Raw genomic sequence first — 114,891 nt, 5'->3', positions numbered from 1 at the left:
GGATCTCCCCGCCCCTGCGAAGCCCGAGGATACGCAGGCCGGACAGGTTGAAGTCGGCGATCCCGCCGAGCTGCACCCCCTTGTAGGCCTCGGCATCGACGATGGTCACTTCAGACAGGAATTCGGATTCGCTGAGCAGCCTGTCGACGTTCTGCGCCTCGCGGTTGGGCAAAAGCCACGGTCCGAGCAGCAGCATCAGAGTGGCGCCGACGGTCGCCGCGACGATCCCCACCGGCGTGATTTCGAAGATCGTGAACGGCGCCAGCCCCGCCTCGCGCGCCACGCCGTCGACAAGCAGGTTGGTGGAGGTACCGATCAGCGAACAGGTGCCGCCGAGAATGGCCGCATAGGACAGCGGGATCAGAAGCCGGGTCGGCGCCAGCCGCGCGGCACTGGCGAGTTTCACCACGAGCGGGATCAGGAACAGCACCAGCGGCGTGTTGTTGATGAAGGCCGAGGCAGCGGCGGTGAGAACGAGGAAGCAGGCAATCGCCAGCGTCGGCCGGGCGCTTGCCGTGGACATGACCATGTCCGACGCCTTTTCCAGCACGCCGGTACGCACCAGTGCGGCGGAGATGATGAACATCGCCGCGATGGTGATCGGCGCGGAGTTGGAGAACACGCCCATCACCTCCTTGGTATCGAGGAAGCCCAGCGCCACGAACAGTGCAGCCGCGCCGGCAGCCGTGATTTCGGGGCTGTAGCGCTCGGACAGGAAGGCCAGGAAGAGAAGAAAGAGGATGCCGAGGGCGATATACGCCTGATTGTTCTCGATAAACGCGATCAAGACCGGTTCTCCGGGCTTGCCGGGGACGCGTACCGGTTCAAGCGAATGACAGGCCGGCACATGCCGCCCCGACGCGAGAAACCGTAACGCCGAATGCCGGCGCCGGTTCCCTTGATTGATAGCATCCTTCCTGATCCGCGGTAATGCCGGCCGATGGGATGGAATTCTGTTGTTTCGGGCGGCGAGGGAAAAACTGGCTCAGGAGAGGCTCCGCACTCGACAAGCTCGTCCAGGCAGGAATCTGGCCCAACGCCGGAACACCGGCCAAGCCTGCCGCGCCAGGCAGAGTGGGACAATTTCCTGGAACTTGGCTGGCTGAACGCGCCTTCCTGAGGCTTGAGGCACCACAAGACAAGGGCTTTGCGATGCCGTTTTGCTTGTGCCTTTCGGGACGAGAGAAGCCTTGCCGCCGGCAGTGACAGGCTCTAAGCCGAAACCATGCGTATTCTCGACAAGATCATAAACGACCGCGGTTCGAAATATGCGGTCTCGGGAGGAGCCTGCACATCCGAGGAGGAGGCTAAGATCTTCATCCAGGAGCTTTGCCGCAACAAGAAATTCGCCAAGGCCTCACATAACTCATGGGCTCTGCTGAGCGCCGAGTGCCCCTTGAAGAGCGACGACGGCGAGGCAGGCGCGGGCAATGTGATCCTGCGAATGCTGGAGCGAGAAGGCCTGCGCGATCATATCGTCGTGGTCACGCGATGGTTTGGCGGCAAGCATCTGGGCGGCGACCGCTTCCGCAACGTGCAGGAGGCGGTGCGGATCTACCTGTCCGATATGCGCTCAAATTGAGACGGGATATCGAGCATCAATCCGGCCGTTAGCCGGCCTTCGTGGCGTTCCGATAGACGACCGAGCTACACCGCCATCTCGACCGTTCAGCGGACCAGATTTCGTACGCAATGCTGGCGAGCAAACCATCAAACCTGTGTTCGGACAACCTAACCGTTCAATTGCGGGATCCGCCATGAAGGTCGCGGTTCCCCCAGCTTCGGAGCGCCTTCTGGGTGATGGATGAGATGCGCCACGACGCATCTACGGGTTGGAAGACGAACTCATACGATCCGCAGGAATGGTAGGAATCCGCCGCACCGTTGGATGCTGTGGCAAACCGGAGGATCAGGTAGTTGCAGCGGCCGTGCACCCCGGAATCGGTCGCCGACAGGAGCAGGTTCGAGAAACTATGCTGCTTCGAGAGTTCGTCGACGGCACCGCGGCGGCGGCCAACGAATTCGTCCCCCGTCATCGCCCCCGGCTGCTCGCGTCCCGAGGACGCATAATCGATGAAAACCTCGTCCGCGAGGGTCGCACGCATGGCCACCCAATCCTTCTCGTCGAACGCCAGGAAGAAGCGACAAAGCAGGTCGTGAATAGTGTTGCGGACGTCCACATCGATGGTGCTCAAAGCGATCTCCTCCGTTTTCCTGAACGCCTACACCGCCGGCGCCCCATTCGGAAGAGGTCTGTTCCTGGAAAAGTCCGCGCCTTGCGCGCCGCGGCAACAGAGTGGCCTTCCGCGCACGGCGGCAATTATAATACATCCCGCGCAACGCCTGATCTTGCGTCATATCTCTGCTATGAAACGCAAAACAAATGCCAGGCCCCGGGGAGCCATCATTGAATTTCAGGATCAGCGAAACGGTCAAACGCCTCGGCGCGCGCGAGTGGCCTGTCGTGGTGGCGCTTCTGGTACCCGCAGCCGCGGTCTGGGGGTTCATCGCCCTTGCAGACGAGGTCGTCGAAGGCGAGACGAGCCACATCGACACGGCAATCCTGCTTGCGCTGCGCACGCCGGGCAATCCGGCCGACCCGCTCGGCCCGCCCTGGCTCGAGGAGGTGATGCGGGACTTCACCGCCCTTGGCGGCACCGCCGTGCTGACGATGATCGCCCTTGCCGCGATCGGGTTTCTGGTAATGGACAAGAAGCCCCGTGCGGCATTCGCCGTCACTGTCGCTGTATCGGGCGGCCTGCTGATTTCCACCTTCATCAAGATGGGGATCGACCGCGCCCGGCCGGATCTCGTCCCGCATGGTTCCTACGTGACCACCGCCAGCTTCCCGAGCGGCCATTCCATGATGGCGGCGGTCGTCTATCTCACGCTCGCGGCGATGCTAGCCCGGCTGCGGCCGGACTGGCGGGTGCGGGTCTATATCCTTCTCGTCGCGATCATCGTCGTCATGCTCGTCGGCGTCAGCCGCGTCTATCTCGGCGTGCACTGGCCCACGGACGTGCTTGCCGGATGGACCGTCGGATCCGCCTGGGCGATGATCTGCTGGATCGTGACACTGCGGCTGCAGCGCAGCGGAGACGTCGAACCGCAGGGCAAGACGTGAGCGGCCTGCGCCGTCAATGACAGATCGGGTGCTGCTCCACCCACACGGATTGCGGCCACCCCGCGGCGTCGAGAATTAGATAGTGTTCATTTGAGCGCGCGATTTCGCGGGCCTATCCCCAGGCTTCGAAGCCGGACCCGGTCCGGATAAGGAAAACCCCGCCGAAATCAGCATTCGGCGGGGTTTTCTTTCGTCCGTCAGGGTCACGCGATCCAACCGGATCAGTCGATATCCTCGACTTCCTCGCCGCCGCCATAAACACGCTGGGCAAGGGCTGCTTCCATGAAGTCGTCGAGATCGCCGTCAAGCACGCCCTGCGGGTTGGTGCTTTCGGTGCCGGTGCGCAAATCCTTGACCAGCTGATAGGGCTGGAGGACGTAGGAGCGGATCTGGTGGCCCCAGCCGATAGCGGTCTTGCTCGCATTCTCGGCGTTGGCGGCTTCCTCGCGCTTCTGCAGTTCCGCCTCGTAGAGCCGCGCGCGCAGCATGTCCCAGGCCTTGGCCCGGTTCTTGTGCTGGGAACGCTCCTGCTGGCACTGCACCACGATGCCCGTCGGCATGTGGGTGATGCGAACGGCCGAGTCGGTGGTGTTGACGTGCTGGCCGCCCGCACCCGACGAGCGGTAGGTATCGATGCGGCAATCGCTTTCGTTGATGTCGATCTGGATCGAATCGTCGATCACCGGATAGACGCCGATCGAGGAGAACGAGGTGTGACGGCGCGCGGCGCTGTCATAGGGCGAAATGCGCACCAGGCGATGGACGCCCGCCTCGGTCTTGAGCCAGCCATAGGCGTTATGGCCCTTGATCAGGAGCGTGGCCGACTTGATGCCCGCCTCTTCGCCGTCATGGACTTCCATCACGTCGATCTTCATGCCGTGTTTCTCGGCCCAGCGCGAATACATGCGCATCAGCATGTTCGCCCAGTCCTGGCTCTCGGTACCGCCGGCGCCGGAGTGAACCTCGAGATAGGTATCGTTGGAATCGGCCTCGCCCGAAAGGAGCGATTCGATCTGCAGGCGATTGACCTCGTTGCGCATCTCCTTGAGCGACTTCTCGGCTTCCTCGACGATCTCCTTGTCGTCCTCGGCTTCGCCGAGTTCGATGAGTTCGAGATTGTCGGAGAGCTGGCTTTCCAGCCGGCGGATGCCGGTGATGCCGTCTTCGAGCTGCTGGCGTTCGCGCATCAGCTTCTGGGCTTCGGTCGGGTCATCCCAAAGCGAGGCGTCCTCGGCCTTGGCGTTGAGCCAATCCAGTCTTTTCAGGGACGGTTCCCAGTCAAAGATGCCTCCTCAGCAGGCTTACGGCCTGCTTGATTTCGTCGACAACATCCTGTGTCTCTGCACGCATGGTGTATTCTGTCCTTCAGTTCCGGGCCTTCAGTTCGGCCTTCGTTTCTCGGTATCCTGGAAACGGCGCGACCGGCACGAAACGTCCGGGCCGCGAGCGGGGCGGACCATAAGGTCGGCACCCCCTGTTGTAAAGGATGGCAAAAGCGCCATCCGGAAACGAAAACGGCCCGGCGAAACGCCGGGCCGCTTTCGTCGAATATGAGGTCAGTAGAGGCCGCCTGCCCCGGAAGTGACGGCCTGGCTGGCCTGCGGCGACTGCTGGAGGATTTCCTCGCCGGTCGCCACATCTTCCATGCCGATGACCGAGTAGATATCGGACGGGCCGGTACCGGGCTTGAAGGCTTCCATGATGGTGCCGGGCTCGCCCGGATAGGCTTCCATGCCGGTGGTGCGGTTGATGGCGATCAGCTTCATCCCGTCCGGGATACGGAAATCCGACGGACGGGTCCCTTCGACAGCCGCATTCATGAACTCGTTGAAGACGGGAGCAGCGAGGGCGCCACCGGTCGCGCCGCGACCCATCGGGGTCGGGTTGTCGTAGCCGATGAAGACGCCGGCCACGAGATCGGGCGTGAAGCCCACGAACCAGGCGTCCTTCTCCTCGTTGGTCGTGCCGGTCTTGCCGGCGGTCGGACGGCCGAGATTGACCTTGCTTGCGGCCGTGCCGCGCTCGACCACGCCTTCCATCATCGAGGTGATCTGGTAGGCGGTCATCGGGTCGAGAACCTGCTCGCGGTCATCGACCACTTCCGGCTCGTCCTGACCGAGCCATGCGGTCGCCACGCAGGCATCGCACTGGCGTTCCTCGTGCTTGAAGATGGTCTTGCCGTAGCGGTCCTGGATACGGTCGATCAGCGAGGGCTTGATCTGCTTGCCGCCGTTGGCGAACACGGAATAGGCCGAGACCATGCGCAGCACGGTGGTCTCTCCCGAACCGAGCGACATGGCGAGAACGGGAAGCATGTGGTCATAGACGCCGAAACGCTCGGCATATTCGGCCACGAGATTCATGCCCATGTCCTTTGCCAGGCGCACGGTCATGAGGTTACGCGACTTTTCGATGCCTAGACGCAGGGTCGAGGGACCGGCCGAACCGCCGCCATAGTTCTTCGGCCGCCAGACGTCGCCGCCGGAGACGATCTCGATCGGCGCATCCATGATCACCGAAGCCGGCGTATAGCCGTTGTCGAGCGCTGCCGCATAGACGAAGGGCTTGAAGGAGGAGCCCGGCTGGCGCATCGCCTGGGTGGCGCGGTTGAACTCCGACTGGGCGAAGGAGAAGCCGCCGACCATGGCGAGCACGCGACCGGTATGCGGGTCCATGGCCACCAGGCCGCCCTGCACCTTCGGCGGCTGGCGCAGCCGGTAGCGCATGGTGCCTTCATCGTCCTCACGGGGTTCGACATAGACCACGTCGCCCACGGAAAGCACCTGGTCCGGCGTCTTCACGGTGCCGCGCTTGTCCTCTCGGTTGAGGCGGAAGGCCCACTTCATGTCTTCGGGGCGGATGACGGCCGTATCGCGTTCCTCGCCGACAGCTCCCGAAACCTGAGGTTCGGGGCGCAGGCCGATCTCGACATCCGAACCGGTGGCGGCGAGCACCACGCCGAGCTTCCATTCGGGAACGTCACGCAGCGGTTCGATCTCGCTGACCGCCTTGCCCCAATCGTCGGCGACGTCGACGGTGGCCACGGGACCGCGGTAACCGCGGCGCTCGTCGAAATTGACGAGGCCGTGCTGCAATGCCTTGCGGGCGAGAACCTGAAGATGCGGATCGAGCGTCGTGCGAACGGACAGACCGCCCTGATAGAGTGCCTTCTCGCCGTAACGGTCAAGCAGCTCGCGGCGGACCTCCTCGGAGAAATACTCAGAGGCGAAGAGATAGGAGCCGGACGAGCGCGGCGTCACGCCGAGCGGCTGCTTCTTGGCTTCCGCACCGTCGGCGGCGGCGACATAGCCGTTCTCGACCATGCGATCGATCACCCAGTTGCGGCGCTCCAGCGCCCGTTCGGTGTGCCGGAACGGATGATAATTCGAAGGCGCCTTGGGCAGTGCCGCGAGATAGGCCGTTTCGGCAATGGTGAGCTCGTTGACCGACTTGTTGAAGTAGGTCAGCGCGGCCCCGGCGATGCCGTATGAATTCATCCCGAAGAAGATCTCGTTGAGATAGAGTTCGAGAATGCGGTCCTTGGAATAGGCCTGCTCGATGCGGAAGGACAAGATCGCTTCCTTGGCCTTGCGCGAAATGGTCTGGTCGGCGGAGAGCAGGAAGTTCTTCGCCACCTGCTGGGTGATCGTCGACGCACCGACGGGACGACGGCCGGAGCCGAGGTTCTGGATATTGACGACGACGGCGCGGAACAGGCCGACCGGATCGACGCCCGGATGGGTGTAGAAATTCTTGTCTTCGGCCGAGATGAAGGCGGCCTTCACCCGGTCGGGAATGGCCTGAATCGGCAGATAGAGCCGGCGCTGCGAGGCATATTCCGCCATCAGCTCGCCGTCCGAGGCATGCATGCGCGTCGTCACCGGCGGCTCATAGCTGTTGAGCACCTCGTAGTCCGGGAGATCCTTGGTGATATCGCCCAGATACCATGCGACACCGGCCGCAACGATCAGGAACAACACCGCGCCGATGCCGAAGAAATAGCCGATCAGTCGAAACATTCGCTTACTTACCGCTTGCGGTTAAAAAACACACGTGCCTGTGCACCAACCCATTGCCAGGCCGGGAATACCGGACACTTCCGACAACGCCTAAGCCCGGACAATGTGCGCAAATTAGGGCCGGATCGGGGTCCTGCCCAATCCGCCAGCGCACGGGAATCACGGGTGTTGCGACGTTGCCACGCCCGAATCTATCATGACACACTTATTTTCCATATCACTTTATCGTTTTCCAGCAGCCAAAATCGTTGTCCGGTAAGCCTTTATCGACTGCGCGAGCAGTCCGGCCGTGCTCTCGCGCCAGGCCTCGTCGGTCAGCAGTTTCTCGTCCTCGGGGTTGGAGAGATAGCCGAGTTCCACCAGCGCGGAAGGCAGATCGGGCGACTGCAGGACCCGGAAACCCGCCTGGCGGTGCGGGTTCTTGATGAGGTTCACCTCACCCTCGAACGATTCGATGATCTCGCCGGCGAGTCCGGTCGAGAAAACCCGCGTCTCGTTGCGCGCCAGATCGACGAGAATTCCCGCCACGGATTCGGGCGCCTGTTCGAACACGTCGCCGACGACGGCCTCGTCATGATTGGCTTCCGCAGCCAGCGTTTCGGCAACCGCGTCGGAGGCGCGATCCGAAAGTGTATAGACGGTCGCCCCGCGCAGACGGCGGATGCGGATCGAATCGGCATGAAGCGACAGAAACAGGTCGGCATCCGCGGCATGCGCAGCCCTGAGACGACCCGACAGTGAAATGAACTCGTCCGAAGTGCGCGTCATGACCACTCGAATGTCGTCGAGATTCGAAAGGGCCTCTTCGAGCGCCTGGGCGAAGGCAAGGGTGACGTCCTTCTCCTTGGTGCCGTTCACGCCCTCCGCGCCGCTGTCGATGCCGCCATGACCCGCATCGACGACGACGGTGAAAGGCTTGCCATCCCCCTCGCCTTCCTGCGCCTTGCGCGCGCCTTTGACCACGACGGTCCAGTCGGTGCCGGCGGCAAGCTCGGAAAACGCCTCGCGGCCGGTTGCCACGGCATCGAGCACGAGGCGAAATCCGGCGCCGCTCTCCATCGGCTCGATCTTGGCGGTATCGAGCCGCGCCGGCCCCTTCAGGCCGAGAACGAGGCGCGAGCGGCCTTCGCCCGCGCCGCCATAGCGCAGGGAGCCGACAAGCCCCCGCGCCTCCACCGACTTGGCATCGAACGCGAAGGTCACGGGGGAAAGATCGACGACGATACGATCGGGGCGGTCGAGATAGCGTATGGTGAAATCCGGCCTGGATTCGAACTCCACGATGATGCGGGCCCGCGCTTCGTCGGCCACGATGCGCGCAGCAAAGGCGACCGCGGGCTTGGCGCCGTCTTCCTGCTTGAGCGCGGCCGGCGCGAAGGGTTGCGCCGGCACGGAAGGCGCGATGCCGAGACCCGCCGCCAAGACCATCGCGGCAACCAGAGCTTTCGCGCCAAAACTTCCCCGTTTCGTCATGCTTCCCTTTCAACCGGCCCTGCAACCCCGCCGCAATCGCTGCGGAAAATGACCGATTCGCCTCCCCTGCGTCAGACCCCATGTGATGGGCTGTCAGCGCGACAGGCCGCTTCCCCTCACATTTGGGGGCTCCCGAGACACCATGGAGCGAAGCGCGTTCCGTTGCGGCATGCTTATCCACCAATCCATGCCAACCATATGAGCGGCGATAGTTTTTCGGCTTGCCAGATTGTCGCACAAAACATAAAAGCCTAGATGGAGGCAAAGTTTTGACGGACCTGCCAACCCCTGATCGCCCGGTTCCGAACCATCGGAAAACAAGCGGTTTGAAAGGCGGAGCGGTCGTCGTCCATGGACTTTGCGTCCCGATGAAGGGCATCCGGGCAGAGGTGAGGACCCCGGCAGGAGCCCCGAGCGAAAATTTATACGACCCGGGTACATAGATACCCAATCGGTGTGTCCGAGGTCGCGTGTTTGTAGAAGTCCGGCAAGCCAGCTTGCCAACATGCGCGGCGCAACAGCCCGCATCCCGGAAACGGGAATTCATCGATCCGCAAGGATCACAATTATAGGTATATCCGGCCGGCCGTTCGATGGTGCAACAGCGAAAAGCAGCAATTCACAGGAAGCCAGCGGCATTGCCGCTGGCTGAATTGCATGACGCGCCCGTCCCCGGCCCGGACCATCATTTATCCGCCACCCCCGCCCTGCGACATCCGGGAAGACGCTCACGCGCGCCCGGCCGGAGCTCGGCCGCTCAGTGGCGAGGAGCACCAACTACATGTCTGAGAAAATGCTCATCGACGCCTCCCATCCCGAGGAGACCCGCGTCGTCGTCGTTCGTGGAAACCGCATAGAGGAATTCGATTTCGAATCGCAGCACAAGAAACAGCTGCGCGGAAACATCTATCTGGCCAAAGTGACCCGCGTGGAGCCTTCGCTCCAGGCCGCCTTCGTCGATTACGGCGGCAATCGTCACGGCTTCCTCGCCTTCTCCGAAATCCACCCCGACTATTACCAGATCCCGCTCGCCGACCGGCAGGCCCTTCTCGAAGAGGAAGCCGCCGAAGCCCGCGCCGAGGATGATGACGACGACGAACGCGCCGCCAGGTCGTCACGCGGCCGCAAGGGCAAGTCCAGGGACAGGAACGCCAGCAAGGCCAGCGAACAGGCCGACAGCGACGACACCGAGGACAAGGACGGCGAAACCGCTGAAGCCTCGGGTGATGAGGACAACGGCAAGGAACGCCGGTCCCGCCGCTCGCGCCGGTCGCGCCGCAAGCCCAAGGACGCCGCAGCCGCTTCGGACGAGAACGCCGACCAGGATGCTTCGTCCGACGACAATGGCTCGGAGGAAGCCGCCTCGGACGATCAAGCCTCCGATGTGCCGGCTGCGGAAAACCCTGCCGACATCGTCGCCGAATCGCTCGACACCCCGAACGACGCCTCCGATGACGCGCCGGCTGACACCAAGAAGCCGGACACAATGGCGGCCGAGGTCGAGGCCGACGAGATCTCCGAACCCGTCGAAAAGGTCATCTCCGACGACGATGACGGCGACGATTCCGACGATGATGGCGATGACAATGGCGACGGCCCGAAGGCGAAGGTCGAATCCGTCGGTTCGGAAGACGCACTCGAGGAAGTCCCGGACCGTTCGCGCCGCAAGCAGCGCAAGCAGTACCGCATCCAGGAAGTCATCAAGCGCCGGCAGATCCTGCTGGTTCAGGTCGTCAAGGAAGAGCGTGGCAACAAGGGCGCGGCGCTGACCACCTATCTCTCGCTCGCCGGCCGTTATTCGGTCCTGATGCCGAACACCGCACGTGGCGGCGGCATCTCCCGCAAGATCACCAATGTGACCGACCGCAAGCGTCTCAAGGAAATCGCACGCGAGCTGGAAGTGCCGCAGGGCATGGGCGTCATCCTGCGCACCGCCGGCGCCAACCGCACCAAGGTCGAGATCAAGCGCGACTTCGAATATCTGATGCGGCTGTGGGACAATGTCCGCAACCTCACCCTCAAGTCGACCGCACCGGCGCTCGTCTACGAGGAAGGTTCGCTCATCAAGCGTTCGATCCGCGACCTCTACAACAAGGATATCAGCGAGATCGTCGTGTCCGGCGAGGAAGGCTACCGCGAAGCCAAGGATTTCATGAAGATGCTGATGCCGAGCCACGCCAAGGTGGTTCAGCCCTACAAGGATCTCATGCCGATCTTCGCGCGCTCGGGCATCGACGCCCAGCTCGACAAGATGGTCCAGCCCCAGGTGACGCTGAAATCCGGCGGCTACATCATCATCAACCAGACCGAGGCGCTGGTCGCCATCGACGTCAACTCCGGCCGGTCGACGCGCGAGCACTCGATCGAGGACACCGCGCTCCAGACCAACCTGGAAGCCGCCGAGGAAGTGGCGCGCCAGCTGCGTCTGCGCGACCTTGCCGGCCTGATCGTCATCGACTTCATCGACATGGAAGAAAACCGCAACAACCGTGCGGTGGAAAAGAGGGTCAAGGAGTGCCTCAAGCACGACCGGGCCCGCATCCAGGTCGGGCGCATCTCGCATTTCGGACTTCTGGAAATGTCGCGCCAGCGTATCCGTGCCTCGGTGCTCGAAAGCACCATGCAGGTCTGCGCCCATTGCGGCGGCACCGGCCACGTGCGCTCCCCCTCCTCCGTGGCGCTCCACGTGCTGCGCGGGATCGAGGAATATCTGCTCAAGCACACCACCCACCACATCACGGTGCGCACCACCGGTGAAACCGCGCTCTACATGCTCAACAACAAGCGCGACACGATCATCGATCTGGAAACGCGCTTCGGCCTGACGATCGCCTTTGCCTCCGACCCGGATGTCGGCAGCCAGCATTTCGCCATCGACCGTGGCGCGCCGGTCGACAATCCGGTCACTTTGGAACACATCCACGCCAACAGCCCCTCCTACGAGGAAGAGGCCGACGACGACGTGGTGATCGACACCGATGACGAGGAAGAGGCAAGCGAAGCCCGTTCGAACTCGTCGGACGACGACCGCAGCCAGGATGAGGACAACAACAAGTCCGGTCGCCGCCGCCGTCGCCGTCGCCGCCGTGGCCGCCGTGGCAATGAGGGCGACGCCAGTGCGCAAGGCTCGGACGATCAGTCGAACGACGACGATGCGGACGACGACACATCCGACGACGATGGTTCGGACGACCAGTCGAACGCTTCCGGGCAGGACGGCGACGACAACGACCACAACCGTTCGGGCAAGAAGCGCCGGCGCGGCAAGCGCGGTGGACGCCGCAACCGCGACGACAACCGTCAGTCCAGCGACGAGAACGGCCAGCAGTGGGACGACGAGGAGATCGACACCACGCCGCAGCCCGATCCCAAGCCGGAACAGAAGCCTCAGGCCGAGCCGGCAGTCGCGGCCGCCGAGGCCGATGCCGAGGTGAAAGCGGAAGAAGCTCCGGCCTCTGACGAAAGCAAGGCAGAGGCCGACGAGGGCAAGACAGAGAAGAAGAAGCCTGCCCGCCCGCGCCGCAGCCGCTCCAAGAAGGCTGATGCCGAGAAGGAAGCCGCCGAAGCCAAGGCCGACGATGCCAAGGCCGACGACAAGCCTGCGGAGGACGCCATGGCCGCAGAAGAAATGGATGTGGCCGCAGCGGCAACCGCACCTGTCGCCGAGGCCGAGCCGGTAGCAGCCGATGCTTCCGCCGACAGCGAGGACGCGCCGAAGCGTGACCGCAAGGCGCAGACCGACCTGTCGGCCATCGCGACCGCGCCCGTCGTCACATCGTCCGGCACGGACGAGAAGAAGGACGACAAGCCCAAGAAGGGCGGATGGTGGCAGCGCCGCGGCGGCGGCGGGTTCTTCTGAGAACAGCCAGACATGTCAGAAAAAAGCCGGCGATCATCTCGCCGGCTTTTTTGTTTCACACGCGATACCGGCCTCAGCCCTGCTCGGGGAGCCAGGCTTCCATGCGCGCGAGCGCTGTCTCCATTTCGGAATGGCTTCCGGCATAGGAAAAGCGGATCAGCCGGTGGCCCTCCACCGGGTCGAAGTCGCGGCCCGGCGTGGCGGCCACGAAGGTTTCCCGCAGCATCCTTCTGGCGAAGGCCATCGAATCATTGGTGAAACGGGAGACGTCGCATAGCGCGTAGAAAGCGCCATCCATGGGAGCGGCAAGCGGAAGGCCGAGTTCCGGCAGGCGACGGGCGAGCAGTTCGCGGTTTCTCGCATAACCGGCCTTCACCTCCTCCATCTCGGCAATGCCGTCGAAAGCCGCTTCGGCGGCAATCTGGGAGAGTTCGGGCGCGCTGATATAGAGGCTCTGGGAGAGGCACTCGACGGGACGCACCAGATCCTCGGGCAGCACCATCCAGCCGACGCGCCAGCCGGTCATGCAGAAATATTTCGAGAAAGAGTTGATGACGATAGCCCGGTCGGAGACCTCCAGCGCCGTCGTCTCCTCACCGGAAAACGTCAGACCGTGATAGATCTCGTCGGAGATGAAGACCGCATCGCGGGCCTCGCACCAGTCCGCGAGCGCCTTGAGATCGGCTTTAGCGGTCACAGTGCCGGTCGGATTGGCTGGACTTGCCACCATCACGCCATCGACGCCGACACCATTCTCCTGCTCCCATGCCTCGATGGCGGCGGGGGTGAGGACATAATGCGTATCCGCACCCACCGGGATTTCCGCCACCCTGAGGCCGAGGGCGGCCAGAATGTTGCGGTAGGCGGGATAGCCCGGCCGGGAGATCGCAACGGTTTCGCCAGGCACGAAGAACTGCAGGAATGTCAGATTGAAACCGGCCGACGAGCCGTTCGTGACGGCGATCCGCGCCGGGTCGATGGATACGGCATGGCGATGTTCGTAGTAGTTTGCGATCGCCTTGCGCAGGCCTGCCGTGCCGAGCGCGTCGGTGTAACCGATACGGCCCGCTTCCAGTGCCTTTCGTGCGGCTTCCAGCGCCGGCCTCGGCGCGGGATGAGCCGGTTGGCCGACGGCGAGTGAAACAACGTCGTTCCCCTCGCCTTTCAACCGCGTGGCTTCGGCGAGCACGTCCATGGCGTGGAACGGCTCGACGCTGGGGCGCTTCTGGCGTGTCATCCTGTCTCCGGGTGGTTCATCTGCAACATCGACCGGATCGATACTGGAACGATCAGGCACATCTCGGGTGTGGCCGCACAAATGCCCCATTGTCATGGCGATCACAAGACTGCGAGCCGGGGCGAAGCTTCGTCCGCGCCCATTTTCATTTGGGCTACAGACGTTTAATACGGACTGATGATGCGAAAACTCCTCAATCCTGCCAGATCTATTGCGACGCTGACCGGCCGTCTTGCAAGCCGCGCGGTGATCGCCACCTCGATCGTCCTTCCCTTCATCGCTCAACCCGCGCAGGCCCAGCAGGGCCGTGTCGCCGTGATCCGCGATGCCGAGATCGAGACGCTTCTGAAGGATTACACCTCTCCGATCCTGCAGGCGGCGGGCCTCTCGCGCCGCGGTATCGAGGTGGTCCTCGTCAACGACGAATCCTTCAACGCCTTCGTTGCCGGACGGCGCATCTTCGTCAATACCGGGGCGATCATGGCGGCAGAGACGCCAAACGAGATCATCGGCGTGCTTGCCCATGAAACCGGACACCTGGCCGGCGGGCACCAGCAGCGCCTGCGCGAACAGATGGAACGTGCACGCACGATGGCGATCGTCGGCGGACTTCTGGGTATCGGCGCCATGGCCGCGGGATCCGTGGCCGGCTCACGCAGCGGCACCTCGGCGGGCAGCGCACTGGTGACGGCGGCGCCCGGCGTCGCCATGCGGGGATTGTTGAGCTACCGCCGCTCGGAAGAAATGAATGCCGACCAGGCCGCCGCGAAATATCTGCGCGCAACCCAGCAGTCGACCAAGGGCATGCTCAAGACCTTCGAGCGCTTTTCCTCGAACCTGGCGCTCGCCGGCGTTCAGGTCGATCCCTACCAGATCAGCCATCCTCTGCCACGCGAACGCATCGCCATGCTCGAAACGCTCGCCCATGAAAGCCCCTATTTCGACAAGGCCGATCCGCCGGCGCTGATGCAGCGCCACCAACTGGCTCGCGCCAAGATCGCAGCCTTTGCCGGTGGTCAGGCAGCCGTCGCCCGGGCCGTGGGTCGCGATCGCTCCTCGTTGGCATATCGCTATGGCGATGCCATCGCCACCGATCTGTCCGGCAACTCGCGCTCGGCCTTGGCGAAGATGGACGAGCTTCTCAAATCCGCGCCGAACAACGGCTATTTCCACGAGTTCCGCGGCGAGATCCTGCTCAAGCTGCGCCGCCCCGAGGATGCGGCGAATGCGTTCGCCCGCTCGATGAAGCTCGCCAAGGATCCCGACGGGTTGATCCGCTCGCGCTATGCCTTTGCGCTGCTTTCGACCGGCAAGGCGGAAAACGCGAAGAAGTCGCTCGACAGCTTCCGTGCCGCCATCCAGTCGGACCCGGATAATCTCAACGCCTATCTGCACCTGTCGCAGGCCTATGCGCTGTCGGGTGACGTCGGAAATGCGGATCTGGCCATGGCTGAAGGACATTTCCGCGCCGGCTCGATGCGCGATGCGCAGGTATTTGCCGCCCGCGCGCTCCAGCGCCTGCCCAAGGGAACGCCCGGCGCCCGCCGCGCAAGCGACATTCTCGCGGTGGCCAAGTAACATGAACCATACGATCAGCGCCCGAGCCCTCCTCGGGACGCGCGGAAAGGGAACGACAATGCTCAAGAAACTGACCACCGGCGCCATGGCCGCCGTTCTCGCGGCCTCCACCGCTTTCGTCTCACCGGCATTCGCCCTCGACGATGCGCAGAAGGCCGAAATGGGCGCCTTCATCCGCGAGTATCTTCTTGCAAACCCTGAACTGCTCGAGGAAATGCAGACCGCCCTTCAGACTAGGCAGGAAGCGGAAGCCTCCGAGAAGGCCAAGGCGGCGATCGCCGCCAACCGCGACGCGTTGACCGCCGACCCGCAGGACATCGTCCTGGGCAATCCCGATGGCGATGTCACGATCGTCGAGTTCTTCGACTATAATTGCGGCTACTGCAAGCACGCCCTCGAAGACATGAACGCCATCATCGAGGGTGACGATCAGGTCCGCTTCGTGCTCAAGGAGTTCCCGATCCTCGGACCGGATTCGCTCGCCGCCCACCGCGTGGCCATGTCCTTCCGCGAACTGATGCCGGAGAAGTACGGCGAGTTCCACCGCACGCTTCTCGGCTCGGACGGACGTGCGACCGAGCAGAGCGCCATCGATCTGGCTCTCAAGCTCGGTGCCGACGAGGAAAAACTGCGCGCCGGAATGGACACCGAAGAGGTGACCCAGTCCATCAAACAGGCCTATTCGCTGGCCGATCAGCTCGGCATCAACGGCACGCCCTCCTATATCGTGGGCGACGAAGCCGTGTTCGGCGCGCTGGGCGCTGATGTGCTGGAGGAAAAAGTCGCCAATTTGCGTGCCTGCAACTCCACTGTATGCTGATACCGATTTTAGTAGACGGAGACGTGTTTTAAGCCATTTTATGCCCCGCGTGGCTTGACGAGCCGAACCAGCCGCTATTAGGAGCCTTCAATCCCTTTCCGGGAACAGGTTCCTTGCCTGATCGGCTTAAAGCTTGCATGAAGGCGATGCGTCCCGATCAGTACAAACGCCCCGGCACCGAACCGCCGCGAGGCCAACGAGAAGGCAACACCCGATGTCGACGAAGAAACCGGCCGTGGACCAGGCGCTGATCCGAGATCTGGCCACCATCCTCAACGAAACCGATCTGACCGAAATCGAGGTCGAACAGGACGATCTGCGCATCCGCGTGTCGCGCAACGGCACGCCCGTCGCACCGCAGGCCTATGCTGCTCCCGCGCCTGCTCCGGCACCCGTCGCCGCAGCCGCGGCAGAGCCGGCAGCCAAGCCCGCGTCGTCCGGCAATGCCGTTCCCTCGCCGATGGTCGGAACCGCCTATATGTCGCCGTCGCCCGGCGCCCGTGCCTTCATCGAGGTCGGCCAGTCCGTTACCGAAGGCCAGACGCTTCTCATCATTGAAGCCATGAAGACCATGAACCAGATCCCCTCGCCGCGCTCCGGCAAGATTGTCGAGATTCTGGTGGCCGACGGCCAGCCGGTCGAATATGGCGAACCCCTGGTGATGATCGAGTAATCCGATGTTCTCCAAAATCCTCATCGCCAATCGCGGCGAAATTGCACTGCGCGTACTGCGCGCCTGCAAGGAACTTGGCATCCAGACGGTTGCCGTCCATTCCTCCGCTGACCAGGATGCCATGCATGTGCGTCTGGCCGATGAGAGCGTGTGCATCGGCCCGCCGCCCTCCCGCGAAAGCTATCTCAACATCCACCAGATCGTCGCTGCCTGCGAGATCACCGGTGCGGATGCGGTTCACCCCGGTTACGGCTTCCTGTCGGAGAACGCCAAGTTCGCCGACATCCTGGAAGCGCACGGCCTGACCTTCATCGGCCCCACCGCCGAACATATCCGGCTGATGGGCGACAAGATCACCGCCAAGAAGACCGCGGAACAGCTCGGTATCCCCGTTGTTCCGGGCTCCGAAGGCGAGATCACCACCGACGAGGAAGCCAAGAAGGTTGCCGACGAAATCGGTTATCCGGTGATCATCAAGGCGACCGCCGGCGGCGGCGGCCGCGGCATGAAGGTGGCCCACAATGCCGACGAACTGTCGATCGCGCTTGCGACCGCCCGTTCGGAAGCAGGCGCCGCCTTCGGCAACGAAGCGGTCTACATCGAGAAATATCTCGCCAAGCCGCGTCACATCGAAATCCAGGTGATGGGTGACGGTGAAGGCAATGCGGTCCATCTGGGCGAACGCGACTGCTCGCTGCAGCGCCGTCACCAGAAGGTCTGGGAAGAGGCGAACTCGCCGTCGCTGAATTCGGCCCAGCGCAGCGAGATCGGCGAGATCTGCGCGGCAGCCATGCGCAAGATGAAATATCGCGGCGCCGGCACGGTCGAGTTCCTCTACGAGAATGGCGAGTTCTATTTCATCGAGATGAACACGCGCCTTCAGGTCGAGCACCCGGTGACGGAAGCCATTACCGGTATCGACCTCGTGCACGAACAGATCCGTGTGGCGTCCGGTGGCGGTCTTTCGGTGACGCAGAAGGATATCCGCTTCTCGGGTCATGCCATCGAGTGCCGCATCAACGCGGAAGACCCGCGCACCTTCGTGCCCTCGCCCGGCACGATCACCCATTACCACCCGCCGGGCGGTCTGGGCGTGCGCGTCGATTCCGGCGTCTATCAGGGCTACAAGATCCCGCCCTATTACGACAGCCTTATCGGAAAGCTGATCGTGCACGGGCGGAACCGTGTGGAGTGCATGATGCGGCTGCGCCGCTCGCTCGACGAATTCGTCGTGGACGGCATCAACACCACCATTCCGCTTTTCAGGGATCTTCTGGCCAATCCGGACATCGCTAATGGCGATTATGACATTCACTGGCTCGAAAAGTTCCTGGCCCGCAAGGACACTGACTGACAGCCGGAAGTGCGGCCGGACAAAACGGGAGATCCCGCTTTGCCTGCAGGACAACTGACACCGGATATTCTCCTGCGGGCCTATGCGGCCGGCCTCTTTCCCATGGCCGAAAGCGCGGAAGACCCCGACATATTCTGGGTCGAGCCGGAAATTCGCGGCGTCATACCGCTCGATGCCTTCCACGTTTCCAAACGTTTGAAGCGTACGATCCGGCATGCGCCCTACGACATCCGCTTCAATACCGCATTCGAGGCGGTGATGCGGGGCTGCGCGGCGTCCGGTCCTGGACGGCGTTCCACCTGGATCAACGAAACGATCTTCATGCTCTATACGAGCCTGCACCGGCTCGGCCATGCCCACTCGGTGGAAGCGTGGCGGGGTGACGAACTTGTCGGCGGTCTGTACGGCGTGTCGCTCAGGGCGGCCTTCTTCGGCGAAAGCATGTTTTCACGCGCCACCGATTCCTCCAAGATCTGCCTCGTGCATCTGGTCGAGCGGCTCAACCAACGCGGCTTCCGCCTTCTCGACACCCAGTTCACGACCGAGCACCTGAAAACATTCGGGGCCATCGACGTGCCGCGTGACGACTATGAGGTGCTGCTTGCGGATGCACTTGAAGGCCCGGACATCGCGTTTGACTAGCTGGACCCGCCCCTGGCGACCGCAGAGAATAATTACCCCTCAAAACATATTGTGACAGGAACATATGTCTCTCCCTCGCGTTGTGCATTCAACGACAACTAGGGAGATACCCAATATGCTGATCAACCGCCGCTTTCTGGCTTCAACCGCGCTGGCGTTCACGCTTGGCGCGGTTCCGGCCGCCGCGCTGACGGTGCGCCCCGCCGCAGACGGGGGCGCCGCCCCGCAGTCACTGCCCCTGATCAAGGTTCAGATGAGCGTCTCCGACGCGCGTGCCCAGCTCGACCAGGCGATGGCCCAGCTGACCGAGGCACAGGCCAATGGCGGTGACGTCGAGGCCGCAAAGGCTAACGTCGCTGCCGCGCAGGCCGAACTCGACGCTGCCGTCGCCGCGGAAGCGCAGGCATCCGCGCCGGAGCCGGAGCAGCCGGTCGCCGAGGAACCCGCGGCCGGGCCTGAGGCGCAGGCGGCACCCGCCGAGGAAGCGCCCGCAGCCGAAGAGCCCGCGCCCCAGCCCGAACCCGAGGCAGCGCCGGCAGAAGAGCCTGCGCCTGCCGCCGAAGCACCCGCTGCCGAGGAGGCCCCCGCAGCAGCCGAAGAACCAGCAGCCGAGGCGCCGGCCGCAGAAGAGCCCGCTCCGCAGCCGGAAGCCGCCCCTGAAGCCGAAGAGCCCGCTGCCGAAGCGCCCGCAGAGGAAGCCCCGGAAGCTGCCGCTCCGGCAGAAGAAGCGGCTCCTGAAGCCGGAGAAGCTCCCGCCGAAGAGCCTGCTGCCGAGCAGCCGGCCACAGGCGAGGAGACGACGACCGAACCTGCCGCTACCGAGGAGCCGGCAAACGCTGCTCCCGGCAGCACCGAGGCGGCACCGGCCGAAGAGACGCAGGCCGCTCCTGCCGAGCAGAAGAGTGAAGCCGAACAGGACGCCTCCGCAGAGGCAGCCGCCGAGGCCACCGCTCAGAGCAATGAGGAAGTGACGCCGGAGGCAACCCTGCCCGTCGAAGGTGGCGCACCGGTCCTCGACAGCGCCAAGGAAACGCCTGCTGCGCCGGAAGACGGCTCGCAGACCGCCGAACAGCCTTCAGAGGGCGAACAGGCCCCTGCGGAAGCCCAGGCGACTGCCGAACCCGCACCGGCCCCGACGTCGGATGCCGAGGCTCAGGCGACGCTTGCAGCCGAACCGATCGTGGCTCCCAACGCGCTTCAGGAAGAAGGACAGCGCCTGCAGTCGCGGCCGCGCCATCGTCCGGATACCGAAGACGGCCAGGTCGTGAAGGAGGTGAACAACCGTTTCATCATCCAGTTCAACAATCAGATCATCGTGCGGGGTGACGACGACCAGCGCCTGCGTGGACGCGGCGACGTCTATTATGACGAACTGCCGCGTGGCCGCACCCGCGAGGTCATCACCCGCCGGAACGGCGTTCAGGTCGTGACCATACGCAACCGCTATGGCGAGATCATTCAGCGTTCGAAGATCATGCCTGACGGTCGCGAGATCCTGCTCGCCTACGTCCCCGAAAACGAACGCGCCGACCGTCGTCGTCCGTGGCGCGATCCGGGCCGGGATCTGCCGCCGCTGCGCATCAACATCCCGATCAGCCAGTACGTGCTCGATGCAACCGTTGCCGACGAGGGTGACTATTACGACTTCCTCGACGAACCGCCCGTCGAACGCGTCGAGCGCATCTATTCCGTCGACGAGGTGAAGTACTCGGCCCGAATCCGTGACAAGGTCCGCCGCATCGACATGGATACGCTGACCTTCGAGACCGGCAGCGCCAATATCCCGCGCGACCAGGTCGACGATCTCGGCGGCGTGGCCGACGCCATGTCCCGCATCCTGGAGAACAATCCGGGCGAAACCTTCCTGATCGAAGGCCACACGGATGCCGTGGGTTCGGATGAATCCAACCTGATCCTGTCGGACGAACGCGCCGAGACGGTGGCCAATGCCCTTTCCTCGGTCTATGGCATCCCGCCTGAAAACCTGGCGACCCAGGGTTACGGCGAGCGTTACCTCAAGGTCCGCACCGAGGCGCCCGAACGCCTCAACCGCCGCGTGACCATCAGGCGCATCACGCCGCTGGTCTCGCCGGTCGCCTCCGCCCAGTAAGGGCGACGGCACAAGGCCTGAAACGAAAAATCCCCGTAGCACGATCGTGTTACGGGGATTTTTCTTGGATCTCTTGCCTGGCCGGCGTCACTGTGCGGGAGCGACATCGCCCTGCGACGGAGCCTCGCCCTCCTGCGGCGGTTCGCCCGCTGTGGAAGAGGTCGGCAGGTTATCGGGCGGCGGCACGTCGGAGGTCTGCTTGCAGTTTTTCAGCCACACGTCATAGACCGGATGATCGACCGCGTTGAGGCCGGGAGAATCGGCAAACATCCAGCCGGTAAAGATACGGCGGATCTTGCGGTCGAGCGTGATCTCGTCGACCTCGACGAAAGTGTCGGTCTTGGGCGTCTCGGTCTCGTCACGGCTGTAGCAGACGCGCGGAGTGACCTGCAGGGCACCGAACTGCACCGTCTCGTTGATATAGACGTCGAAGGTCGTGATGCGGCCGGTGATCTTGTCGATGCCGGAGAATTCGGCAACCGGATTCTCGATCCGCGCGGCATCGGCCACGACCGGCCACAATGCCACCGAGGCCAGTGCCGCGATGGCGATTGTTCTTGTTTTGAAAGCGAACGTCATTGACTGGAAAATCCGTCCCTCACCCTGAGTGACCGCCGAAATGGTGGCGGCGCACCCAAAGCCATATCCGATTCCCGCAAGAAGTGGCACTACCAGCCCCACGGGGTTCGCATCCTAAGACCACCCAATTGTGGCCATCCGGTGCCCTGAAACGGGCTCCGGCGAGAAAATCAGGATTTCGGCGTCCAGGCGTCGTAGTCACCGGTCACCCGCGGACGGTGGCCGGACTTGAGGATCGAGCCCTTCGGACGGTAGGCGAGCGGCGAACCGGTCAGGTTCTTCTGGTGCGGCTTTTCCCACTCGCGGGCATCGTAGTTCTCGTTGGCCGGCGGAACACTCACGCGGTGGTGCATCCAGCCGTGCCAGCCCGGCGGGATGGTCGTCGGATCCGAATAGCCGGCATAGCGCACCCAGCGCCGCGTACGGCCCTCGGAGTCCTTCTGGCCTTCGAAATAGACGTTGCCGAACTCGTCCTCGCCGACGCGCTTGTAGAAGCGCCAGAGATAGAACCGGGTGCCGGGGGTGGTACCGTTCCACCAGGTCAGGAGCTGCTGGAAAAAGAACTTCATGGAAACTTCCGCGTCCGTTGGCTGCGTTTCCCCGCTTATGGCGTGGCGGGCCGTGCTTGTCCAGTGTTCGGGCCGGTCTCAGCGCAATTTCATCTTGAAACCCGCGTGGGATTTGACGAAGCCCAGCCGCTCGTAGAAGCGGTGCGCGTCGGTTCTGACATCATTGGACATGAGCTGCACGAGGCGCACGCCAAGCCCCCGCCCCTCGGCGATCGCGTGCTCGATCATCCGGCTGCCGATTCCCGCCCCGCGCAGGTCGTGCCGCGTGTGGACGGCGCCGATCGTGAGACTGGACGATCCCCTGCCCGTCAGCGTGCGGGTGAAGGTGCTCTGATAGGTCCCCACCACCTCGCCATCCTTCTCGGCGACCCAGAGGCGATCACCCGGGCTCTTCTCGATCCAGTCGAAGGCCGCGAGATAGGACGGCAGGGCTTCGGCGTCCGCCGTATCGCCGTGGCCGCCGAGCGCGTCGGCTGCAAACATCGCGGCGATCGCCGCCACATCGTCGCGGCGCGCCTGCCGGATCACGACATCGGAGGAGACTTGCAGCATGTCAGGCCCCGGGAGGAAGCGGCTTTTCCATGATGATGGCCGGAATGGCCGATCCATCGCGACCGCAATCGGCCGTCCGGCCGGCCTCGCTCATGCCGACGCCCTCGTAGAATGCGATGGCCTGTGCGTTCTTCTCATCGACCTCGAGGATCAGTCGCTTGGCGTCCGGGAAGCAGGTTTCGATCTCGGCGAAGAGATCACGACCGACACCCTGACGCTGACAGGAGGGCAGAACGTAGAGTTGATGCAGTTTCACGCTCTTGATGTCGCCCTCGCCGCTCGGCGTGGCAAAGGCCATGCCGCCGAGATGTTCGCCATCGTCTGCCACGAGATATTCACCGTCGGGACGGGCCATGTTGGCCCTGATCGCTTCGGGCGAATGCCAGTCGGCGATCAGCGATTCGGTCTTGTCCTCGCCGTGAATGGGCGTGTAGGTCGCCCGCCAGACCTCCGCGAGCAGCGAGGCAATTGCCTCGAGATCCCGAGCGGAAGCTGAGCGGACGAAATACATCGGCGTGTTACTCCTCGATACCGAGCTTCTGCTTGACGAGCGCCTGCACGGCCTGGGGGTTGGCCTTGCCGCCGGTGGCCTTCATGACCTGACCGACGAACCAGCCGGCGAGGTTCGGCTTGGCCCTGGCCTTTTCGACCTGGTCGGGATTGGCCGCGATCACCTCGTCGACGGCCTTCTCGATGGCGCCGGTATCGGTGACCTGCTTCATGCCGCGATCCTCGACGATCTTCGCCGGGTCGCCGCCCTCGTTCCAGACGATCTCGAAGAGGTCCTTGGCGATCTTGCCGGAGATGACGCCTTCCTTGATCAGATCAAGAATTCCGCCGAGTTGATCGGGCGAAACCGGAGTATCTTCAATGCCCTTGCCGGATTTATTCAAGGCGCCCAGAAGATCGTTGATCACCCAGTTGGCGGCGGCCTTGCCGTCGCGGCCCGCGGCCACCTTCTCGAAATAATCGGCGATCGCCGCTTCCGAGACGAGGATCGATGCGTCGTAGACGGTCAGCCCCATGTCCCTGACGAAACGCTCGCGCTTTTCGTCCGGCAGTTCCGGCAGGTTCTTTGCCAGTTCGGCGACGAAGGCGTCATCGAATTCGAGCGGCAGCAGGTCGGGATCGGGGAAATAGCGGTAATCATGCGCGTCTTCCTTCGAGCGCATCGAACGGGTTTCGCCCTTGTTGGGATCGAAGAGCCGCGTTTCCTGATCGATCTCGCCGCCGTCCTCGAGGATGGCGATCTGCCGACGGGCCTCGTATTCGATGGCCTGGCCCATGAAGCGGATCGAGTTGACGTTCTTGATCTCGCAGCGGGTGCCGAATTCGCCGCCCGGCTTGCGCACGGAGACGTTGACGTCGGCGCGCATCGAGCCTTCGTCCATGTTGCCGTCGCAGGTACCCAGATAACGCAGGATCGAGCGCAGCTTGGTGATGTAGGCCTTGGCCTCGTCGGACGAGCGGATATCGGGCTTGGAGACGATTTCCATCAGCGCCACGCCGGACCGGTTGAGATCCACATAGGACATCGTCGGATGCTGGTCGTGCATCGACTTGCCTGCGTCCTGCTCGAGGTGCAGGCGCTCGATGCCGATCTCGATATCCTCGAAATTGCCCTGACGGTCCGGGCCGACAGAGATCATGATCTTGCCTTCGCCGACGATCGGGTCCTTGAACTGGGAAATCTGGTAGCCCTGCGGCAGGTCCGGATAGAAATAGTTCTTGCGGTCGAAGACCGAGCGATTGTTGATCTGAGCCTTCAGGCCGAGACCGGTGCGCACGGCCTGCTTGACGCATTCCTCGTTGATCACGGGCAGCATGCCGGGCATGGCGGCATCGACGAGGCTCACATTGGAATTGGGCGCCGAGCCGAAGGAGGTCGAGGCGCCGGAGAAGAGCTTCGAATTGCTCGTCACCTGGGCATGGACTTCCAGTCCGATGATCACTTCCCAGTCGCCGGTGGCGCCGGGGATGAAACGTTTGGCTTCGGGGGTGCGGGTATCCACAATGGTCATTGTATCGGGTCTTCCTGCGCTCGGATGGGCGTGAAAATCCGGGTAGAGCAATCCCGTCCCGACTGCAAGGGTCGGGCGCCCTTCCGGTGCCTTCCGACCGGCAAAAACGCCCTTCATACCGCCGAATTTGCCCCCTTGATCGAGATCAAGGCCACCGGCCTGTGGCGGGACTAGAAACATCCCGATCACTTTGAAGGAGGCCCCGATGCGCATACCGGACATCTTCCAGCGTATGACCTGGCGGGCCGATCTCATGGAAGCGATGATCCGCAAGCTCGGTTTGAGCGGACAGATCCGTCACCTGCGCGACACGGCGCAGGTGATGGGGAACGCGGCGCACCGGTGTCTGAACTGCGAACAGCCCGATGCATGCCAGGAATGGCTCGCCCGCGAAAACAGTCCGCGTCATCCGCCTGGCTATTGCCGCAACCGTGAGTTCTTCGAGCGCATCATTGCGGAGACGGAAGCCGACACACGGGTTTCCTCTTCTTCGTGATCTCTCCCAAAAGGCAGGACCCAAGCCTGCCCGACTTCATGGCCCGGAGGCGACAGTCTCCCGGGCCATTTTCCTTTCCCCCGCGCTATCGTCCCGTCACGCCGTAAAGCCCGTCATCGGCGGAAAGGCTCTCATCGAGCTCGTCATGCTGATCGAAGGTCTTGACCATCTCCACCTTGTCGACATCGCGGTCGAGGACCGGCGCATAGGCGACCGCGTAGGCGTGGACATAATAGCCGAGCTCCTTGAAGAGCCGGATGGCGCGGGCGTTGCGGGCATGCGTATCGATCCGCGCGTGATGATAGCCGCGCGCGGCAACCGATTGTTCCAGCCTGGCGAGAAGATGGGTGCCGATTCCCCTGTTCTGAAAATCCGGCAGGACCCATAGATCGGTGATCAGATCGTCGGCGTTCTCGCTGGCACCCCAGCCGGCAATCTCGCCATCCCATTCGCCGACGAGGATGTCCATCCAGTGCTCGGCACAGAAATAGGCGTAGGCCGCCCAGGCGTTCTCCCTGAGCGTCTCCGGGTTCTCGCCCCAGTCGCCGACCGCCAGTTCCCAGGCCGCCAGGCCGATCTCGGCCAGTCGGTTCGCATCGGACGAACTTGCCGGACGAATGGTCAGCATCGCGATCCCCAGATCCGGCGAGTTCGATCGTGCCGGTATCGGCAGGATCGACTTGCGCAAGTGAGCTCAGCTGCCCGCCAAGGCTGTCCGTTCGGGGCTGATGGCGAAACGGTCCAGACCGTGGAATCGATAAAAAGCACGGGCAATTTTTCCGAGTGTCCGGGAAAATCGCCCGCGCCGCAAGCCTGCGTCCGTCGAGGTCGCCGAGCCGCCTCAGTCGATCGTCACCTCCTCGCGCTCGGCGGCAGCCACCGTCGCCGGCCTTTCCCTTTTCAGGCCCTGGGAATCGCCCATCGTGGCGACGGCGATATAGTCGCCGGGATGCAGTACCGTCTGGAACTCCTCGCCATAGGCGCCGTCGATCTGCCTGCGCTTGCCTTCGAGATCGGCCTTCGCCTCGAAAATGTCGATCCGGTAGGCCCCGGGAGCGGTGACGAAGAGCACGCCGGCATCGAGGTTGGCGACGGCTTCCGTCATCTCGCCGCGGGTGACCGTGACGGCCTGTTCCACGGCGGCATTGCCGAGGCTGGCGGTAACCATGTAGTCGCCCGGCGGCAGTTTGAACCGGTTGCCCGGCCCGTAGCCGCCATCAATGTGCCTGCGCTTGCCGTCGAGCGACTTTTTGGCCGACATCACGTCGACGCGCAGGCCACTCGCATCCGCCTGAGGACCGCCTTCGGCATAGACGGCATCGATCTTCAGGATGCCAATGCCCAGCACCATGTCCTTCCGCACGGTTTCGCCGGGCTCGAGGGCAAAAGTCTCTTCGATCTCGGCTTTGCCGAGGCTCGCGGATATCCTCACCTCGCCGGCAGGGACGATCTTCGTGCCTTCGCCATAGCCGCCGTCACGAGCGTTCTTGTTTTCGAGGTCGAACCGCCCCGACGGATCGGTTTCCGCGCCGTCATCGGGCAGGACCCGCACCGTGACGACACCCGCATCGAGCACCAGGTCGCGATCAATCCTTTCGCCGGGTTTCACGTCCAGCTCGATATCCTTGCTGACCATGTCCTTGCTGTAAGTGAGCCGATAGCGGCCGGGCGCGAGCGTCGTGGTGACCTCGGTGCCATAGCCGCCCTCGATCGAACTGGAGGCGGGTGCTCCGTCCTCGATGGCGAAGACATCCCAGCGACCGTTCAGATCGTAATCCGCGGCGCCTTCTGCCAGCAATACGCGGATCTTGACGTTGTCGATCATCGCCAGCCGCTCGCTCATCACACCCGAGACGCAGCAATTATTCTCGACCTTCTCCGGTGCCGGCCGCTTGAGCCAGCAACGGGCGTTATCGGCCTGGATGCCAGGCTTGACGAAGGTCCAGGCCACGCATTGCGCATTGTCGAGGCAGGCCGTCCGGCAGAGCGCCGGATCGGGCTCGGCGAGATCGAGGGAATCCAGGTCGGAGCCGGGACGGTCGATCCCGCCTTCCATCCCCTCATCGAGAGTGACAGCGGGTTCCGGGGCGGCAGCCACGGTTTCGACGAGCGCGCCGGAAAGTTCGTCGGCGTTCCGGGCCTGAAGATATCTGCCGCCGGTGTTCTCGGCCAGACAGGCCACCTGCCGGCCCTCATCCTCGGTCAGGCCGAACCCGATCACATGCGCGGTAAAGTCCACCCCCATCCTGTCGAGTTCCGTCGCCAAAGCGCAAGGATCGGCGCTGCAGGTCTCGATACCGTCGGTGATCACGATGACCGTCGCCTTCTCCTCGGTAAAGCGCAGCGCTTGCGCGGCCGCCTTGACCGAATCCGCGATCGGCGTCTTGCCCTTCGGATTGATCCGGCCGACCGCTTCGCGGATCGACCGGCGGCTGTCGGGACCGGGCGCGACGATCTCCTCGATGTCGGAGCAATTGCCCTTTTCGCGGTGACCGTAGGCGACAAGGCCGAGGTCGAGATCGGCAGGCAGGGTCTCCAGCACGTTGGCGAGCGTCTCGCGCGCGATCTCGATCTTGGTCCTGCCGTCGATCTGGCCCCACATCGAGCCCGATGCATCGAGAACGATGACGGCCCTGGCATTGGCCCGCGCGGCTTGCGGCATAAACAGTAGGGCCGCGCAAAGCGCCGCCAATGAGACTATAAGCGTCCTGATCATGATCTCCTGCCTTTCGCTCCTGCCCCATCGCAGGAAATCTCAGGCATAGAGCCGATCGTGCATGGCAGTCTGTGCGATAGCGCACAGCAAACAGCGGCGCTTTTCCTTACGCCCGCCGCGCCTTCGCTCAGGGCGTCGCCAGCATCACCTCGCGTGCCGCGCGCCATTCGTCCGCCAGAGTGCCGCCCGCAGGTGTCCGGCCGGCGCGGCGATACCAGTAGGCGGCATTTCCGTCATCGCCCTCGATGCGGTGGCATATGGCGTGCGCCCAGTCGAAGGGCGCCTGCCCCTCTCGGGCCTGGCAGAGATTGTGGGCGGCCGCCCAGTCCCGGTCGGTGTGAAAACCGGCCTTCGCGACACGATCGAGCAGCGTCACGAGGGCATGAAGGTCGTCTTGAGCCATGGCGAGGTCTCCTCCCGGCCCATCATCTAGGCGCCCTCCGCCGTGCCGCAAGTCCGCCGCCGCCGGCCGCACGGAACAGTTCCCTGAAACAGGGAACCAGGCTGGTGCGCGGGCGTTAGGCTTTCAAGTGGTGACAGACAGGAGAATAAACATGAAAACACGGACCTACATGGCCGGTACGCTGTCGCTGATGATCAACGCGGTCCTGTTCGGCCTCGGCACCATCGCCGTGCTGTCGATTCCGGCGCTGAGCGCCCACGCGACGATCCTCATTCCCGCCGTCATCCTGACGAGCCTCGTGGTCACGCCCTTCATCGCGTGGAACCTGGCGCCGGAACTGCGGCTGCGAAAATCGATGCGCGACAGCTAACCACCTGACAGGCATCGACGGAAGTCCACAAAAAACCGCCCGGCAGTCCTCCCGCCGGGCGGTTTTTCATTTCATCGACGCTAGAGCGAACCGGCGCCTGCCGGCGCTTACCACCAACGCTTCGGCGTGAAGCTGCCGGCGGCCTGCTCGATCACATGGCCGGCGCGGAAGAGCGTTTCCTCGTCGAAGGGCTTGCCGATGAGCTGGAGGCCGAGCGGCAGGCCCTTGTGGTCGAGACCGGCCGGCACCGAAATGCCCGGCAGACCGGCCATGTTGACGGTCACGGTGAAGATGTCCTGCATGTACATCTTGACGGGATCGGAGGCCATCTCCTGATCGCCGATGCCGAAGGCCGAGGATGGCGTTGCCGGCGTCAGGATCGCATCGACGCCGGCATTGAAGGCGTTTTCGAAATCGCGCTTGATCAGCGTGCGGACCTTCTGGGCGCGCAGGTAATAGGCATCATAGTAGCCCGCGGACAGCACGTAGGTGCCGATCATGATGCGGCGCTGGACCTCGCGACCGAAACCGGCTGCGCGGGTCTTTTCGTACATGTCAACGATGTCCTTGCCGGGCACGCGAAGGCCGTAGCGGACGCCGTCGTAACGCGCCAGGTTCGACGACGCCTCGGCGGGCGCGACGATGTAGTAGGCCGGAAGCGCGTATCGGGTGTGCGGCAGTTCGATATCTACGATCTCGGCACCCGCATCGCGCAGCCATGCGATGCCGTTCGTCCAGGCCTGATCGACCTCCTCGGCCATGCCCTCGACGCGGTACTCCTTCGGAATGCCGATCTTGAGGCCCTTCACCGACTGGCCGATGGCGGCTTCGTAGTCCGGAACGGCGATATCGACGGAAGTGGTGTCCTTCTCGTCGACCGAAGCCATCGAGCGCAGCATGATGGCGGCATCGCGGACATCGCGCGCAATCGGGCCGGCCTGGTCGAGCGAGGAGGCGAAAGCCACCGTTCCCCAGCGCGAGCAACGGCCATAGGTGGGCTTGATGCCGACGGTACCGGTCAGGCCCGCGGGCTGGCGGATCGAGCCGCCCGTATCCGTCGCGGTCGCCGCGGCGCAGAGGTTGGCCGCGACTGCGGCAGCGGAGCCACCCGAGGAGCCACCCGGGACGAGATCCATGTCGGATCCGTCCTGCCGCCACGGGTTCTTCACCGCGCCGTAGTAGGAGGTCTCGTTGGAGGAGCCCATCGCGAACTCGTCCATGTTCAGCTTGCCGAGCATGACCGCGCCATCGCGCCAGAGATTGGCCGTGACGGTGGATTCATATTCCGGCTTGAAACCGTCGAGGATGTGGCTGCAGGCCTGCGTGTGAACGCCCTTGGTCGCAAACAGGTCCTTGATGCCGAGCGGAATGCCTTCCAGCGGACCGGCCGCACCGCTGGCGATGCGGGTATCGGCCACTTCAGCCATCTCGATCGCCTTTTCCGGCGTCACGGTCACATAGGCATTGATTGCCGGATTGGCCGCCTCGATCGCACCGAGATAGGCCTTCGTCAGTTCGACGCTGGTGAAGCTGCCCTTGTCGAGTTCCGCGCGGGCCTGGGCGATCGTGAGGCTTGTAAGATCGGTCATTGCGTGAGCTTCTTTTCGTAAAATCCTGAATGGCGAGCGCGATGAGTTGCTACTCGACCACCTTCGGGACGAGGAAGTAATTGTCGGTGGTCTCGGGCGCATTGGCGACGATGTCGTCGGCCTTGCCGCCGTCATTGACGACGTCGTGACGCTTCTTCATCTCCATCGGCATGACCGAGGTCATCGGCTCGACGCCGGAGACATCGACTTCCGAAAGCTGTTCGACGAAGCCGAGAATGGCATTGAGTTCGCTTTCCATGCGGACGGCGTCCTCATCGGAAACGGCGATGCGTGCGAGCTTTGCCACACGTTTGACGGTGGTCTGGTCAACGGACATGAATGCACCTGGAACGGTTGGTTCGAGACTGGTTGGCCCGGCAATAGCAAGCGCGGCCTTGAAGGGCAAGGCCGCGCCATGAGCGGTGTTCAGCCTGACGGTTGAGTCAGACGTCGCGCAGTTCACCCGGTTCGGGGATCGCGACGATGCCGCGGTCGCCTTCCATGGCCTCGAGGAAGGCGTCCGGGGTCTGGTCGATGATCGGGAACGTGCCGTAATGGCAGGGGAAAATCGATGAGAAGGAGAAGAACCGGCGACAGGCGAGAGCCGCGATTGCGCCGCCCATCGTGAAGCGGTCGCCGATCGGCACGATGCCGATATCGGGGCGGTGAAGCTCGTTGATCAGCGCCATGTCCGAGAAGATGTCGGTGTCGCCCATGTGCAAGAGCGTCGGCTCCTCCGAGAAGTGCAGCACCAGCCCGTTGGCGTTCCCCAGCGCGTGGGAAACACCGTCTTCGGTGATCGTCGCCGAGGAATGCTTGGCATCGACGAATGTCGCCGAGAAATCGTCGAATGAGACCGTGCCGCCGGTATTGCCCTGCTCGATCCTCTCGACGCCGCGATTGGTCGACAGGAAGCCGGCCAGATCGGCGTTGGCGAGCACCGTCGCGCCGGTCTCCTTCGCGATATCGGCCGTATCGCCGACATGATCGCCATGGCCGTGGGTGAGGAGAATATGGGTCACGCCCCTGGTGGCATCCTTCAGATCCAGCCCCTGAAAACTGGGGCTACCGGTCAGGAAAGGGTCGATGAGGATGGTCGATTTGGCGGTCTCGATCCGGAAGGCGGAGTGGCCGAGCCAGGTGATTTTCATGAATGTCTCCTTTGAGGCTTGGGCGTTGGCGCCAATTCAAATAGAAGCCAGAGGCTGCATTGAAAGTCACCATAACGGATTTCCACCGGCCATGTCCGCGATCTCGCTCGAAGACCTCGTTTCCACAGCCCCCACCGGACGTCCCCTCGCCGGCCTCGATCTCGGCACCGCGACGATCGGGGTTGCGGTGTCGGACCTCTCCTGGGCGCTTGCGACACCGCGTCAGGTGATAAAGCGGAAGAAGTTCACCATCGACGCGGAGGCGCTTCTTGCCCAACTCCAGAAGGATTCTGTGGGCGGCATCGTCATCGGCCTGCCGGTCAACATGGACGGCAGCGAAGGCCCGCGCGCGCAGGCCACACGCGCCTTCGTGCGCAACATGGCGCAGAAGACCGACCTCCCCTTCGTGTTTTGGGACGAGCGGCTGTCCACCGTCGCAGCCGAGCGCGCGCTGATCGACATGGATGTGTCGAGAAAGAAGCGGGCTGAGAGAATCGATTCGGCGGCGGCGGCCTTCATCCTGCAGGGCGCGCTCGACAGGCTGACCTCACTCCGGCGCGGCAGCTGAACCCGAGGTGTCGCGCTGGCGCCCCTTGCTGAAAAGACGCTTGACCCAGGACGTCAGCGTGAGCCCCTTGTAGCGCGCGAAGACCAGCAAGAACACGATCGCGGTATCGACGAGAATGGCCTTGAAGACCATGCCCGGCACGATCGCGGGATCGACGCCGAGGATATTGCCATAGACCATGAAGACGACGTCATGCATGTCGCGCGTCAGGAACTGCAGGCCGAAATTCATGTCGTAGAAGGAAAGCGTGTACCATCCGCCCAGAAAGGTGACGGGCACGGCCCAGAAGACGAGGAGCCACTTCATGCCCTCGGCCTCCTTTCCGCGAGATTGATCAGATTGGCGGTTGAAAACAGCCTGCGCTCGACTTCTTCGAAGCGATCGCGCGGCAAAGCTTCAGGCTCCTGCTTCTCGAATGCGACCACCTGCTCGAACATATGCGCAAGATAGCGCAGACCGAGGATCGCGAACAGGTGGAGAAAGACGTAACCGCCCACCGTACCCGCGGCCAGTCCGGGCACCAGGATGACGCCCGCGGAGAGAAGGCACAGAAGCGCGGCACCTTCCGCCAGCCTGGCGGCCTCCTCCCTCTCTTCCTCCCCACCCATGAGCCAGAAGAGAGATGCAAAGACAATCGTGCCTGCGGCGGCCATGTCGAAAGCGGCGACGGCGGCGAAGAACCATGTGACGACGCGGTCCCCCACTCCGATGCCGACCAGAGCGCGGGCGAAATCGCCCGTCAGCTGGGAATCGGCAAAGAAGACGAGCCCGCCCATTTCCAGCCCGCCGCGCGGGCCGTTCACGCTCAGAAGCGCCAGCATGGTCGTCGCGATCAGGAGAACGAGGCTGGTAACGGCAGCATTGAGGCGGGAAATGTTCATCGTTGGCTTTCCGTGAATCAGTAGCTGCAGTCTGAGGAGGGAGCGGGCGAGTCGCAATGTAAACTATTCATTAAGGTTAACGCCTTTGCCGTCATCCACAGAGGCAGGCTGTGGCTTTCCCGGATTGCCACATTTCCCACCTGCGCGAGGATGGTCTATGAGCAGCGGAACATGCCCTGCCCTCAGACCTCTCCCGGACAATTGCCGTGCTCCTCATCGTCGAAAGCATCCTGCCGATCTTCCTGCTCGTTCTGCTGGGCATTGCGCTCAAGAGGATGCCATTCCTCAATGACGGCCTCTGGCCCGGGCTGGAGACCTTCGGCTTCTACGTCGTATTCCCGGCGCTCCTGTTCCTGACGCTGGCGAATGCGGATTTTTCCGACATGCAGATCGGTGCGGTCGGGCTGTCCGCGCTCCTTTCGATCTTCATCATGTTCGCGCTCCTGGCGGTCATCTATCCGTTCATGATCGCTCGTGGCGTCACCCCGGCCAGCTACACGTCGATCTTCCAGACCGCGTCGCGCTGGAATGCCTTCGTCGCCATGGCGATCGCCGAACGCTATCTCGGCCAGCAGGGGATCGCCGTCGTCGCCCTCGTCATGGCGGTCAACATCGTGCCGATCAATCTGGTCAATGTGGGCATGCTTTTATGGGTGGGTGGCGGCAACCGGAGTTTCGCGTCATTCGTGAAGAAGACCGCAACCAATCCGCTGATCCTGTCCTGCGCGGCCGGCCTTCTGATGCACTTGCTTCCGTTCGGCATTTATGCGCCGCTCGAACAGGCGATCGACCTTCTGGCCCGCTCGGCCCTCGGTCTCGGCCTGTTGATGGTGGGTGCCGGCCTGCGGATCCACGACGCACTCAAGCCTGAAAAGGTGGTGCTGCTGGCCTCCGCCCTCAAGCTCCTGCTGATGCCCGCGCTCATGACCGGGCTCGCGCTTCTCTTCGGCCTGAAAGGCGATGTTGTCGTGCTATTGGCGATCTGCGGCGCGGTGCCGACCGCGATGAACGGCTTTCTGCTCGCGCGCCAGATGGGCGGCGACGCCCACATCTATGCAGCCGTGGCCACCATTCAGACGGCGGCCTCGTTCTTCACCATCCCCGCTGTCCTGGCGGTCGCGGAGATGGTGTCCTGAATTGCGCCTGAAGCCGGTTCAGAAGACCGGCGGATAAAGGACGTCGACGATGCGGCGCGCATCGAAGCGGGCATCCACCATGCCGTAGGTCGAGCGCCAGGCGCCGCCGAGGCGGGTCTCGACGAATGCCTCGGCGATCTGGCCTGCGCCGATGCGGGTCAGCTCGGCACCGGCGGCGGCAAGCGCGAGCTGTTCCGTCAGCATCCGTCCTCCGGCCTGGTCGGTCTGACAGACGGCCATGCAGGCTTTGAGAACATCGGCGGTCCGTCCGCCGGCGGATCCCAGATCCTTGACGAGACCGGCCAGAACCGCCTCGAAGAGTTCGGGGCCGCGCGAAAGGACGCGCAGGACATCGAGCGCCATAACGTTGCCCGAGCCTTCCCAGATCGCGTTGACAGGCGCCTCGCGATAGTGCCGCGCCAGCGCGCGCTCCTCGATGTAGCCGTTGCCGCCCAGGCATTCCATCGCCTCGTAGATGACCGAAGGCGCGATCTTGCAGACCCAGTATTTGACGACCGGCGTCATGAGGCGCGCATAGGCCGCCTCGGCGGGATCGGAATGGGCGCGGTCGAAAGCCCGCGCCAGACGGATCGACAATGCGGTGGCACCGGCGACATCGAGCGCCAGATCGCCGAGCACCCGCGTCATCAGCGGCTGATCGATGAGCTTGTCACCGAAGACCGAACGATAACGGCAGTGATGGACGGCTTCCGCCAGGCTCGCGCGCATCATCCCGGCTGACGAGAGCGCGCAATCGAGCCGTGTCAGCGTCACCATGTCGAGAATGGTGCGGATGCCCTGCCCTTCCTCGCCGAGAAGGAAGCCGAAGGTTTCGGAAAACTCGACCTCGCTGGAGGCATTCGAGCGATTGCCCAGCTTGTCCTTGAGACGCTGGATGCGCAGCCCGTTGAGGGTGCCGTCTTCGAGGATGCGGGGTACCAGGAAGCAGCTGACTGCGTCGCCGCGTGTCTTGGCGAGCATGATGAAGGCGTCCGACATCGGTGCCGAGAGAAACCACTTGTGGCCTTCCAGCCGATAGATCCCCTCGCCCACCTTCTGCGCGGACGAACGGTTGGTGCGCACGTCGGTGCCGCCCTGCTTCTCCGTCATGCCCATGCCAAGCGTGATGCCGGCCTTCTGCATGGCCGGCTTCTGGCTCGAATCATATTTGCGCGCCACGATCTTCGGCGCCCAGGTCCGCTCGATCCGCGGCGCGGCCATGATCGGCGCGATCGAAGCGTTGGTCATGGTGATCGGGCAGAGATGGCCGCTCTCCAGACCCGCCGTCAGATAGAAGCGGACGGCACGCGCCTGGTGGGCAACGCCCTTTTCATCGGGAAGACCTTCCCACGGCGAGCCCTGCAGACCGATGGAAACGGCGCGGCGCATCAGCGCGTGATAGGCGGGGTGATACTCGACGAGATCGATCCGCTGACCGGAGGGACTATGGGTCCGCAGCTCCGGCGTCGACTTGTTGGCGATACGCGCAAGGTCCTGGGCCTCGGCGGAAGCGGTGAATTTTCCCGTCGCCTCGAACTCCGCGTGAAGCGCACGCGGAAGCGAATCCGCGATGTCCTTCAACAGCGGATCGGCCAGGTATGCGTTATGACCCGCCAGGGCTGGGGGCTGGTTGTTTTCGTCGACTGCCGGTCGACCGGATTTCTGCGCGCTCATGGCACTCCTCCTATATGGATTCGCGGGGCCATGCACGGCGCTTCGCCGCAATAGTGTGGGGAGAATTGCAAATTGCGATGCGCGCGCGCTTGCCCTGCCCGGCAATCATTTCTATAGACCTCGAAATTCGGGAGCCCGATAGAAAAGCCATGGCCTTTCCCCACAGACATCTTCTGGGTATCAAGTCTCTCTCCGAGCACGATATCTACTACCTTCTCGACCGCGCCGACGAGGCCGTCCAGATTTCCCGCCGCGAGGACAAGAAAACCTCGACATTGCGCGGACGCACCCAGATCAATCTCTTCTTCGAAGCTTCGACGCGAACCCAGGCGTCCTTCGAGCTGGCCGGCAAGCGCCTGGGCGCCGACGTGATGAACATGTCGGTCGCCAATTCGAGCGTGAAGAAGGGCGAAACGCTGGTCGACACGGCGATGACGCTGAACGCCATGCGGCCCGACATCCTCATCGTGCGGCACTCGTCCGCCGGAGCCGTAGCGCTTCTCTCCCAGAAAGTCGGCTGTGCCGTCGTCAATGCCGGCGACGGCGCGCATGAACATCCCACGCAGGCGCTGCTCGATGCGCTCACCATCCGGCGCAACAAGGGTCGGATCGGCGGGCTGACCGTGACCATCTGCGGCGACGTCCTGCATTCGCGCGTGGCCCGCTCCAACATCCTGCTCCTGAACGCGATGGGCGCGCGCGTCCGGGTCGCCGCACCCTCCACGCTGCTGCCGAGCGGCATCGCGCAGATGGGCGTCGAAGTCTTCCACAACATGGAAGAGGCGCTCGAGGACGCCGATGTGGTCATGATGCTGCGACTTCAGCGTGAGCGCATGGACGGCGCCTTCGTGCCATCCGTGCGCGAATATTTCCGCTACTTCGGCCTCGACCAGCAAAAGCTTTCGCGCGCCAAGCCTGACGCGCTCGTCATGCATCCCGGCCCGATGAACCGCGGCGTCGAGATCGCTTCCGACATCGCCGACGGTCCGCAGAGCGTGATCGAATCCCAGGTCGAAATGGGTGTGGCCGTCCGCATGGCGGTGATGGAAACCCTCATGCTTTCGGGGGCCAACCAGTCATGACCCGCACCATTCTCACCAATGCCCGCATCGTCGACCCCTCGCAGAACATGGACGAGACCGGCGCCGTCATCATCGAGGACGGCAAGATCGCAGCCATCGGCGCGACCGCGGCCAACGCCCTGCCCTCCGAAGGCGATATCCAGGACGTGCAGGGACAACTCGTCATTCCGGGCCTCATCGACACCTGCGTCCATATCGGCGAACCCGGCGGCGAACACCGCGAGACCATCGCTTCGGCCAGCAAGGCCGCCGCTGCGGGCGGCGTGACCGGCCTCATCATGATGCCCGACACCAGCCCGGTCATCGACGACGTCGCACTGGTCGACTTCGTGCAGCGCGCGGCCCGCGACGAGGCCATCGTGTCGATCTATCCGGCGGCGGCGCTCACCAAGGGTCTCGACGGCGAGCAGATGACCGAATTCGGCCTGCTGCTCGATGCCGGGGCCAAGGTGCTGACCAACGGTCGCAAGACCGTCAAGAACACGCTCGTCATGCGTCGCGCGATGACCTATGCCCGCGATTTCGGAGCCGTGATCGCCTGCGCCACCCAGGACGCCTATCTCTCCGGCGGCGGGGTGATGAACGAGGGGCTGTTTGCCAGCTGGCTGGGGCTTCCGGGCATTCCGCGCGAGGCCGAGATCATTCCGCTCGAACGCGACCTGCGGCTGGCCGCGCTTACCGGCGCGCGCTACCACGCGCTCAAGCTCTCGGTGCCTCAATCCGCTGATGCGATCCGCGCCGCCAAGGCTGCCGGCCATGCCGTCACCGCCGGAATGTCGATCAACCACCTTACGCTCAACGAGACCGATATCGGCGAATACCGGACCTTCTTCCGGCTTTCCCCGCCGCTGCGCACCGAGGACGATCGCGTCGCCATGGTGGCCGCGGTCGCCGACGGTACCATCGACATCATCTCGTCCGCACACGATCCGCAGGACGTCGACACCAAGCGCCTGCCCTTCGCGGATGCGGAGAACGGCGCGATCGGGCTCGAGACGCTGCTTGCCGCAGCCCTGCGCCTGCATCATTCGGGTGACGTTCCGCTCGCTCGCCTCATCGATGCCATGTCCTGCCGGCCGGCCAAGGTCTTCGGGCTTCCCGGCGGAACGCTGGCGCCCGGATCGCGGGCCGACATCGCCATCGTCGATCCGGATTACCCCTGGGTCCTGTCAAAGGACGACATCGTCTCGCGGTCGAAGAACACCGCCTTCGAGGACGCCCGTTTCAGCGGAAAAGTATTGCAAACGCTGGTTGCGGGTGCGACTGTCTATCGCGCCTGAGGGGGCCCTCGCGAATTGGAGAACCTTGACCGGTCCGACGCTGTCGTTCCGTCATGGAAGAGGAGTTTCGCTTGTCAGATTTCGTCAACTGGTCCGATCCCTACACGACCGTCGCGCTTATCGTCGGCTATCTGTCCGGTTCGATCCCGTTCGGACTGATCCTGACAAGGCTCGCCGGCCTCGGTGACGTCCGCAAGATCGGCTCCGGCAATATCGGCGCGACGAACGTCCTGCGCACGGGCAACAAGAAGCTCGCGGCGGGCGTGCTGCTCTGCGATGCGCTCAAGGGCACTGTCCCCGTGCTCGCCATCTACTGGCTGTTCGGACTGGAAGCCTCGCTGGTCGCGGGGTTCGGCGCGTTTCTGGGCCATCTCTTCCCGGTCTGGCTCAAGTTCAAGGGCGGCAAGGGCGTGGCGACCTATCTGGGCGTGCTGCTCGCCGCGGCACCGCTCTTCGTGCTGGTCTTCGCCGCCGTCTGGCTCGGCATGGCCAGGATCTTCCGCTATTCGTCGCTTGCGGCGCTGACCGCGGCAGTCGCGGTACCCGCAGCGCTCTGGATCGCCGGCCTCAATGAGGTCGCGGCGCTGTTCACCGCCATGTCCGTCATCACCATCCTCAAGCACCACGCGAATATCCAGCGGCTGCTCTCGGGCACCGAAAGCCGCATCGGTGACAAGGGCAAGGCCCGGGACGACGCGGCCGTGGCACCGGGCGGGGACGGCATCTGATGGCGGATGCCGGCGACGGACGCCGCGGAGTGCGGTTGACCGAGCGCCAGCGTCTCGCTTGGCTTCGCCTGATCCGGTCCGACAATGTCGGGCCCGCCACCTTCCGCGACCTGATCAATCATTTCGGCTCCGCGGAACGCGCCATCGAGCATCTGCCGGAATTGTCGCGCCGGGGCGGCGCGCGCGCCGATATCCGGATCGCAACACAGGCAGAAGCCGAGCGCGAAATTGAGACCGCCGAAACCTTCGGCGCGGTCTTCATCGGCATCGGCGAGCCGGAATATCCCTCGGCTCTTCGACGCATCGACGGCGCACCGCCGCTTCTTGCCGCAACCGGCGATCTCTCGATCACGGCGAAACCATCCGTCGGCATGGTCGGTTCGCGCAACGCCTCGATCTCGGGCATGAAATTCGCCGGTCGCATCGCGCGCGAAGTGGGTGCTGCCGGTTATTCCATCGTCTCGGGGCTGGCCCGCGGCATCGATGCGGCGGCCCATCAGGCCAGTCTCGAAAGCGGCACCATCGCCGCGCTCGCCGGCGGGCTCGACCAGCCCTATCCGCCCGAGAACCTCGAACTCTACCGGCGGATCCGCGAAGGCGCGGGGCTCGCCATCTCCGAAATGCCGATGGGCTGGGAGCCCCGCGCCCGCGATTTCCCCCGCCGCAACAGGCTGATCGCCGGCATCGCACTCGGCGTGATCGTCGTCGAGGCCGCGCTTCGCTCCGGCTCGCTGATCACCGCGCGGCGCGCCAACAATTTCGGCCGGCTTGTCTTCGCGGTGCCCGGTTCGCCGCTCGATCCGCGTGCCGGCGGCACCAACATGCTCATCCGCGAGGGCGCGATCCTCACCACGGGCGCCGCGGATGTTCTGGAAGCGCTTTCTCCGATCTCCCGGATCGAACCGGATGCTACCCCCATCATCGAGGAGCCCGACGACGAGGGCCGCGCCGCATGGAGCGCGCCCGCGGAGAACGACCGTGCCCGGGTGGTCGACGCGCTCGGCCCCTCGCCCGTCGATGTCGACGACATCATCCGGCATACAGAACTGCCGGCGCAGACCATTCATTACATATTGCTGGAACTCGACCTTGCCGGACGTCTCCACCGGCATCCCGGCGGCATGGTCTCCATCGATTTCCCGGAAGACGGCTGAAGCTCAGGGCCGACGCGCGGTCCCGCCACTCTCCATGAGGTCGGTGGCCTCCATCATTGCCATCTCGATCAGGTAGCACAGCATCTGCGCCTCCTCGCCTTCGGCGACCTGACGCAGTTCCCCCAGCATCTGCCTGACATAAAGCAGATTTTGATACGATCGTGTGGTGGTGGTCGTGCCACCTTTCGATCGATTGATCATGCTACCAACCCCGATCAGATGGTTGTAGCGGCCAGAAGGAAAGCCGCACCGCCTTGCCTCTCCTGAGGATAGGAATATTTATCTATAATTGCAACTACGGCAAAAAATACCATAGGTTGTATTCGCGTGTGAAATGTAGCCATTTGGAGTGCGCCACTTGACCTGACGGCATTCCGTGTCCATTTCGTTGCCCCTGAGCAAGACCGGAAATGCGTTTTTCCGGAGAATGCAGTTTCTCGAACCTGGAACAGTGATGAACGTCGTCGTCGTCGAATCCCCCGCCAAAGCCAAGACAATCAACAAGTATCTGGGCGCGGGCTACAAAGTCCTGGCATCGTTCGGGCACATCCGCGACCTTCCCGCCAAGGACGGTTCGGTGCTGCCCGACGAAGATTTCGCCATGACCTGGGACATGGATGCGGCGTCGAAAAAGCGCCTCAAGGACATCTCCGACGCACTCGAGGGTGCCGACTCCCTCATTCTCGCGACCGACCCCGACCGTGAGGGCGAAGCCATTTCCTGGCACGTGCTCGAGGTGCTTGCGAAGAAAAAGGCGCTCAAGGACAAGACCGTCCAGCGCGTCGTCTTCAACGCCATCACCAAGAAGTCGATCCTCGAGGCGATGGACAATCCGCGCGATATCGACGTGCCGCTGGTGGATGCCTATCTGGCCCGTCGCGCGCTCGACTATCTCGTCGGCTTCAACCTTTCGCCTGTCCTGTGGCGCAAGCTGCCGGGCGCACGTTCGGCCGGACGCGTGCAGTCCGTGGCGCTGCGCCTGATCTGCGATCGCGAGGACGAGATCGACCGTTTCGTCAGCGAGGAATACTGGCAGATCGCGGCACAGCTGAAGACGCCGCGCGGCGAGGAGTTCACGGCCCGCCTGACTGCCCATGACGGCGAAAAGATCCAGAAGATGTCGATCGGGAACGGCGACCGCGCCGCCACGATCAAGGCAATGCTGGAGGGCGCGGCCTTTACCGCGGAGAGCGTGGAAGCCAAGCCCACACGCCGCAACCCGCAGCCGCCTTTCACCACATCGACGCTGCAGCAGGCAGCCTCCTCGCGTCTCGGCTTCAACGCCTCGCGCACCATGCAGGTGGCGCAGAAGCTCTATGAAGGTATCGATATCGGCGGCGAGACCGTGGGTCTCATCACCTATATGCGTACCGACGGCGTGCAGATGGCCGGCGAAGCCATCGATGCCGCCCGCGCAGAGATCGGCACACGCTTCGGCGAACGCTACCTGCCGGAAAAGGCACGCATCTATACGAGCAAGGCGAAGAACGCGCAGGAGGCACACGAAGCCATCCGTCCGACCGGGTTCGAACGTGCGCCCGACGAGGTGCGCCGCTATCTCGATGCCGACCAGCTCAAGCTTTACGACCTGATTTGGAAGCGCGCGATCGCCAGCCAGATGCAGTCGGCCGAGATCGAGCGCACCACGGTCGAGATTCTGGCCAGGAACGGTTCGGCCTCCGCCAATCTGCGCGCAACCGGATCCGTGATCCGCTTCGACGGCTTCATCGCCGCCTATACGGATGCCAAGGAAGACGGCGAGCAGGCCGACGACGGCGACGATGACGGTCGCCTGCCGCTGATCAATGCGGACGAGGATCTCGACCGCCAGAAGATCGACGCCAGCCAGCACTTCACCGAGCCGCCCCCGCGTTACTCGGAAGCCTCGCTGATCCGCAAGATGGAAGAACTCGGCATCGGCCGTCCGTCGACTTACGCCTCGACGCTCGCCACGTTGCGCGACCGCGACTACGTGACCGCCGACAAGCGCAAGCTTATCCCCGAGCCCAAGGGCCGTCTCGTCACCGCCTTCCTCGAAAACTTCTTCGATCGCTACGTGGAATTCGATTTCACCGCCGATCTCGAGGAAAAGCTCGACAAGATCTCCAATGGCGATCTGGCCTGGAAGGACGTGCTGCGCGACTTCTGGACCGATTTCAACGCCCATATCACCGAGACCAAGGATCTTCGCGTTTCCGAAGTTCTCGACGCGCTCAACGAACATCTGGCTCCGCTGGTCTTCCCCAAGCGCGAGGACGGCTCCGATCCGCGTATCTGTCCGACCTGCGGCGAAGGCAAGCTGTCGCTGAAGCTCGGCAAATACGGCGCCTTCGTGGGCTGCTCGAACTATCCCGACTGCAACTATACCCGCCAGCTCTCCGCCGATGGCGATGGCAACGGCGACGCGGCCCTTGCCAACGAGCCGCAGGATCTCGGCAAGGATCCGCATACGGAAGAGCCGATCACGCTCAGGACCGGCCGTTTCGGCCCCTATGTGCAGCGCGGCGAAGGCAAGGAAGCCAAGCGCGCCAGCCTGCCCAAGGGCTGGGCTCCGCAATCGATCGACCACGAGAAGGCGATGGCGCTGCTGTCGCTGCCGCGCGATATCGGCCAGCATCCCGAGAGCGGCAAGATGATTTCCGCCGGCATCGGGCGTTACGGCCCGTTCGTGCTGCATGACGGTGTCTACGCCAACCTCGAAAGCGTCGAGGACGTCTTCTCCGTCGGGCTCAACCGCGCGGTGACCCTGATCGCCGAAAAGCAGGCGAAGGGTCCGGGACGCGGACGCGGCACGCCGACCGCGCTCAAGTCGCTCGGCGACCACCCGGATGGCGGCGCGATCACCGTGCGCGACGGCCGCTACGGCCCCTATGTGAACTGGGGCAAGATCAATGCGACGCTGCCCAAGGACACGGTTCCCGCCGACGTCACCATGGAACAGGCGCTCGAACTGATCGCGGCCAAGGCCGGCGCCAAGGGCACCAAGAAGAAGGCGCCGGCGAAGAAAAAGGCGCCCGCCAAGAAGACGGCTGCCAAAAAGACGGCAACAAAGAAAACTGCGGCGAAGAAGACAGCCGCGAAGGACTGATCTTGGCCAGACGCCCGAAAGACACAGCAACCAGCAAGCCCGGCGGCAAGGGCGAAACATCCGTGCCGTTCCGCCGGGGCGAGATGCCGGATCGCGAGACCATCCTGCGGTTCGTCACAGAGCATCCGGAACAGGCGACCAAGCGTGATATCGCAAAGGCCTTCGGGCTGAAGGGCGAAGCGCGTCTGGAACTCAAGACCCTGCTCAAGGATCTGGAGAATGACGGGCTCATCGAACGACACAGGAAGTCGCTGACGCGACCGGGCTCGCTGCCGGCCGTCACGGTTCTGGAAATCACCATGCGCGGCCCCGACGGCGACCTGATCGCCCGGCCTGCCGAATGGCCCGAGGACAAGGGCGTGGCCCCTTCCGTGATCGTGCGGCAATCTTCGGACGCCGGTGCGCGCGGTCGCGGCAAGGGCAAAAAACCTTCCACGGCTGCCGGTCTCGGCGACCGGGTTCTGGCGCGCATCTTCCCCGCCCCGGCCAACAAGGGACCTGCCTATTCGGCCCGGGTGATGAAGATCCTCGATCGCCGAGCCGGCGCGCAGCTCGGCGTCTTCCAGCCCATGCCGGATGGCGGCGGACGGCTTCTGCCGATCGATCGCCGCGGCGACGAATTCGTGGTCGACAGCGATTTCCAGGGTGAGGCCAGCGAAGGCGACCTCGTCGAGTTCGAACCGGTCAAGCTCGGCCGCATGGGCCTGCCGCGGGCCAAGGTGATCTCGGTCATCGGCAATGTCGCGGGCGAAAAGGCGATCTCGATGATCGCCATCCATGCCCACGGCATTCCCCACATCTTCCCCCAGAACGTAATCGCCGACGCGGAGGACGCGAAGCCCGCGCCGATGGGCAACCGCGACGACTGGCGCGACATCCCCCTGATCACCATCGACCCGGCGGATGCCAAGGACCATGACGACGCTGTTTACGCCGAAGAGGACACATCGCCCGACAATGAGGGCGGCGTCATCGTCACCGTCGCGATCGCCGATGTGAGCTGGTATGTGCGCCCCGGCAGCCCGCTCGACCGCGAGGCGCTGAAGCGCGGCAACTCGACCTATTTCCCCGACCGGGTGGTCCCCATGCTGCCGGAGCGGATTTCCAACGATCTCTGCTCGCTGCGCGAGGGCGAGGACCGTCCGGCGCTGGCCGTGAAGATGCGGTTCAACCGGGAAGGCAAGAAGGTCGGTCACCGCTTCCACCGTGTGATGATCCGCTCGGCCGCCAAACTCTCCTACCAGCAGGCGCAGGCGGCCATCGACGGCCAGCCCGATGCCAAGGCCGAGATGTTTCTCGAACCTGTGCTCAAGCCTCTCTGGCATGCCTACGGGGTCGTCAAACGCGGTCGCGACAAGCGCCAGCCGCTGGAACTGGACATGCCCGAGCGCAAGATCGTGCTCGACGACAAGGGCCGCGTCGACAAGGTGATCGTCCCTGCCCGCCTCGATGCCCACAAGCTGATCGAGGAGTTCATGATCCAGGCCAACGTGGCCGCTGCCGAAACGCTGGAAGAGCGCAAGCAGGCGCTGATCTACCGCGTTCACGACACGCCGTCGCTGGCCAAGCAGGAAGTGCTGCGCGAATTCCTCGGCACGCTCGGCCTGTCGCTCTCGCGCGGCAATCTGCGTTCGAACTCCTTCAACGGCGTGCTTGAACGGGCCAAGGACCAGCCCTATGAGGTGATGGTCAACGAGATGGTGCTGCGCAGCCAGAGCCAGGCGGTCTACCAGACTGAAAACCTCGGCCATTTCGGCCTCAACCTGCGCCGCTACGCCCATTTCACCTCGCCGATCCGCCGGTATGCCGACCTCATCGTCCACCGGGCCCTCGTGGGCGCCCTGCGGCTTGGCGAAGGTGGCATAAGCCCCAAGGACGAGGCAGATCTCGACGACATTGCAGCTGAAATCTCCACCACCGAGCGCCGCTCCATGGTGGCCGAGCGCGAGACCGTCGACAGGCTGATCGCCCACCACCTGTCGGAAAAGATCGGCGAGCAGTTCGAGGCCCGCGTGGCCGGCGTCACCAAGTCGGGCCTCTTCGTCAAACTGGAGCGGCTCGGAGCCGATGGCTTCGTACCCATTTCAACGCTGGGGCGGGATTACTACATATATGACGAAGCACATCAGGCGCTGACCGGCGAGAAGACCGGTCTCGGCTACCGGCTCGGCGACGAAGTCGAGGTGCGACTTGTCGACGCGATTCCGCTTGCCGGCGCGCTTCGGTTTGAAATTCTCGGTGAAGGCCGCAAGATGCCGACTGCTACGCGCTCGTTCCACAAGTCGGGGCGCGCGCGGCGAAGTGCCGGCAAGCAGCCCGGCACCCGACCGCCACGTGGACGGCGCTGAGCGCCCAGGAGGTAGACGACCTTGGAACATTTCGGATCCCAGCCCGCGCATACGGCCGGCGAAGCGCCGCGCGATACAAAGACCGCCGTAAAACGTGGATTTCTCGGCCGCTGCCCGAACTGCGGCGAGGGAAAGCTCTTCAAGTCCTATCTCAAGCCGGTGGACGAATGCGCCCATTGCGGCGCCGAGATGAAGCATCACCGCGCCGACGATTTTCCTGCCTATCTGACGATCTTCATCGTCGGCCACATCATCGTGGCGGCCTACATGTCCGTCGACCAGGTGGTGGAACTGGAAATGTGGCAGCAGATGGCGCTGTGGATACCGCTGACGGGCATCTTGAGCCTGTTCCTGCTCCAGCCGCTCAAGGGCGGCGTGATCGGACTGCAATGGGCGCTTCGGATGCACGGTTTCGGCGGCATCGATGAAGATGCCATCGCCGCCGGCTCGCTTTCGGACGAACAGGCGAGATGACAGCGAAGGTAGCCGGTAGCGGCACCTCCCCCGATCCGGCGCTGGAGCACGGCGGGCATCCGACCATCCGTCCGCGCGATGCGGCCTCCCTCATCCTGATCGACCGGAGCGCAAGCGTGCCGCGCGTCCTGATGGGCCGGCGTGCCCGCGCCCACGCCTTCATGCCGGGCGTCTATGTCTTCCCCGGCGGGCGGCGCGATCCGGGCGATTCCCGCAAGTCGGTTTCCGCTCCGCTCTGCCCCGAAGTTCTCGACCGGCTGGCGATCCGGACACCGAAGCGCTTCACGCCGATGACGGCCAGGGGGCTCGCGATCGCTGCGGCCCGGGAGATGGAGGAGGAAGTCTCCCTCTCGCTCACCCCGAGAAGCGAGAAAGAGGCTTTCTGCCCCGATCTTTCGAAGTTGCGATACGTGGCGCGTGCGATAACGCCACCCGGACAGAACCGGCGCTTCGATACGCGGTTCTTTGCCTGTTTCACCGACGAGATCGAGGCCGACACGGCGCTTCACCAGGAGAGTTCCGAACTTCTGGATCTGACCTGGCTGCCGCTCGATGACTTTGGCGACCTGCCATTGGCATACATCACCCGCGTCATACTCGATGACGTGAATGCGGCGCTCGCGGCGGACACTTCCCTGCCCTTCGATGCCGCCATTCCCTTCTATCACTTCCGTAACGGCCGACAGATCAGGGATACGATCTGAACGTCGTCATGAAATCAGGCAGTTTGGCCGGTTATACAGCCTGTGCGGTGAAGCCAGTTGCGGCGTCCCGGCATTCTGAGTAATGAGTTTGCACTGAAAAATTCCCAATGGACAAAATGGTCGTATCCCCTCCCCAGCGCGAAGATATTCACTGGCCCGCGCTGATTGCCGCGATTGCCTCGATCACCGCCGTCGGCATCGCCATGGGGCTGGGCCTGCCGCTCCTGAGCATCATCCTGGAAAAGCGCGGCATCTCCTCGACGATGATCGGCGTGAATACCGCCATGGGCGGCGTGGCGGCGATGGCGGCCGCGCCGCTGACGACGATGATCGCCAAGCGCATCACCGTGGTCAACACGATGCTGCTCGCCATCGTGGCTGCCGCGGTCAGCGCGCTGGGTTTCTATTACGCCGAAGCCTTCTGGCTGTGGTTCCCGCTCAGGATCGTCTTCCACGGCGCCGTCACGATGCTGTTCATCCTGTCGGAATTCTGGATCAACACCGCGGCTCCGCCGTCGCGGCGCGGTTTTGTCCTGGGCATTTACGCGGCAGTGCTGTCACTGGGATTTGCGGCCGGGCCACTGATCTTTTCGATCCTGGGCTCCGACGGCATTGCGCCCTTCCTCGTCGGCGCCGTCATCATCCTGATGGCAGCCGTGCCAGTGGTCATCGCGCGCCACGAAAACCCGCCGATCGCGGAGCCGGCCAAGCATCCCTTCCTGCGCTATGTCTTCCTCGTGCCCACCGCCACCGCTGCTGTCTTCGTGTTCGGCGCGGTCGAATCGGGCGGCCTCTCGCTCTTTCCGCTCTATGCGAAGAGCACCGGATTCGGCGAATCGCAGGGCGCCATCCTTCTGTCGATGATCGGGCTCGGCAACGTCATCTTCCAGATTCCCATGGGCATGCTGGCCGACAGATCGTCCGACAGGCGGCGCCTGTTGTCGATCGTCGCCGTCATAGGGCTCATCGGATCGCTCGCCCTGCCCTGGATGATCGAGAACTGGCTCTATGCCAGCATCATCCTGCTTTTGTGGGGCGGATGCGTGGCCGGGCTCTACACGATCGGCCTTGCGCATCTGGGCGATACGCTGCACGGCTCGGATCTCGCCGCCGCCAATGCGGCCTTCGTTTTCTGCTACGCGCTCGGCACGCTCATCGGCCCGCAGCTCATCGGCGGGGCGATGGATCTGTTCGGCAGCCATGGTTTTGCCTGGTCGCTGGCCTTCTTCTTCGGCCTCTATGTCGCCCTCACTGTGATCCGAATCCTGTTACGTCCCAAGAGGGCTTGACTTTCCGCCGGCAATTTGTAGTTTCCGCGCAAGATTTGCCGTGGGTCCCGGGCTGGATAACCGCCGAGACCGCCACGGCTATTTTCACGATATTCGCACTCCCCTGTAGAGGCAGACCAAGATGGCCAAGGCAACCACGATCAAGATCAAGCTCCTGTCGACCGCAGACACCGGCTTTTTCTATGTGACCAAGAAGAACAGCCGTACCTTCACCGAGAAGATGGTGAAGACCAAGTACGACCCGATCGCCAAGAAGCATGTTGAATTCAAGGAAGCGAAGATCAAGTAATCCGCTTTCCGGACGCCATGAAAAAAGCCCGCTTCGGCAATCGAAGCGGGCTTTTTCGTGTGATCTGAACCCTTTGCGGGAACGGTACAAGATTGGCTGGCGACGGCGGTCCAAATTGGCGATTGGACTACCGTTCGCCAGCCAGAACCCCATGATGCAGGAGATGCGGCGAACCAGCTCATGAGGAACTCGAGATACTTTGATGTATCTATCTTTCCGTTACACAATTGATGGACGGAAAGCGCCACACGATCAAGTTGAAATTGCCCTGTCCCGCAAAATCTAGTAGCAGAACCGACGGGCCATCCTCATATTTGAGGGGGCTCCCATCAAGTTTGACCAGGCAGTTTTCAGGCAGCCTGGCTCACGACGCGGTTACGTCCGCCGTCCTTTGCCGCATAGAGCGCCTTGTCCGCACGGCGCAACATCCCCGCGGCATCCGAATCACCGGCTTCGAGCGTGGCGATGCCGATCGAGGCGGTCACGGTCACGTCCTGGCCGGTTGCCGCGATACGGAAAGCCTGGTTCGCCACTGATTCCCGCAGACGCTCGGCGACCTGGCCGGCAATGTCGTCGGGCGTGTCCGGCATGACGATGACGAATTCCTCGCCACCGAAGCGGCAAGCGAGGTCGGCTCCGCGCACGGCTCCCCTCACCCGCTGGGCAAAATCCCTCAGGATGTCGTCGCCGCCCTCATGCCCATAGGTATCGTTGACCGCCTTGAAGTGGTCGATATCGGCGATGATGACCGACAGCGGCCTGCCGCGGCGCTTGGAGCGATCGAACAGCGTCTGCAGGTGCGTATCGAGATAACGGCGGTTATTGAGCCCCGTCAGCGGATCCGTGACGGCCATTTCGACCGACATCGTGAGGCTCTCGCGCAATTGGTCGTTATAGCGCTTGCGGCGGAACTGGGTCACGCAGCGCGCCACCAGCTCATTGGGGTCGAGCGGACGCAGGAGATAGTCGTTCACGCCGAGTTCCAGCGCCCGCAATACGAGCTCGTCCTCACCCTGCTCGGCGAGGACAAGAACCGGAATGAAGCGCGTGCGCTCAAGCGAACGGATCTGCGAGCACAGGCGCAGCGGGTCGTAGTCTTCCTGCTGCGAGGAAATGATGACGAGTTCGTAGGGTTTTTCGGCGGCATCGAACAGGGCGGCCTGCGGATCGCTGATCGCCGTCACCTCGGCCGTCTGCGACAAGGCGCGGATGATGCGATCGCGTGCATTGGCGCGCGGTTCGACAAGCAAGACCAGACCCGGCTCGCCGAACCCGTTCCCGACGGGCGAAAGCAGGTCGCTGGCGCCGACCGAGCGGGCGGTCTCGGCGCGCAGTCGCAATTCGTCCGACAGCGTCTTGAAGCGCACCAGGCTACGCACCCGCGCCATCAGCTGCATGTCGTTGACCGGCTTGGTCAGGAAATCGTCGGCGCCGGCCTTCAGCCCGCGGACGCGGTCCGACGGCTGGTCGAGCGCAGTCACCATGACGACCGGGATGTGAGCCGTGCGCGGATTTGATTTGAGCCGTTCGCACACCTCGAAACCATCGATACCGGGCATCATGATGTCGAGCAGGATGAGATCCACGGAGGTCTGATCGCAGATCGACAGCGCGGTCATGCCGTCAGGGGCAGTCAGCACCTCGTAATATTCGGCTATCAGCCGCGCTTCGAGCAGCTTCACATTGGCCGGAATGTCATCGACGACGAGTATGCGCGCGGTCATTGTCTGGTCCTTCGCTCAACTATCGCCGAGATAGGTCTTGATGGTCTGGATGAAATTCGGCACCGAGATGGGCTTGGAGATATAAGCCTCGCAGCCCCCCTGCCGAATGCGTTCCTCATCACCCTTCATGGCGAATGCGGTGACCGCTATCACCGGGATCTGGTGCAGATCGTCGTCTTCCTTGAGCCACTTCGTGACCTCGAGGCCGGAGACCTCGGGAAGCTGAATGTCCATGAGAATGAGATCGGGCCGGTGGGCGCGGGCGAGATCCATCGCCTCCATGCCGTTGCGGGTCTGGATCGTCTGGTAGCCGGAGGCCTCGATGAGGTCCCGGAATAGCTTCATGTTGAGTTCGTTGTCCTCAACAATCATCACCTGCTTGGTCATATCCTGTCCCGTCCTACGGCGTCTGTCCGGCGTATGCCGGTCTCCCTGAACGCCTGGCCGATTTCCCGGCCCAACTCAAAACGGTTTCCCGATTCCAGCTCACTAGCGGCTATACTACTTTCGCGAGGTTGAAAAAATGGTAACCCCATCATTCGAATTCTCATCGATTCCTCAACCATGACAGAAATGACCCATAACGATCCGCAACAAATCGCCATCGAAGTGCTCGGATGGCTCGCTTCAGAGCCGGAACTGCTGTCCCGTTTTCTGGCACTTTCGGGCCTCGAAGCATCAAATCTGCGCGCTGCGGCCGGCCAGCCGGGGTTTCTTGTCGGGGTCCTGTCCTTCCTGATGACGCACGAGCCGACGCTGATTCGGTTTTCGGAAGCTTCCGGCAGGCCGCCCGAAGCCGTCGCCCGCGCATGGCGGGAGCTCGGCGGGGGAAGCGATATTTGACCGGGATCGCAAGCAGTGCCGAGGACATCAGCCTCGGCGACAGACCCCTGCTCATATGTGACATCGACGAGGTCGCACTCGAATTCGTCACCCCGTTCATGGCATTCCTCATTTCCCGGGGTCACGAATTGCGGCCGGTCTCCTTCAGGCTGACGGGCAACATCTTCCCGCTCGAAGGCGATCGCGCCGTCGAGCAGGCACAGGTCAGCGCGCTTCTGGAAGAGTTCTTCGCCGAACAGGACCGGTGGCAACACGCCGCGGAGGCCGCGGTCGAGACGCTCCACGATCTTTCCGCCATCGCCGACATCGTCTTCCTGACCGCCATGCCGCCCCGGCATCGGGCGATTCGCCGCCGGGTGCTCGATACTCTGGCCATGCCATACCCGATGATCGCCTCCGAACAGCCCAAGGGCCCGGCAGCCCTCGCCATTCACGGAGAGCGCGACCAGCCGGTTGCCTTTGTCGACGACATCTTTCGCAATCTCCACTCGGTGCGCGATCATCTGCCCCAGGCGCTCCTGGTCAATCTCATGGCCCATGAAGGGTTTCGCGCGCTCGCCCCCGATCCCGGAGACGGCGTCGTGACAGCTCAAGGCTGGCCCGAAGCGGGCAGGCTCATCCGTCGCCATTTCTCGTCAGCTGACGACTAGACCCAGCTTGTGACTTCGCTCCGTTTGGCCTAGTTTCGGTCTGTTCAATCTTTGTTCCGGCCATGAGCGAAACCACACATCTTCCCGGCTTCTGTCGTGACTGCCTGCGCCCCACCCGCGCGGCGGAAAAGCGCTGCCATGGCTGCGGCAGCCCGCGACTGGTGCGCCATGCGGAGATTGCAAAACTCTCGCTTGCCCATGTGGACTGCGACGCCTTCTACGCCACCGTCGAAAAGCGCGACAATCCCGAGCTCGTCGACAAGCCGGTGATCATCGGGGGCGGCAGGCGCGGCGTCGTTTCCACCTGTTGCTATATTGCCCGGATCAGCGGCGTGCGCTCGGCAATGCCGATGTTCAAGGCGCTCGAAGCCTGCCCCGACGCGATCGTCATCAAGCCGAATATGGAGAAATATGCGAGCGTCGGCCGCGATGTCCGCACGCTCATGCAGGAGCTCACGCCACTCGTCCAGCCGATCTCCATCGACGAGGCCTTCCTTGATCTCGCCGGCACCGAACTGCTGCACAAGGATAGCCCGGCGCGGACGCTGGCGCGGTTTGCCAGGCGTGTCGAAGACGAGATCGGCATCACCCTCTCGGTCGGCTTGAGCTACTGCAAGTTCCTCGCCAAGGTTGCCTCCGACCTCGAGAAGCCGCGCGGCTATTCCGTCATCGGCAAGGCCGAGGCGATGGACTTTCTGGCGCCGAGACCGGTTTCGACGATCTGGGGTGTCGGCAAGGCCTTCGAGGCACAGCTGGCAGGTGACGGCATCAAGACCGTGGGACAGCTTCAGAAGATGGAGATCGATACCCTGATGCGGCGCTACGGCGTGATGGGCAAGCGGCTCTATGAGCTTTCCCGCGGCGACGACAGCCGCACCGTCCATCCCAACGAGGCAGCCAAGAGCGTTTCGGCCGAGACCACATTCAACACCGACCTTTCGCGCAGCGAGGATCTGGTGCCCGTGCTGCGGGCGTTGTCCGAAAAGGTCTCCGCGCGACTGAAGAAGGCGGAGATCGCCGGCCAGACGATCGTGCTCAAGCTGAAGACCGCCGATTTCAAGTCGCGCACCCGCAACCACAAGCTCGACGCGCCCACGCAGCTCGCCGACCGGATTTTCCGAACCGGGCTGCACCTTCTCGAACGCGAGATCGACGGCACGCGTTTCCGCCTTCTCGGCATCGGCGTCACGGATCTGACAAGTCCCGAACAGGCGGATCCGGCCGATCTCGTCGATCCGCTGGCCGGCCGCCGCGCCGTCGCAGAAAGCGCGATCGACAAGGTTCGAGCCAAGTTCGGCAAAGCCGCGCTCGAAACCGGCTATACGTTCGGCAAAGGCCGCGAGACCACACCGCAGCGGGACCGGGACAAGTGAATCGCCCACTTGAGAAAGAGAATGAGAAAATCCTTTTATTCGCCTGAATAAATCTATTTATTTTGATTTACTAACAAGCGATCGATGGACTTCTTCCCTCGCCCTGCGCCGGCACGTGGCCGGACGAGGACACAGCGGCGACGAGAAAAGGCCCCGGCATGGCCGAAGCGAAACGAGAGAAGATCGTCATGCCGGAATGATCCCGCGCGATTACAGATCAGCGATACCAGCAACCGCCGAAGCGCGGTCGATCTGACCTCGATCAGACGAGTTCCACCTCGATGACCCCGGGCGCGGCCTTGAGTGCCGAAGCGATCTGCGGCGAGATCCGGTACTTGTCCGGCAGTTCCACCTCGATCTCGCGCTTGCCGTCGTCCTTGATGATAACGAAGGAAACCTGGCCGTCGCCCCTTCCCTTGAGGTTCGCCTGCACCGATTTGATCGGGCGGGCGTCACGCAGGAAGACGCGCAACGTCGACTGGCCGCGAATGGCGCGCTCCTCGAGCGATTCCGCGGTCTGGATGCGCAGCCCGATACCTTCCGGCCGCTCCTCGGCGAGCACCGTGATGACCAGCGACTGGCCGGCCTTCAGAAGCTCGCGATACAATAGAAGCGCTTCGGAGAACAGAACCGCCTCGTACTGGCCGGAGCCATCGGAGAAGGTAATGATGCCCATCTTGTTGCCCTTGCGGGTCTTGCGCTCCTGCACCCCTGTCACCGTGCCCGCAAGACGGCCCGCCGTGGCTCCCGCCTTCACCGCGACGGAGAAGTCCGCCCAGTTCTGCACCCGCATCTTGTCGAGGACTTCCTGATAGGAATCGAGCGGGTGGGCGGAGAGGTAGAAGCCCAGAGCCTGGTATTCCCGCTGCAGCTTGTCGGCCGCCGTCCAGGTTTCGACGATCGGCAGGTGGATGACTTCCGGGCCGGTCGCCGCCCCTGCCCCGAACATGTCGGACTGGCCGGAGACGCGCTCTTCCTGCGCGCGGGCGCAATAGCCCATGATGCGGTCGATGCCGGCTGCGAGCGACGCGCGGTCATGGCCGAAGCAATCGAGCGCGCCGGCGGCGATCAGGCTTTCCAGAACCCGGCGGCCGACCTGCCGGGGATCGATGCGCAGGCAGAAATCCTCGAGGTTGTCGAACGGCTTGTCGCCGCGGACCTCGACGATGTGATCGACGGCCGATTCGCCCACGCCCTTGATGGCCGCGAGCGCGTAGAAGATCTTGTTTTCGCCCGGTTCGAACTTGCGGTAGCTCGTCTGCACCGACGGCGGCACGATCTCGATGCCGAGACGGCGCGCATCCTGGCGGAAATCGACCAGCTTCTCGGTATTGGCCATATCGTAGGTCATCGACGCGGCGAGGAAATCGACCGGGTAATGCGCCTTCAGATAGGCCGTCTGGTAGGAAACGATCCCGTAGGCCGCGGCGTGGGACTTGTTGAAGCCGTAGTTCGCGAATTTGGCCAGCAGATCGAAGATCATGTCGGCCTGGCCCTTGGAGACGCCGTTCTTGACCGCACCGTCGACGAAACGGACGCGCTGCTTGTCCATCTCCTCCTTGATCTTCTTGCCCATCGCGCGGCGCAGAAGGTCTGCTTCGCCGAGGGAGTAACCCGAAAGCACCTGGGCGATCTGCATCACCTGCTCCTGGTAGACGATCACGCCCTGGGTTTCCTCGAGCAGATAGTCGATCATCGGGTGGACGGAGGCGAGCTCCTCCTCCCCGTGCTTGCGGGCGTTGTAGACCGGAATGTTTTCCATCGGCCCCGGCCGGTAGAGGGCGACCAGCGCGATGATGTCCTCGATACGGTCGGGCCGCATGCCGATGAGCGCCTTGCGCATGCCCGCCGATTCCACCTGGAACACGCCGACCGTCTCACCCCGCGACAGCATCTCGTAGGTGGGCTGATCGGCAAGGGGAACGGCGGAAAGATCGATCTCGACCCCGCGCCGGGCGATGAAGTCGACGGCCGTCTTGAGAACCGTCAGCGTCTTGAGGCCGAGAAAGTCGAACTTCACCAGGCCGGCCTGTTCGACCCACTTCATGTTGAACTGCGTGACCGGCATGTCCGAGCGCGGATCGCGGTACATCGGCACCAGTTCGGAGAGCGGGCGGTCGCCGATCACGATGCCGGCGGCGTGGGTGGAGGCGTGACGGTAGAGGCCTTCGATCTTCTGCGCGATGTCGAGAAGACCCGCAACCGCGGGCTCGTTCTGGATTTCCTCGTTGAAGCGCGGTTCCTCGGCGATGGCCTGATGAAGCGGCGTGGGGTTGGCAGGGTTGTTGGGCACCAGCTTGCAGATGCGGTCGACCATGCCGTAGGGCATCTGCAGCACGCGGCCGACGTCGCGTAGCGCGGCGCGCGCCTGGAGCGAACCGAAAGTGATGATCTGGGCAACCTGGTCGCGGCCGTATTTGCCCTGCACGTAGCGGATCACCTCTTCGCGGCGGTCCTGGCAGAAGTCGATGTCGAAGTCGGGCATCGACACGCGCTCTGGATTGAGGAAGCGCTCGAACAGAAGCGAGAACCGCAAGGGGTCGACGTCGGTAATGGTCAGCGCATAGGCGACCAGCGAGCCCGCACCCGAACCACGACCCGGACCGACCGGGATGTCATGTTCCTTGGCCCATTTGATGAAGTCCGCCACGATGAGGAAGTAGCCCGGAAACTTCATCCGCTCGATGATGGAGAGTTCCACCTCCAGCCGTTCGTCATAGGCCGCCCGATCGAAGCCGGGTGCCATGCCGAGCGTCCTGATCCGCATCTCGAGGCCTTCGACCGACTGCCGCCGCATTTCGGCGGCTTCGGCGGCCAGCGCGGCATCCTCGTCCTCGTCCTCCTCACCGGCGGTGAAGCGCGGCAGGATGGGCGCGCGGCGCTCGACGATGGCCGAGCAGCGTTTCGCGATCTCGATGGTGTTCTCGAGCGCTTCCGGCAGATCGGCGAACAGCGCCATCATTTCCGCGCGGGTCTTGAAACCGTGGTCGGGCGTGAGCCGCAGGCGGTCATCGACCGCAACCACGGTGTTCTGCGCAACCGCCATCAGCGCATCATGGGCCTCGTAGAAGTCCTTGCCGGGGAAGAAGGCCTCGTTGGTGGCCACCAGCGGCAACTCGTTCTCATAGGCAAGCTTGATGATCGCGGATTCCGTGCCCCTGTCATATCCCGACTGCCGCTGAAGCTCGACATAGAGCCTGTCCGGAAACAGGGCGGCCAGCGTCTTGAGACGCGCGGACGCCTTGCCGGCATTGCCGCTGGTCAGGGCCGATTCCACCGGACCCGATGCCCCGCCGGTCAATGCTATGATCCCGCCGGTTCCTTCTTCCTCGAGCCAGGACAATTTGAGAAGGGTCCGCTCGTTCTCCGCACCGCCGAGATACATGCGCGAGACGATCTTCACCAACCGCGCATAGCCGTCCTCGGACGCAGCGATCAGAACGATGGAGTCGTGGCGTTTCGTATGATCGGCCTTGCCGCGGCGCTCGCCCTCGTCGCCATCCTCCATGTCGATATCGGTCTGGCAGGCGATGATCGGCTGGATGCCCTCTTCCATCGCCTTGACGGAGAATTCCAGCGCGCCGAACAAATTGTTGGTATCGGCAATGGCGAGCGCGGGCTGGTTGTCCGCCAGCGCCTTCTTGAGCATGGTCTTGATGGGCAGCGCGCCCTCGAGCAGCGAATAGGCCGAATGCATGCGCAGATGGACAAAGCCGGGCCAGTTCTCGTCCCGGTCCTGACCGCCCGAAGCCGCACCTGACGAACCACCGGCAGGTGCCTGTTTGAGCGCCTCGAGAAGCTTGGCCTTCTTGTCGCGTGCCATGGGCTCTTGTCCGTCCGAATGCGATTCCTGAAACCGCGATTTTCGGACGAGCCGCCCGTCATGTCCAGCGCCCGACAGCCGAAAGGCGTGGACTTCCCTCACCTCTTCCAAACTATCGGGGGTGAGGGAAAATTAGCCGGCAGGCCCTGCCGGACCGGACAAGGGGCTGTCCGTAGCGTCCGGCGCGCGGGGCAGGCTCAGACCTGCCGGCTCGGGGATAGGTGAACGAGACGCCTAAAGCGCCAGCATGACGATGCCGAAACTGGCAACGAAGAGTGTCATTGAAACGAAGGCTGCGAGATCGCGGGCAAACCCGGCCGGTGCAAATTCCAACATGCTGAGCTCCTGTGTTCCGTTATGTTTCCAACATGTTCTATTTTTGTTCTCTCGTCAATACAAAAAATGGCGGAAGCGGCAATCTCGTGCTCGCTACCGCCGTTCAGCAGGCCCAAACGAAAAACCCCGGGCGCGAGCCCAAATGAAAAAACCCGGGCGCGAGCCCGGGCTTTTCCTGTCTTTCGACGGTCCGCGTGAACTTAGTTCACCGCGTCCTTCAGGCCCTTGCCTGCCGAGAACTTCGGCACGTTGCGTGCCGGGATCTGGACTTCGGCGCCGGTCGACGGGTTGCGGCCAGTAGTGGCTTCGCGGCGCGAAACCGAGAAATTGCCAAAGCCGACCAGACGGACGTCGCCGCTGTTCTTCAGTTCACCGGTGATGGTTTCGAAGACAGCTTCAACCGCCTTGCCTGCGTCACCCTTGCTGAGACCAGCCTTTTCGGCAACAGCAGCAACCAGCTCGTTCTTGTTCATCGTTTCTTCCCTTTCGGCATTTGACGACTCGTTAACATCGCAGGCGAATGTACGTATTCGCCGGGCGCTGACAAGCGGGTTTTGGTGGTTTTTACCCGAAAAATAGCGATCATTCCGCACACGAAATAAAAAGACGGGCCCAATGAGCCCGTCTTCCCGTCAAAATTGACTGTTCTGGAGCGAAATGGGACGAAAGCCCCAGTCCGTTAATCAGTGAGCAACCGAAGCACCGGTGTCCTTGGACTTGTCCGAAAGTGCCTCCGCGGCCATTTCGGGCGTCCAGGTGATCGGCTCGGGCCGGCGCACAAGCGCGTGTTCCAGCACCTCGCCCATGCGCGAGACCGGAATTATCTCCAGCCCGTTCTTGAGCTTGTCCGGAATCTCCGGCAGGTCCTTGGCGTTCTCCTCGGGGATGAGGACGGTCTTGATGCCGCCGCGCAGCGCGGCAAGCATCTTTTCCTTCAGACCGCCGATCGGAAGCACCCGCCCGCGCAGCGTGATCTCGCCCGTCATCGCCACATCCTTGCGGACGGGGATGCCGGTCATGACCGAGACGATAGCCGTAACCATGGCAACACCGGCCGACGGTCCGTCCTTCGGGGTAGCCCCCTCCGGCACGTGAACGTGGATATCGTTCTTGTCGAACATCGGCGGCTCGATGCCGAAATCGACGGCCCGCGAGCGCGCATAGGATGCGGCTGCGGAGATCGATTCCTTCATGACGTCGCGCAGGTTGCCGGTCACCGTCATCTTGCCCTTGCCGGGCATCATGACGCCTTCGATGGTGAGAAGCTCACCGCCGACTTCCGTCCAGGCGAGACCCGTGACGACACCAACCATGTCTTCGGCTTCGACTTCACCGAAGCGGAAACGCGGCACGCCGAGATAGTCCGCCAGGTTGTCGGCGGTCACGGCCACGGACTTGCTGTTGCCCTTGAGGATTTCGGTAACCGCCTTGCGGCCGAGCTTCATCAGCTCGCGCTCGAAGTTACGCACACCGGCCTCGCGGGTATAGGTGCGGATGACGGCGAGAAGCGCCTCGTCGGTGACCGAGAATTCGTCCGCCTTGAGGGCGTGCTCGCGAATGGCCTTCGGCAACAGGTGCCGCTTGGCGATTTCGAGCTTCTCGTCCTCGGTGTAACCGGCGATGCGGATGATCTCCATGCGGTCCATCAGCGGAGCCGGGATGTTGAGCGTGTTGGCCGTGGTGATGAACATCACGTTCGACAGGTCATATTCCACCTCGAGATAGTGGTCCATGAAGGTCGCGTTCTGTTCCGGATCCAGCACCTCGAGCATCGCCGACGACGGATCGCCGCGGAAATCCTGGCCCATCTTGTCGATCTCGTCGAGCAGGAAGAGCGGGTTGGACTTCTTCGCCTTCTTCATCGACTGGATGACCTTGCCGGGCATCGAGCCGATATAGGTGCGGCGGTGGCCGCGGATCTCGGCCTCGTCACGCACACCGCCGAGCGCCATGCGGACATATTCGCGGCCCGTCGCCTTGGCGATGGACTTGGCGAGCGAGGTCTTGCCGACGCCGGGAGGTCCGACGAGGCAGAGGATCGGACCCTTCACCTTCTTCGAACGCGCCTGGACGGCGAGATACTCGACGATGCGCTCCTTGACCTTGTCGAGACCGAAGTGATCGGAATCGAGCACCTTCTCGGCTTCGTTGAGATCGATCTTGACGCGCGAGCGCTTGCCCCAGGGCAGGCCCAGCAGCCAGTCGAGATAGTTGCGCACGACCGTCGCTTCAGCAGACATCGGGCTCATCTGCTTGAGCTTGCGCATCTCCGCGTCGGCCTTTTCACGGGCCTCCTTGGAGAGCTTGGTGGTCTTCACGCGCTCTTCGAGTTCGGCCATCTCATCGCGGCCGTCCTCTCCCTCGCCGAGCTCCTTCTGGATCGCCTTCATCTGCTCGTTGAGATAGTACTCGCGCTGCGTCTTCTCCATCTGGCGCTTGACGCGGCTGCGGATGCGCTTTTCGACCTGGAGGACGGAGATTTCGCCTTCCATGAAGCCGAGCGCACGCTCAAGCCGGCCCTTCACCGAAACGGTGGAGAGCATGTCCTGCTTTTCCGGGATCTTGATCGACAGGTGCGAGGCAACGGTGTCGGCGAGCTTGGAATAGTCGTCGATCTGGCTGGCAGCGCCCACCACTTCCGGCGAAATCTTCTTGTTCAGCTTGACGTAGTTCTCGAACTCGCTGACCACCGAGCGGGCAAGGGCCTCGATCTCGACGAGATCTTCCTCGGGCTCTTCGAGTTCGAAGGCACGGGCCTCGTAATAGTCCTCACGATCGTTGTAGCCGATAACTTCGGCGCGCGAACGGCCTTCGACCAGCACCTTCACGGTGCCATCGGGCAGCTTGAGAAGCTGCAGCACGTTGGCAACGGTACCGATATCGTAGATGCCGTCCGGACCGGGTTCGTCGTCGGAGGCATTGATCTGGGCGGCAAGCAGGATCTGCTTGTCGGAGCCCATGACTTCCTCGAGTGCGCGGATCGATTTCTCGCGACCAACGAAGAGCGGAACGATCATGTGCGGGAACACGACAATGTCGCGCAGCGGAAGAACAGGGAAGACACCCACATCCTCAGGAGCGATTTTGGTCTTGTCGGTCATGTCTTTTCCTTTTCCGGCCGTCTTTCAGGCCCTTCGGCAACGCAATGGCGGCCCCTCCACGAGGCAACCGCACCAGCGTCCGTCTGCGGGGTTCGAAAGCGTCGCTCTCTTTCCCGTTTCTCGAATGTATAAGTGGAAACAAACCCGTTACAATTCAAGCCACGAAATCCGGTACAGACGGAATCCCGGATTCGGACCTTAAAGCGCTTACCATAAGTTGGAAACTGTTACACGCCTGGCTTGGCCAAGGCTTGCGTGCGCTTTCAACCGAAAACACGCCGCTTCCGAAAGGACAACGCGTTCCCTCCGCAGAAGAGGCAAGGCATTGCGCATGCAATAAGGGCGGGACGCGGCATGACCGCCTTCCCGCCCCGCAAGATATCAGGCCGTAGCGTTGCCCTTCTCGTCGTCGCGCTCGGAATAGATGTAGAGCGGACGGGAGGCGCCACTGACGACTTCGTCGGAGATCACGACTTCGCGAACGCCTTCGAGTTCCGGCAGTTCGAACATGGTGTCGAGAAGGATCTTCTCCATGATCGAGCGCAGGCCGCGGGCACCCGTCTTGCGGACGATGCCGCGACGGGCGATCTCGCGCAGGGCGTCCTCGTGGAAGGTGAGTTCCACATCTTCCATCTCGAACAGGCGCTGGTACTGCTTGACCAGAGCGTTCTTCGGCTCGGTCAGGATCTGGATCAGCGCATCCTCGTCGAGGTCCTCGAGCGTCGCCAGAACCGGCAGACGGCCGATGAACTCGGGGATAAGGCCGAACTTGACCAGGTCCTCGGGCTCGAGACCCTTCAGGACCTCGCCGACGCGACGCTCGTCCTGCGCCTTGACCGAGGCGCCGAAACCGATCGAGGTCTTTTCGCCGCGCGCGGAGATGATCTTGTCGAGGCCCGCGAAGGCGCCGCCGCAGATGAACAGGATGTTGGTGGTGTCCACCTGCAGGAATTCCTGCTGCGGATGCTTGCGTCCGCCCTGCGGCGGGACCGAGGCCACCGTGCCTTCCATGATCTTCAGAAGCGCCTGCTGGACGCCCTCGCCCGACACGTCGCGCGTGATCGAGGGGTTGTCCGACTTGCGGCTGATCTTGTCGACCTCGTCGATATAGACGATGCCGCGCTGCGCCCGCTCGACGTTGTAGTCGGCCGACTGCAGCAGCTTGAGAATGATGTTTTCGACGTCCTCACCCACATAGCCGGCTTCCGTCAGTGTGGTGGCGTCGGCCATGGTGAACGGCACGTCGATGATGCGCGCCAGCGTCTGGGCGAGATAGGTCTTGCCGCAGCCGGTCGGGCCGACGAGCATGATGTTGGACTTCGCCAGCTCGATCTCGCCGTTCTTGGAGGCGTGGTTGAGGCGCTTGTAGTGGTTGTGCACGGCGACGGAGAGGATCTTCTTGGCGTCGTGCTGGCCAATGACATACTCGTCGAGCGTGGTGATGATTTCCTGCGGCGTGGGCACGCCGTCCCTCGACTTCACCATCGAGGTCTTGTTCTCCTCACGGATGATGTCCATGCAGAGTTCGACGCATTCATCGCAGATGAAGACGGTTGGTCCGGCGATCAGTTTGCGAACTTCGTGCTGGCTCTTTCCGCAAAAAGAGCAGTAAAGCGTGTTCTTGGAGTCGCCGCCGTTGCTACCGCTGACTTTGCTCATTTCAACTTCCTTCCAGTCCGCTCCGGCTTGCTGTCGCCGGAGCTGCCCGCTGCCGCGTGGTCGGTTCGGGAGGCTCCACCGCACGGCGTTTCGGGGTACATTCCAGCCCGAGACTAATCCTTGTTCCGGACCGAAGGCAACGAGTTCCCCGGCGATTTGGTCACGTTACGCACCACAGCTTCAACATAGGCTTAACGTGCATTATTAACGCGGGCCGCGCCATGCGCCAGTCCCTTATCCCCAATTTCCATCCGGAAATATTGGTAATCAGGCGCATATGGGCGCGTCCCGCGCATCGTCCTACTCGGCGGCTTCGCCTTCCATGTTGGCGCGCTTGTCGATGACCTTGTCGATGAGGCCGAAATCCATCGATTCCTGGGCTGTCATGAAGTGGTCGCGATCAAGCGTGCGCTCGATGGTTTCGTAATCCCGGCCGGTATGCTCGACATAGACCTCGTTGAGCCGGCGCTTCATCTTGATGATATCCTGCGCGTGACGCTCGATGTCGGAGGCCTGGCCCTGGAAGCCGCCCGAGGGCTGGTGGACCATGATGCGGGCATTCGGCGTGGCAAAGCGCATGCCCTTCTCGCCGGCGCAGAGCAGGAGCGAGCCCATGGAGGCGGCCTGGCCGATGCAGAGCGTCGAAACGGCCGGCTTGATGAACTGCATGGTATCGTAGATCGCCATGCCCGCGGTGACGACGCCACCGGGCGAGTTGATGTAGAGCGCGATTTCCTTCTTCGGGTTTTCCGCCTCGAGGAAGAGAAGCTGGGCGCAAACCAGCGTCGCCATCTGGTCCTCGACGGGACCGGTGATGAAAATGATGCGCTCCTTCAGAAGGCGGGAGAAGATGTCATAGGAACGTTCGCCCCTGTTCGTCTGCTCGACCACCATCGGCACGAGCGCCATTGCAGTATCGACTGTTCTAGTCATCCCATTCCCCTTAACGGTCCGGCCATGGTGCAGGCCGGGAATCAGTGTCTTTCGTCAGACCCTAGATAGAGACTGACCACCCACATCTTCAAGACGCAAGCCTTGGAAAGAAGGTGCAGTTCTTGTCGCGGCCGCATGGTTAACCGAATCCTTACGACGCATTGTCGCCTGCCATGCTCGCGCGCCTTGCTTTCGCGGAGCTTGACGCGACATTTGCACATTGGACATGGGCCCTGTTTGCGGTAACGGTGCGGCCATGTCCAGAGTTTCAGATACCCTCGCCTCAAGCCTGCCCGTTTTCGACGGCCCGCGCATGCGGCTCGACCCGCGCCACACCGGCTTCTTCGCCGATCCCTACCCCGCCTATGGAGCAATCCATGACCAGGGCGGCGCGGTCTTTTGGGAAGACTACGGCCACTGGTGTTTTGCCGGCTACGACATGGTCAGCAAGCTGTTGCGCGACAAGCGCTTCGGACGGCAGATCCTGCATGTGGCAAGCCGTGAGGAACTCGGCTGGCCGGAGCCTGCGGCGCACGTCGCGGATTTCGACGCGATCGAGGCCCATTCGCTGCTGGAACTCGAACCACCTGCCCACACCCGGCTCCGGACGCTCGTCAACCGCGCCTTCGTCTCCCGCCAGGTCGAACGCCTGCGCCCGGAGATCGAAAGCCTCACCAACGAGCTGATCGACCGGTTCCAGGCCGATGGCCGTACCGAGCTCATTTCCTCCTATGCCGAAATCATCCCGGTGACGGTGATCGCCGACATGCTCGGCATCCCCCGCGAGATGGGGCCCCAGCTGCTCGACTGGTCGCACCGCATGGTGCGGATGTACATGTTCGGGCGAAACCGGCAGACCGAGGACGCGGCAAACGACGCTTCGCGGGCCTTTTCCGACTATATCCGCTCGATCATCGCAGAGCGCCGCAAGGCGCCGGGCACAGACCTGATTTCGCACATGCTGACGGCTCGCGAAGGCGCGGACGCATTGATCGAGGCGGAAGTCATCTCCACCTCGATCCTTTTGCTCAATGCCGGACACGAGGCGACCGTCCACCACATCGGCAACGCGGTCTCCACGATACTCGGGCGCGGGCTCAACGGCGCGGCGATCTTTTCAGGCGACGACAAGGCGACCGAACGTGCCGTGGAGGAACTGATGCGGATCGATCCGCCGCTCCACATGTTCACCCGCTATGCGCTTGCCGATTGCGAGCCCGTTCCCGGCATTTCCGTGAAGAAGGGCGAGAGCATCGGGCTGATGATGGCAGCGGCCGGGCGCGATCCGAAGCAGTTTCCCGATCCCGACGCATTCGTCGCCGGGCGGGCCGATGGCACGCATCTGGCCTTCGGCGCGGGCATTCATTTCTGCATCGGCGCGCCGCTTGCGCGTCTCGAACTGCAGATTGCCCTTCCGATCCTGTTCAGGCGCCTGCCCGGCCTCAAGCTGGCCGAGCCGCCCAGATGGCGCGACGCCTTCCATTTCCGCGGCGTCGAAGGGCTGGACCTCATCTGGTAGGCGCTGGAGCAATTTCGATTTTGTCGGAATCGGCAGAATCGAAATGCGTAAACGAACTCAATCGTTTGTCTGACCCATCCGTTTACGCCTGAAGGCGAAACGGTCTAGAGCCTTATCACGTAGTCCTTGCGCGTCGTTTCGAGCACCTCCCAGGTTCCTCTGAATCCCGGTCGGAGGATGAAGCTGTCGCCGGCGCGCACGGTGACGGCCTCGCCGCCCTCCTCGGTGAGAACCGAAACGCCCGAGATGATGCGGCAATACTCCCATTCGTCGTAGGAGATGCGCCACTTGCCGGGCGTGGCTTCCCAGATACCGCAATAAAGCCCGTCGCGTTCCTCGACGTTCCAGGTGGAGAATTTCGGATCGCCGGCAAGCACCTTTTCAGGCGCCGGCGCATCATGTTCGGCGTCAGCCGCATCTGTGGTCAGGTTGAGAATGAGATCGGACATGGCGCGGCTCCTGCTGAAATCCTGGCTCAGAAAGGCGCCGCGCCGCACGGCAAGTCAAGCGCGCTTCGTCAATAGTCCCGCTCGAAGAAGATGCCGCCCTTGGTTTCGCCGTCGGAACTCGCCGAGCCGCGCAGCTTGATGCCGCGCCCGACATCGAGATCGATCGTCGCCTTGCCGGACCCCGCCGATGTGCCCTGTTCGAGACCGAAATAGGTGCGGTCGTTGAGGTATTTGCCCACGCCGACCGACGTTTCGCCCTCCTCGTTGGTCTGGACGTCCAGATTGTCGATGCCGGTCGCCTTGCGCAACTGGCCGACGATGCCGCCGCCGGAGGTCACGCCGGTGAGTTCGGCGGCGGCACTCGCAAGCTGGGCAATCTGCAGCGGCGAAAGATTGGAGACGGAGCGGCCGAAGATCAGCTGGGCCATGATCTCGTCGTCGGGCATGGAGGGCGACGAGGTGAAATCGAATTCCGGCCTGGTCGCAAGCCCGGAAACCAGGATCGTCGCGGTACCGCTTCCGGCGTTCGTGGAAGCTTCGAAATCGAGGCTCGGGATCATCGAGCCGGAAAAGCCGATACGGCCCGAATCGAAGTCGAGGCGCTTGCCCAGAATCTCCAGACGGCCGCGCACGAGGTCAAAGCCGCCGACGGCGACGGGGTTGGCCGTGGTGCCTTTCAGCGTCAGCGATCCGCCGAATTCCGCGTCGATGCCGCGGCCACGCACGAAGATGCGGCGCGGGGCGTTGACCTGCAGATCGAGGCCGATTCCGCCACCACCGCCCCCGGCACCGCTTGCGTCATCCTGCGCCAGTTCGGCATCCTGCCTGCGGATATCCGCATTGGCGTTGCGGTGATCGACCTGAAGCTGGGAGATCGACCCCGGCAGGGTGGACGGGACGGTGATTGTCGTCTCGCCGAGATCCAGCGTGCCGCCCAGAACCGGCTGCGTCGCAAGCGGACCGGTGACCGTCAACGCGGCGTTGAAACGCGTGGCGACCAGCCGTCCGTCGGCGTAGCGGCCATTGGCGACCTTGATCGACAGGTCGCCCGGATATCCGGCATTGCCGTCGAGGCCGATCGTACCCGAACCGCTGAGAGCGCCGCCGGATGACAGTTCTCCCGTCAGCGAGCGCAGATTGACGCTCTGGCGGTTGAGGGCGATCTCGGTGGAGAGCTTGTTGATCGCGATCCCGGAACCCGTATCGATGAAGCGGGCATTGGACGACCGGATGGTACCATTGTAATCCGGCGAGGATGCCGTGCCGCCGATGGTCATGTTCACGTCCGCCGTCCCGTCGAGGACGAGCCCCTGGGCAGCGAGCCGTGCGGCAACCAGGCTGAAGGGGGCCGTGCCATCGGCCTTGATCGACAACGATCTGGCACCCGTCAGGCCGACGGAGCCGTCGGCGTTCAGCCGAAGCCCCCCGCCGCCTGCCGTGGCGTTGAAAGTGACGGAATCGCCCTGATAGGCGCCCCTGGCGGTTACAGTGAGCGGCGGCGCGTCGATCGGAACCAGCGCATTGGCCGAGACGCCGTCGGCGGTCAGATCATAGCGGGCAACGGGCGCGGATGCCGCGCCCGTGACATCGACCGTGCCGGAAAGCGCGCCGCGCAGCCCGGTACCAGGAGCAACCGCGTCGATCGCCGTCAGGGGAACCGCATTCAGCCGCACATCCAGATCGAGGTCTTCACCGGCGCTGCCGGTCACCGAAACACTGCCGCCGCCGGGTGAGAGGACGAGCTTTTCAATCTGCGCGGTGCCGTCGCGGACCTTGACCCTTGCCGGCTCGGTCAGGCTCACTGCCAGTCCGCCATAGGCGATGCGAGCGGTCTCGAGCTCGACCTCCGTTGCACCGCCAGCCTGCCGCACGCGCCCCTTCAGATCGACCGGGCTGCCGTCCGCGGTCGCATCGCCGGTAAAATTGGTCCAGCCATCCGAGAGCGACACGTCGACGGTGATGTCGCGAATGGCGGTCTTGCCCGCGATCACCCGGCCGACGCGAGCGGTGCCGGCAACACCCGGTTGTGCCAGATAGTTGTCGATGGTGGCATTCACGGAGGCATCGGCCACCTGATAGCCGGTGCCGGACAATTCCGGCACGTCGAGATTGGCGGCCAGGACAGGGATGTCGTCCTCGATGGAGAAGACCAGCCGCCCTTCCCCGCGCCCAGCGATTTCCACGCCGCCAAGGGCCGCCAGAGCGCCGATATCGGCAAGGTCGAGATCGATGTTGCCCGCGGGCCTGAACGCGCCATCGAGCGTCAGCGAACCGGAAATCGTGTTGTCCTCCACCTGCAGCCGCAGTGGATCGATCACGCTCGCTCCCCCCTGCGAGGCAAGCGTGGCCGTGCCCACAATGGGCTTGCCGAGATAGCTGCCGGAAATCCGCACATCGGCGGTTGGGCTATTGGATTCGAGCTTGCCATCCGCCGTGATCTTCAGGTCCTCGACGTCCTTGCCATCGACGGCGATATCCGTCCCTTCCACGACCACGGAGAACTCGGGTGCGAAAACGGTTCCGGTGACATCGGCGCTGACCGCGAGCGAACCGGTGGCGAGCGGATTGAGAGCCGCGACATTCTCCAGACTTGCCGCCAGCTTTGCGGAAATCGCCTTGTCGGCGGCGAGATCTGCGGAGCCGGTGATGGTGAGATGGTCGGCGGCGATCCTGAGATCGGATACCGAGACCGCGTTGTCCCCGGGCAGCGTCAGGTCCGTGGAAACGGTGATCTGCGGGCCGACGGTGTCGGGCAGGTTGTCGGCCAGAACGGCGGAATTCATGCGGCCTTCGAGATGGCCAGAGCCGGTCAGCGCCGCGGTATCGATGTCACCTGCAAACTCCAGCGCCACCGTGCCGGTCTGCACCGTCGTCGAAGTCGTCGAGAAATCATTGCCTTCGATCGCGAAGTCGGTCGCCAGTGTGACCTCGCCCGCCAGAACCTTGGCAAGCGTTGCATCGGCAGCCCCCATCGAGGCGGCCTTCAGCGTCGCCGTTCCCGAACCCGACTGCGATGTCAGGTCGAACTCCGGCAGCTTTGCCTGCAGCGTGAGGCTTTCCGCGCTCAGCTGTGCATTATCGAAGGACGGAAGCGTGGCGTTCACCGTCACGTCCGCCGCATTCGCCTCGCCGGAGACAGTCAGGTCCAATTTGGAAAGCGCGAGTTCAACGCGCCCCTCATCCTGGCCGAATGCCAGTTGCACCGGACCGTTGGCACCGGTGACGGTGGCTGTGAAATCGGACCGGCCTTCCCTGGCGAGCCTGCCCTGCCCTTCGGCGTGCAAGCTCTGGCTGTCGAGAGAGAAGACCTCGATCTGGACACCCTGATTTTCAAGTTCGACGAGACCGGAGGCAAAGAGATCGGTGTTGCCCTCGAAAAGATCGGCGGCAAGCGGCGGCATGAAGCGGCCGAGCTGGCCGCGGGCGCTGGCTTCGAATTGCCGTCCGTCTTCCCGCTGTTGAATTCTCGCCTTGGCCGTCGCCACCTCGTTGCCGTCGATGCGGCCGGCGACGTCGAGTTGCCAATCGTCGAGGGTGCCCTTGGTATCGGCGGAAATATTGATGGCCTGATTGTCCGGAAGCCCCGCCAGCCGCGCGATCACGCCGCCCGCCGGTTCGGCCAGATCCGCATCGAGATCGAACTGCTTGTCCGGCAGGTTGACGTTGGCCTCGAGCTTCAGGGAGCCACCGGCGCCGTCGATGCGGTCGAGCGTGATATTGGTGTTGACGTCGGAGAGGTCGGAATTGACCTTGAGCCTGCCACCGGTCGAAAAACGCGCCTCGATGCCTGCCACCTTTTCACCGAGAATAATCTCAGGCAAATCAAAGTCTTCAATATCGACATTGATAGGAAGATTCAGCGCACCCGAGCTTTCGCTCGCTTCCTCGCCCGCGTCCGGCAGCCGCAAAACGTTGACCTTTTCAACATGCAGACGGTCGATCGCGAGACCGGACGAAAAGAGCGCAAAGGGCGACCAATCGATCTCGATGCCGTCCAGTCGCAGCCAGGGATTTCCCTCGCCATCGCCGATGACGAGATATTCGACGCGCGTATCGCCGCTGATCAGGCCGGTGACACCGGCGAGATCGACGGATTGAACCTCGTTCGATCCCAGGCGATTGACGATGAGCGCGATCATCCGGCCGCCGGGGACCGTGGCGACGAGGAAGATCACCGCCGCGATGAGCAGGACGACGATCGCCACCAGCCCCTGAAGGGACCAGATCGCCGCCTTTCTGCGGCGGCTGCGCTTCTTCCGGGGTTTATCTGCCATTTTCTAGAAGGCCTGGCCGATTCCGGCGTAAATTCCGTAATCCGGATCATTGGGTCCGGGGTTGAGCGGGATTGCAAAATCGATGCGAAGCGGACCGAACGGGGTCTTGTAGCGAAGACCGATGCCGGCTCCGGCCTGGAACTCTGCGCCTTCGAGCGCCGTACCGGTCGAAACCGCGCCCACATCGATAAACGGCACGATACCGATCTTGTCGGTCACGCCGATGCGGACTTCCGCATTGGCTTCCATATAGGACAGCCCACCGATCGGGTCACCATTCTCATCCTTGGGTCCGATTCCCTGATAGGCATAACCGCGCACTGAACCGCCGCCGCCGGAGTAGAAACGGCGGGTCGCGGGAATGTCCGTCAGGTCGGCCCCGACGATCGAACCGCCGGCCACACGACCGGCCACGACGAAGCGTTTGGCATCATCGAGCGCGCGATAGGCCGAAGCCTCGCCCCTTGCGATGACGAAGCTATTGCCCTGATTGAACTCGTAGGCGGGCTCGATGTGAGCCAGAAGACGGAAGCCGGAGGTCGGATCCAGTTCGTCGTCGCGGCCGTCATAGACCCATTCGAGCGGGACCGAAGCCGTCAGCGTCTCCTGGTCGGTCACCAGTGAATCGGTGATCCTGGCATATTCGAGTTCGACCCCACCGGACAGCGTCTGCTTTTCGGTCAGTTTGTATTTGAGCCCCACAGCACCCGTCACGGAGAAGCTGCGATAGGCGTCCGGATTCTCCTGGTCGACGGAAAGGCGCGACGTGAAGGTGGAGGCAGGCCCGATGACCCCCGGCTTCTCGAACAGGAGCGCACCGTGATAGGTCAGGTCATCATATTCGGAGGTGCTTCCAATCCCCGAAACGGAGCCTTCGATACGCAGTTTCTCCGCGCGCCCGAACAGGTTCCGGTGTCCCCAGTAGCCTTCCAGGCCACCACCGTCGGTGGATGAGTAGGTTGCGCCGAGGCCGATATAGCGGAACTTGCGCTCGCTGACATTGACCTCGACCGGCACGGCGCCGTTGGCGTCGAGATTGTCGGCGCCCCTCACCGTGACCGCATTGAAGACCTCGAGCGCCTTGAGGCGTTTCTCGGCAGCTTCGAGTTCCCTGGGATCGTAGGTTTCGCCCGGATCGATACCGGTCATGTAGGCCACGAAATCACGGTCGACATCCTCGGTGCCCTCGACAGCCGTCGGGCCGAAGGGCGCAACCGGTCCGGCGTTGACGACGATCGTCACATCCAGCGTATCGCTATCGTGGTCGGCGACGATATTGCGGTCCTCGACCCTGGCCAGCGGGCGGCCGAGTTCGCGCATGGCGGCGACCACCTTTTCCTCGGCATTGAGCACGTTTGTCGAATAGGCGACGGCGCCCGGCTCGAGACCGTAGGCCGCGGGATCGAGCTCCGAGCCGTCCTCGCGCCGCATGACGATCTCGCCGAACCGGAACTGCGGACCGGGCTCGACGGTGAACATCACCGGGACTGGTTCGTAAGGCTTGAGGTCGGTGTCCGGGGCCAAGGTCTCAAGCGGCCGGCCGGCGAGGCTCACCTTCACCAGGCCGCTGAAGCGGCCATCCTCGTAAAGCGCGCCGACAAGTTGTTCGAAGTCTGAACGTGCCCGCGATATCAGCCCCACTGATCCCGGAACGGGTTCTTCTTCGCTGCGCTTGAGCGCGGAAGCCGATTCGAGCTTTTCGCGAAGATCCGGATCTCCGTTGCCCTGGATGTCGAAGGTCACTGTGTAATCGAGCGGATTGACGACCGGCGTTTCGTCGCCGTCCTTCTCGAAAAACTTGAAGCCGAAGATCTCGATGGCCTGCGCGGGAGCGGTCACGGATGTAAATGAGAGGACCGTCACCGCCAGAAACGCGACCGTTTTCGAGCGCAGCCGCCCACGACCGCGCGCCGGTACTATATGTGACGGCACGTTCAACATCATTCCACTCTAGCAGACACCAGTGAACGGCATCTGAACAATTCTAAAGTGGTCCGTAATGATTTGGAAAGGGTTAGCGCCCGGCGATCGATCAATTATTCCAACTTTTTCGATACACCGGGGGCCGCGCGTCAGTTATTGCGAACAACCGGATCGCCCTGCTCGGCAAGGCGCGCCAGGTCTGCGGGCTTCAACTCCACCGATTCGCCGCAGCCGCAGGCGGACGTCTGGTTCGGATTGTTGAAAACGAAACCCGAGCGAAGTCGCGTGACCTCGAAATCCATCTGCGTGCCGAGAAGGTAGAGCGTCGCCTCGGGAGCGACATAGACGGTCGCACCGTCCCGCTCGACGCGATCATCCTTGTCCCCGGCCTCGTCGACGAGGTCGACGGTGTATTCCATGCCGGCGCAGCCACCCTTCTTGATGCCCACGCGGATGCCGGTTGCCGGCTCCTTGGCGGTGTTCACGATCTGGCGGACACGCTCAGCTGCAGCGTCCGTCAGGGTCATGATTTCGAATGCCATTCTCATTCTCCTTCCGCAGGCGGGTTCAAGGTCCGCCGCTTCGAGATTGTCCAACAGTGTGGACCACCAATGTAAGGCGAGACGTGGCTGGCAGCAAGTTCCCCTGCCCGACAGCCCTCAGTACCAGCCGATGGCGACCTGTGCCTCTTCCGACATGCGATCGGGCGTCCAGGGCGGATCGAAGGTCATTTCGACCTCGACGCCGGAAACGCCTTCCACGGTCCCGACCGCGTTTTCGACCCATCCCGGCATCTCGCCTGCCACCGGACAACCGGGGGCCGTCAGGGTCATGGCGATCTTCACCGAGCGGTCATCCTCGATGTCGACCTTGTAGATCAGGCCGAGCTCGTAGATATCGGCCGGTATTTCCGGGTCATAGACGGTCTTGAGCGCCATGATGATGTCGTCGGACAGCCGGGCCAGCTCTTCCTGCGGGATCGCGGAAGCGGTGGCGGGCGCGTTGTCCTTCGCATCGTCGGCCTTCACGTCATTGGCCGGGGCCGCGTTGTCAGTCTGATCTGTTGTCGTATCACTCATGTCACACTCCGGAGGGTGGCGGATTCCGCTCGCGGGTTCAGCCGAAGAAGGCTCTTGCATTGTCGAGCGCATCGACAAGCGCGTCGACCTCGGCTCGGGTATTATATAGGCCGAAGGAGGCCCGGCAGGTAGAGGTCGCGCCGAAACGCTTCAGGAGCGGCTGGGCGCAATGGGTGCCCGCGCGTACGGCAACGCCGGCGCGGTCGATCACCATCGAGATGTCGTGGGCGTGGATACCCTCGATCTCGAAGGAGAAGATGGCTCCCTTGCCCGGCGCATCGCCGATGATACGAAGCGCATTGACCGACTTGAGCCGTTCGCGGGCATAGGACGTGAGATCGGCCTCGTGCGCCGCGATGTTCTCGCGCCCGAGGTCTTCCATGTATTTCAGCGCTGCACCGAGGCCTATGGCCTGAACGATCGGCGGCGTGCCGGCCTCGAAACGGTGCGGCGGATCGTTGTAGGTCACCTTTTCCTCGGTGACTTCCTCGATCATCTCGCCACCGCCCATGAAGGGACGCATGGATTTCAACCGATCGGTCTTGCCGTAAAGCACGCCGATACCCGAGGGACCGTAGAGCTTGTGACCGGTCACCGCGTACCAGTCGCAATCGATATCCTGCACATCGACCGGCATGTGGACCGCGGCCTGGCTGCCGTCAACGAGCACGGGAATGCCCCGCTCATGGGCGATGCGGCAGATTTCCTTGACCGGAACCACGGTGCCGAGCACGTTCGACATGTGGGTGATGGCCACGAGCCTGGTGCGCTCGCTCAGGCACTTCGTGAAGGCATCCAGATCGAAAGACCCGTCATCGGCGACAGGCGCCCAGACGAGTTTTGCACCCTGGCGCTCGCGGATGAAGTGCCACGGCACGATGTTGGAGTGGTGCTCCATGATCGAGAGCACGATCTCGTCACCCTCGCCGATATGGGGCATGCCGAAACCGTAGGCGACCGTGTTGATCGCCTCGGTGGTCGAGCGGGTGAAGATGACGTTGTCGACCGACGGCGCATTGAGGAAACCGCGCACGGTCTCGCGCGCGGCCTCGTAGGCGTCGGTTGCCGCGTTCGACAGGAAATGCAGCCCGCGATGGACGTTGGCATATTCGTTCGAATAGGCGTGCGTGATCGCGTCGATGACGGCCTGCGGCTTCTGGGCCGAGGCGCCGTTATCGAGATAGACGAGCGGCTTGCCGTAGACTTCGCGCGACAGGATCGGGAAGTCGCGGCGAACCGCCTCGACGTCGTAGCCTTGGGCTGCGGCCTGGTCAGACATGGGCATCCAGCCAGTTTTCCACACGCTCCCTGAGCGCGTCGGACAGCGCCTCGTCGTCAAGCTCGTCAAGCAGTTCCTCGACAAACCCCTTGATCAGGAGCGCACGCGCGATCTTTTCCGGCACGCCGCGGGCGGCGAGATAGAACAGATGGACGGGATCGAGATCGTCGACGGTCGCACCATGGGCGCAGACCACGTCGTCGGCAAAGATCTCGAGTTCCGGCTTGGCGTCGAATTCGCCGTCATCGGAGAGAAGCAACGAGTTGCAGGACATCTGCGCATCGGTCTTCTGGGCTTCGCGGGCCACGCGGATCTGGCCCTGGAAGGCGCCCCGCGCGCGATCGAGCACGACATTGCGAACGATCTCTTCCGAAGTCGTGTTCGGCACGACGTGACCGAGGGTCAGCGTCAGGTCCGTATGGCTCTGTCCGGCGAGCAGGTTGATCGAGCGCAGGTCGAAATGGGCGCCCTCGCCCTCGACCATGACATCGACCTCCTGACGCACCAGCTTGCCACCCATGTTGATCACATAGACGGTGAGCTTGGCGTCGGCGGCGAGCTTGGCGCGCAGTTGCGCCAGGTGCGTGTCCTCGAGCCCGCGTTCCTGGACGATGATCCAGACGAGTTCGACGCCTTCGGCGAGATCGATCTCGCTGACCGACGAGGTGAGACCGCTGGCCTCGCCGCCCGCATGGCGTTCGAGGAACGTCGCGCGCGACCCCGCCTCGGCCTCGAGACGGAAGCGGCCATGGGCCTGCCCGCCGTTCTGCACCGACTGCAGCTCCATGATCTTTTCAGGCGCAGAACCGGCTGCCAGCGTCAATGTGTAGCCGTCCATCACGAACGCACCGTTGAGGCGGCCGATCACGTCGTCCTCGCGCAGCGGAGCAAGGCTTTCCGTCGCGGTACCTCCGGACAGAGCGTCGCGGAACGAAGCCACTTTCAGGCCCTCGATCTCGCGGGGCTCGACATAGCGGCCGCCAATCAGGGGCAGGACATGGGAACCGGCGAGAACCGGATCGATCTCGTCGGCTGTCTCGCCCGGCAGATGGTCGGGAACCGCGCGCAGCAGCGTGCGCAGGTCGGTATAGTGCCAGGCCTCGATACGGCGCGAGGGCAGCCCCTTGTCGCCGAAATCGGCCATCAGCCGATCGCGCCTGGCGGTGACAGCGCTGTCGCCGGGCAGTTCGGAGACGAGAGCGTCGAACGCATCCATCAGTCCCTGTTCCGCCGGCGTGCGCTGGATCTTTGCTTGCATGTTCATGTCAATCTTTCCGATCGTTGAGCCTCAGGCCGCCGCGTCGATGATGTCGGCGTAGCCGTTGGCTTCCAGTTCGGCGGCAAGTTCCTTGTCGCCCGAGCGGATGACCTGGCCCTTGTAGAGGACGTGAACGCTGTCGGGCACGATATGCTCGAGAAGGCGCTGGTAGTGGGTGATGACGATGATGGCGCGGTCGGGCGAACGCAGCGCGTTTACACCGTCGGACACGATCTTCAGCGCATCGATGTCGAGGCCGGAATCGGTTTCGTCGAGAACGCAGAGCTTCGGCTCGAGAAGCTTCATCTGCAGGATCTCGGCGCGCTTCTTCTCACCACCGGAGAAACCGACATTGAGCGGCCGCTTGAGCATGTCCGGATCGATCTTCAGCTCGCCCGCCTTTTCCTTGACCAGACGCATGAAGTCCGGGGTCTTCAGCTCTTCCTCGCCACGGGCCTTGCGCTGCTCGTTGATGGCGACCTTGAGGAACTGCATGGTTGCGACACCGGGAATTTCGACCGGGTACTGGAAAGCGAGGAAAACGCCCTTGGCGGCGCGTTCAGACGGGTCCAGTTCGAGGATGGATTCGCCGTTGTAGAGAATGTCGCCCTCGGTGACCTCATAGTCCTCGCGGCCGGCGAGGATGTAGGACAGCGTCGACTTGCCGGAGCCGTTGGGGCCCATGATGGCGGCGACTTCACCGGCTTTGACGGTGAGGTTCAGGCCGCGAATGATCTCGGTGCCGCTTTCGGCGATACGGGCGTGAAGGTTCCTGATTTCAAGCATGATCAACGATCCTGACAGTTTGGCGCCACGGGCGCGCATTTCTCTTCAATTCAAAAGCCGAGAAGCTGGTGGAGGAAGGGCAGAAGTGCCGCCGAAACGGCACCTGTTGCAATTCCGATACCGGCCTTTGCCGCCTTCGAGATCGGCGGTGCATAGGCGGCAAGTCCACCGCAAACCACGGCGTAGTAAACCAGATTGACCGGATCCATCTTCACCCTCCTGAACCATCCACGTTTCCGACAATATAGCCGATACGGAATGCGGGAGGGAGACGGTCCGGCAGGCCCGGCGAATACCGCCGGACCGAATGATCAGCCGACAGAGCCTTCCAGCGAGATCCCGATCAGCTTCTGGGCTTCGACGGCGAATTCCATCGGCAGCTGCTGGATGACGTCCTTGACGAAGCCGTTGACGATCAGTGCGATCGCCTCTTCCTCGGGAATGCCGCGGGCCAGGCAGTAGAACAGCTGGTCCTCGGAAATCTTCGAGGTGGTCGCCTCGTGCTCGAACTGCGCGGACGCGTTCTTCGCCTCGATATAGGGCACCGTATGGGCACCGCAGCGGTCACCGATCAGAAGCGAGTCGCACTGGGTGAAGTTGCGGGCATTGGCAGCCTTGCGATGGGCAGAAACCTGGCCGCGATAGGTGTTGTTCGAATTCCCGGCGGAAATGCCCTTCGAGATGATGCGGCTCGAGGTGTTCTTGCCGAGATGGATCATCTTGGTGCCGGAATCGATCTGCTGGTAACCGTTGGACACGGCGATCGAGTAGAACTCGCCCTGGCTCTCGTCGCCGCGCAGGATGCAGGATGGATATTTCCAGGTGATCGCCGAACCGGTCTCGACCTGGGTCCAGGAGATCTTGGAACGGTCGCCACGGCAATCGCCACGCTTGGTGACGAAATTGTAGATGCCGCCCTTGCCTTCCTTGTCGCCCGGGAACCAGTTCTGCACGGTCGAATACTTGATCTCGGCATCATCGAGCGCGACGAGTTCGACGACGGCCGCATGCAGCTGGTTCTCGTCGCGCTGCGGCGCGGTGCAGCCCTCGAGATAGGAGACGTACGCCCCCTCCTCCGCAATGATCAGCGTGCGCTCGAACTGGCCGGTGTTCTTTTCGTTGATGCGGAAATAGGTCGACAGTTCCATCGGGCAGCGGACGCCCTTGGGAACGAAGACGAAAGAGCCGTCGGTAAAGACCGCCGAATTGAGCGTGGCGTAATAATTGTCCGACTGCGGGACGACCGAGCCGAGATACTTCTTCACCAGTTCCGGATATTCGCGGATGGCTTCCGAGATCGACATGAAGATCACGCCGGCCGCCGCCAGTTCCTTCTTGAACGTGGTGACGACCGAAACGGAATCGAACACGGCATCGACGGCGATCTTGGACTGCTGGACGCCGGCCAGGATTTCCTGCTCGCGCAGCGGAATGCCGAGCTTCTCATAGGTCGCCAGAAGCTCCGGATCGACCTCGTCGATGGTCTTGGGACCGCTCGTGCCCTTGGGCGCCGCATAATAGTAGATGTCGTTGAAGTCGATCTTCGGATATTCGACGCGCGCCCAGTCCGGCTCTTCCATGGTCAGCCAGCGCTCATAGGCAGCCAGGCGCCATTCGAGCATCCATTCGGGCTCGTCCTTCTTGGCGGAAATGAAGCGGATGATGTCTTCCGACAGGCCCTTCGGCGCCTTGTCGGTTTCGATCATGGTCTCGAACCCGTACTTGTACTGGTCGACGTCGATGCTGCGGACCTGATCGATCGTTTCCTGCACTGCAGGCATTGGCGTACTCCAATCTCACCGGTTCAAGGCCGGGCGGCTTGCTCGCTCGTGGCGGACCTGGCGTCCGGGCCGTCACAGGCGTTACTTATGGTGCCTTCGGGCAGGTTGCCAGACATTCCGGCAGAAAAACTGGATATTTCCAGTCCTGTTTACCCTCAGGCGGCGTTTTGTCCCGCAAGCCGGGATAGCCGGCGGGCATTGAGCTTCTCGAACGCCTTCTGGAAGGCGATCACATCCTCTTGTTGCGTTCCCGGACCGAGGCTGATGCGCACGGCGCCGAGATCGGCGTCCGCGCCCATGGCCTTGAGCACATGGCTCACGCCCACCTTTCCGGACGAGCAGGCCGAGCCGGCGGAAACGGCGACGCCTTCCATGTCGAAGGCGATCTGGGCCGTCTCGGCCTTCAGACCCGGCAGCGAGACATAGCTGGTATTGGCCAGCCGCTCCACGCGCGCGCCGTGAAAGACGACGTCGGGAGCCGTCTGCCGCATCCAGGCCTCGAGCATGTCGCGGCGGGAAGCGAGATCGGGCATGGCCGGAAGCGCTTCGATCGCGGCCTCGGCAGCGGCCCCGAAGCCCGCAATGCCCGGCAGATTCTCGGTTCCGGCACGATGGCTCTTTTCCTGACCGCCGCCATGAATGAGCGGCGCGGGCATGAATGTCTCGCCGCGGCTGACCAGCGCACCGATCCCCTTGGGGCCGCCGATCTTGTGGGCGGAGACGAACAGGAAATCGGCGCCGAGCGCTTCGATGTCGATCGGCAGACGCCCGGCGGCCTGCACGGCATCGACAACCATCACGCCGCCGGCCGAATGAACGATGTCCGCCATCCGGCGCACCGGCTGGACAACACCGGTCTCGCTGTTGGCGAGCTGCAGGGCGAGCATGAACTGCCCTTCTCCGCGTCCGGCGATGGCCGTACGAGCAGCCTCGAGGTCGATCACGCCATCTGCATCGACCGCCAGCGTCCTGACGGCCTCGGCGGGAAAACGTCCACCGCGCAGCACACAGGGATGTTCGGTCGCGCCGATGAAAAGCGTCTCGATCCGCACCGACGCGCGGCCCATGCGGTAGTCGGGTGTCAGCACATGGCAGGCCGCTTCCGTGGCGCCGGACGTCAAGATGACATTGGCCGGCGCGGCACCGCAAAGACGGGCGACGGCCTCGCGGGCTCTGGCGACCACTTCACGTGCAGCACGGCCTTCTGCATGGACCGACGAGGGATTGCCCGGCATGTCGAGTGCCGCGACCATGGCCTCGCGCGCGGCCGGCAAAAGCGGCGCGGTGGCATTATAGTCGAGGTAAGCTCGCTGCCTGTCCATTGTCCTCTAGCGTTCCATGGGGTCCGGCGGGGCGGTTCCGGCCGGACAGATTCGCATTTTTCTTGAATTTTCCGACCCCGATGTCCTATGACACCAGCGATCCATCGAAACCACACAGTTTCGAACAATTCTAAACTAGGTTTAGGGAGCGCAAGCGTTCCCGTCAAGACCGCAGGGCCCCCCCGGCCCAACCGATCCCGCGGTCTTTTCCGCGCATCCAGGAGTACAGATGCCCGAAGTCATTTTCAACGGACCCGCCGGACGCCTTGAAGGCCGCTACCAGCCGGGCAAGGAAAAGAACGCCCCGATCGCCATCATCCTGCACCCGCATCCGCAGTTCGGCGGCACGATGAACAACCAGATCATCTACCAGCTGTTCTACATGTTCCAGGAGCGCGGTTTCACCACGCTGCGGTTCAACTTCCGCTCCATCGGCCGCAGCCAGGGCGAATTCGACCACGGCTCGGGTGAATTGTCGGACGCCGCGGCGGCTCTCGACTGGGTGCAGAGCCTGCATCCGGATTCGAAGAACTGCTGGGTCGCCGGCTATTCCTTCGGCGCCTGGATCGGCATGCAGCTTCTCATGCGCCGCCCGGAAATCGAAGGTTTCATCTCGGTTGCGCCGCAGCCCAACACCTACGACTTCTCGTTCCTCGCCCCCTGCCCCTCCTCCGGCCTGATCATTCACGGCTCGGCGGACCGCGTGGCGCCGGAAAAGGACGTCAACGGCCTGGTCGAGAAGCTCAAGCTGCAGAAGGGCATCCTGATCACCCAGAAGATGGTGCCGGACGCCAACCACTTCTTCACCAACAAGATCGACGAGCTCATCGGCGAGTGCGAGGACTATCTCGACCGCCGCCTCAACGGCGAACTGGTCCCGGACGCGGCACCCAAGAAGCTGAAATAGGGTTCTGCCGGACCCGATGCTGAAAAAGGCGGGCTCCGGCCCGCCTTTTTTTTTTCATGTCCGGGCGCTCTTTTGTGCCATCAGAAAGTTGCGGCCGCCCGTCGCCATGTCTCCGGGCACGAGATCGACGACCTCGATGGCCTCAGCCGTGGCTTTTCAGGTCGAACGCCACCACCTTGCCGTCCTGCAGCGTCACGCAGCGGTCCATCAGGCTCGCCAGCTCGTGATTGTGGGTGGCGATCATGGCGGACAGGCCCGACTGACGGACGAGCGCATCGAGCGCCTCGAAGACATAACCGGCCGTCTCGGGGTCGAGATTGCCGGTCGGCTCGTCGGCCAGAAGCAGGCTCGGGGCATTGGCGACCGCGCGCGCAATCGCCACGCGCTGCTGCTCACCGCCGGACAGTTCCGCCGGACGGTGCTCGCCGCGATGGCCGATGCGCATGTAATCGAGAAGCTGCGCGGCGCGCTCCTTCGCCTCTTGCGTCGACAGGCCGGCGATCATCTGCGGCATCATGATATTCTCGAGCGCCGAGAATTCCGGCAGCAGATGGTGAAACTGGTAGACGAAACCGATCTCGGAACGGCGAACGGCCGTGCGCTCCATGTCGCCCAGATGCTCGCAGGCGCGGCCCGAGACGATCACCTCGCCTTCATCGGGATGTTCGAGTAGGCCTGCAATCTGCAACAGCGTCGACTTGCCGGTACCCGACGGGGCAACGAGCGCCACGGTTTCTCCCGCCTTCAGCGTGAAATCGGCGCCATCGAGAATGACCAGATCACGCTCGCCCTGCAGGAAGTGACGACCGACTTTTTTCAGTTCGAGTACGTTCGAGGATGTCAAACGCCGCTCCTATTCGTATCTGAGAGCCTGCACCGGATCGAGCCGCGAGGCGCGCCAGGAGGGGATGAGGGTGGCGATGAAAGACAGTCCAAGCGCTACGAAAAGCACGGTCAGCGTCTCACCGGTTTCCATGTCCGCCGGTAACTGGCTGAGGAAATAGAGTTCCGGATCGAAGATCACGGTGCCCGACACCCAGGAGAAGAACTGCCGGATGCTTTCGATATTGAGGCAGACGATGACGCCGAGCAGGAAGCCCGCGAATGTGCCCGCCACGCCGATCGCAGCGCCCGTCATGAAGAAAATCCGCATGATGGACGATGACGTCGCCCCCATCGTCCGCAAGATCGCGATGTCGCGCCCCTTGTCCTTGACCAGCATGATGAGGCCGGAGACGATGTTGAGCGCGGCCACCAGGATGATCAGCGTCAGGATCAGGAACATCACATTGCGCTCGACCTGCAGCGCGTTGAAGAAGGTTCGGTTGCGCTGCCGCCAGTCGGTGATGAAGATCTGCCGTCCTGCCGCCGCCTCGATCCTGCCGCGCATCTCGTCCACATTGTCGGGATTGTCGATCATGATCTCGATCGACTGCACGGTGCCTTCGGAGTTGAAGTAGAGCTGGGCTTCCTCGAGCGGCATGTAGATGATCGTGGCGTCGTACTCGCTCATCCCCACCTCGAAGATGGCCGAGACCGGATAGCCTTTCACCCGTGGCGTGGTGCCGAAGGGCGTGACGTCCCCATCCGGCGCTATCAGCGTGATCGTGTCGCCGACGGAGAGTCCCAGGCTTTCGGCCATGCGCGAACCGAGTGCGACCCCCTCGCCGGTGGCGAAGCCCACGAGGTCGCCGGTCTGGATGTTGCCGGAGACCATCTTCAGCTGTTCGAGATCGTCGGCCCGGATGCCGCGCACATAGGCGCCGGTGCCCGCACCGCCCTGCCCGGAGGCAAGCGTCTGGCCTTCGACCAGCGGAATGGCTTCGACGACGCCGTCGACCGCCGAAAACTTCCTGGCGAGTTCCGCATAGTCGTTGAACGGCTGATCGATCGGCTGGACGATCATGTGGCCGTTGACGCCGAGGATACGATCGATCAGCTGGGTGCGGAAACCGTTCATCACCGCCATGACGATGATCAGGGTGGCCACGCCGAGCATGATGCCGACGAAGGAGAACCCGGCGATGACCGAGATGAAAGCCTCCTTGCGCCGGGCACGCAGATAGCGCCAGGCGACGAGACGTTCGAAAGCCGAGAACGGCCGCGCGGGTTCGGACAGCGGCCGGGCGCCGGTGTCGTCAGCTGAAGTGGTCGTATCGGTCATGCGGTCTCCTCGCCCGTCCCCCCGAAGCGGCTCAGGCGGCAAAACGGTTGATAGCGGCCTCGATGGTGAGTGTTTCGCGCTCACCGGTCTTGCGGTTCTTGATCTCGACATTGCCTTCGGCAACGGCGCGCGGACCGGCGATCACCTGCCACGGCAGGCCGATCAGGTCGGCGGTCGCAAACTTCACACCGGCGCGCTCGTCGCGGTCGTCGTGCAGGAAGTCGATGCCGGCATTGGAGAGCGCCGTTTCGATCTTCTCGCAGGCCGCATCGCAAGCCGCATCGCCGGGCTTCATGTTGATGAGGCCGACCTGGAAGGGGGCGACGCTTTCCGGCCAGATGATGCCGGCTTCATCATGCGAGGCCTCGATGATGGCGGCCAGCAGACGCGACGGACCAATACCGTAGGACCCCATCGAGACGAAATGCTGCTTGCCGTCGGGACCCTGAACCGCTGCGCCCATGGGCTCGGAATATTTGGTGCCGAAATGGAAGATGTGGCCGACTTCGATGCCACGGGCCGACACCTTGGTATCGTCGCCGAGCGCCTTCCAGGCGTCCTGGGCCCATTCTTCCTTTTCCATGATCTCGTCGGTGGCCGCGAAAGGCGTCGTCCACTTCTCGACGATCGACGCCATGACGGCATCGTCCTGATAATCGACATCGGCCGGAGGCACGTCGAAGCGCTCGAAATCGCGGTGACAGAAGACTTCCGATTCACCCGTTTCGGCGAGAATGATGAATTCGTGGCTGAGATTGCCGCCAATCGGGCCGGTATCGGCGCGCATCGGGATCGACTTCAGGCCGCAGCGGTCGAAGGTGCGGAGATAGGAGACGAACATGCGGTTATAGGCAGCCTTCGAGGCCTCGTAGTCGAGGTCGAAGGAATAGGCGTCCTTCATCAGGAACTCGCGGCCGCGCATCACGCCGAAACGCGGGCGGCGCTCGTCGCGGAACTTCCACTGGATATGGTAGAGGTTGAGCGGCAGGTCCTTGTAGGACTTCACATAGGACCGGAAGATATCGGTGACCATTTCCTCGTTGGTCGGGCCGAAGAGCATCTCGCGCTCCATCCGATCCTCGATGCGCAGCATCTCCTTGCCGTAGTCGTCATACCTGCCGCTCTCACGCCAGAGCTCGGCGGATTGGATGGTCGGCATCAGGATCTCGACAGCCCCTGCCCGGTTCTGCTCCTCGCGGACGATATCGCAGATCTTGTCGAGCGCGATCTTGCCGAGCGGCAGCCAGGAATAGATACCGGCTGACTGCTGCTTGATCATGCCCGCCCGCGTCATCAGGCGGTGCGAGACGATCTCGGCTTCACGGGGGCTCTCCTTCAGGATGGGGAGAAAGAATTTCGACAGGCGCATCGGGATACTCTTCGTTTGGCTAACGGCGTGCGGGCCGATTGGGGCAAAATGCGGGCCGCACCCGAAATCACCGGTCGCGAAAGTTCATCTTCCAGAGCAATTTCCAAACAAAGACGAAGACTTGCGCGAGTCGGCAGGGAAGCCGCATCGTTGCAGCGTTTCTAGCCGCTTCCCAAAGCAAAGGAAACCCGGCGATGATGCAGGACCGGACGCTCATCGCAATGTGACAGAAAATCGTCATCTCCAAGAAAATCCCCCCACAAAATGAGTGACAAGTCGCCGCAGATGCGTTAGCACTATGGCCATAAATGAGGCATCCCCACCAAGGAGGTGCCCAATTCGCGGTCATATGTCTTGGGAGGATAAGATCTTAGGCGCGCCGAAAGACGCAGCCCCCGCTTCAGGGAAAAAGATCACGCGATAACTTAAACAAGGCTTCAGGCCTTGTTTTTTTTTGCTTTCACGGAAATTGGCGGCCAGACGAGAAACCGGATGCGCTATGCGAAATCCGGGAAAAGCGCCATGACGTCGTGGATCGAATAGCCCATATACTCGGTCAGCGTCATGTAGACCGCGAACACGATGGCCGATACCACGGTCGTGCGCAGCACCACCTTCCACAGGCTGAAATTGGCGGGCGCACTGGAAACCGTCCCAAGCGTCACCTCGGCCTCGTCATCCTGCGAGCGATGTCCGAACGGCAGGACGACGAACAGCATCAGCCACCAGATGATGAAATAAATTGCAAAACCGGTTCCGAAACTCATTTCCGGGCTCCGTCAGTTGGCCTGCTCGAGTTCGACGAGCGTACCGTTGAAATCCTTCGGGTGCAGGAAAAGCACCGGCTTGCCATGCGCCCCGGTCTTCGGCTCGCCGTTGCCGAGCACGCGAGCCCCGGATTGCTTCAGCCGGTCCCGCGCCGCCAGGATGTCGTCGACCTCGTAACAGACGTGGTGAATGCCGCCCGAAGGGCTGCGTTCGAGGAAGGCGTTGATCGGCGAATCCGCGCCAAGCGGCTCCAGGAGTTCGATCTTCGTGTTGGGAAGCTCGACGAAGACCACCGTAACCCCGTGTTCGGGAAGTTGCTGCGGCGCCGATACCGTGGCCCCGAGCGGCCCGGCATACTGGGCCACAGCCGCCTTGAGATCGGGTACGGCGATGGCCACGTGATTGAGACGTCCGAGCATGGCGACACTCCTCGATTGGGCTCCTCCCCCGGAGCCCGGCTGAAGGCTAGACCCGGTTCACGAAAACCGTGACGACCGGCTTCTTGCCCCATACCTCGTTTGCGGCCGAACGCACAGAGCGGCGAATTGCCTCGCGCAGGCTGCCCAGATCCTTGCGGCGGCCGCGGGGAATGCTCTCCACCGCGCCGAGCACTGAATCGTAGAGGATGTCTTCCATGGCATCGACCTCGCCGTCATTTTCCGGCAGGCCGATGGCGACGACTTCCGGATCACGATCGATGTCGTTGCGGCTGTTGAGAAGCACGTTGACCGAGACATGACCGGCGAAGGAGAGCTTGCGGCGTTCGCCGATGCCCATCTCGTCGAACTCGCCCATCAGTTCGCCATCCTTGAAGATACGGCCATGGGGCGCCTCGCCGATTACTTCGGCCGGCCCCGGCGCCAGGCGCAGGATCGAACCGTTGCGCACACGCGGCACCTGGCTGATGCCGGCGGACCTGGCGAGCTCCGACTGTGCGGTCAGGTGCGCGGCCTCGCCGTGAACGGGCACGAGGATTTGCGGGCGCACCCATTCGTACATCTTCAGAAGCTCGTTGCGGCGCGGGTGGCCGGAGACGTGAACGAGTGCATCGCCATCATTGATGATCTTGATGCCGCGGTCGATCAGCGCGTTCTTGATGTCGAGGATCGCCTTCTCGTTGCCGGGAATGGTGCGCGAGGAAAACACGACCGTGTCGCCGTCGGTCAGCGCCACGTGACGCATTTCGTCGCGCGAGATCTTGGCCAGCGCCGCACGGTTCTCACCCTGCGAACCGGTGAGGATCACGACCATCTTGTCGCGCGGGATATAGCCGTATTCGTCTTCCTCGATGAAATTCGGCAGACCTTCCATCATGCCCAGATCGTCAGCGACGTTGACCACGCGCTTGAGAGACGAGCCGAGCAGCAGCACCTCGCGACCGGCGTCGCGGGCGGCTTCCATGATCGAGCGGATACGGCCGACATTGGAGGAGAAGGTGGTGATCGCCACCCGGCCCTCGGCCTGTTCGATCACTTCGCGCAGCCCCTGGGAGACATCCTTCTCCGACGGCGAAATGCCTTCGCGCATGGCGTTGGTGGAATCGCACATGAGCGCAAGCACGCCCTCGTCGCCGATGGCGCGGAAACGGGCTTCGTCGGTCACAGGGCCGAGCGATGGCGTGGCGTCGATCTTCCAGTCACCGGTATGGATCAGGTTGCCCAGAGGCGTCTTGATGCGAAGCGCGAAGGGCTCGGGGATCGAGTGGTTGACTTCCACCGGCTCGATCTCGAACGGACCGGCCCTGAATGTCTCGCCGGCCTTGAAGAGCGTCACCGGCACTTCGGCGCGGGTCTTTTCGTACTCGCGCTTGGCCTCGAGCATGCCCGCAGTAAAAGCGGACGCATAGACCGGCACCTTGAGGAGCGGCCAGAGCTGCGCGAGCGCGCCGTAATGGTCTTCGTGCGAATGGGTAATGACGATGGCCTTGACGGCATTGCCCAGGCTCTGGACATAGGAGATGTCCGGCAGCACCAGATCCGCGCCTGGCAGATCCGGGCCGGGAAACGTCACCCCCACATCCACGATGATGTATTCGCGCTTGGCCGGCGGACCATAGCCGTAGAGCGCGAAGTTCATACCGATCTCTCCAACCCCGCCGAGCGGGATGAAGACGAGGTCGTTTTCAGGTGTCATGCGTTATCCTGTATTTGGTTCGGTGCTGCGGAGACAGCTGGAAAAAACACGTCTCCCGCAGCAAATGTGCGATGTCCGCCGTCCGGCAAGGTCAGAAGCAGCCTTCCGTCACCGTCAATTCCGGCGAAAAGACCATGAATCTCGCTATCGGGCAAACGCACGGCGATCTGCCCGCCGATGCCGGTGGCCCGTTCGATCCACCGGTCGCGGATCGTGGCGATGCCGCGTCCGGCGTCCCAGATATCGAGCGTATGTTCCATCGCCATGAAAAGATGGGCGAAGAACTCGTCCGGCGAGATGCCGGCTCCGCATTCGTGAAGGCAGGTCGAGGCGTAGCCGCCGGCATTCGGATGATGGGCGATGTTGACACCACAGCCGATCACCACGGCCTGCCTGCTATCGGGCAGAAACTCGCTCTCGATGAGAATGCCGGAGGTTTTCGCGCCGTCGATCAGAACGTCGTTCGGCCACTTGATCGCCAGGCGCCTGCCCTCCCCGGGCAACACGGCTGCAATCGCATCATGAACGGCAATTGCGACGGCAAGCGGCAACGATCCCAGCAAATGCGGTTCGGCGGGATCGATCAGGAGAAGCGAGGAATAGAGGTTGCCCGGCTCGGAGGTCCAGGTCCGGCCCCGGCGACCGCGGCCCGAAAGCTGGCGGTCGGCGGTAATCCAGAGACCGGCTTCCTCGCCCTTGCGGGCGCGTTCGAGAAGCTCGGCATTGGTGGATCCGACATCCCCCAGAGGGAGATGCCGGAACGCGATTGTCTTGGCGGACGATCCGCTCACAAGCCTCAGAAGAAGGTCCTGGCGGCGACGTCGGCGGCAAGGCCGAGCGGGCTCGCGACAAAGACATAGCCGAGGATGAAGAGACCGGCGAGACCATAGACCAGCTTGAGTTCGCCAGCCACCGGAGCGAATTCCGGAGCAGGCTCATCAAACCACATGATCTTGATGATGCGCAGGTAGTAATAGGCGCCGACCACCGATGCGAGCACGCCGATCACGGCGAGCCAGTACAGCTCGGCCTGGATGGCTGCCGCGAAGACCACATACTTACCGAAGAAGCCTGCCAGCGGCGGAATACCCGCCAGCGAGAACATCAGGATGGTCAGCATCGTCGCCATGAACGGATTGGTGCTCGAAAGCCCAGCCAGTTCGTCGATGTTTTCGACATTGCCCTCTTCCTTGCGGCGCATCGCCAGGATGCAGGCAAAGGTTCCAAGCGTCATGACCATGTAGATCAGCATGTAGATGATCACGCCGCGCACACCGGCCTGCGTGCCGGCGGCAAGGCCGACAAGCGCGTAGCCCATGTGGCCGATCGAGGAATAGGCCATCAGGCGCTTGATGTTGCGCTGGCCGATCGCCGCGAAAGCGCCAAGCGCCATCGAGGCCACCGACAGGAACACCACGATCTGCTGCCAGTCGATCCGGATCGGTTCGAAGGCGGAGCTGACGAGCCGGATGAAGATGGCCATGGCGGCAATCTTCGGTGCCGCCGAGAAGAAGGCGGTGACCGGGGTCGGCGCGCCTTCGTACACGTCAGGCGTCCACATGTGGAACGGCACGGCCGAGATCTTGAAGGCGATACCGGTCAGGAGGAAGACCAGGCCGAAGACCAGGCCGAGCGGACGCTCGCCCTCGCCCAGCACGCGGGCGATCTCGTCGAAGCCGGTATAACCGGTATAGCCGTAAACGAGCGAGGCGCCGTAAAGCAGCATGCCGGAGGACAGGGCGCCGAGGACGAAATATTTCAGGCCTGCTTCGGTGGAGCGCACCGAGTCACGGTTGATCGCAGCAACCACGTAGAGCGCGAGCGACTGGAGCTCGAGGCCCAGATAGAGCGCGATCATGTCGTTGGCCGAGATCATCAGCATCATGCCGAGCGTGGCGATGACGAGCAGCACCGGATACTCGAACTTGTCGATCCGTTCGGCGCGGGCATGGCCCACAGACATGACCATGGCGGTGATCGAACCGATGAGTGCGAGCACCTTCATGAAGCGGGCGAAGGGATCGGAAAGGAACGCACCGCCATAGGCCGCGCCGTTCTCGGTGAACAGGACCAGCCAGAGCCCGGCCATGATCAGAAGCGCGACAGCCAGACCGCTGACGATGGTCACGGACCGTTCGCCCGAAAAGACGCCGATCATGAGCAGGACCATCGCCCCGACCGCGAGCATGAGCTCGGGTACGGAGAGCTGAAGGCTGGTGTTGAGAAGTTCTGCCGTCATTTGCGTCGTTCCCGTCGCTTACTGCATTCCCTGCGCCAGCTGCGCTGCAGCCTGGAGCGAGGAGGAATATTGATTGACCAGGGCGTCGACCGAGACTGCGGTCGCATCGAGCAGCGGAGCCGGATAGACACCGAAGAAGAGCACGAGCGCGATCAGCGGGTAGAGGATGACCTTTTCCCGAAGGGACAGGTCGAGCATGGCCTTGAGATTTTCCTTCTCGAGCGGACCGAAGATCACGCGGCGATAGAGCCACAGCGCGTAGGCCGCCGAAAGGATGACGCCGGTGGCGGCGAACAGAGCCACCCAGGTGTTGGCGCGGAAGGCGCCCATCAGCGTGAGGAATTCGCCGACGAAGCCCGAAGTGCCCGGCAGGCCGACATTGGCCATGGTGAAGATCATGAAGGCCACGGCGTATTTCGGCATGTTGTTGACCAGGCCGCCATAGGCCGCGATCTCGCGGGTATGCAAGCGGTCGTAGACGACGCCGACGCAGAGGAAGAGCGCGCCCGAGACGAGGCCGTGGGAGATCATCTGGAAGATGGCGCCCTGGATGCCCTGCTCGTTGGCGGCGAAGATGCCCATGGTCACGTAACCCATATGGGCGACCGACGAATAGGCGATCAGCTTCTTGATATCGTCCTGCATCATCGCCACCAGCGAGGTGTAGATGATGGCCACGACTGAGAGCGTGAAGACGAACGGCGCGAAGTCGGCCGAAGCCAGCGGGAACATCGGCAGCGAGAAGCGAAGGAAGCCGTAGCCGCCGAGCTTGAGAAGGATGCCCGCCAGGATGACCGAACCGGCCGTCGGCGCTTCGACGTGCGCGTCCGGCAACCAGGTGTGCACCGGCCACATCGGCATCTTCACCGCGAACGACGCGAAGAACGCCAGCCACAACCATGTCTGCATCGATGCAGGGAAATCGTGCTGCATCAGCTCGGCGATGTTCGTGGTGCCGGCGTCCCAGTACATCGCCATGATGGCGAGCAGCATGAGAACGGAGCCCAGAAGCGTATAGAGGAAGAACTTGAAGGACGCATAGACGCGCCGCTTGCCGCCCCACACGCCGATGATGATGAACATCGGGATCAGGCCGGCCTCGAAGAAGACGTAGAAGAGCACGATGTCGAGCGCGCAGAACACGCCGATCATCATCGTCTCGAGGATCAGGAAGGCGACCATGTAGTCGCGCACCCGGTGATCGACCGACTTCCAGCTTGCCAGGATGCAGAACGGCATCAGGAAGGTGGTGAGGATCACGAAGAGCACGGAAATGCCGTCGACACCCATGGCGTAGCTGAAGCCCGAGCCCGCCATCTCGACGTTCTCGACCATCTGGAAGCCGGCATCCGACGCGTCGAAGCCCGCCCAGATGAAGAGCGACAGGATGAAGGTGAATACCGTGCCGAGCAGCGTCACATTGCGAATGTTGCGACGCCCCGTTTCCGTGTCGTCACGGATCGGCAGGATAAAGAGAACCGTGACCAGCGGTATGAAGGTGACGACGGACAGAATAGGCCAATCGGTCATCAGAATGCACTCCCGAGCATCATCCAGGTGACAAGGGCTGCGACGCCGATCAGCATGACGAACGCATAATGGTAGAGATATCCGGTCTGCAGCTTGACCACGCGACCGGTGATGTCCTGCACGCGAGCGGCAACGGCATTCGGGCCGAGGCCGTCAATGGTCGCCTGGTCGCCCTTCTTCCAAAGGAACGAGCCGAGCCACTTGGACGAACGCACGAACATGACGTCGTAGAGTTCGTCGAAGTACCACTTGTTGAGCAGGAACTGGTAGAGACCGCGATGATCCTGAGCCAGGCGCTTCGGGGTTTCCGGCGAGCGGATGTAGAAGTACCAGGCGGTGACCAGGCCGAGCAGCATCGCCACGAAGGGCGAGAGCTTCACCCAGGCAGGCACGTGGTGATAGTGCTCGAGAATCTCGTTTTCCGGCAGAGTGAAGAGCGCCCCCTTCCAGAACTCGGCATATTCCTCACCGAAGAAGAAGCCGTGGAAGATCAGGCCGGCGAACAATGCGCCCGCGGCCAGGATGTAGAGCGGCACCAGCATGACCGGCGGCGATTCATGGACGTGATGCATGACGTCGGCGGAAGCACGCGGCTTGCCGTGGAACGTCATGAAGATCAGGCGCCAGGAATAGAAGCTCGTGAACAGCGCCGCCACCACCAGCATCACATAGGCGAAGCCTGCGACCGAGCTGTGCGCCACGAACGCGGATTCGATGATCGCATCCTTGGAGAAGAAGCCGGCGGTACCGATGACGGTGAAGGGAATGCCCACACCGGTCAGCGCGATCGTGCCGACGATCATCATCCAGTAGGTCATCGGGATGTGCTTGCGAAGACCGCCCATGCGACGCATGTCCTGCTCGTCGGAGACCGAGTGGATGACCGAACCGGCGCCAAGGAACAGGAGCGCCTTGAAGAAGGCGTGCGTGAAGAGGTGGAAGATCGCCGCGCCATAGGCACCGATGCCGAGGGCGACGAACATGTAGCCGAGCTGCGAGCAGGTCGAATAGGCGATGACGCGCTTGATGTCGTTCTGCACCAGGCCGACGGTCGCGGCGAAGAAGGCCGTGATCGCGCCGATGACGGTGACGACGGTCAGCGCATCATGCGACAGTTCGAAGACCGGCGACATGCGGGCCACGAGGAAGACACCGGCCGTCACCATGGTTGCGGCATGGATGAGCGCCGACACGGGGGTCGGGCCTTCCATGGCGTCCGGCAGCCAGGTGTGAAGCGGGATCTGGGCCGACTTGCCCATCGCGCCCATGAACAGGAGCAGACAGGTCCAGGTCAGCGCATCGGCCTTGTCGAGCGACATGCCGAAAAGCGTCAGAACGACGTCGCTGGCCTGCTCGCCATGCGGTGCAAAGTCGGCGGCGGCGGCAAAGATCGTCTGGAAGTTGATCGAGCCGAAGAGCATGTAGAGGCAGAAGATGCCGAGAATGAAGCCGAAGTCGCCGACACGGTTGACGATGAAGGCCTTCATGGCGGCAGCGGAGGCGGACGGTTTCTTGTACCAGAAGCCGATCAGCAGATAGGAGGCGAGACCCACGCCTTCCCAGCCGAAGAACATCTGCAGCAGGTTGTCCGATGTCACCAGCATCAGCATGGCGAAGGTGAACAGCGACAGATAGGCGAAGAAGCGCGGACGGTGCGGATCGTGGTGCATGTACCCGATCGAGTAGATGTGCACGAGCGCGGAGACCGTGTTGACCACGACCAGCATGACCGAGGTCAGCGTATCGATGCGGAAGGCCCACTGAACATCCAGGCTGCCGGACTTGACCCATTCGAGCACCGGAATGCGCAGGGTTTCGCTGTCGCCGAGCGCCACGGTGAAGAAGGCGACCCAGGACAGGACAGCCGCAACCACCAGGAAGAGCGAGGTGACGTATTCCGACGCCTTGGCGCCGATCGACCGGCCGAAGAGGCCGGCGACCAGTGCGCCCAGAAGGGGGAGGAAGACGATTGCGTGATACATGGTTGCCTCAACCCTTCATCATGTTGACGTCTTCCACGGCGATGGAGCCGCGGTTGCGGTAGAAGACGACGAGGATAGCAAGTCCGATGGCGGCTTCGGCCGCTGCCACCGTGAGGATGAACAGCGCGAAGACCTGACCGACGAGGTCATTCAGTTCCATCGAGAAGGCCACCATGTTGATGTTGACGGCCAGCAGGATGAGCTCGACCGACATCAGGATGATGATGACGTTCTTGCGGTTCAGGAAGATGCCGAACACGCCGAGCGTGAACAGGATCGCCGATACGGTGAGATAGTGGGAAAGTCCGATTTCCATGATTCCTGTCCCCTCAGATGCCCTGGCCGGGTTTGACCTTGACGACCTTGACGCCGGTTTCCGGCGTGCGGGCCACCTGCTTGGAAATATCCTGACGCTTGATGTCCGTACGGTGCTTGAGCGTGAGCACGATGGCGCCGATCATGGCCACCAGAAGCACCAGACCCGCGATCTGGAAGAAGTAGATGTAGTCCGTGTAGAGAATGTCGCCGAGCGCGGCGGTATTGGTCCGTTCGGCCAGCGGTGGAATCGGGCTTGCCCCGGAACCGGCCGCTTCCGGGGTGACCCAGTTGCCTGCCAAAACGAGGATGAGCTCGGCCACCAGGACGAGACCGACAAGCGCGCCCACCGGCGCGTAGTCGAGGACCCCTGCCCTCAATTCGGCGAAATCGACATCCAGCATCATCACAACGAAGAGGAAGAGAACCGCGACCGCGCCGACATAGACGACGAGAAGGATCATCGCCAGGAATTCGGCGCCGGTCAGCAGAAACAGGCCCGCAGCGTTGAAGAAGGTGAGGATGAGGAAAAGCACGGAGTGCACGGGGTTGCGTGCCGAAATCACCATGAATGCCGACGCGACCGCCACGAAGGCGAAGATATAGAAGAACAGAGCCTGAAGACCCATGACCGGTGCCTTTTCGTCTTTCCCCCGAAGAGCGGGCTGGATCGCCACTCTCCGTCGGCCAATGGCGGCCTGATGCCGCCCTGACCTGTCCAATCCGGGCAGGCCCGCCTCATGCGGCGAACCCGGCCCCGTTTTCAATCACGCCCGGAAAAGTCCGGGCAACTTATCAGCGGTAGGGAGCGTCGAGCGCGATGTTGCGCGCCAGTTCACGTTCCCAGCGGTCGCCGTTCGAAAGCAGCCGCTCCTTGTCGTAGTAGAGTTCCTCGCGGGTTTCGGTCGAGAACTCGAAGTTCGGGCCTTCCACGATCGCATCCACCGGGCAGGCTTCCTGGCAGAAGCCGCAATAGATGCACTTGACCATGTCGATGTCGTAGCGAACCGTGCGGCGGGTGCCGTCATTGCGCCGCGGGCCGGCCTCGATGGTGATCGCCTGCGCCGGGCAGATCGCCTCGCACAGCTTGCAGGCGATGCAGCGTTCCTCGCCGTTGGGATAACGGCGCAGCGCGTGCTCGCCACGGAAGCGCGGCGAAACAGGACCCTTTTCATAGGGGTAGTTCACCGTCGACTTCGGCGCGAAGAAATAGCGCATCGACATGAAGAAGGCGCCGACGAATTCCTTCAGGAACAGCGATTTGGCTGCTTGTGCCAGTGCCATTGTCAGGCTCCTTTCGACCGCAGGACGGTCATTCGGAAAGAGAGAGCGTTCAGGTTCACGGCGCCCACCCCGTAAGCTTCAGGAAGAAGGCGACGATGACCAGCATGCCGAGCGACAGCGGAAGGAAGACCTTCCAGCCCAGACGCATCAGCTGGTCGTAGCGGTAGCGCGGCACGAATGCCTTCACCATGGCGAACATGAAGAACACCATCGAAGCCTTGAGGACGAACCAGAAAATACCCGGGATCCAGTTGAGCACCGCGATATCGGCCGGTGGCAGCCAGCCACCGAGGAAGAGGATCGTCGTCAGCGCGCACATCAGGCAGATGGCGGCATACTCGCCGAGCATGAACATCATGTACGGGGTCGAGCCGTATTCCACCATGAAGCCGGCCACCAGTTCCGATTCCGCTTCCGGAAGGTCGAATGGCGGGCGGTTCGTCTCCGCGAGTGCCGAGATGAAGAAGATGATGAACAGCGGGAACAGCGACAGCCAGTGCCAGTCGAGGAAGGTGTTCGGCAGGCCGAGGCGGGTACCGATACCGTCCGACTGGGCCATCACGATGTCGGTCAGGTTGAGCGAGCCCACGCCGAGCAGCACGGCGACGATGACGAAGCCGATGGAGACTTCGTAGGACACCATCTGCGCGGCCGAACGCAGCGCACCCAGGAACGGGTATTTCGAGTTCGATGCCCACCCACCCATAATGATGCCGTACACTTCGAGCGAGGAGATCGCGAAGATGTAGAGGATGCCGACATTGATGTCGGCGATCACCCATCCGGCGCTCAGCGGCACGACGGCCCAGGTGGCCAGCGCCAGCGTCACGGAAACGAGCGGAGCGAGGAGGAACACCGCCTTGTCGGCGCCTGCCGGGATGACCGGCTCCTTGAAGACGAACTTCAGAAGGTCGGCAAACGACTGGAACAGACCCCACGGGCCGACGACGTTCGGGCCGCGGCGCATCTGTACGGCAGCCCAGACCTTGCGGTCGGCATACAGAATGTAGGCGATGAAGATGAGAAGCGCGACCAGAAGCAGGAGCGACTGCCCCACCATGATCAGCCCCGGCCAGACATAGTCTGTCAAAAAGCCTTCCATAATCCCTTCCCTGCCTTATTCCGCCGCGACCGGCGTGGCGTTCTTCGCCAGTTGCGAGCATTCCGCCATCACCGCGGACGCGCGGGCGATCGGATTGGTCAAATAGAAGTCTTTGACCGGAGACGCAAACGCCGCCTTGTTCATCTTGCCCGGCTTGGCGCCGAGTTTCGCAATCACCGAGCCGTCAGCTTGTTCGACCGTGTCGATGGCGGCGAAGTGCGGGAACTCTTCGTAGAGCGAAGCCCGGAGCGCCGGCAGCGAGTCGAACGGCAGCTTGTGGCCGAGAACCTCGGAGAGCGCACGCAGGATGGCCCAGTCGTCACGCGCTTCGCCGGGAGCGAAGCCAGCGCGGTTGGTCGCCTGCACGCGGCCTTCGGTGTTGACATAGGTGCCGAACTTCTCGGTGTAGGTCGCAGCCGGCAGAATGACGTCAGCGTGATGCGCCCCGTTGTCGCCGTGGCTGCCGATATAGACGGTGAAGCCCGCGGTCTTCCTGGTGAAGTCCAGTTCGTCGGCACCGAGCAGGAAGAGCACATCCGCATCGGTGAGCATCGCCTTGGCGTCCATTCCGCCCTTGCCCGGCACGAAGCCGAGATCGAGGCCGCCGACGCGCGAGGCTGCAGTGTGAAGGACGGCAAAACCGTTCCACTCCCCCGAGACCGCCTTGACGCTGTCGGCCAGAGCCGCCGCCTGAGCCAGGACCGCCGCACCATCGCCGCGCGCGAGTGCGCCCTGGCCGATGATGATGAGCGGCTTCTTGGCGCGCTTGAGCTTGGCGGCGAACTTGTCGGAACCGTCGATGACGGCGGACAGGCTTTCGGGACCGGCGCCGAGATATTCATACGGGTAACGCAGGTCCACCTGCTCGCCGATCACGCCGATCGGCAGATCGCCCATGCGCCAGCGCTTGCGGATGCGGGCATTGAGCACGCTCGCCTCGTAGCGCGGGTTGGCGCCAATGATGAGGATCGCGTCGGCTTCTTCGATACCCTCGATACCGGGATTGAAGATGTAGCTGGCGCGGCCCTTAGACGGGTCGAGGGCAGCACCATCCTGGCGGCAATCGACGCTCTGCGAGCCGAGCGAAGCCAGGAGCGTCTTGAGCGCGAACATTTCCTCGGCGGTCGCCAGATCGCCGGCGATCGCACCGATCTTCTCGGGCGTTGCGGCCTTCACGGCGTCAGCGATGGCTGCGAAAGCCTGCGGCCAGCTGGCCGGCTGCAGGCGTCCGTCGACCTTCACGTAAGGACGGTCGAGGCGCTGGGTGCGCAGTCCGTCCCAGACGAAGCGGGTCTTGTCGGAAATCCACTCTTCGTTGATCGCCTCGTTGACGCGCGGCATGATGCGCATGACTTCACGGCCACGGGTATCGACGCGGATGGCGGAACCGCATGCATCCATGACGTCGATCGATTCGGTCTTGCCGAGCTCCCAGGGACGGGCCTGGAAGGCATAGGGACGCGAGGTGAGCGCACCGACCGGGCAAAGGTCGATGACGTTGCCCTGCAGTTCCGACGTCATGGCGTGTTCGAGATAGGTGGTGATCTCGGCATCCTCGCCGCGGCCGATCAGGCCGAGTTCGGAAATGCCGGCAACCTCGGTGGTGAAGCGCACGCAACGGGTGCAGTGGATGCACCGGTTCATGATCGTCTTGACCAGCGGGCCGATATACTTGTCCTCGACGGCGCGCTTGTTCTCGTGGAAGCGCGAATTGTCCATGCCGAAGGCCATGGCCTGGTCCTGCAGGTCGCACTCGCCGCCCTGGTCGCAGATCGGGCAATCGAGCGGGTGGTTGATGAGCAGGAACTCCATCACCCCTTCGCGCGCCTTCTTGACCATCGGCGTGTTGGTAAAGACCTCGGGCGCCTCGCCGTTCGGACCGGGACGCAGGTCGCGCACGCCCATGGCGCAGGATGCCGCCGGCTTGGGCGGGCCGCCCTTCACCTCGACAAGGCACATGCGGCAATTGCCTGCGATCGACAGACGTTCGTGGAAACAGAAACGCGGCACCTCCGCACCCGCTTCCTCGCAAGCCTGGAGGAGCGTGTAGTGATCGGGAACCTCGATCTCTTTTCCGTCGACTTTGATATTGGCCATTACGAATACACTTCCTTTAGGGAGGCATGGCGGCCGCCTGCTCCCGGCGCCCTTTTAAGCACCAGAACCGTCAGCGGCAAGGACATGAGGGCAGCCGAAACATGATTGATGCCCAAAAAATTTCGCATTTGCGAGCAGATGGAGCCGGACGCTGCCGAACCCAGGCGCACGGAACCGGTGCCAGAGCGGTCATTGCCGCCCTGGCTGCCGGTTTTCACCCGTCTGGTTCCGGCTTTCAGCAAGCCCGAATACTCCCCTTACCCCGGCCGCGTCCCGCAATCCGCGAATCGCGACCCAATTTCGTGCCGTATCCCCTTTGCGGGGATGCGACCTATGTCTTCGCAGCGCTTCCCGCGAGTGCGGAAGCCTGCCTGATCCAGTCGTCGCGCTCGATGCGGCCCTTGAACTGGAGATAATCATCGACCCAGGCAATCTCCTCGGCCGTCCACTTCGATATCTGGTCGAATGTCCAGACACCGAGGCCGTTGAGCACCTGCTCGAGTTTCGGTCCGACACCCGAGATCAGCTTGAGATCGTCCGGCGTTTCGGGCCTTGCAATCTCGGCGGGCCGTCGGAAGTCCTCCGGCTCCAGCTGTGTCGTCGGCATGCTTGCGGCCTTGCCGGCCTCGGCTGCTGCCGTGTCGGTCACCTCGCGAGCCGCGGCTGCGGCTTCCGTGGCGTCCGACTTGATCTTGGCGACGGTCGCCAGGCCGGCATCCCCGGCCTTGTCCATCGCCTTGTCCATCGCCTTCTCGGCTGTCTTCTCGACTTTGCCGGCTGCCTCCATCGGAACGACATCCGCGCCGGTCTCGATGGCCTGCTTCGCCTTGGCCGCCGTCTTCCTGACGACCGTTTTCACTGTCGGTGCGGTCGGGGTCATTGCGCCCGCCGATCGCATCGATATTTCCATCATGCCCTGAAACACGCCAAACATCGCACCCGTCATGTAGCTCGCCGTGGCCATTCCGAGGCTCGCGGCCATGGCCGCAGCTCCGGCCGACTGAACCGCCAGGGGCGTCAGGCCGGCTGCATCGCCGTCCTTCATCCAGTCGGTCATGGCCTCGACATTCTTCATCATTGCGTCCGAACCGAGGTCGGTGGGAGTGGAAAAGATCGACATCGTTTTCTCCTTGTCGTCCGTCATATCCAATCCCCCGTGGCGTTTCCCTTCCGGTGCTACCGGTCCCTTATTCCGCCGCTTCCAGTGCCACGTTGCGGCTTTGAACGGCGTTTCTCGTATAGGCGTCGATGCGGGCCTCGATCTCCGGACGGAAATGCCGGATCAGACCCTGGATCGGCCACGCGGCCGCATCACCGAGCGCACAGATGGTGTGGCCCTCGATCTGCTTGGTGACGTCGAAGAGCATGTCGATTTCGCGCTTCTGGGCGTTGCCCTTCACCATGCGGTCCATGACGCGCATCATCCAGCCGGTACCTTCGCGGCACGGCGTGCACTGGCCGCAGCTCTCGTGCTTGTAGAATGCCGACAGGCGCCAGATGGCTTTGACGATGTCCGTCGACTTGTCCATGACGATGACCGCGGCTGTACCGAGACCGGATTTGAGGTCGCGCAGGCCGTCGAAATCCATCGGCGCATCGATGATCTGCTGGGCGGGTACGACCGGCACGGACGAACCGCCCGGAATGACGGCAAGCAGGTTGTCCCAGCCGCCGCGAATACCGCCGCAATGCTTGTCGATGAGTTCCTTGAAGGGAACCGACATGGCTTCCTCGAAGGTCGCCGGCGCATTGACGTGGCCCGAGACGCAGAAGAGCTTGGTGCCCTTGTTGTTCTCGCGGCCGAAGGAGGCGAACCAGCCGGCACCGCGACGCAGGATCGTCGGCGCGACGGCAATGGATTCGACATTGTTGACGGTGGTCGGGCAGCCATAGAGGCCCATATTGGCCGGGAATGGCGGCTTCAGGCGCGGCTGGCCCTTCTTGCCCTCGAGGCTTTCGAGGAGAGCGGTTTCCTCGCCGCAGATATAGGCGCCGGCGCCGTGGTGGACGAAGACGTCCATGTCCCAGCCGCACTTGTTGTTCTTGCCCAGAAGCCCGGCGTCATAGCACTCGTCGATGGCGCGCTGGAGGGCTTCACGCTCGCGCATGAACTCGCCGCGCACATAGATATAGGCCGTGTGGGCGCCCATCGCGAAGGCGGCAATGACGCAGCCTTCGACCAGCGTATGCGGATCGTGACGCAGGATCTCGCGGTCCTTGCAGGTGCCGGGTTCGGATTCGTCCGCATTGACCACGAGATAATGCGGGCGACCGTCGGATTCCTTCGGCATGAAGGACCACTTCAGTCCGGTCGGGAAGCCTGCGCCGCCGCGGCCACGCAGGCCGGACGCCTTCATCTCGTTGATGATCCAGTCGCGGCCCTTGGCGATGATTTCGCCGGTGCCGTCCCAGTGACCGCGCGACATCGCACCCTTGAGCGACATGTCATGCCGACCGTAGATGTTGGTGAAGATGCGGTCCTTGTCTTCGAGCATAGCAGTCATATCACCTTACCTCGGTTCTTTGCCGAACACGCGGACATATTCGTCACGGCCGCCCTTGGCGAGCGCCTTGGCCTGCCTGACCCAGTCGTCGCGATCGATGCGGCCCTTGAAACTCAGATAGCCGTCCACCCACTCGCGCTCGGCCTTCTTCCAGGAAGCGACCTGCTTGTAGGTGTAGATGCCCAGATCGTTGAGCTTGCGCTCGAGCGCGGGGCCGACGCCCGAGATCAGCTTGAGATCGTCCGGCGATGCCGGCTTCTCGACGGCTGCGGGACGGTTCTTGTCGTCAAGCAAAGGAGCCGCGCCGGTCTTGCTTGCGCCAGCGGCCGCCTTTGCGGGCCTGGAACCGGCGTCTGCCGGAACGGCAGCCGTGCCCTTTTCCCTGGCCGCAGCCTTGTCGTTCTTCGCATTGCCCGGGGCGACGGGACGCGAGGTGCCCAGCGCGCCCTCGGCACCACTCTTCGGGTGGCCGGGCTCGTCAGCTTCGGGGCCCTTCTTCGCGGCAGCGGCCTTGCCCTTGGCAGTCGCCTTGGAGTTCTTCTTCACCGACGGATCCTCGGTGAGCGTCACCTGGCCGCTGATCGGCGCAGAGAAGGTGCGGCCATTCTGCGGGCCGGTGGGAACGTCAGCGCCCTTCCCGGCTTCGAATTCGTCGATGATCTCGGCCAGACGCTCGGGCGTGAGATCCTCGTAGGCATCCTTGAAGATGATGACCATCGGAGCGTTCACGCAGGCGCCCTGGCATTCCACCTCTTCCCAGGACAGCGTGCCTTCCTCATTGGTCTTGAAGGGCTCGGGATTGATCTTCTTCCGGCACACGTCCATCAGCTCTTCCGAGCCGCGCAGCATGCACGGTGTCGTGCCGCAGACCTGGATATGAGCCCTGGTGCCGACGGGCTTGAGCTGGAACTGGGTATAGAAGGTCGCAACCTCGAGCGCCCGGATATAGGGCATCCGGAGCATGTCGGCGACGTGCTCGATGGCAGCCTTGGTCACCCAGCCTTCCTGCTCCTGCGCAAGCATGAGCAGCGGGATGACGGCGGACTGCTCGCGGCCCTTGGGGTACTTCTTCACCCAGGTCTTTGCCTGCGCCGTGAAATTGCGGTCGAAGGCGAAGCCCTGCGGCTGTACGCTGTCATCGGCAAGTCTGCGAACTGACATCTTAAATCTCTTCTGCTTTCAGACCTATCGGATTTCGCCGCACCGCGATGAACTCAGCGTGACGAATTCGCAGGCATAGGCCTTATTTTCTTTCTGCAAGAACACGACGTATTTGGCGCCGTTCGGAACGGCCGCCTTGATCTCATATCCGTCCGCGACGAGCTTTCCCAGCGTCTGGCCGGATGTGCTGTCGCCGAAGGATGCTCCGCCGCTCGCCTGAGCGTAGACGGCCCCGGTCGACAGCGCGAGCACGGCCATGGCCAGAACAGTCATTCTCACCGGTCGACCTCCCCGAAAACGATGTCGAGCGAGCCGAGCACCGCCGAGACGTCGGCGAGCTGGTGGCCGCGGCAGATGAAGTCCATTGCCTGGAGGTGGGCATAGCCCGGGGCGCGGATCTTGCAGCGGTACGGCTTGTTGGTGCCGTCGGAAACGAGATAGACGCCGAATTCGCCCTTCGGCGCTTCGACCGCGGCGTACACTTCGCCCTCGGGCACGTGATAGCCTTCGGTGTAGAGCTTGAAGTGGTGGATCAGGCCTTCCATGGACTTTTTCATCTCGCCGCGCTTGGGCGGGACGATCTTGCCGTCGGTGGCCGATACCGGGCCGACCTTTTCCTTGCCCATGAGCTGCTCGACGCACTGCTTCATGATCTTCACCGACTCGCGCATTTCCTGCATGCGGATCAGGTAACGGTCATAGCAGTCGCCGTTGAGGCCCACCGGGATTTCGAAATCCATTTCCGAATAGCATTCATAGGGCTGCGAACGGCGCAGGTCCCAGGCAGCGCCCGAACCGCGCACCATCACGCCCGAGAAGCCCCAGGCGAACGCATCCTCCAGCGTGACGACGCCGATGTCGACGTTACGCTGCTTGAAGATGCGGTTGCCGGTAAGAAGGCCTTCGATGTCGTCGCACACCTTCAGGAACGGATCGCACCACGCGCCGATATCGGCGACGAGCTGTTCCGGCAGGTCCTGGTGGACACCGCCCGGACGGACATAGGCCGAGTGCATGCGCGCGCCCGATGCGCGCTCGTAGAACACCATCAGCTTCTCGCGCTCCTCGAAGCCCCACAGCGGCGGGGTGAGAGCGCCGACGTCCATCGCCTGGGTGGTGACGTTCAGAAGGTGCGAGAGAATGCGGCCGATCTCGGAATAGAGAACGCGGATCAGCTGGCCGCGCTTGGGCACCACGGTGCCGGTCAGCTTCTCGACGGCCAGGGCGAAGGCATGTTCCTGGTTCATCGGCGCCACGTAGTCGAGGCGGTCGAAATAGGGCACGGCCTGCAGATAGGTCTTGGTCTCGATCAGCTTCTCGGTGCCGCGGTGCAGCAGGCCGATATGCGGATCGACGCGTTCGACGATCTCGCCGTCGAGCTCCAGCACCAGACGCAGCACGCCGTGCGCCGCCGGGTGCTGCGGGCCGAAGTTGATGTTGAAATTGCGGACGTTGTGTTCAGTCATTGGAAGCGCTCCGCGCTGTGAAGCGAATTGCGAGTAGCGAATAGCGAACAGGACAGGTTCGGTCTGTCATTGAGCGCGCCCCTGCAAGCTTCGTATCATTGATCTCATCATCTTCCCAATTTCGCTCGTCTTGCCGAGCAGTTCCTTAGCGTCTTCGGTCGCGAGATAACCAAGTCGGCCAGACAGCAACAGGTGGGTTTCAAGCTCTTTCAGCGACCCTTGCGCTATCCGGCAGAACTGGATGAACGCCCCTGTACTTTCCCGGCCGCGGCCTTCCGCGATATTGGCGGCGATCGATCCTGCCGCCCGCCTCACCTGGTTGACCAATCCATATCGCTCAGTTTCGGGAAAGCCGGCTGTCACCCTGTAACACTCGACCGCAGATCCATCGCGGCCTGCCAGACTTTCAGATCCTGATAGGATTTGATCTCCAATTCGGCTCCCTGTCCGCTACTCCCTACTCGCTGTTGCCTATTCGCTCAAACACTCTTCTTCTCGTCCCCCGGCAGCACATAGTCCGTTCCTTCCCAGGGAGAAAGGAACTCGAAATTGCGGAATTCCTGCCGCAGCTCGACCGGTTCGTAGACCACGCGCTTGGCTTCGTCGTCGTAACGCACTTCCACATAACCGGTGGTCGGGAAGTCCTTGCGCATCGGATGCCCCTCGAAACCGTAATCGGTGAGGATGCGGCGCAGATCGGGGTGGCCGGAGAACAGGATGCCGTACATGTCGTAGGCTTCGCGCTCGAACCAGTCGGCGCCCGGGAAGACCGGGCAGGCCGAGGGGATGGTCTCCCCTTCGGCGACAGCCGACTTGACGCGGATGCGCTGGTTCTGGCGCGGCGAGAGAAGATGATGCACCACGTCGAAACGCGAAGCGCGCCCCGGCCAGTCCACACCGCAGCCGTCGATATAGGAGACGAACTGGCACTGCGCGTCGTCACGCAGGAAGGTGAGAAGCTCAAGGAGCCTCGAGGGAGCGACGTGAACGGTCAGCTCGTCATAGGCAATCGCGGTGCCCTCGACGAGGTCACCCCTGGTTTCCGAGATATAGTCGGCGAGATCGGACAGCGCCTGGTTCATGTGCCTCTCCTTACCGCTCGATTGTGCCGGTGCGGCGGATCTTCTTCTGCAGAAGAAGCACGCCGTAAAGCAGCGCCTCGGCGGTCGGCGGGCAGCCCGGAACGTAGATGTCGACCGGAACGACGCGGTCACAGCCGCGCACCACCGAATAGGAATAGTGATAGTAGCCGCCGCCGTTCGCACAGGAGCCCATCGAGATGACGTAGCGCGGCTCGGGCATCTGGTCGTAGACCTTGCGCAGGGCCGGCGCCATCTTGTTGGTCAGCGTGCCGGCGACGATCATGACGTCGGACTGGCGCGGTGAGGCGCGGGGCGCAAAGCCGAAGCGCTCGCCGTCGTAACGCGGCATCGACATCTGCATCATCTCGACGGCACAGCAGGCCAGGCCGAAGGTCATCCACATCAGCGAGCCGGTGCGGGCCCAGTTGATCAGCTCGTCGGTCGAGGTGACCAGAAAGCCCTTGTCGGCGAGCTCGTTGTTGATTTCGCCGAAGAACGCGTCGTTCTCGCCGACCGGCTTGCCGGTATTGGGGTCGATGATGCCCTTGGGCTTGGGCGCCACGAGCGGAGTGTCCGTCATTCCCATTCGAGCGCTCCCTTCTTCCATTCGTAGATAAAGCCGATCGTCAGCACGCCGAGAAACGCCATCATCGACCAGAAACCGATCCAGCCCACATCGCTGAACGACACCGCCCAGGGGAACAGGAAGGCCACTTCGAGATCGAAGATGATGAAGAGGATCGACACCAGATAGAAGCGGATGTCGAATTTCATGCGCGCATCATCGAAGGCGTTGAAACCGCATTCATAGGCCGAAAGCTTTTCCGAATCGGGGGCTTTGTAGGCAACCGCGAAAGGCGCGATCAAAAGCGCGAGCCCGATGACCAGCGCGATGCCGATAAAGATCGCTATCGGCACGTAGTTGCCAAGAAGTTCTGTCATGGCGTCCGTTTCCGTCTTCCGGCTCACACATCCTGCGAGGCGGCTGCCCGACAGGCCGATGAGAGCACGGTTTCTTGCTGCATTGCGGCGTGGTTAGCGCAGGCGATCTGTCTGCGCAAGAGCATGCCTTGTTTTTGACCTGAAGAACCGGTCGGCGCAAGAATAGTTCGACACCTGTCGCTTGGCGATAGCGCGGAACGAGAAAAATCGCCGCGCCCTGCCCGCCCATTCACACTGCAGGATATTCGGGGCCCTGCAGGATATTCGGGGTACCGTGGCAGCGCGCCGGCTGAGGAAACAGTTGAAACGGCACGGAAACCCGATCCGCGAGAGCCGCGGCGGGCGTGCCATCTTCATCGACCATGTAAGGAGGAAAGTTGAAAATGGCGCGAGTGACGGGGCTCGAACCCGCGACCTCCGGCGTGACAGGCCGGCACTCTAACCAACTGAGCTACACCCGCGCATTTTCAAACGAAACAGCGTGTCGCCGTTCCGGTGTGAGCGGCTGATTAAGGGGTTCATTGCGGGGTGTCAAGCGAGGATTTGATCCCTTTTGCAACATTCTTCAGACAGCCCCGCCCGCGATCCCGGAAGACGCGGCTTTTCGCCTTGCACAGGGTCGGGAATTTTTCTTCGCCAGGCGTTCGTCCGGCCATCCACATCCACCGTCTGATCCGATCCCGCACGCAAATTTCAGGAGACCGGAGGCTCGATCGGCACCGATTCCGGAATCATCGCCGCACGGTCGCACGCAATTCATCCGCGAGCGCCTTCGTGATTGGCGCACAGGCAGACGCCCCGCTCCGCCCTTCTTGCAGGCGCATGCAAAATCTGATGGAGGAAATCGGTAAAGCTGCTTGCAAGCACGAAGCGAACCCACTAAAGACGACACCGCTGGAGCGGGCGATTAGCTCAGCTGGTAGAGCGCCTCGTTTACACCGAGGATGTCGGGAGTTCGAGTCTCTCATCGCCCACCATTCCTGCTCCGGCATTTCCTCCTCCCGGTTCCTTCTTCTTGCGCGTCCGGCATGGGCGTTTTCCCATGCGACATCACGAAGAGGTCAGCGGCTCGCGCCGAACAAACGGGCGGGGCCTCCTCGCCTCCTTTCGGCACGGGTCGGCTCGATCGGCGACAACCGGCTTGGGGGCTGGTATTCCGGCCGTGAACGGCCTTCGACGGGTAACGCATCTCCGTAGACGCCCCATGATGCCCCGGCTGCGCTTCCCCACAAATTTGCAATCGCCAAAACTACACAACTCAGGATAGATTTTACCGGCTTATGCGCTCACACGATTTGTGAGCAGGCTAGACGGAGATCATGAATGGAAATTTCTGCTTGGGTATTCTCATTGATTGGCGGCGTTTTCTTCGCAGTCGGATTCTTTTTCGTGATGCGCAACCTCGCAATAACGACCGGCCACGCGCTTATATTCGCGCTTGGTGCCGCATTGATAGCACTCCCTCACGTCAAAGATTTCGAATGGTCCGACGGAAAATTTAAATACACGGCCAAACAGACGACGCTCGATCTAAGCCAAGAGCTTAAGTCCGTCACCGAGCAACAAAAATCGCTGGCACAGCAAATTGCGACGCTTGCCACTGCGCTAGAGAGAAATTCGGACCAACTCAACGAGTTGCAGCTGTCTGTCAGCAAAGTGTCACCTTCTATTGCTCCCCCTGCGCCAGCATCCGGCACGTTCTCACGGACAATGTGGGAAAATCTCAAGGCTGCCAGCGAGGAGATTGAGGGCAAGGCGGGATTGTCGCTTCAACAACTCGAGAAAATCCAGGGAGATATAATCTCCGCCGAGTGATTCCTATCGCGAATTTATTGGCGGCGTTAGCGGACGAGGTACCGCAACCGCCCCCTCAGCGGGTAAACGCCAGCGGCACCGAGAACGTCCAGCTCGAACGGCCCGCAGCGGCGGGAATGGCGGGGAAACGGGCTGCCCGGTGGACCGCGTCGCGGGCGGCTTCGTCGAGCACCGCGTGGCCCGAACTTCTGGCGACGCGCACGCCGCTTACCGAACCGTTGGCCGAGACCGTGAACGAGACGATCGTGGTACCGCGCAGGCGGTCGCGCCGGGCTTCCGTCGGATAGCGCAGCGCGCGGCGCAGGCGGGAGGCGACCTTGCCGGGATAGTTCGAAACCTGGGCATTGCCCGGGTCACGGCGCGCTTCGGCCGTCTTCTCGCCACTCGCCGCCCTGGTCGCATTGGCGGCCTGCTTGCCGCCGGCCCCGGCCGCCTTTTGCGGCGCCGGCTTCGACTGAGCCTTCCTGACAGGCTCGGGCTTCTTCGTCTCGGTCTTCCTGGTGACCTTGGGGCGCTCGGGCGCGGGCGTCGGCACCGGCATGTCCGGCAAAGCCGACAACTCGCTGCTCGGAGCGATGGGCGCGGCTTCCACCGGCTCGGCGGGCGCAAGCTCGACGGGCTCCACTGCCTCGACGCTCTCGATCACCTCCTCGGGCTGCGGCTCGGTGACCGGCTCGACCGGAGCAAGTTCGGCGGTCTCGACGGGTTCGGCCTCGCTGGCTTCCGTTTCCTCGACCGGTGTCACGTCGTCGGCGGGTTCGCCCGCCTGCACCGCATCCTCGAAGGCGTCACCGAGAATCAGCATGTCGACGGCGGCCCCGCCCGCGACCTTCATCTCGGGCTCCTCGGGCGCGAAGTATCCGGCGACCGCCAGGTGAATGCCTGCGGAGAGGAGTATCGCCGCGGCCACATGGGAGGTTTTCAGTTTCATTCTGCTGCGTGCTCGGTCACGAGAACGATATTGGTGAGCCCCGCGCCACGGAGTGCGCCGACGATATCCACAAGTTCTGTGGCCGGAAGATCGCGGTCGGCGGCGACGCGGAAGGGCGTGCCCGCATGTTCCTCGGCCCAGGCCGCGAGGTTCGATTCGATCTCGACCGGTTCACCGCGCCAGCTGGCGCTGCCGTCGGCCGCGATGAAGAGCATGTCGGGCGGGGCGGCATTGTCTTCACGCAGGGTGGTGATGAAGCTGACTTCGGGATCGCGCGGCGGCGCGAGCGTGCCGGCGATGAGGAAAAAGATCAGCATCAGGAAGACCACGTTGATGAGCGCGATGGTGCTTTCCTGCTTGCGCGGCTGCCTGCGGGTGGGAATGCGGATCATCCGCCCCTCCTCGAAACGCTGACCTTGAGGCCGGATTGCGACGCGGCCTCGAGCACGGAAACAAAATCCTGCGAGGTGGCGCCCTGCTCGACGAGAATGACGAGGTTCTCGGCGCCGACCTCCCTGAGGCCGGCAAGGCGCACGGCTATGGCGCCCGTCTCGATGCCTTCGCCGTTCAGTCGGACGTCACCGGCGCGTACCGAAATCATCGCGTCGGGCCGTTTGCCGCCCGCGCCTCCGGCCGCGCCGCCTTCCACCGGCACCTGCGAGAAGCGCGAGAAGGTCGAGGACAGCATGAAGAACAGCAGCAGCAGGAAAATGACGTCGATGAGTGGCGTCAGTCCCAGCCTGCGGCGCACGAATCTGGGTGCATCAACCCGCAAGAGCCGCCTCCCCCGCCCCGGTCGCCGGGCTTTCGGGCCTGCTCGCGATACGCGCGCCCAGCACGTCGGCGGTCAGCGTTTCCACGGCCACGCGCTCGCTTTCGATCCGGGTTTCGAGCCAGGTCAGCACGAGCGACACCGGCATGGCGACCGCAAGACCGGCAGCGGTCGTCAGAAGCGCGACCCAGATGCCGCCGGCGAGAATGGACGGATCCACCGCATTGCCGGCCGTCTGGAGCTGGCGGAAGGCGTCGATCATGCCCAGAACGGTGCCGAAAAGGCCGAGCAGCGGTGCGATCTGCGCGACGGCGTCGAGAAAGCGGAAGCCCGACTGCAGCTCGTGGAAGCGCTCGGTGACGTCGCGCGCGATGCGCTCTTCGATCTCGGCCTTCTCCGCGCGGCGCTCGGTGCGGTAGTGGATGGCGAGCGCCACGGCGCGGGCGGCGGCCGAACGGCCGTCCCTGGCAAGCGCCAGCGCCTCACGGGGGCGGCCTTCCTCGAACAGGGCGACGGCCTTTTCGGCGCGCGCCCTGCGGCCCACGCCCATGCGGAAGAACTGCCAGATCTTCAGCAGGATGACCGCGAGGCTGATCGCGGAGATCACCATGATGATGGCGACCACCGGGCCGCCGAGTTCGGCAAGCGAGGCGACCGTTTCAAAGGCATTGGTCAAGGGAGTCATGGGAGGCGTCCTTGTTGCGGGCTCTTGTTCACGAGCCGAATTCTGCGTCGGTCAGGTTCTTGGTTTTCAGCGCCTTGGCGCAATCGGCGGCCTCGATACCCGCGCCCTTGCAGCGCGCGGCGCCGTTGACGAGGATGCGCGAGACGCTTTCGCAGCCGGTATCGGGCAGGTCGAAACGGCGCACGACCGTCTTGCCCGCGGGAAGCGCGCCGAAGTCGAAGACCGTCATCATCTTCACCAGGCCCTTCGCATCGAAGACGACCATTTCAAATCCGCTGCTTTCGAGATCGGCGGACAGACCGTTGCGGGTCACGAAAGTCATGCGGCAGGCTTCGCCGTTCTGTTCGAGCCTGTTGAGCTCGATATCCACCGAGGCTTCAGGGGCGGCATTGGCACTCATCACAGGCGCAGAGAGCATGACCGCGGCGGCGAGAGCGGAGGCGAGCCCCGATTTCCCTGCCATTGAACCACATTTGCTGCGCGAACCGCGCGACATCGCCAAACTCATGACTGCACTCCGTTATTAGCCTCGCCTGCTGCAATTAGAAGAGCCCAGGCGCGTTGGGAAGAGAAAACATGATTTTTCCACTCCACTATTGCATCCGATATAAAACATGATAATTCGTGTCAAGAAATAACACCTTATCCAACACCCCTCGCCCAGCCAGCCTTTTGCCAGCCCAGCGAGACGAGGGACTCATCCTGTCATGACGCCACATTCGAGCGCCCGAAACGCCCCTTCCGACACCCCCCCGGAGTCCGCCGGGATCACACTCCGCGACGCTGCAGAAAAAAGCGGGGTGAAAGTCGTCGAAAGCAGGGAGTTATTCGGTCGTCTCTCGGAGATCGGCATCATGCATGACGGCTCCCTCTATCGCCTGAAGATTACCCGTCAGGGCAAACTCATACTCAACAAGTGAAAGGCCGCTGGGAGATGACCACCACCCCATCACACGCAGACATCCGGGCTGCGGTGCGCGACAACCCGAAAATGCGGGCGCGCGATCTGGCGCAAAATCTCGGAATAACGGAAGGCGAACTCGTCGCCGCTCATTGCGGCGAGACCGCACGCCGCATCACCGTCGAATTCGAGAAGATCTTCCCGGCCCTCGAAGCCGTCGGCGAAGTCATGGCGCTCACCCGCAACGAGAATGCGGTGCACGAGAAGATCGGCGTCTACGACCGCTATATCGCCGGCAAGCACGCGGCCATGATGCTGGGCGAGCAGATCGACACACGCATGTTCCCGACGAAATGGGCGCATGGTTTCGCGGTCCGCTCGGGTGACGGCGACACGATCAAGCACAGCCTCCAGTTCTTCGACGCCCAGGGCAATGCCGTCCACAAGGTCCATGCCCGCCCGGCGACGGATCTCGACAAGTGGAACGCTCTCGTCGGACAGCTGGCGCTCGACGACCAGACGCCGGGCATGGTCACGGTCGCGGCTGAAGTGCCCGAGGAGACGGTGTCCGACGTGCCGCTCGAAGAATTGCGCGATCGCTGGATGCGCATGAAGGACACCCACCAGTTCGTCACCATCCTGCGCAAGCTCAATGTCGACCGGCTCGACGCGATCCAGGCAATCGGCGAGGATTTCGCCTGGCAGATCGACAAGTCCTCGGTGGAGGCGATGCTGAAGCTTTCGGCCAACGAGAAGCTGCCGATCATGTGCTTCGTCGGCAATCAGGGCTGCATCCAGATCCATTCCGGCCCGGTGGAGGCGATCAAGACCATGGGCCCGTGGCTCAACATCATGGACCCGACTTTCCACCTGCATCTCAGGACCGACCGGATCGCACAAGTCTGGGCCGTGCGCAAACCCACCGACAAGGGCCATGTCACCTCGCTCGAGGCCTATGACGCCGACGGGGAGATGATCATCCAGTTCTTCGGCAAGCGCGTCGAAGGCCAGGACGAACGCCCGGTCTGGCGCGAGATCATGGAAAGCCTGCCCCGCGTCGACGGTCGCAAGGCGGCATAGGATGACCACACTCCCCGTTTTCAGGGCTGCCGGCCGTTCGCTCGCGCTGGCGGCGGGTCTTGCCGCGTTCCTCTCCTCCGCTTCGGCGGAGGACAAGGCGAGCCGCATCGTTTCCATCGGAGGCTCGGTCACCGAGATCGTCTATGCGCTGGGCGAAGAAGCCCGGCTGACCGCGCGCGACCAGACGAGCATCTATCCGGAAGCGGCGAAGGCTCTTCCGGATGTCGGCTACATCCGTCAGCTCTCGCCGGAAGGTGTTCTGTCGGTGAACCCCGACCTCGTCATCGCGCTCGAAGGCTATGGCCCGCCGGAAGCGCGTCAGGTCATCGAAGCCGCCGGCGTGCCGATCGCCGTCATTCCGGAAGCCTATGACGGGGCGGGCGTCATCGCCAAGATCGAGGCCATCGCCAAGGCGCTCGGCGCGGAGGCACAAGGCCAAAAGCTTGCCCGCACGGTGCAGGACGATCTCGATGCCGCGGCAGATGCCGCCGCGCGGATCGAAAAACCGGCGAAAGTGCTCTTCGTGCTCGCCCTCAGGGACGGGCGCATCATGGCAGCCGGCGCGCAGTCCCATGCCCAGTCCATCATCGAAATGGCGGGGGCGGAAAATGCGCTCTCCGGTTTCGACGGCTACAAACCCGTGACCGACGAGGCAATACTGGCCGCCGCACCGGACGTCATCCTGCTGATGGATCGCGGCATCAACGAAAGCCACGACACCCAGGACGCTGCCCTTCTCGCCCTCCCCGCCGTATCCGCCACACCTGCGGGCCGCGACAAGGCACTGATCCGCATGGACGGGCAGTATCTGCTCGGCTTCGGCCCGCGCACCGCTCAGGCGGCACGCGAACTCGCCACCCGCATCGCGGATCTGACGACAGGCGGGAGCAACTGACGTGCTGCAGCGCCCGGCGTCCACCTGCATCGCTCCGGCCATCCTGATGGATGGCGACCGCAGCAGACGGGCGCGCCTCACGCTTGCCGGACTGGCCGTGCTGCTCGTCGGCGCTGCGCTCTTCGGCCTCGTGCTCGGCGCGGCCGACACGCCGGCCTGGCGCGTGATCCTCACCCGCCTCGGCCTCGACGACGGAGCCGGCCTCAAAGCCACCGACTACCTGATCATGGAATCGATCCGCCTGCCGCGCATCGTGCTCGGCATCCTTATCGGCGGCGGTCTGGCGGTCTCCGGCGCGCTGATGCAGGGTCTGTTCCGCAATCCGCTTGCCGATCCGGGCATCGTCGGCGTATCCGCCGGCGCCGGCCTCGGCGCGGTCTCCACAATCGTGCTCGGCGGCGGCATTCTCTCCTTCACCGGCATCTACGCGCTGCCCCTGTCGGCCTTCTCCGGCGGCCTGATCACCGCCTGGCTGCTCTACCGGATCGCCACCCGCAACGGCCGCACCTCGATCGCCACGCTGCTGCTCGCCGGCATCGCCATCGGCGCCTTTGCGGGCGCGGCGACCGGTGTCCTCATCTACGTCGCCGACGACGCGCAACTGCGCGATCTCACCTTCTGGGGACTGGGCTCGCTCGCAGGCGCCACCTGGACCAAGGTTGCCGCCACCGCTCCGATCATCTTTGTCGCGTTCGCCGCAAGCCCGTTCCTGGCGCGCGGGCTCAATGCGCTGGCGCTCGGCGAATCGGCAGCCCACCACATGGGAATTTCCGTCCAGCGGATGAAAAACATCACCATCGTGGTGGTGGCGGCCGCGACAGGCGCCTCCGTCGCCGCAGCCGGCGCCATCGGCTTCGTCGGCATCGTGGTCCCTCATCTCCTGCGGCTCGCCATCGGACCCGATCACAAATATCTGCTGCCCTGCTCGGCGCTTCTGGGCGGCGCGTTCCTGACGCTGGCCGACGGCGTGAGCCGCACGCTGGTCGCGCCCGCCGAACTGCCTATCGGCATCGTCACAGCCGCGATCGGCGCTCCCTTCTTCCTGTGGATCCTGCTGCGCCGGCGCGGCCTTCTCGACCTCTGAGAGTAATTTGCGATGACGATCGAAGCGCGCGGCCTCGAGGTCGCCTACGGCAGGAGGCGCATTCTTCACGGCGTCGATTTCTCCGCCCGCCCGGGCGAAGTGACGGTGATCATCGGCCCGAACGGCTCAGGCAAGACGACCCTCATGCGCGCGCTGACCGGCGAACTGACTGCCGCCGGAGCCATCACGATCAACGGCAGGGAACTCGGCGCCTATCCCGCGCACATGCTGGCCGCCACCCGCGCGGTGCTGCCGCAGGATACGGCGCTTGCCTTCCCCTTCACGGTGTCCGAAGTCGTCGGCCTGGGCGTTGCCGCCGGCCCGATGCTTGCCGGTAACGAGGCGCGCCGGCAGCGGATCGCCGACGCGCTCGAGGCGGTCGATCTCCCGGGCTTTGCCGGGCGCTACTATCAGGAACTTTCGGGCGGCGAGCGCCAGCGCGTGCAGCTTGCCCGCGTGCTCTGCCAGATATGGAACCCGGTCTCCCAGCATCACGGTCCGCGCTGGCTGTTTCTCGACGAACCCGTATCCAGCCTCGATATCCGCCACCAGCTGATGATCATGGAACTTGCCGCCAATTACGCGCGTCGCGGCGGCGGGGTGATCGCGGTGATGCACGACCTCAACCTGACGGCCATGTTCGGCGACCGGATCACCCTGATCTCCTCCGGCGAAGTGGCCGCCACCGGGACGCCGAAAGAGGTGCTGCAGGACGAAACGCTCGCCGAAGTCTTCGGCTGCGCGCTGAAAGTCGGTGAAGTGCCGCGCGACCATCTGTTCGTCCTTCCGCAGGCCATTTCCGCCGGCTGATTGCCTTTGCCGCGCGACACCCGCTATTGAATGCGCATGAGCGACAGATCATCACACTTCCTGTTCGACGGTCCGGCGGATGCCCGGACCACCATTCTCCTCGCCCATGGCGCGGGCGCACCGATGGACAGCGACTGGATGAACGCGGTCGCGGCGGCCCTGGCCCGGGAGAACCTTCGCGTCGCCCGTTTCGAGTTCGCCTACATGGCCGGACGACGCACCGGAGCGGGCAGGAAGCCGCCGCCCAGGGCAGAGACGGTGATGGCCGAATATCGCGAAGCCGTCGCCGCACTCGACGCCGGGACACCGCTGATCATCGGCGGCAAATCGATGGGCGGCCGCGTGGCGAGCATGGTGGCCGACGAGCTGGCGGCTGCAGGTCTGGCCCACGGGCTCCTGTGCCTTGGCTATCCCTTCCATCCCCCCGGAAAGCCGGAGAAGCTCCGCACCGCGCATCTGGCCACGATGACGACGCCGGCACTGATCTGCCAGGGCGCGCGCGATCCCTTCGGCAACGAGACTGAAGCCGGGAATTTCGCGCTGTCGCCGGCTATCGAGCTCAAATGGCTTGCCGACGGCGATCACGATCTCAAGCCCCGCAAGGCATCCGGCCTGACGCTCGATCGGCACATCGCCGAGATGGCGAAGTCGGCCAGAGCCCTCGCCGACAGGATTGTCGAGAGAAGCTAGAGCGACGGGCCGAGGTCGAGTTTCGAGCCGTCCGAGAAACGCGCGAGCCGGAAGCGGCGCAGGTCGTGGCCGATCTCGTTGCCCATCACCTTGTCGGCCAGCACGCGCCCGACGCCGGGACCGATGCCGAAACCGTGGCCGCACATCCCCGTGCCGATGGTGAGCCCCGGCAACTGGCCGGCACGGTCGATGATCGGCACGATGTCGGGCAGCGTGTCGATCATCCCGCCCCAGCTCGCCTTGATCTTCACCGGACCGAGCTGCGGAAACAGCCTTTCGAAACGGCCGATGAATGTCTTCAGCGTGTGCCGAGACGGTTTAGGATCGAGAACGCGCATCCGCTCGAAGGGGCTCATCTCGTCCTCGCCCCAATTGCGCGGGGTCCCCCAGGCATCGGGGTAACCCGCCGGGGCTAGAGGCCGCAATTTCGTACCCGCCATGTGCTTCTTCATGACCGGCAGGTATTTCGGCAGCGCGCGGAAAGCATCCGGACCGACGAAGAAGTCATGGGCCGAACCGTCGGCGAGCGTATATCCGCCATCCTGACGCAGGCGGAAGGCCACTTCGTCGTCGGTCGCGCCACCGGTATAGACCCGGGCCATCGGTTCGGTCGCGGCGACGCTCGAGAGCACGGAAAGCTGCGGAATACCGATTCCGTGGCGGCGCAGGAAGAGCGAGGACCACGCTCCGCCGGCAAGCACCACCTCGGAGGCGGCGATCCGGCCCTTTTCGGTGACCAGGCCGGCGACCCGTCCGCCTTCGACGTCGAGCGCGCGTGCGGCGCATTCCTCCACGATCGTCACCCCCTCGCGGGCGGCCAGGCGGGCAAGTGCCGGAACGGCGAGCCAGGGCTCGGCGCGCATGTCGGACGGGGTCGTCATCGCACCTGGATATGTGCGCGTCATGCCGGGGATCAGTTGGGCCGTCTGCGCCGCATCGAGCATCATCGTGTCGACACCCAGCTTGGCCGCGAATACCTGCCAGCGGGAAAAGCCGTCCAGTTCCGCATCCGTGCGGGCGAGATAGGTCACGCCGCCCTGGGTGAGCCCGAAATCCTCGCCGCTCTGCTCGGCCAGCTCGATCCAGAGGCGGCGCGCCTCGATCATGATGGGCAGTTCGGCCGTGTCGCGCCCCTGCTGACGGATCCAGCCCCAGTTGCGCGAGGATTGCTCGCCAGCCACGCGTCCCTTTTCGACGAGCACGACATTCGCGCCGCGCCGCCCGAGGTGGATCGCGGTCGAGACACCGACCACGCCGCCACCGATGACGACCACGTCCGCCCTTTCGGGCAGGGGCGCGGAATGTTCGACGGGGGCGTGGAGACCGAGGGGAAACTGGGACACGGGCACTTGCTCCTGACTGTTGCGCCAGGAGGTAAATGGGCCGAACCGCCAGGTCAATCCGCCCCACGGTCAGCTTGCGCTCAACTGACAGTTTTCGCCCAGGCCGCCAGAAGCACGGCCGTCGATTCGGCTCCAGGATCGATATGGCCGACCGAGCGGTCGCCGAGCTTCTTAGAGCGTCCGCGGCCGCTGCGCATGTCCTTCGTCGCATCGGCGCCGATCCGCGCGCCCGCGGCGGCGGCGGCCAGACACGCCATCTCGGATCCGCCCTGGCCGAGCTTCCGCCTTGCAGCTTCCGCGGCTGGCAGCCAGGCATCGACCATCGTCTTGTCGCCCGCCGACGCCCCGCCCCGGTCGACGATCCCGTCGGCCATACCCTCGACCCATGCGACGAGCGCCTCGGCATCGAGATTGAGCCGGTCGGCAACGGCACGTCCCGCCGACTGGAATGCCGACGCGTAGAGCGGGCCCGCGGACGCTCCGACGGATTCGAGGAATGCGGAGGCGATGTCGTCGCACATGATCGAGATCGTCGCGTCGTCTTCGACCTTGTCGAGAGCAGAGAGCACGGCCTTCCAGCCGATTTCCATCGTCAGTCCGTGATCGCCGTCGCCGATCTTGCCGTCGAGTTCGCTCAGGCGGTCGCGCTCGGCGAAGATGGCGCCGGCAGCGGCTCGCATCATTTCACGGAACGTCGC

Annotated in this window: 105 protein-coding genes and 2 tRNA genes (2 of these 107 running past the window's edge); 36 read left to right on the top strand and 71 right to left on the bottom strand. The window is 63.2% G+C overall.

Annotated features, from left to right (window positions below):
- Positions 1-787, bottom strand: the beginning of a protein-coding gene (locus E2A64_RS08860) for an SLC13 family permease (RefSeq protein WP_133284000.1). The gene continues 986 nt to the left of window position 1, outside the view; the window shows 787 of its 1,773 coding nt (coding positions 1-787); the start codon lies at positions 785-787; the stop codon falls past the left edge of the window.
- A 438-nt stretch (positions 788-1,225) separates the two neighbouring features.
- On the opposite strand from E2A64_RS08860, the gene E2A64_RS08855 reads away from it, so the two are divergent.
- The gene (locus E2A64_RS08855) at positions 1,226-1,582 is read left to right on the top strand and encodes a YigZ family protein (RefSeq protein WP_133283999.1); all 357 of its coding nucleotides are present in this window, start codon (positions 1,226-1,228) and stop codon (positions 1,580-1,582) included.
- A 157-nt stretch (positions 1,583-1,739) separates the two neighbouring features.
- On the opposite strand, the gene E2A64_RS08850 is transcribed toward E2A64_RS08855, so the two are convergent.
- Positions 1,740-2,195: a nuclear transport factor 2 family protein gene (locus tag E2A64_RS08850; protein WP_133283998.1), complete on the bottom strand. Its 456-nt coding sequence runs from the start codon at positions 2,193-2,195 to the stop codon at positions 1,740-1,742.
- Between the two features lie 212 nt (positions 2,196-2,407).
- On the opposite strand from E2A64_RS08850, the gene E2A64_RS08845 reads away from it, so the two are divergent.
- Positions 2,408-3,124, top strand: coding sequence for a phosphatase PAP2 family protein (locus E2A64_RS08845; protein WP_244598192.1), 717 nt, complete (start codon positions 2,408-2,410; stop codon positions 3,122-3,124).
- A 221-nt stretch (positions 3,125-3,345) separates the two neighbouring features.
- Here the strand turns inward: E2A64_RS08845 and prfB are convergent.
- From prfB to E2A64_RS08830, 3 genes are all read right to left on the bottom strand, one after another.
- A protein-coding gene (gene prfB / locus E2A64_RS08840) for a peptide chain release factor 2 (protein ID WP_133283996.1) occupies positions 3,346-4,474 on the bottom strand; the annotation gives its coding sequence in 2 pieces (ribosomal slippage) (positions 3,346-4,404 and positions 4,406-4,474; 1,128 coding nt in all).
- Positions 4,475-4,680: 206 nt separating this feature from the next.
- Positions 4,681-7,143, bottom strand: coding sequence for a penicillin-binding protein 1A (locus E2A64_RS08835; protein ID WP_133283995.1), 2,463 nt, complete (start codon positions 7,141-7,143; stop codon positions 4,681-4,683).
- 222 nt (positions 7,144-7,365) lie between these two features.
- A complete protein-coding gene (locus tag E2A64_RS08830; RefSeq protein ID WP_133283994.1) occupies positions 7,366-8,616 on the bottom strand; it encodes an N-acetylmuramoyl-L-alanine amidase in 1,251 nt (416 codons plus the stop codon).
- 781 nt (positions 8,617-9,397) lie between these two features.
- Here E2A64_RS08830 and E2A64_RS08825 point away from each other — a divergent pair.
- A complete protein-coding gene (locus E2A64_RS08825; RefSeq protein ID WP_133283993.1) occupies positions 9,398-12,475 on the top strand; it encodes an Rne/Rng family ribonuclease in 3,078 nt (1,025 codons plus the stop codon).
- Positions 12,476-12,548: 73 nt separating this feature from the next.
- Here the strand turns inward: E2A64_RS08825 and E2A64_RS08820 are convergent, their stop codons facing one another.
- Complete coding sequence (locus tag E2A64_RS08820) at positions 12,549-13,712, bottom strand: pyridoxal phosphate-dependent aminotransferase (RefSeq protein WP_244598191.1); 1,164 nt, start codon at positions 13,710-13,712, stop codon at positions 12,549-12,551.
- Positions 13,713-13,892: 180 nt separating this feature from the next.
- On the opposite strand from E2A64_RS08820, the gene E2A64_RS08815 reads away from it, so the two are divergent.
- From E2A64_RS08815 to E2A64_RS08790, 6 genes are all read left to right on the top strand, one after another.
- Positions 13,893-15,290, top strand: coding sequence for a M48 family metalloprotease (locus E2A64_RS08815; protein ID WP_174235756.1), 1,398 nt, complete (start codon positions 13,893-13,895; stop codon positions 15,288-15,290).
- Positions 15,291-15,348: 58 nt separating this feature from the next.
- Entirely contained in the window at positions 15,349-16,110 is a 762-nt protein-coding gene (locus E2A64_RS08810) for a DsbA family protein (RefSeq protein WP_133283991.1), read from the top strand.
- 214 nt (positions 16,111-16,324) lie between these two features.
- On the top strand, positions 16,325-16,783 hold the full coding sequence (gene accB, locus E2A64_RS08805) for an acetyl-CoA carboxylase biotin carboxyl carrier protein (RefSeq protein WP_133283990.1): 459 nt from the start codon (positions 16,325-16,327) through the stop codon (positions 16,781-16,783).
- A 4-nt stretch (positions 16,784-16,787) separates the two neighbouring features.
- On the top strand, positions 16,788-18,137 hold the full coding sequence (accC, locus tag E2A64_RS08800) for an acetyl-CoA carboxylase biotin carboxylase subunit (protein WP_133283989.1): 1,350 nt from the start codon (positions 16,788-16,790) through the stop codon (positions 18,135-18,137).
- A gap of 9 nt (positions 18,138-18,146) precedes the next feature.
- On the top strand, positions 18,147-18,779 hold the full coding sequence (gene aat, locus E2A64_RS08795; RefSeq protein ID WP_428977457.1) for a leucyl/phenylalanyl-tRNA--protein transferase: 633 nt from the start codon (positions 18,147-18,149) through the stop codon (positions 18,777-18,779).
- Between the two features lie 115 nt (positions 18,780-18,894).
- Positions 18,895-20,889: an OmpA family protein gene (locus E2A64_RS08790; protein WP_133283987.1), complete on the top strand. Its 1,995-nt coding sequence runs from the start codon at positions 18,895-18,897 to the stop codon at positions 20,887-20,889.
- 87 nt (positions 20,890-20,976) lie between these two features.
- Here E2A64_RS08790 and E2A64_RS08785 read toward each other — a convergent pair whose 3' ends face one another.
- The 5 genes from E2A64_RS08785 to gatB form a co-directional block, all read right to left on the bottom strand.
- Entirely contained in the window at positions 20,977-21,468 is a 492-nt protein-coding gene (locus tag E2A64_RS08785) for a DUF2155 domain-containing protein (protein ID WP_133283986.1), read from the bottom strand.
- A 170-nt stretch (positions 21,469-21,638) separates the two neighbouring features.
- Complete coding sequence (locus E2A64_RS08780) at positions 21,639-22,037, bottom strand: NADH:ubiquinone oxidoreductase subunit NDUFA12 (protein ID WP_133283985.1); 399 nt, start codon at positions 22,035-22,037, stop codon at positions 21,639-21,641.
- Positions 22,038-22,115: 78 nt separating this feature from the next.
- Positions 22,116-22,589, bottom strand: coding sequence for a GNAT family N-acetyltransferase (locus E2A64_RS08775; RefSeq protein WP_133283984.1), 474 nt, complete (start codon positions 22,587-22,589; stop codon positions 22,116-22,118).
- Between the two features lies 1 nt (position 22,590).
- Positions 22,591-23,100, bottom strand: coding sequence for a GNAT family N-acetyltransferase (locus tag E2A64_RS08770; protein ID WP_133283983.1), 510 nt, complete (start codon positions 23,098-23,100; stop codon positions 22,591-22,593).
- Between the two features lie 7 nt (positions 23,101-23,107).
- Positions 23,108-24,610, bottom strand: coding sequence for an Asp-tRNA(Asn)/Glu-tRNA(Gln) amidotransferase subunit GatB (gene gatB, locus E2A64_RS08765; protein WP_133283982.1), 1,503 nt, complete (start codon positions 24,608-24,610; stop codon positions 23,108-23,110).
- A 205-nt stretch (positions 24,611-24,815) separates the two neighbouring features.
- On the opposite strand from gatB, the gene E2A64_RS08760 reads away from it, so the two are divergent.
- The gene (locus E2A64_RS08760) at positions 24,816-25,106 is read left to right on the top strand and encodes a DUF6455 family protein (protein ID WP_133283981.1); all 291 of its coding nucleotides are present in this window, start codon (positions 24,816-24,818) and stop codon (positions 25,104-25,106) included.
- A gap of 85 nt (positions 25,107-25,191) precedes the next feature.
- Here the strand turns inward: E2A64_RS08760 and E2A64_RS08755 are convergent, their stop codons facing one another.
- The 3 genes from E2A64_RS08755 to E2A64_RS08745 all read right to left on the bottom strand — a co-directional run bounded on the left by E2A64_RS08755 (position 25,192) and on the right by E2A64_RS08745 (position 28,225).
- On the bottom strand, positions 25,192-25,794 hold the full coding sequence (locus E2A64_RS08755; RefSeq protein ID WP_133283980.1) for a GNAT family N-acetyltransferase: 603 nt from the start codon (positions 25,792-25,794) through the stop codon (positions 25,192-25,194).
- Positions 25,795-25,947: 153 nt separating this feature from the next.
- Positions 25,948-27,822: a PAN domain-containing protein gene (locus E2A64_RS08750; protein WP_133283979.1), complete on the bottom strand. Its 1,875-nt coding sequence runs from the start codon at positions 27,820-27,822 to the stop codon at positions 25,948-25,950.
- 127 nt (positions 27,823-27,949) lie between these two features.
- Positions 27,950-28,225: a hypothetical protein gene (locus E2A64_RS08745; RefSeq protein WP_133283978.1), complete on the bottom strand. Its 276-nt coding sequence runs from the start codon at positions 28,223-28,225 to the stop codon at positions 27,950-27,952.
- Between the two features lie 151 nt (positions 28,226-28,376).
- Here E2A64_RS08745 and E2A64_RS08740 point away from each other — a divergent pair, with 151 nt between their 5' ends.
- Positions 28,377-28,595 (top strand): hypothetical protein, encoded by a 219-nt coding sequence (locus E2A64_RS08740; RefSeq protein ID WP_133283977.1) that lies wholly within the window; start codon positions 28,377-28,379, stop codon positions 28,593-28,595.
- 107 nt (positions 28,596-28,702) lie between these two features.
- Here E2A64_RS08740 and gatA read toward each other — a convergent pair whose 3' ends face one another.
- The 3 genes from gatA to E2A64_RS08725 all read right to left on the bottom strand — a co-directional run bounded on the left by gatA (position 28,703) and on the right by E2A64_RS08725 (position 31,335).
- Positions 28,703-30,184 (bottom strand): Asp-tRNA(Asn)/Glu-tRNA(Gln) amidotransferase subunit GatA, encoded by a 1,482-nt coding sequence (gatA, locus tag E2A64_RS08735; RefSeq protein ID WP_133283976.1) that lies wholly within the window; start codon positions 30,182-30,184, stop codon positions 28,703-28,705.
- A 49-nt stretch (positions 30,185-30,233) separates the two neighbouring features.
- Positions 30,234-30,521 (bottom strand): Asp-tRNA(Asn)/Glu-tRNA(Gln) amidotransferase subunit GatC, encoded by a 288-nt coding sequence (gatC, locus tag E2A64_RS08730; protein WP_133283975.1) that lies wholly within the window; start codon positions 30,519-30,521, stop codon positions 30,234-30,236.
- A 106-nt stretch (positions 30,522-30,627) separates the two neighbouring features.
- Positions 30,628-31,335: a metal-dependent hydrolase gene (locus tag E2A64_RS08725; RefSeq protein WP_133283974.1), complete on the bottom strand. Its 708-nt coding sequence runs from the start codon at positions 31,333-31,335 to the stop codon at positions 30,628-30,630.
- Between the two features lie 91 nt (positions 31,336-31,426).
- Between E2A64_RS08725 and ruvX the strand changes: the two genes are divergently transcribed.
- The gene (ruvX, locus tag E2A64_RS08720; RefSeq protein ID WP_133284327.1) at positions 31,427-31,903 is read left to right on the top strand and encodes a Holliday junction resolvase RuvX; all 477 of its coding nucleotides are present in this window, start codon (positions 31,427-31,429) and stop codon (positions 31,901-31,903) included.
- Here the strand turns inward: ruvX and E2A64_RS08715 are convergent.
- Positions 31,883-32,209, bottom strand: a complete 327-nt coding sequence (locus tag E2A64_RS08715) for a DUF6105 family protein (protein WP_244598190.1) — start codon at positions 32,207-32,209, stop codon at positions 31,883-31,885. The two genes, ruvX and E2A64_RS08715, sit on opposite strands and share 21 nt — an antisense overlap.
- On the bottom strand, positions 32,206-32,784 hold the full coding sequence (locus E2A64_RS08710; RefSeq protein ID WP_133283973.1) for a hypothetical protein: 579 nt from the start codon (positions 32,782-32,784) through the stop codon (positions 32,206-32,208). Before E2A64_RS08710 ends, E2A64_RS08715 begins: the two co-directional genes overlap by 4 nt.
- 206 nt (positions 32,785-32,990) lie before the next feature.
- On the opposite strand from E2A64_RS08710, the gene E2A64_RS08705 reads away from it, so the two are divergent.
- The gene (locus tag E2A64_RS08705; RefSeq protein ID WP_133283972.1) at positions 32,991-33,920 is read left to right on the top strand and encodes an AEC family transporter; all 930 of its coding nucleotides are present in this window, start codon (positions 32,991-32,993) and stop codon (positions 33,918-33,920) included.
- A gap of 18 nt (positions 33,921-33,938) precedes the next feature.
- Here the strand turns inward: E2A64_RS08705 and E2A64_RS08700 are convergent, their stop codons facing one another.
- Positions 33,939-35,594: an acyl-CoA dehydrogenase family protein gene (locus tag E2A64_RS08700; RefSeq protein ID WP_133283971.1), complete on the bottom strand. Its 1,656-nt coding sequence runs from the start codon at positions 35,592-35,594 to the stop codon at positions 33,939-33,941.
- A 149-nt stretch (positions 35,595-35,743) separates the two neighbouring features.
- Here E2A64_RS08700 and E2A64_RS08695 point away from each other — a divergent pair, with 149 nt between their 5' ends.
- The 4 genes from E2A64_RS08695 (at position 35,744) to dprA (ending at position 39,838) form a co-directional block, all read left to right on the top strand.
- Positions 35,744-36,676 carry an aspartate carbamoyltransferase catalytic subunit gene (locus E2A64_RS08695; protein ID WP_133283970.1) on the top strand — a complete coding sequence of 311 codons (933 nt, stop codon included), beginning with the start codon at positions 35,744-35,746 and terminating at the stop codon, positions 36,674-36,676.
- A complete protein-coding gene (locus E2A64_RS08690) occupies positions 36,673-37,956 on the top strand; it encodes a dihydroorotase (RefSeq protein WP_133283969.1) in 1,284 nt (427 codons plus the stop codon). Before E2A64_RS08695 ends, E2A64_RS08690 begins: the two co-directional genes overlap by 4 nt.
- Positions 37,957-38,027: 71 nt before the next feature.
- A complete protein-coding gene (gene plsY / locus E2A64_RS08685) occupies positions 38,028-38,684 on the top strand; it encodes a glycerol-3-phosphate 1-O-acyltransferase PlsY (RefSeq protein WP_244598189.1) in 657 nt (218 codons plus the stop codon).
- A complete protein-coding gene (dprA, locus tag E2A64_RS08680) occupies positions 38,684-39,838 on the top strand; it encodes a DNA-processing protein DprA (protein WP_133283967.1) in 1,155 nt (384 codons plus the stop codon). The genes plsY and dprA overlap by 1 nt, the downstream gene beginning before the upstream one ends.
- A gap of 3 nt (positions 39,839-39,841) precedes the next feature.
- On the opposite strand, the gene E2A64_RS08675 is transcribed toward dprA, so the two are convergent.
- Positions 39,842-40,039, bottom strand: a complete 198-nt coding sequence (locus E2A64_RS08675; RefSeq protein ID WP_133283966.1) for a hypothetical protein — start codon at positions 40,037-40,039, stop codon at positions 39,842-39,844.
- A 253-nt stretch (positions 40,040-40,292) separates the two neighbouring features.
- Between E2A64_RS08675 and topA the strand changes: the two genes are divergently transcribed.
- From topA to rpmG, 6 genes are all read left to right on the top strand, one after another.
- Positions 40,293-42,926 (top strand): type I DNA topoisomerase, encoded by a 2,634-nt coding sequence (gene topA / locus E2A64_RS08670; RefSeq protein WP_133284326.1) that lies wholly within the window; start codon positions 40,293-40,295, stop codon positions 42,924-42,926.
- A gap of 62 nt (positions 42,927-42,988) precedes the next feature.
- Positions 42,989-45,274 carry a ribonuclease R gene (rnr, locus tag E2A64_RS08665; protein ID WP_244598235.1) on the top strand — a complete coding sequence of 762 codons (2,286 nt, stop codon included), beginning with the start codon at positions 42,989-42,991 and terminating at the stop codon, positions 45,272-45,274.
- A gap of 21 nt (positions 45,275-45,295) precedes the next feature.
- A complete protein-coding gene (locus E2A64_RS08660; RefSeq protein ID WP_133283965.1) occupies positions 45,296-45,748 on the top strand; it encodes a DUF983 domain-containing protein in 453 nt (150 codons plus the stop codon).
- The gene (locus tag E2A64_RS08655; protein ID WP_158285721.1) at positions 45,745-46,452 is read left to right on the top strand and encodes an NUDIX hydrolase; all 708 of its coding nucleotides are present in this window, start codon (positions 45,745-45,747) and stop codon (positions 46,450-46,452) included. The genes E2A64_RS08660 and E2A64_RS08655 overlap by 4 nt, the downstream gene beginning before the upstream one ends.
- Before the next feature lie 107 nt (positions 46,453-46,559).
- Entirely contained in the window at positions 46,560-47,741 is a 1,182-nt protein-coding gene (locus E2A64_RS08650; RefSeq protein WP_133283964.1) for an MFS transporter, read from the top strand.
- Between the two features lie 121 nt (positions 47,742-47,862).
- Entirely contained in the window at positions 47,863-48,030 is a 168-nt protein-coding gene (gene rpmG / locus E2A64_RS08645) for a 50S ribosomal protein L33 (RefSeq protein ID WP_133283963.1), read from the top strand.
- Between the two features lie 350 nt (positions 48,031-48,380).
- On the opposite strand, the gene E2A64_RS08640 is transcribed toward rpmG, so the two are convergent.
- Both E2A64_RS08640 and E2A64_RS08635 read right to left on the bottom strand, forming a co-directional pair.
- Positions 48,381-49,754 carry a PleD family two-component system response regulator gene (locus E2A64_RS08640; RefSeq protein WP_133283962.1) on the bottom strand — a complete coding sequence of 458 codons (1,374 nt, stop codon included), beginning with the start codon at positions 49,752-49,754 and terminating at the stop codon, positions 48,381-48,383.
- 15 nt (positions 49,755-49,769) lie between these two features.
- Positions 49,770-50,141: a response regulator gene (locus tag E2A64_RS08635; protein WP_133283961.1), complete on the bottom strand. Its 372-nt coding sequence runs from the start codon at positions 50,139-50,141 to the stop codon at positions 49,770-49,772.
- Between the two features lie 177 nt (positions 50,142-50,318).
- Between E2A64_RS08635 and E2A64_RS08630 the strand changes: the two genes are divergently transcribed.
- The 3 genes from E2A64_RS08630 (at position 50,319) to E2A64_RS08620 (ending at position 52,620) form a co-directional block, all read left to right on the top strand.
- Positions 50,319-50,597, top strand: a complete 279-nt coding sequence (locus tag E2A64_RS08630) for a DUF3572 domain-containing protein (protein ID WP_428977456.1) — start codon at positions 50,319-50,321, stop codon at positions 50,595-50,597.
- Positions 50,594-51,247 (top strand): hypothetical protein, encoded by a 654-nt coding sequence (locus tag E2A64_RS08625; RefSeq protein WP_244598188.1) that lies wholly within the window; start codon positions 50,594-50,596, stop codon positions 51,245-51,247. Before E2A64_RS08630 ends, E2A64_RS08625 begins: the two co-directional genes overlap by 4 nt.
- A 62-nt stretch (positions 51,248-51,309) precedes the next feature.
- Positions 51,310-52,620, top strand: coding sequence for a DNA polymerase IV (locus E2A64_RS08620; RefSeq protein WP_133283959.1), 1,311 nt, complete (start codon positions 51,310-51,312; stop codon positions 52,618-52,620).
- Positions 52,621-52,882: 262 nt separating this feature from the next.
- Here E2A64_RS08620 and dnaE read toward each other — a convergent pair whose 3' ends face one another.
- The 5 genes from dnaE to clpP all read right to left on the bottom strand — a co-directional run bounded on the left by dnaE (position 52,883) and on the right by clpP (position 62,472).
- Positions 52,883-56,443 carry a DNA polymerase III subunit alpha gene (dnaE, locus tag E2A64_RS08615; protein WP_133283958.1) on the bottom strand — a complete coding sequence of 1,187 codons (3,561 nt, stop codon included), beginning with the start codon at positions 56,441-56,443 and terminating at the stop codon, positions 52,883-52,885.
- A 536-nt stretch (positions 56,444-56,979) separates the two neighbouring features.
- The gene (gene hupB / locus E2A64_RS08610) at positions 56,980-57,309 is read right to left on the bottom strand and encodes a DNA-binding protein HupB (RefSeq protein ID WP_280177536.1); all 330 of its coding nucleotides are present in this window, start codon (positions 57,307-57,309) and stop codon (positions 56,980-56,982) included.
- 153 nt (positions 57,310-57,462) lie between these two features.
- Positions 57,463-59,880 carry an endopeptidase La gene (lon, locus tag E2A64_RS08605; RefSeq protein ID WP_133283956.1) on the bottom strand — a complete coding sequence of 806 codons (2,418 nt, stop codon included), beginning with the start codon at positions 59,878-59,880 and terminating at the stop codon, positions 57,463-57,465.
- Between the two features lie 381 nt (positions 59,881-60,261).
- The gene (gene clpX / locus E2A64_RS08600; RefSeq protein ID WP_133283955.1) at positions 60,262-61,539 is read right to left on the bottom strand and encodes an ATP-dependent Clp protease ATP-binding subunit ClpX; all 1,278 of its coding nucleotides are present in this window, start codon (positions 61,537-61,539) and stop codon (positions 60,262-60,264) included.
- 300 nt (positions 61,540-61,839) lie between these two features.
- Complete coding sequence (gene clpP / locus E2A64_RS08595; protein ID WP_133283954.1) at positions 61,840-62,472, bottom strand: ATP-dependent Clp endopeptidase proteolytic subunit ClpP; 633 nt, start codon at positions 62,470-62,472, stop codon at positions 61,840-61,842.
- Between the two features lie 256 nt (positions 62,473-62,728).
- Here clpP and E2A64_RS08590 point away from each other — a divergent pair, with 256 nt between their 5' ends.
- Positions 62,729-63,991, top strand: coding sequence for a cytochrome P450 (locus E2A64_RS08590; protein WP_133283953.1), 1,263 nt, complete (start codon positions 62,729-62,731; stop codon positions 63,989-63,991).
- Positions 63,992-64,095: 104 nt separating this feature from the next.
- On the opposite strand, the gene E2A64_RS08585 is transcribed toward E2A64_RS08590, so the two are convergent.
- From E2A64_RS08585 to E2A64_RS08540, 11 genes are all read right to left on the bottom strand, one after another.
- Positions 64,096-64,440, bottom strand: coding sequence for a cupin domain-containing protein (locus E2A64_RS08585; protein ID WP_133283952.1), 345 nt, complete (start codon positions 64,438-64,440; stop codon positions 64,096-64,098).
- A gap of 68 nt (positions 64,441-64,508) precedes the next feature.
- Entirely contained in the window at positions 64,509-68,714 is a 4,206-nt protein-coding gene (locus tag E2A64_RS08580) for a translocation/assembly module TamB domain-containing protein (RefSeq protein ID WP_133283951.1), read from the bottom strand.
- 3 nt (positions 68,715-68,717) lie between these two features.
- Positions 68,718-70,646 carry an autotransporter assembly complex protein TamA gene (locus tag E2A64_RS08575; protein ID WP_244598234.1) on the bottom strand — a complete coding sequence of 643 codons (1,929 nt, stop codon included), beginning with the start codon at positions 70,644-70,646 and terminating at the stop codon, positions 68,718-68,720.
- A gap of 140 nt (positions 70,647-70,786) precedes the next feature.
- Positions 70,787-71,179: a Fe-S cluster assembly scaffold SufA gene (gene sufA / locus E2A64_RS08570; protein ID WP_133283949.1), complete on the bottom strand. Its 393-nt coding sequence runs from the start codon at positions 71,177-71,179 to the stop codon at positions 70,787-70,789.
- Positions 71,180-71,296: 117 nt separating this feature from the next.
- Positions 71,297-71,716 carry an SUF system Fe-S cluster assembly protein gene (locus tag E2A64_RS08565; protein ID WP_244598187.1) on the bottom strand — a complete coding sequence of 140 codons (420 nt, stop codon included), beginning with the start codon at positions 71,714-71,716 and terminating at the stop codon, positions 71,297-71,299.
- Between the two features lie 37 nt (positions 71,717-71,753).
- The gene (locus E2A64_RS08560) at positions 71,754-73,001 is read right to left on the bottom strand and encodes a cysteine desulfurase (protein WP_133283948.1); all 1,248 of its coding nucleotides are present in this window, start codon (positions 72,999-73,001) and stop codon (positions 71,754-71,756) included.
- Positions 72,988-74,259, bottom strand: coding sequence for a Fe-S cluster assembly protein SufD (gene sufD / locus E2A64_RS08555; RefSeq protein ID WP_133283947.1), 1,272 nt, complete (start codon positions 74,257-74,259; stop codon positions 72,988-72,990). Before sufD ends, E2A64_RS08560 begins: the two co-directional genes overlap by 14 nt.
- Positions 74,260-74,283: 24 nt before the next feature.
- On the bottom strand, positions 74,284-75,039 hold the full coding sequence (sufC, locus tag E2A64_RS08550; RefSeq protein ID WP_133283946.1) for a Fe-S cluster assembly ATPase SufC: 756 nt from the start codon (positions 75,037-75,039) through the stop codon (positions 74,284-74,286).
- Between the two features lie 50 nt (positions 75,040-75,089).
- On the bottom strand, positions 75,090-75,248 hold the full coding sequence (locus E2A64_RS17815) for a hypothetical protein (RefSeq protein WP_158285720.1): 159 nt from the start codon (positions 75,246-75,248) through the stop codon (positions 75,090-75,092).
- 102 nt (positions 75,249-75,350) lie between these two features.
- Positions 75,351-76,820 carry a Fe-S cluster assembly protein SufB gene (sufB, locus tag E2A64_RS08545; RefSeq protein WP_133283945.1) on the bottom strand — a complete coding sequence of 490 codons (1,470 nt, stop codon included), beginning with the start codon at positions 76,818-76,820 and terminating at the stop codon, positions 75,351-75,353.
- 155 nt (positions 76,821-76,975) lie between these two features.
- Positions 76,976-78,142: a cysteine desulfurase family protein gene (locus tag E2A64_RS08540; RefSeq protein WP_133283944.1), complete on the bottom strand. Its 1,167-nt coding sequence runs from the start codon at positions 78,140-78,142 to the stop codon at positions 76,976-76,978.
- Between the two features lie 229 nt (positions 78,143-78,371).
- Here E2A64_RS08540 and E2A64_RS08535 point away from each other — a divergent pair, with 229 nt between their 5' ends.
- A complete protein-coding gene (locus E2A64_RS08535; protein WP_133283943.1) occupies positions 78,372-79,049 on the top strand; it encodes an alpha/beta hydrolase in 678 nt (225 codons plus the stop codon).
- 142 nt (positions 79,050-79,191) lie between these two features.
- On the opposite strand, the gene E2A64_RS08530 is transcribed toward E2A64_RS08535, so the two are convergent.
- The 25 genes from E2A64_RS08530 to E2A64_RS08410 all read right to left on the bottom strand — a co-directional run bounded on the left by E2A64_RS08530 (position 79,192) and on the right by E2A64_RS08410 (position 103,648).
- Positions 79,192-79,869: an ABC transporter ATP-binding protein gene (locus E2A64_RS08530; RefSeq protein ID WP_428977470.1), complete on the bottom strand. Its 678-nt coding sequence runs from the start codon at positions 79,867-79,869 to the stop codon at positions 79,192-79,194.
- Between the two features lie 33 nt (positions 79,870-79,902).
- Complete coding sequence (locus E2A64_RS08525) at positions 79,903-81,213, bottom strand: lipoprotein-releasing ABC transporter permease subunit (RefSeq protein ID WP_133283941.1); 1,311 nt, start codon at positions 81,211-81,213, stop codon at positions 79,903-79,905.
- A gap of 31 nt (positions 81,214-81,244) precedes the next feature.
- Complete coding sequence (gene proS / locus E2A64_RS08520; RefSeq protein ID WP_133283940.1) at positions 81,245-82,582, bottom strand: proline--tRNA ligase; 1,338 nt, start codon at positions 82,580-82,582, stop codon at positions 81,245-81,247.
- A gap of 497 nt (positions 82,583-83,079) precedes the next feature.
- Positions 83,080-83,349, bottom strand: a complete 270-nt coding sequence (locus tag E2A64_RS08515; protein WP_133283939.1) for a DUF1467 family protein — start codon at positions 83,347-83,349, stop codon at positions 83,080-83,082.
- Between the two features lie 12 nt (positions 83,350-83,361).
- Positions 83,362-83,769: a methylmalonyl-CoA epimerase gene (gene mce, locus E2A64_RS08510; RefSeq protein WP_133283938.1), complete on the bottom strand. Its 408-nt coding sequence runs from the start codon at positions 83,767-83,769 to the stop codon at positions 83,362-83,364.
- Positions 83,770-83,815: 46 nt separating this feature from the next.
- A complete protein-coding gene (locus E2A64_RS08505) occupies positions 83,816-85,483 on the bottom strand; it encodes a ribonuclease J (protein WP_133283937.1) in 1,668 nt (555 codons plus the stop codon).
- The gene (locus tag E2A64_RS08500; RefSeq protein WP_244598186.1) at positions 85,480-86,274 is read right to left on the bottom strand and encodes a biotin--[acetyl-CoA-carboxylase] ligase; all 795 of its coding nucleotides are present in this window, start codon (positions 86,272-86,274) and stop codon (positions 85,480-85,482) included. Before E2A64_RS08500 ends, E2A64_RS08505 begins: the two co-directional genes overlap by 4 nt.
- Positions 86,275-86,279: 5 nt before the next feature.
- The gene (gene nuoN / locus E2A64_RS08495) at positions 86,280-87,722 is read right to left on the bottom strand and encodes an NADH-quinone oxidoreductase subunit NuoN (protein ID WP_133283935.1); all 1,443 of its coding nucleotides are present in this window, start codon (positions 87,720-87,722) and stop codon (positions 86,280-86,282) included.
- A gap of 18 nt (positions 87,723-87,740) precedes the next feature.
- Positions 87,741-89,252, bottom strand: a complete 1,512-nt coding sequence (locus E2A64_RS08490; RefSeq protein WP_133283934.1) for an NADH-quinone oxidoreductase subunit M — start codon at positions 89,250-89,252, stop codon at positions 87,741-87,743.
- The gene (gene nuoL, locus E2A64_RS08485; protein ID WP_133283933.1) at positions 89,252-91,234 is read right to left on the bottom strand and encodes an NADH-quinone oxidoreductase subunit L; all 1,983 of its coding nucleotides are present in this window, start codon (positions 91,232-91,234) and stop codon (positions 89,252-89,254) included. Before nuoL ends, E2A64_RS08490 begins: the two co-directional genes overlap by 1 nt.
- Positions 91,235-91,241: 7 nt before the next feature.
- The gene (nuoK, locus tag E2A64_RS08480; protein ID WP_133283932.1) at positions 91,242-91,550 is read right to left on the bottom strand and encodes an NADH-quinone oxidoreductase subunit NuoK; all 309 of its coding nucleotides are present in this window, start codon (positions 91,548-91,550) and stop codon (positions 91,242-91,244) included.
- Positions 91,551-91,563: 13 nt separating this feature from the next.
- Positions 91,564-92,178: an NADH-quinone oxidoreductase subunit J gene (locus tag E2A64_RS08475; protein ID WP_133283931.1), complete on the bottom strand. Its 615-nt coding sequence runs from the start codon at positions 92,176-92,178 to the stop codon at positions 91,564-91,566.
- 166 nt (positions 92,179-92,344) lie between these two features.
- Complete coding sequence (gene nuoI / locus E2A64_RS08470; RefSeq protein WP_133283930.1) at positions 92,345-92,833, bottom strand: NADH-quinone oxidoreductase subunit NuoI; 489 nt, start codon at positions 92,831-92,833, stop codon at positions 92,345-92,347.
- Positions 92,834-92,888: 55 nt separating this feature from the next.
- Positions 92,889-93,935, bottom strand: a complete 1,047-nt coding sequence (nuoH, locus tag E2A64_RS08465; protein ID WP_133283929.1) for an NADH-quinone oxidoreductase subunit NuoH — start codon at positions 93,933-93,935, stop codon at positions 92,889-92,891.
- 15 nt (positions 93,936-93,950) lie between these two features.
- Positions 93,951-96,032, bottom strand: coding sequence for an NADH-quinone oxidoreductase subunit NuoG (nuoG, locus tag E2A64_RS08460; protein WP_133283928.1), 2,082 nt, complete (start codon positions 96,030-96,032; stop codon positions 93,951-93,953).
- A gap of 331 nt (positions 96,033-96,363) precedes the next feature.
- Entirely contained in the window at positions 96,364-97,176 is an 813-nt protein-coding gene (locus E2A64_RS08455; RefSeq protein WP_244598185.1) for an NADH-quinone oxidoreductase subunit E, read from the bottom strand.
- 43 nt (positions 97,177-97,219) lie between these two features.
- Positions 97,220-98,527: an NADH-quinone oxidoreductase subunit NuoF gene (gene nuoF / locus E2A64_RS08450; RefSeq protein ID WP_133284320.1), complete on the bottom strand. Its 1,308-nt coding sequence runs from the start codon at positions 98,525-98,527 to the stop codon at positions 97,220-97,222.
- Between the two features lie 15 nt (positions 98,528-98,542).
- On the bottom strand, positions 98,543-99,697 hold the full coding sequence (locus E2A64_RS08445) for an NADH-quinone oxidoreductase subunit E (protein ID WP_133283927.1): 1,155 nt from the start codon (positions 99,695-99,697) through the stop codon (positions 98,543-98,545).
- Between the two features lie 24 nt (positions 99,698-99,721).
- A complete protein-coding gene (locus E2A64_RS08440) occupies positions 99,722-99,976 on the bottom strand; it encodes a hypothetical protein (protein ID WP_133283926.1) in 255 nt (84 codons plus the stop codon).
- Positions 99,973-101,163 carry an NADH-quinone oxidoreductase subunit D gene (locus E2A64_RS08435; RefSeq protein ID WP_133283925.1) on the bottom strand — a complete coding sequence of 397 codons (1,191 nt, stop codon included), beginning with the start codon at positions 101,161-101,163 and terminating at the stop codon, positions 99,973-99,975. Before E2A64_RS08435 ends, E2A64_RS08440 begins: the two co-directional genes overlap by 4 nt.
- Before the next feature lie 66 nt (positions 101,164-101,229).
- Positions 101,230-101,490: a four helix bundle protein gene (locus E2A64_RS08430; protein WP_342210786.1), complete on the bottom strand. Its 261-nt coding sequence runs from the start codon at positions 101,488-101,490 to the stop codon at positions 101,230-101,232.
- A 152-nt stretch (positions 101,491-101,642) separates the two neighbouring features.
- Positions 101,643-102,245, bottom strand: coding sequence for an NADH-quinone oxidoreductase subunit C (locus tag E2A64_RS08425; RefSeq protein WP_133283924.1), 603 nt, complete (start codon positions 102,243-102,245; stop codon positions 101,643-101,645).
- 10 nt (positions 102,246-102,255) lie between these two features.
- Entirely contained in the window at positions 102,256-102,831 is a 576-nt protein-coding gene (locus tag E2A64_RS08420; protein WP_133283923.1) for a NuoB/complex I 20 kDa subunit family protein, read from the bottom strand.
- Positions 102,822-103,187, bottom strand: a complete 366-nt coding sequence (locus E2A64_RS08415; RefSeq protein ID WP_133283922.1) for an NADH-quinone oxidoreductase subunit A — start codon at positions 103,185-103,187, stop codon at positions 102,822-102,824. The genes E2A64_RS08420 and E2A64_RS08415 overlap by 10 nt, the downstream gene beginning before the upstream one ends.
- A 384-nt stretch (positions 103,188-103,571) precedes the next feature.
- Positions 103,572-103,648, bottom strand: a tRNA-Asp gene (locus tag E2A64_RS08410).
- 440 nt (positions 103,649-104,088) lie between these two features.
- On the opposite strand from E2A64_RS08410, the gene E2A64_RS08405 reads away from it, so the two are divergent.
- Positions 104,089-104,164 (top strand) — tRNA-Val (locus E2A64_RS08405).
- A gap of 346 nt (positions 104,165-104,510) precedes the next feature.
- A complete protein-coding gene (locus E2A64_RS08400) occupies positions 104,511-105,002 on the top strand; it encodes a hypothetical protein (protein WP_133283921.1) in 492 nt (163 codons plus the stop codon).
- A gap of 55 nt (positions 105,003-105,057) precedes the next feature.
- Here the strand turns inward: E2A64_RS08400 and E2A64_RS08395 are convergent, their stop codons facing one another.
- The 5 genes from E2A64_RS08395 to E2A64_RS08375 are packed head-to-tail and all read right to left on the bottom strand — an operon-like array spanning position 105,058 to position 107,853.
- Positions 105,058-105,933: a TonB family protein gene (locus E2A64_RS08395; protein WP_133283920.1), complete on the bottom strand. Its 876-nt coding sequence runs from the start codon at positions 105,931-105,933 to the stop codon at positions 105,058-105,060.
- Entirely contained in the window at positions 105,930-106,325 is a 396-nt protein-coding gene (locus E2A64_RS08390; protein ID WP_133283919.1) for an ExbD/TolR family protein, read from the bottom strand. The genes E2A64_RS08395 and E2A64_RS08390 overlap by 4 nt, the downstream gene beginning before the upstream one ends.
- On the bottom strand, positions 106,322-106,708 hold the full coding sequence (locus E2A64_RS08385; protein WP_133283918.1) for an ExbD/TolR family protein: 387 nt from the start codon (positions 106,706-106,708) through the stop codon (positions 106,322-106,324). The genes E2A64_RS08390 and E2A64_RS08385 overlap by 4 nt, the downstream gene beginning before the upstream one ends.
- Positions 106,698-107,390 carry a MotA/TolQ/ExbB proton channel family protein gene (locus E2A64_RS08380; RefSeq protein WP_133283917.1) on the bottom strand — a complete coding sequence of 231 codons (693 nt, stop codon included), beginning with the start codon at positions 107,388-107,390 and terminating at the stop codon, positions 106,698-106,700. Before E2A64_RS08380 ends, E2A64_RS08385 begins: the two co-directional genes overlap by 11 nt.
- A 28-nt stretch (positions 107,391-107,418) precedes the next feature.
- Positions 107,419-107,853 (bottom strand): hypothetical protein, encoded by a 435-nt coding sequence (locus tag E2A64_RS08375; RefSeq protein WP_133283916.1) that lies wholly within the window; start codon positions 107,851-107,853, stop codon positions 107,419-107,421.
- 244 nt (positions 107,854-108,097) lie between these two features.
- On the opposite strand from E2A64_RS08375, the gene hemP reads away from it, so the two are divergent.
- From hemP to E2A64_RS08345, 6 genes are read left to right on the top strand one after another with little or no spacing between them, the layout of a single operon-like run.
- The gene (hemP, locus tag E2A64_RS18170) at positions 108,098-108,310 is read left to right on the top strand and encodes a hemin uptake protein HemP (protein WP_133283915.1); all 213 of its coding nucleotides are present in this window, start codon (positions 108,098-108,100) and stop codon (positions 108,308-108,310) included.
- A gap of 14 nt (positions 108,311-108,324) precedes the next feature.
- Positions 108,325-109,371, top strand: coding sequence for a hemin-degrading factor (locus tag E2A64_RS08365; RefSeq protein ID WP_174235754.1), 1,047 nt, complete (start codon positions 108,325-108,327; stop codon positions 109,369-109,371).
- Between the two features lies 1 nt (position 109,372).
- A complete protein-coding gene (locus E2A64_RS08360; RefSeq protein ID WP_133283914.1) occupies positions 109,373-110,266 on the top strand; it encodes a heme/hemin ABC transporter substrate-binding protein in 894 nt (297 codons plus the stop codon).
- A 46-nt stretch (positions 110,267-110,312) separates the two neighbouring features.
- Entirely contained in the window at positions 110,313-111,350 is a 1,038-nt protein-coding gene (locus E2A64_RS08355; protein ID WP_133284318.1) for a FecCD family ABC transporter permease, read from the top strand.
- Between the two features lie 12 nt (positions 111,351-111,362).
- On the top strand, positions 111,363-112,160 hold the full coding sequence (locus E2A64_RS08350) for a heme ABC transporter ATP-binding protein (protein WP_133283913.1): 798 nt from the start codon (positions 111,363-111,365) through the stop codon (positions 112,158-112,160).
- A gap of 36 nt (positions 112,161-112,196) precedes the next feature.
- The gene (locus tag E2A64_RS08345; RefSeq protein ID WP_133283912.1) at positions 112,197-112,850 is read left to right on the top strand and encodes an alpha/beta hydrolase family protein; all 654 of its coding nucleotides are present in this window, start codon (positions 112,197-112,199) and stop codon (positions 112,848-112,850) included.
- On the opposite strand, the gene E2A64_RS08340 is transcribed toward E2A64_RS08345, so the two are convergent.
- Entirely contained in the window at positions 112,847-114,193 is a 1,347-nt protein-coding gene (locus tag E2A64_RS08340) for an NAD(P)/FAD-dependent oxidoreductase (protein WP_133283911.1), read from the bottom strand. The two genes, E2A64_RS08345 and E2A64_RS08340, sit on opposite strands and share 4 nt — an antisense overlap.
- A gap of 80 nt (positions 114,194-114,273) precedes the next feature.
- Positions 114,274-114,891: the 3' end of a dihydroxyacetone kinase subunit DhaL gene (gene dhaL / locus E2A64_RS08335; protein ID WP_133283910.1), read on the bottom strand. The gene runs 1,125 nt beyond the window's last position; 618 of the gene's 1,743 nt are visible here — the last part of the coding sequence; the start codon falls outside the window, past its right edge — the gene reads right to left on this strand; its stop codon occupies positions 114,274-114,276.

It is taken from the genome of Pseudohoeflea suaedae, assembly GCF_004354915.1.
In the GTDB taxonomy this organism is placed as follows: domain Bacteria; phylum Pseudomonadota; class Alphaproteobacteria; order Rhizobiales; family Rhizobiaceae; genus Pseudohoeflea; species Pseudohoeflea suaedae.
Note: the sequence above shows the minus strand (reverse complement) of the source record. Positions and strands in the feature narration are given on the sequence as shown.

What these genes read in the sequence shown, in the direction of transcription:
- E2A64_RS08635 (WP_133283961.1), bottom strand. Translation starts at nt 50,141, where the DNA reads ATGACCAAGCAGGTGATGATTGTTGAGGACAACGAACTCAACATGAAG.
- ruvX (WP_133284327.1), top strand. Translation starts at nt 31,427, where the DNA reads ATGTCCGCGATCTCGCTCGAAGACCTCGTTTCCACAGCCCCCACCGGA.
- E2A64_RS08525 (WP_133283941.1), bottom strand. Translation starts at nt 81,213, where the DNA reads ATGACCGATACGACCACTTCAGCTGACGACACCGGCGCCCGGCCGCTG.
- E2A64_RS08620 (WP_133283959.1), top strand. Translation starts at nt 51,310, where the DNA reads ATGAGCGAAACCACACATCTTCCCGGCTTCTGTCGTGACTGCCTGCGC.
- E2A64_RS08420 (WP_133283923.1), bottom strand. Translation starts at nt 102,831, where the DNA reads ATGGGAATGACGGACACTCCGCTCGTGGCGCCCAAGCCCAAGGGCATC.
- E2A64_RS08650 (WP_133283964.1), top strand. Translation starts at nt 46,560, where the DNA reads ATGGACAAAATGGTCGTATCCCCTCCCCAGCGCGAAGATATTCACTGG.
- E2A64_RS08815 (WP_174235756.1), top strand. Translation starts at nt 13,893, where the DNA reads ATGCGAAAACTCCTCAATCCTGCCAGATCTATTGCGACGCTGACCGGC.
- E2A64_RS08585 (WP_133283952.1), bottom strand. Translation starts at nt 64,440, where the DNA reads ATGTCCGATCTCATTCTCAACCTGACCACAGATGCGGCTGACGCCGAA.
- E2A64_RS08415 (WP_133283922.1), bottom strand. Translation starts at nt 103,187, where the DNA reads ATGACAGAACTTCTTGGCAACTACGTGCCGATAGCGATCTTTATCGGC.
- E2A64_RS08565 (WP_244598187.1), bottom strand. Translation starts at nt 71,716, where the DNA reads ATGAGTGATACGACAACAGATCAGACTGACAACGCGGCCCCGGCCAAT.
- E2A64_RS08700 (WP_133283971.1), bottom strand. Translation starts at nt 35,594, where the DNA reads ATGAGCGCGCAGAAATCCGGTCGACCGGCAGTCGACGAAAACAACCAG.
- nuoG (WP_133283928.1), bottom strand. Translation starts at nt 96,032, where the DNA reads ATGGCCAATATCAAAGTCGACGGAAAAGAGATCGAGGTTCCCGATCAC.
- dprA (WP_133283967.1), top strand. Translation starts at nt 38,684, where the DNA reads ATGGCGGATGCCGGCGACGGACGCCGCGGAGTGCGGTTGACCGAGCGC.
- E2A64_RS08445 (WP_133283927.1), bottom strand. Translation starts at nt 99,697, where the DNA reads ATGTCAGTTCGCAGACTTGCCGATGACAGCGTACAGCCGCAGGGCTTC.
- E2A64_RS08830 (WP_133283994.1), bottom strand. Translation starts at nt 8,616, where the DNA reads ATGACGAAACGGGGAAGTTTTGGCGCGAAAGCTCTGGTTGCCGCGATG.
- gatA (WP_133283976.1), bottom strand. Translation starts at nt 30,184, where the DNA reads ATGACCGATCTTACAAGCCTCACGATCGCCCAGGCCCGCGCGGAACTC.
- nuoL (WP_133283933.1), bottom strand. Translation starts at nt 91,234, where the DNA reads ATGTATCACGCAATCGTCTTCCTCCCCCTTCTGGGCGCACTGGTCGCC.
- E2A64_RS08725 (WP_133283974.1), bottom strand. Translation starts at nt 31,335, where the DNA reads ATGAAAATCACCTGGCTCGGCCACTCCGCCTTCCGGATCGAGACCGCC.
- E2A64_RS17815 (WP_158285720.1), bottom strand. Translation starts at nt 75,248, where the DNA reads ATGGATCCGGTCAATCTGGTTTACTACGCCGTGGTTTGCGGTGGACTT.
- E2A64_RS08350 (WP_133283913.1), top strand. Translation starts at nt 111,363, where the DNA reads ATGACGATCGAAGCGCGCGGCCTCGAGGTCGCCTACGGCAGGAGGCGC.
- E2A64_RS08640 (WP_133283962.1), bottom strand. Translation starts at nt 49,754, where the DNA reads ATGACCGCGCGCATACTCGTCGTCGATGACATTCCGGCCAATGTGAAG.
- topA (WP_133284326.1), top strand. Translation starts at nt 40,293, where the DNA reads ATGAACGTCGTCGTCGTCGAATCCCCCGCCAAAGCCAAGACAATCAAC.
- E2A64_RS08365 (WP_174235754.1), top strand. Translation starts at nt 108,325, where the DNA reads ATGACCACCACCCCATCACACGCAGACATCCGGGCTGCGGTGCGCGAC.
- clpP (WP_133283954.1), bottom strand. Translation starts at nt 62,472, where the DNA reads ATGACTAGAACAGTCGATACTGCAATGGCGCTCGTGCCGATGGTGGTC.
- E2A64_RS08780 (WP_133283985.1), bottom strand. Translation starts at nt 22,037, where the DNA reads ATGAAGTTCTTTTTCCAGCAGCTCCTGACCTGGTGGAACGGTACCACC.
- E2A64_RS08675 (WP_133283966.1), bottom strand. Translation starts at nt 40,039, where the DNA reads ATGATCAATCGATCGAAAGGTGGCACGACCACCACCACACGATCGTAT.
- E2A64_RS08455 (WP_244598185.1), bottom strand. Translation starts at nt 97,176, where the DNA reads ATGACGGACGACAAGGAGAAAACGATGTCGATCTTTTCCACTCCCACC.
- accB (WP_133283990.1), top strand. Translation starts at nt 16,325, where the DNA reads ATGTCGACGAAGAAACCGGCCGTGGACCAGGCGCTGATCCGAGATCTG.
- E2A64_RS08425 (WP_133283924.1), bottom strand. Translation starts at nt 102,245, where the DNA reads ATGAACCAGGCGCTGTCCGATCTCGCCGACTATATCTCGGAAACCAGG.
- dnaE (WP_133283958.1), bottom strand. Translation starts at nt 56,443, where the DNA reads ATGGCACGCGACAAGAAGGCCAAGCTTCTCGAGGCGCTCAAACAGGCA.
- E2A64_RS08535 (WP_133283943.1), top strand. Translation starts at nt 78,372, where the DNA reads ATGCCCGAAGTCATTTTCAACGGACCCGCCGGACGCCTTGAAGGCCGC.
- sufA (WP_133283949.1), bottom strand. Translation starts at nt 71,179, where the DNA reads ATGGCATTCGAAATCATGACCCTGACGGACGCTGCAGCTGAGCGTGTC.
- gatC (WP_133283975.1), bottom strand. Translation starts at nt 30,521, where the DNA reads ATGTCCGTTGACCAGACCACCGTCAAACGTGTGGCAAAGCTCGCACGC.
- E2A64_RS08710 (WP_133283973.1), bottom strand. Translation starts at nt 32,784, where the DNA reads ATGAACATTTCCCGCCTCAATGCTGCCGTTACCAGCCTCGTTCTCCTG.
- E2A64_RS08790 (WP_133283987.1), top strand. Translation starts at nt 18,895, where the DNA reads ATGCTGATCAACCGCCGCTTTCTGGCTTCAACCGCGCTGGCGTTCACG.
- rpmG (WP_133283963.1), top strand. Translation starts at nt 47,863, where the DNA reads ATGGCCAAGGCAACCACGATCAAGATCAAGCTCCTGTCGACCGCAGAC.
- E2A64_RS08395 (WP_133283920.1), bottom strand. Translation starts at nt 105,933, where the DNA reads ATGAAACTGAAAACCTCCCATGTGGCCGCGGCGATACTCCTCTCCGCA.
- E2A64_RS08835 (WP_133283995.1), bottom strand. Translation starts at nt 7,143, where the DNA reads ATGTTTCGACTGATCGGCTATTTCTTCGGCATCGGCGCGGTGTTGTTC.
- sufB (WP_133283945.1), bottom strand. Translation starts at nt 76,820, where the DNA reads ATGCCTGCAGTGCAGGAAACGATCGATCAGGTCCGCAGCATCGACGTC.
- lon (WP_133283956.1), bottom strand. Translation starts at nt 59,880, where the DNA reads ATGACCGACAAGACCAAAATCGCTCCTGAGGATGTGGGTGTCTTCCCT.
- mce (WP_133283938.1), bottom strand. Translation starts at nt 83,769, where the DNA reads ATGCTCGGACGTCTCAATCACGTGGCCATCGCCGTACCCGATCTCAAG.
- E2A64_RS08515 (WP_133283939.1), bottom strand. Translation starts at nt 83,349, where the DNA reads ATGAGTTTCGGAACCGGTTTTGCAATTTATTTCATCATCTGGTGGCTG.
- E2A64_RS08355 (WP_133284318.1), top strand. Translation starts at nt 110,313, where the DNA reads ATGGATGGCGACCGCAGCAGACGGGCGCGCCTCACGCTTGCCGGACTG.
- E2A64_RS08750 (WP_133283979.1), bottom strand. Translation starts at nt 27,822, where the DNA reads ATGATCAGGACGCTTATAGTCTCATTGGCGGCGCTTTGCGCGGCCCTA.
- nuoH (WP_133283929.1), bottom strand. Translation starts at nt 93,935, where the DNA reads ATGGAAGGCTTTTTGACAGACTATGTCTGGCCGGGGCTGATCATGGTG.
- E2A64_RS08785 (WP_133283986.1), bottom strand. Translation starts at nt 21,468, where the DNA reads ATGACGTTCGCTTTCAAAACAAGAACAATCGCCATCGCGGCACTGGCC.
- E2A64_RS08490 (WP_133283934.1), bottom strand. Translation starts at nt 89,252, where the DNA reads ATGACCGATTGGCCTATTCTGTCCGTCGTCACCTTCATACCGCTGGTC.
- E2A64_RS08695 (WP_133283970.1), top strand. Translation starts at nt 35,744, where the DNA reads ATGGCCTTTCCCCACAGACATCTTCTGGGTATCAAGTCTCTCTCCGAG.
- E2A64_RS08375 (WP_133283916.1), bottom strand. Translation starts at nt 107,853, where the DNA reads ATGGCAGGGAAATCGGGGCTCGCCTCCGCTCTCGCCGCCGCGGTCATG.
- hemP (WP_133283915.1), top strand. Translation starts at nt 108,098, where the DNA reads ATGACGCCACATTCGAGCGCCCGAAACGCCCCTTCCGACACCCCCCCG.
- E2A64_RS08855 (WP_133283999.1), top strand. Translation starts at nt 1,226, where the DNA reads ATGCGTATTCTCGACAAGATCATAAACGACCGCGGTTCGAAATATGCG.
- E2A64_RS08380 (WP_133283917.1), bottom strand. Translation starts at nt 107,390, where the DNA reads ATGACTCCCTTGACCAATGCCTTTGAAACGGTCGCCTCGCTTGCCGAA.
- E2A64_RS08360 (WP_133283914.1), top strand. Translation starts at nt 109,373, where the DNA reads ATGACCACACTCCCCGTTTTCAGGGCTGCCGGCCGTTCGCTCGCGCTG.
- E2A64_RS08630 (WP_428977456.1), top strand. Translation starts at nt 50,319, where the DNA reads ATGACAGAAATGACCCATAACGATCCGCAACAAATCGCCATCGAAGTG.
- E2A64_RS08390 (WP_133283919.1), bottom strand. Translation starts at nt 106,325, where the DNA reads ATGATCCGCATTCCCACCCGCAGGCAGCCGCGCAAGCAGGAAAGCACC.
- gatB (WP_133283982.1), bottom strand. Translation starts at nt 24,610, where the DNA reads ATGACCATTGTGGATACCCGCACCCCCGAAGCCAAACGTTTCATCCCC.
- proS (WP_133283940.1), bottom strand. Translation starts at nt 82,582, where the DNA reads ATGCGCCTGTCGAAATTCTTTCTCCCCATCCTGAAGGAGAGCCCCCGT.
- nuoK (WP_133283932.1), bottom strand. Translation starts at nt 91,550, where the DNA reads ATGGAAATCGGACTTTCCCACTATCTCACCGTATCGGCGATCCTGTTC.
- E2A64_RS08590 (WP_133283953.1), top strand. Translation starts at nt 62,729, where the DNA reads ATGTCCAGAGTTTCAGATACCCTCGCCTCAAGCCTGCCCGTTTTCGAC.
- E2A64_RS08770 (WP_133283983.1), bottom strand. Translation starts at nt 23,100, where the DNA reads ATGTATTTCGTCCGCTCAGCTTCCGCTCGGGATCTCGAGGCAATTGCC.
- E2A64_RS08690 (WP_133283969.1), top strand. Translation starts at nt 36,673, where the DNA reads ATGACCCGCACCATTCTCACCAATGCCCGCATCGTCGACCCCTCGCAG.
- E2A64_RS08775 (WP_133283984.1), bottom strand. Translation starts at nt 22,589, where the DNA reads ATGCTGCAAGTCTCCTCCGATGTCGTGATCCGGCAGGCGCGCCGCGAC.
- E2A64_RS08475 (WP_133283931.1), bottom strand. Translation starts at nt 92,178, where the DNA reads ATGGGTCTTCAGGCTCTGTTCTTCTATATCTTCGCCTTCGTGGCGGTC.
- E2A64_RS08715 (WP_244598190.1), bottom strand. Translation starts at nt 32,209, where the DNA reads ATGAAGTGGCTCCTCGTCTTCTGGGCCGTGCCCGTCACCTTTCTGGGC.
- E2A64_RS08820 (WP_244598191.1), bottom strand. Translation starts at nt 13,712, where the DNA reads ATGACACGCCAGAAGCGCCCCAGCGTCGAGCCGTTCCACGCCATGGAC.
- E2A64_RS08505 (WP_133283937.1), bottom strand. Translation starts at nt 85,483, where the DNA reads ATGACACCTGAAAACGACCTCGTCTTCATCCCGCTCGGCGGGGTTGGA.
- E2A64_RS08400 (WP_133283921.1), top strand. Translation starts at nt 104,511, where the DNA reads ATGGAAATTTCTGCTTGGGTATTCTCATTGATTGGCGGCGTTTTCTTC.
- E2A64_RS08345 (WP_133283912.1), top strand. Translation starts at nt 112,197, where the DNA reads ATGAGCGACAGATCATCACACTTCCTGTTCGACGGTCCGGCGGATGCC.
- E2A64_RS08580 (WP_133283951.1), bottom strand. Translation starts at nt 68,714, where the DNA reads ATGGCAGATAAACCCCGGAAGAAGCGCAGCCGCCGCAGAAAGGCGGCG.
- nuoI (WP_133283930.1), bottom strand. Translation starts at nt 92,833, where the DNA reads ATGGCACTGGCACAAGCAGCCAAATCGCTGTTCCTGAAGGAATTCGTC.
- sufC (WP_133283946.1), bottom strand. Translation starts at nt 75,039, where the DNA reads ATGCTTGAAATCAGGAACCTTCACGCCCGTATCGCCGAAAGCGGCACC.
- E2A64_RS08540 (WP_133283944.1), bottom strand. Translation starts at nt 78,142, where the DNA reads ATGGACAGGCAGCGAGCTTACCTCGACTATAATGCCACCGCGCCGCTT.
- clpX (WP_133283955.1), bottom strand. Translation starts at nt 61,539, where the DNA reads ATGAGCAAAGTCAGCGGTAGCAACGGCGGCGACTCCAAGAACACGCTT.
- E2A64_RS08560 (WP_133283948.1), bottom strand. Translation starts at nt 73,001, where the DNA reads ATGCCCATGTCTGACCAGGCCGCAGCCCAAGGCTACGACGTCGAGGCG.
- E2A64_RS08760 (WP_133283981.1), top strand. Translation starts at nt 24,816, where the DNA reads ATGCGCATACCGGACATCTTCCAGCGTATGACCTGGCGGGCCGATCTC.
- nuoF (WP_133284320.1), bottom strand. Translation starts at nt 98,527, where the DNA reads ATGCTCGAAGACAAGGACCGCATCTTCACCAACATCTACGGTCGGCAT.
- E2A64_RS08810 (WP_133283991.1), top strand. Translation starts at nt 15,349, where the DNA reads ATGCTCAAGAAACTGACCACCGGCGCCATGGCCGCCGTTCTCGCGGCC.
- E2A64_RS08825 (WP_133283993.1), top strand. Translation starts at nt 9,398, where the DNA reads ATGTCTGAGAAAATGCTCATCGACGCCTCCCATCCCGAGGAGACCCGC.
- E2A64_RS08435 (WP_133283925.1), bottom strand. Translation starts at nt 101,163, where the DNA reads ATGACTGAACACAACGTCCGCAATTTCAACATCAACTTCGGCCCGCAG.
- E2A64_RS08745 (WP_133283978.1), bottom strand. Translation starts at nt 28,225, where the DNA reads ATGGCTCAAGACGACCTTCATGCCCTCGTGACGCTGCTCGATCGTGTC.
- E2A64_RS08740 (WP_133283977.1), top strand. Translation starts at nt 28,377, where the DNA reads ATGAAAACACGGACCTACATGGCCGGTACGCTGTCGCTGATGATCAAC.
- E2A64_RS08655 (WP_158285721.1), top strand. Translation starts at nt 45,745, where the DNA reads ATGACAGCGAAGGTAGCCGGTAGCGGCACCTCCCCCGATCCGGCGCTG.
- accC (WP_133283989.1), top strand. Translation starts at nt 16,788, where the DNA reads ATGTTCTCCAAAATCCTCATCGCCAATCGCGGCGAAATTGCACTGCGC.
- nuoN (WP_133283935.1), bottom strand. Translation starts at nt 87,722, where the DNA reads ATGACGGCAGAACTTCTCAACACCAGCCTTCAGCTCTCCGTACCCGAG.
- sufD (WP_133283947.1), bottom strand. Translation starts at nt 74,259, where the DNA reads ATGAACATGCAAGCAAAGATCCAGCGCACGCCGGCGGAACAGGGACTG.